Here is a 115,343-nt window from a genome sequence, read left to right as displayed (position 1 = left end):
ACACTTTTTTCACAAAATGAGCGTGTGCTGCCTCCTTTAGCCGTCCGGATGCGCCCTACCCGTTTCACTGATTTGGTGGGACAAACCCACCTCACAGGCGAGGGAAAAATCCTGAGCAGGCTTTTCAGGAACCGGGAGATTATTCCCTTGATTTTATGGGGGCCTCCGGGAACGGGAAAAACCACCCTGGCCCGGCTGATGGCAGGTCTTGCCGGGGCGGAGTTCCACGAGATCAGTGCTGTAACCGCCGGTGTCAAAGATGTCCGGAACCTGATCAGGACGGGGGAAAACAACATGAACATGGGAAAAAAAACGGTCCTGTTCATCGATGAAATCCACCGTTTCAATAAAGCCCAGCAGGACGCCCTGCTTCATGCCGTTGAAAACGGGAGTCTGGTACTTATCGGCGCCACGACGGAAAATCCCTCTTTTGAAGTCATTTCGCCCCTGCTTTCCCGCATGAAGGTTCTCAAGTTGCAGCCCCTCTCTCCTGAAGAACTGGAAACGCTTTTTAACCGGGCCGTGACTTCAGATATCATCCTTTCGAAATACACCCTTGACCTGAACCGTGAAGACCGGGATTTTCTTCTGCGCACTGCCGGTGGTGATGCCCGGAAAATGCTGAATACCCTGGAGCTCTGTTTTAAAATGACTCTTTCCCGGCAAAGCGGGGCAAAAAATCTTTCAATTTCCCGGGATGATATCGAGAACGCCCTTCAGGAAAAAAACCTGTTGTACGATAAAACCGGAGATTATCATTACGATACAATATCCGCCTTTATTAAAAGTGTCAGGGGCAGTGATCCCGATGCGGCGGTCTACTGGCTGGCTGTGATGCTTGAAGGCGGTGAAGATCCCCTTTATGTTGCCCGGCGCCTTATCATTCTGGCTTCGGAGGATATCGGCAATTCAGAACCTCTGGGACTCACCATGGCTGTCAGCGGTTTTCAGGCAGTTCATGCCATCGGTATGCCGGAAGCCTCCATCATCCTGGCCCAGGTGACTACTTTTCTGGCCTCTGCCCCCAAAAGCAATGCCGCCTACCTGAGCATCAAAAAATCACAGGATTTCATCCGGGAAACCGGCTTTCAGAATGTCCCCCTGCATTTGCGCAATGCCCCCACATCCCTCATGAAAGAGATGGATTATTCCAAAAATTATAAATATCCCCACGATACCGGCGGCTTTACCAGACAAAATTACCTTCCGGAACAGCATGCCGGACTGCCGGTATATAACCCAACGGAAAACGGATATGAGAAATATATCCGGCAACGACTGAAACATTTGTGGCCCGACCGTTTTGATTCTGAAAAGTAAAAAGTGTTTATATATAACCCTTAGCGGGCTCTTATTCAACCTGATTTTGGGATTTTATCACCCTTTGTCCGGAGCGGTGGAACCCCTGGTGCTGAAACATGCGGAAGAACTGCATCATGTAAAGCAGGATGGTGAGACATATCTCCATTTGGAACAGAATGTGCAGTTTCAAAAAGGGGCCATCCAAATCACCTGTGATAATGCCCTGCACTATCCCGAAAAAAACCTGCTGATTCTCAGCGGAAATGTTACAGTCTGGGATACCATTTCACGGGTGACAAGCCAGAGAATCGAATTTCACACCGACACAGACCGGTTGTTTTCCCCGGAACGCAGCTACATCCGCTATAAAGAACGCATTCTGGAAGGGGATACGGTAAAGGCCGATCTCCAGACAAATCGCTATACAGGCCACGGCAATATCTTTATCCGGGATACGCTGATTCAATCCGCCAGCGATTCGGTTTTCTATGACTACACAGCCCGGATCATTCACTACTACAAAAATGCCGTTGTAACCGATTCCACCGGAAATATGCTGCTGACCGGTGATTATATCCGGTATGATGTGGAAAAGAATAATATGTTCAGCAATGCCGATCCCGTCTTTATCCGAAACGATGACAAGGGAAACGGGCGGTTACTGGTATATGCCGATCTTCTGGCCGGTAACACGAAAAGCCGTATATTTGAAGGGCAGGGAAACATCCGGGTACTCAGGGATTCCCTGAAAATTTACAGCGATTCCCTGAACTTTTCCGATGCTGATGGACTGGCGGTTTTCAGGGGCAATCCCCGGGTTTTTTACGGGGAAAACCGCCTTGGCGGGGACCGGCTGAAATTTTCCTTTAAGGGAGATACCCTGCACTATCTGAATGTTTCAGGACACGCCGTGATGGAAACAGACCGGAGGGGAATTTTTAAAAAAGAGGATTCAGACAGCTCCGTTGTCTTTACAAGCACTCTCACAGGGCGGGACCTGTGGATCTGGTTCAACGCATTGAACAAAGTGGATTCCCTGGAAATGAAAGGGATGGCCGAATCAGATTATCATGTATTCAGGGATTCCCTGTTTCAGGGACTCAATCATGCCAGCGGTGATACGGTACGCATGTTGTTTCGTAATGATTCGCTGGAACTCATCCGGGTCATCCGGGATGTATCGGGGATTTTCTATCCCCATCCTACAGAAGCGGGCATGGATACAAATCTGGTATACAAAGCAGACAGGATTCATTACCACATGATGGCCGACATGACCGATTTGATTCACCATGCCACACTGGATTACGGAAACATGCATCTCAAGGCGGACACCATTCGGGTGGACTGGAATGCGGATATCCTTTATGCCCTGCCGCAGAAAACCGACACAGGGCTTGTCAGTATTCCCGAATTCATTCAAGGTTCGGCAGATCCCATGTACGGGGAGGCCTTATTCTATAATTTCCGGACCCGTCGGGGGAGAGCTAAGTACGGCTCTACAACCCTGGAAGATGGTTTCTATACGGGACGGCAAATCCAGAAACGGGAGGATAAACCATTTTATGTGGACTATGCCCGTTACACAACCTGCGACCTGAAGGAAGATCCCCATTACTGGATTGAATCCCGACGCATGAAACTGATTCCCGATAAAATGGTTATCGCCAAACCCCTGGTTCTCCGGATCATGAATATTCCTGTATTTTACCTTCCCTTTGGGATCTATCCCGATCAAAAGGGCCGGCGCCACAGCGGCTGGTTTATGCCTACCTTCGGGACATCCAACGTATCGGGATGGTATTTGAAAGGCGCCGGTTATTACTGGGCCCCCAATGATTACATGGATACAAAAATTCAGCTTGATTTCTTCGATTTGCAGGGAATCAAAATGAATAATACAACCCGCTATGCACTGAGATACAAACTGAACGGACAAATCCGAACCAGCTATAACAACAATTTTCTGGCAGACCGTCCCCAGATCCGGTACGATATCGCCCTGAATCACCGGCAGACCATCGGTCGGTCCTCCAGACTCAATATCTCCGGCTCCTATACCAATGACCGATCCTATTATCAGCAGACCGGAATTGAACTGGATGAGCGGTTGAAACAGAAACTCATTTCAAACGCCACCTATTCCACACGGATCGGAGATATGGGGCTTACAGTGAACGCTTCGCGGACGGAAGATCTTATCACAGGGAATGTCCACGCTTCCGTACCCCAGATTTCTCTCTCTAAAAGCACCGGTCAGGTTTTTAAAAAGTCGAAGGCAAGCGATCCGCAACGCTGGTATCACACTCTCACCTATAATTACTCGACAAATTTTCAAAACCGGTATACCCATACTCTGCAAAATGATTCCACCTTTCTGGATAACCAGCGAAGCAGAATGATCCACCAGGGAAACATTTCATTGAATCATAAATTCTTCAACTGGCTGACAACCTCTCCAGGGCTTAACATTCAGGAAGGATGGGTTTTTAAATATAAATCACCCCTGCTTTCAGACAACGGCCAGGCAGTTCTGGACAGCACAGGCCAAATGATCCTCTTGGATCAAAAGGCATTTAAGCGCCGAGCAGTCTATTCTGCAAATCTTCGTTTCTCCTCCAAATTCTACGGAATTTTCTATTTCCGGGCCGGTTGCTTCCAGGCCCTCAGACATGTAATCAGTCCTTCAGTGAGCTTTGTCTATACCCCGGATATTTCCAACAACCCGAATTACGTCTTCCGAGGTACCGATACCAATGGCAATCCGGTATCCTATGATTATTTTTCTTCAACCCTGCTGGGCAAAACACCCTCAAGAGACTCCCGAACCATGAGCTGGTCTGTAGGCAATCAGTTTTCAGCAAAATTTTCTGACAAAAAAGATCCGGAAAAATTTAAAAAATATGATTTTCTGACTTTGAATTTGAACGGCAATTATGATTTCAATGCCGACTCCCTAAAATGGAGTCCTGTAAGTATTTCATATCGTGCATCCCGCTTGCCGGGGAATCTGCAGTTCAGCGGAAACATCCGCCTGGATCCTTATCAGTATGACACCGTGAGTCATCGGCGAATCAATAATTATGAAACCATCCCCAGGCTGACCCATTTCAGCTTTGATACAGGCTTCCGGTTCAGGGAAAAGAGCAATCGGGACTCAACAGGTACCCGACATGACGAAAGCATCTCAGACTGGCAGGCCCGGGTGAGTATCCGGTATAACTACGCGGCAACAAACCCGGATAAAAGCAGTAAAAATCTCACCTTAAACACCATTTTTTCAGCCAATCTCAGCCCAAACTGGTCTTTAGATTATTCTCTGAACATCAACATCATCAATCAGAAAATCACCTATCAGTACATCTCGTTAAAGCGGGATCTTCACTGTTGGGAAATGAGCCTGAACTGGACTCCCACATCATCGGTAAAGAGTTTTTATCTTCGTATCAATGTAAAATCATCGGTTTTAAGTGATGCTTTGAAACTGGAAAAAAGGGAAGGCCGGCAGGCCAATGTCTGGAGATAAATCAATTGTAATCCGACCGTACCACCCTGACCGGGATTTTTTCCATATTCGGAGGATATGGAAAAAGGGCAGGCCGGATGGAATATGAAAACAAAGACGCCATGGAACTTTTCCCGGGAGAATCAAGAACCACCGTAAACGAAGTAAACAGACAAGCGGGACACCCGTCTGACTTACCGTTGAAGATGCTGAATACATTCACGAAAACCGGCGGCGTCACCTGCCGGCACCTCATTTTAACCGGGAGTTTTAAATGATTTCCAAACCGGTCTTAACCGTCCCCTTCAAACGTATAAACAACCCGGCCCATCTGCTGGATTCCCTGAACTGGAAAAATACATCACCGGTAACACTCCGGGAGATCCGCCCCGAAAGTGGTGAACATACCCCACATGTGGAAGTCCGCCTTTTCAGAGACAACCAGGCATTCTACGGAAAATTCTCCGTAGACGACCGATATGTCCGGTGTATTCAGGAAGGCTACCAGGCCAAAGTAAGCAAGGATAGTTGCGTAGAATTTTTTCTGAAACCGGCCGGTTCCACAGGGTATTTTAATTTTGAATTCAATTGCGGCGGGAATTTGCTCTGTTATTATATCCGAAACCCTCAAAAGAAAAACGGCAAACGCTTAGATTATGATATTCTCTCACCGGAAGAACTGGACATGGTACGCCGGCAGAGTACTCTCCCCTCCAGCGTTCCCGAAGAAATCACGTCACCTCTCTTTTGGGAACTGGCTTTTGCCATTCCCTATGATCTGATTAAACGGTTTACCCCTTTAACTAACGATACATTCAGTGAAATCTGGAAGGCAAATTTTTATAAATGCGGGGACGAAACATCCCATCCCCATTGGATCAGTTGGACTTCTTTACCGGAGAAAAACTTTCACAGACCTGATGCATTTGGGTTCCTGCGATTCAGAAACCCTTAGAAATCCACGCCCTGATTTGAGCGGGAGCTGTTTTTCCCATGGACTGTACACCGTGTTTTAGGCGCATACCGGACATTGAAAATTTCAGTTGTCGTAGGACAATATTCAGTCGGGAGTTTTTTTGTTTCGGAACAAATTTCAATGGATCGGACACCGGGTGGCATGTCAAAATCTTTCACAGGCAGTTCCAGTTCATCATAGACATGTTTCATAAAAGTTGCCCATATAGGCAGAGCGGCCACCGATCCTGCCTGACCTTCACCCAAAGAGACCCGGGGATCGTCCACTCCGACCCAGGTCCCGGCGCATAGATTTTTTGTAAACCCTACAAAAAGGGCATCGGTAAAATTCTGAGTCGTACCGGTTTTCCCGCCGGCCGGCACATTAAAATGATATTTCCATCGAATGCTTCCACCCGTGCCAGCATCCACAACTGTGCGCAGCATATCAGTCATGATATAAGCCGTCTCCCGGCTCAGGACTTCCCGGGTATCCCGGGGGCTACGGTAGACTTCATGCCCGTTTCTATCCAGAACCTGCGTAATGGCAAACGGTTTATTCCACACTCCCTGATTCGGAAAAATGGCATAGGCAGCCACCAGCTCGGATAAGCGCGTGGGTGATGTCCCCAGAGAAATGGACTCGACAGCATCTATGCGGGTCGTGAGTCCCATTTTCCGTGCATAATCCCGGACAACAGCCGGTGTCACCTTTTGAGCCCAGCGAATTGAAACAAGGTTTGTAGACCATTGGATTCCCTCCCTCATCGTCACGAGTCCGCCGGTTTTACCATTATAGTTGGTAGGGGTCCACCGGGTCCCGTTTGCTTCAATGATCACAACCGGCTGATTTAATACCTGATCGCAGGGTGAAAAACCATTGTCCACGGCAGCCGTATAGACAAAGGGTTTAAAAATGGAACCGGGCTGACGTTCGGCCTGGACGGCCCGGTTGAACTTGCTTTCTTCAAAATCCCGGCCGCCGATCATGGCCAATATGGCTCCGTTCTCAGGATTGATGGCAAAAAAACTCCCCTGAACAGCACGTTGGCGTTTAGGAAGCAGCTGAAACAGAGAATCATTGGACAGATGGGCCACACTGTCCGCCTGAACGCCCAGCAGGTTGATCATTTCCTCACGGTTTGCCAAAAGTCGGCGGTCCAGTTTCTTCTGCTGATAACGCAAATGGTTCTGAAGAGCTTCTTCGGCAATCATCTGCATCCGGCTGTCCAACGTTGTATAAATTTCCAGTCCGTCCCGGTAAATGTTGATGTTGTAGCGGTCTGCCAAATCCGAAATTTCCCGCCGGACATATTCGGTAAAATAGGGGGCAATGCCCGGGGATTCGCGCCGGGGCGCCACTGAAGTATTCTGATTCAGGGCATTGGCATAATCCCATTTGCTGATTTTACCGGTCACAACCATATTCCGGAGGACCAGATTCCGCCGTTGAATGGCCACATCGGGATAAAGGATAGGCGTAAAACGGGCCGGTGCCGGCAGCAGTCCAATCAACATGGCCCCTTCATCCAGATTTAAATTCTGTACATCCTTGTTAAAATAAAGCTTAGCTGCTGCCTGAATTCCGTAAGTTCCGTGACCAAAATGGACTGAATTCAGGTACATTTCCAAAATTTCATCCTTGGTATAGGTCTGTTCAATATTGATAGCAATGATCAATTCTTTCAACTTACGGATATATGTCCGCTCAAGGTTCAGATGAAGTGTTCTTGCAAGCTGCTGAGTGATGGTGGATGCACCACCGTATCCGACGAGAAAGGCTTTTACAGTCCGTTTGACATTCATCCCCCAGTGATCATAAAAGTCCCGGTCCTCCGTCGCCAACAGGGCATTCACGACATGGGTCGGGATTTCTTCAAGGGGAATGAGAACCCGCCGCTGTGTGTAAAATTCTTTTAGAATCGTCCCGTCTGAAGCATATACCCGGGAGATAAGCTCCGGTTCAAAGCGCTCAAGCTCTTCCAATCCCGGCAAATCCCGACTCAGATAAAAATAGCCGCCCAGAAGGAGAAAAAAGCCGAACAGCATGATCAGCAGCGAATAAATGAAGTATCGATATATTAATTTCTTCCTTGATATTTTCTTCATAAACAAATATACCTGAATTCCGATTTAATCCCAACGGTTTGAATAAACTTTTGTTCCTTGCACACCCTCCTTTTCAAGATAGAGTTCCTGACAATCCGGTGATATCCCGTGTTGGGTCAAAAGTTTTAAAAGATGTCTCTTTCGCGGGGGCAAATTTCCCGTATCCGCTTCCCATATACGCAACACGCGTTCAATAATTGATTCATGAAAAGGGAATAAAATGGTCCGTATTTCATCTCCGGATGAGATCTCCGAAAGAATTTTCCGGTAACGTTTCCTGCCAATACCCCGAAAAAACCACCGGGGAAGAATTTCTGACCATGCCTCAAGCCGTTGACCTCCCGTGCGTTGGATAACTTTTTTCGCCTTGATAACCAAGCCGGGAAAGTGTTTTAAAGTCAGGTCTTCCATGCGGTGTGGGAGTTCTTTTCGGCATTTATCAGTTGTTTTCCAAAGGCCCGGGACAATTTCCCGCACCAGGCCGTTTTGCTCGCCATGCTTCAGTATGCAGCGAATAAGAGAGCGGTGTTTGAAACGATGGCCGTTAAAATAAAACCGATGATTGCCAAACCGGGTGTACAGCTGAAGTGTCATATTCATTTCATCATTTAATTCATTTTTTACCGTCAGATAATCCGTTTTCAGATCTTCCGGCATCCATGACAGGCACACATCACAGCCTCCGCAATTTTTCAGGGAAGATGCTTCATCAAAATAATCCAGGATGGCTTTTCTTCGACAGCGGTTTTCTAATACATATCCCATCATCTTCTCAAATTTTCCCATCTGAAGAGATGCATAAGATTTCAGTTTCATCAGATCCCGGCGGATACGGTCTGGATCTTTTTCTTCATTGTACAGGGTTTCAGACAGATACCGCTTCACATATTCCGGAAGGTCTTCCGGGATTTGGCCATCCTTCACGGAATCCTCAAGCATTTGCGGATCCCAGGTGTGGCCAGACAGAAAGAATTCCTGAATATCCCTGTCTTCCGGTGCATATAAAAGGATACAGAAGGAATCCTGGCGGTCCCGCCCGGCCCGGCCGGCTTCCTGATAGTAATTTTCCAGATTCCCCGGTATTTGGTAGTGTATCACAAAACGGACATCCCCTTTGTCTATCCCCATGCCGAAAGCATTTGTGGCAACAATCAGGGGAATACGCCCTGAAATCCAGTCTGCCTGGGATCTTTTTCGAATTTCGGGAGAAAGACCTGCATGATACATACAGGATCTGGCTCCCCACATTCTGAGAATGCCGTATATCTGTTCCACATCTTTCCGGGTTGAACAGTAAACAGCACCGGCACCTTTCATTCCCTTTAAAATTTCTTTTAGCGCATAGAGTTTGGTTAGGGAATTTTTAAAAGAATACGCCATATATTTCAAATTGGGACGGTCAAAGGTCGCTTTCAAAACCAGGGCGGTATTCCATCCCAGAGACCTCTTCATATCCTCAAGAGTCTCCCGTGTGGCAGTCCCGGTGAATGCCGCTTTATAAGGGACGGCATAGCGTTGTATAAAAGGACCGATTTTCATGTAGGCCGGTCTGAAATCATGTCCCCACTGAGAAATGCAATGGGCTTCATCAATAGCAATAAAGAAAGGCGGACAGCTTTCAAGAGCCCGGTTCAGGGATTCGGACGTCAGGCGTTCCGGCGCAATAAAAAGGATTTGATAATCTCCCCGGGCAAGGCGGCACAAACGGGTCCTTTTCTCACGCTCATCCAGAACCGATGAAATATAAGTTCCGGCAATTCCCAGCTCCTGCACCCGTTTTACCTGATCCTCCATTAAGGCAACCAACGGCGTGATTACCAGGGTCAGCCCCCCCGTCAGCAAGGCAGGCAACTGGAAACAGAGGGATTTCCCCCCGCCTGTTGCCAGCACGGCAATCACATTTTTTCTTTCCAGAATACCTTCAATTATTTCCCGCTGAAGAGGTCTGAAGCCTGGAAGATGAAAACGCTCCTTCAGCGTTTTTTCCAGAATATCCATGCATGTAAATTAAAAATCCGGCCCAACAAATAAAAATTTATTCATTCTTTTCTATATTGCATGTTTTGAATATTCACATTGCAGGCCAGTAAGCAGTTAGATAAATTTATTTATGGGAACGCCTTTCATCTTATTTGTGACCTTTCTCCTGATGTTTCTCTTCCTCAGAGTGTTTTGTGTCCGTACAGAAGCAACCCGGGAAATCTTTCGGGAACTTGTCATTATATCCATTCCGTTTATGGCGGGTGTTTATGTGGGCGTTTCTGGACTGGATCTGATGACGGACGCATTGGCGGTTCAAACCCTGCCTCTTTTGGAATTCAGTCTGGGTTTTCAGGGATTATACTGGGGATTGTTTTTCGGATTCAGGGATATTCGATATTTCGATGTGAATGTGAAACGTTTTTCAGCACTTCACTCTTTTTTCATGTTCACCGTGATGCTGGCCGCTTCTTATGTGCTTCTTTACCTGGCTCATTTTCCGGCCTGGGAAATTCTCATCGGCGGTATATATCTTTCCCTTGCCCTGACCCAGATTTCTTCGGCATCCCTGTTGTTTTTAAAGAAATTCCGAAAACATTCATCTTCATTTGCGTTTATATTCAAAACCGTAGCGGGTTTAAGCGGTTTGTTTACCATAATCCTTTTTGGGATTCTTTCACCTATGGGGATCAGCACCTCCATGCCCCACTTTGTACTGAATCTTCTGATTCAGGTTCTGCTCGCCCTGTTTACCGGACGCCTGGTGTATATGGGAATCCGGCGGATCAGTCAGGGCGAAGGAATGCTGATCTGGCTCCTGAGCCTGTTGCTCATCAATTCAGGCATGTCATACTTTTTTGGTTTTAATCCCCTCCTGATGAATCTGGTTTCGGGAATGGTCATCTCATCCGGCGGATTCTGGAAACAGCAAATTCAGGACACTCTCAAACCGCTGGTCCGGCCGGTGATTTTATTCCTTCTCTTTTATACGGGATTATCTCTTAAACTTCACCCCTGGTTAACACCGGCCATTGTCCCCGGTCTGATTCTGCTCCGGTTTATCCTGAACCGCTGGTCTTTCCGGCACTTTTTTACAAAGCAGATCATGCAGGTGGAAGAGATCCGGCCCATCCTTACATCTCTTATCCCGCTGGGTGTTTTAACTCCGGCCATTGCCGTTCATCTTCATCTGATCTCCTCGTCTACTTGTGCCGGCATCATTTCAGGCGGGCTTGGACTTGCTTATATTGCCGGATATGCCCTTATGATCCTCCTGATACGGTGGGAGGTACACCGATGAGTTTTCTGATTATCCTGGTTCTCACCGGACTGACGGTCGGTTCCCAATACCTGTCCCACTATCTGAACCTGCCGACCGATCTCAATCCTTCCATCTTACTCGGTTTGATTCTCGTATCGGCCTGGGTTGTGGGGCATTCCGTAAAAAATAAAACACTACCTATGCTGACGGGTTTTGTCCTTTATGGCATGCTTGTAGGTCCGGAAGGACTGAATCTCATAACGGCTGTAGACCTTCAATCGCTTGAATTCATCCGCTTCATGGTCTTTATGATGATAGCTTTCCTTGTCGGGGGGCGTCTTGAGCTGAAGGCCCATAGCGGCTTTTCCAAAAGGATTCCCCTTCTCATGGCAACGCAGTTCGGGGCGGTTTTATCAGGAACAGTCCTTCTTTTTTTAATCCTCTCTGCCTTTTTTCATCATTTTGCCTTTTTAAAAGGCTTTCATACCTTCTTTTACATTCTGTTTACTACGCTCGTATTAGCCTCGGGATCACCGGCGGTTATTCTTTCGGTAAACCGGGAAAATGTGTCACCGGTGCGGAACAAGTCCCTCGTGCTGAATACCGTCACGTTGTCCGGCATGATCCTGATTATTCCGTTTTTGGGTCACGGGGTTTTGTTAAAAGCCATGACAGCCAAAGGCCCGGAATGGGCTTCAGCCTTCCAAACCTTTGCCATTCACCTTTTCAGTGTGATCCTTGTCTCCGGAAGCATGGGCTTACTGCTCCGCTTTTTTTTAAAACATTTCAGGGGAGAACTTGTTTTTTTTCTTGTCATTTTCATGATTGTCCTTTTCGGTGGCGGGGATCTTTACATGCCGGAACTGATCTTGTCTTTTATGGGAGCTGGAATTATCGTCCGCTATAACTCCGCTTCGGGTAAGCGTTTCATCAAAGATATCAGCCGGCATTCCCTGCCCTTTTTTGTTGTTTTTTTCACCCTGACAGCCGCAGGAATTCATTGGACATTCACTGCCTCCCTTTTATCCATGCTGGCCGTGTTGTTCATGATGCGATATGTTACCCTGCGTTTTTCCACGGAGTTATTCCTTCGGCAATGGCAGGAGGAATCTCCGTCAGCCCGGCCCCTTTCCAGGGGTTTTGTATCCCAGAGCGGTTTGACTCTCTGTTTCATTTCAATTGTTTCATCCTTTCCGGAAATATCTCATCTTCAGGAACTCTGTACTGTCCTTACACTGCTGGTTTTTCTAAATTTGCTGGTCGGCCCGCCCCTGTACCAGCGGGCTTTATATCGAATCAAACTATTCCGGGAAACATGAAAATAGATATTGACCACCTTTTGAAGGATCAGAAAGAACTCATTGACTGTTTACATCTCATCGGTGAAGAAGGCCGTCGGGCAAACCTTGAAACATACATTGTGGGGGGAATAGTCCGGGATGCCTTTTTAGATCGCCCCATCACAGATCTTGACATCGTGGTGACCGGGGACGGCCTGGATTTTGCCGACCGGGTTGCCCGGGCGCTCCACGCAGGACCAGTTGTAAAATTCCGTCAATTCGGAACCGCCATGATCCCCTTCAAGCATATTCAGATAGAAATTGCCACTGCCCGGAAAGAGACGTATTCTTCCGACTCCCGGAAACCGGATGTGGTATTTACAGATATAACGGAAGATCTCCGGCGACGGGACTTTACCATTAATGCCATGGCTGTGGATATCCGTCCCGATCATTACGGCGATTTTAAAGATCCCTTCAACGGTATTCGGGATCTGAAAGTGCAAATCATCCGGACTCCTCTTAATCCGGAAGAGACTTTTTTTGACGACCCGCTTCGAATGATGCGGGCTATCCGTTTTGCCACCCGCTTTCAATACCGGATTTCGGATGAGACCTTCGATGCCATCAAAAAAACGGTGAAGCGTATTCAGATCATCAGCATGGAGCGCATCCGGGACGAACTGATAAAAATCCTGATGGCATCCCAGCCATCCATCGGATTTATTCTCCTGGAAAATGCCGGTTTGCTTCCATTAATCCTGCCGGAAATAAGCAGGATGAAAGGGGTGGAAGAAAAAAACGGTTATGGTCATAAAGATGTTTTTTACCATACCCTCAAAGTGGTGGATAATGTATGCAAGATGACCGATAAAATGACGGTCCGCCTTGCCGCTCTTTTTCACGATGTGGGTAAACCGCCGACAAAACGATTTTTCCCCAATCAGGGGTGGACATTTCACGGCCATGAGGATGTAGGCGCGCGGATGTTTGAAACCATCGGAAGGCATTTGAAGCTGCCTATCCGACAAATCAAGGAAATCCGGAAGCTGATCCGGCTTCATCTGCGTCCTATTGCAATCGCCGGTGACGAAGTCACAGACAGTGCCGTCCGCCGCCTGCGGGTTGAAGCCGGGGATTCCATCCGGGATTTACTGACCCTGTGTCGGGCAGATATCACCTCGAAAAACCCGGAAAAGGTCCGTGAATATCAGAATAATTTTGACGAAGTGGAAAAACGGATTCAGATAGTGGAAGAGAAAGACCGGCTGAGGGCTTTTCAATCACCGGTGCGCGGTCAGGAACTGATGGATTTTTACCATATCCCCCCGGGGCCCCTTGTGGGAAAAATCAAATCTTTGATAGAAAATGCCATTCTGGACGGGGAAATCCCCAACGAATACGAAGCCGCAAAGGCCTGGCTTGTTGAAAATAAAGACACTTTGCTGGAAAAAGCCCGGAACGCCCTCTCCGAAAAAAAGGAATCTTAAGCTCCGGGAGAGTTTTTTTCCAGATGATCATACCAGACCAATTTAAGCAGACCGGTTGTTATTAAGGCCACAGCGAGCCATATCAGCATGGATCCCCAATATTTCATAACCAGATAAACGGGCACTGCCGCAAGGCTCAATTGCCATACAATACCGATACAGATGCTGATTATATCCCGCCGGAAAGAAGACGGCTCCAGGCCGGGCGCTTCGGTCAGGACTTTATTTTTTACAGGCTTCCAAAATCCCCAGGGACGCACTGTCCGGTAAAAGTCGCATAAAATCTCGTCGGGTTCTTTCGGCGTCAACAAACTCCCGGCAATAGTTCCTGCCAGTGAGAGTCCGAAAACAATGGGAAAAGTCACCAGGGGATGAAGGCCGGGAATCATCAGGGGCAGGAGAAGCGCGGCAGCCATTCCACTCACCATCCCCCAGAAAAAACCAAATCCGTTCATTCGCCACCAGTACCATTTCAACATATTCGGAGCGGCATAACCTCCCCACAGGCCGGAAACAATCCACATCATCGCTTCATTGATGGATTCGGCCATCAGGCCGAACAGAATGCCCAATAACACAAGAAAGAGTGACGCGCCGTAAGACACGAAAACCAGTTTTTTATCGGAGGCATTGGGATTGATATAGCGTTTATAGACATCATTCACCAGATAGGCGGCACCACTGTTCACCGTGCTGTCAAAGGTAGACATAAACCCGGCCAGCAGGCCGGCAAGGATCATGCCCATGAGTCCTGCCGGAAGAAAACGGCGGATGACAAAAGGTAAAACCTGTTCATAATCCACATCCGCACCCATGGCAAGCATTTCAGGAATAAAAAATTTGATGGCCATCAGGGTAATTCCTGCAATCATAATCCACCGTGGAATAAGCGAAACGGTCACCATTCCGCTCATGAGGGCGCTTTCCCTGGGATTTCGGGTCGCCAAAACGCGCTGCATATCATATCCGGGAGAAGGTCCCGCACTACTTACCAGAAAACCTTTAAACAGGAGTCCCATGATAATGATGCTGAAAAATTCCCAGCCGTCGGTCATAATTCGCTGCTGGGCCGAAGGCAGTGTTTCACTCCAGTCTATTCCCAAGCGGGTACCGAAGCGGAGAGTATCCCATCCAGGGGGAACCAGCCGGGCAATCTCTCCGGCATCAATTCGGTTCATGGCAATAACCCCCAGGGCAATGCCTGCAGCACCCAGGAGTACAAACTGAATTACATCGGTAAATACGACACTGTACATCCCGCCGGCGATCACATACACGGCCGTAATACCCATAAAAAGGATGGCATAGGTGTCCGGGCTGAAATCCCAGGGCAAAAAGGTTGCGGCAAATTTCCCGATACCCTGAAAGGCGTAGGTTAAAAATCCAATGACGGAAATGAAGGCAAAGAGAGTGACGGCCAGCCTGGCAAGCTCACCACCCCGATGACTGAAGCGGGTACCCATCCATTCCGCCCCTGTCAGAACATTACTCCGGCGAATCCAGACAGCCAGGTACACCATCATAAAAATCTGGTTAAAAATCGGCCACTGCCACTGGAGAAGGATGCCCTTCATGCCGTACACTACCATCACATAAACCACCCACATGGTTCCGGTTATATCAAACATGGAAGAGGCATTGGATACACTCAGCCAGTACCAGGGAACCCGGTTTCCGCTGAGAAAATAGTTTTTCAGGTCTTTACCCGCTTTTTTGGAAATGAAAATACCCAATAAAACAACACCTATCAGATAGATTACTATAATCCAGGCATCCAGTAAAGTCATGTCAAATCTCCTTAGGTCCGTTTCCCTGAAATCAGGGTATTTCGGGAATCCTTTTACTGCCGGATTTTAAAATCCGGGTGATTCCGGCGCTTTTCGATCCAGGTTCTCATGATTTTATATAAAATCTTCCGGGGCACAAGGCGGGAGCACGATTTCAAAAGCCGGTTGTTCCAACCGGGAACACATACCAATTTTTCCTTATTCAGGCAACGGATGGCTTTTTGGACCACCTTTTGAGCCGTCAGGGCCTTTTCCAAACCGGATTTCTTGTATACTTTGTCCGCATCCAATCCCATACGGGTATGAAAATCCGTGATAGTCATCCCCGGGCAGAGGGCCATTATTTTCAGGCCGTTCTGCCGGTACCGGATTCCAAGGGACTCGGAAAAATTAATCATAAAAGTTTTGGTCGCGGAATACATGGTATGATTGGGATAGGGGAAAAAACCGGCCAGAGACGCCACATTGATGATGATTCCATCCCCGGCGGCAAGCATGGGGGACAGGGCAGCATGGGTCAGGCGGACCGTCACATCACAATGGACCGTCAGCATGCGGCGGTGGATTGTCAGATCACTATCATGAAATCCACCATACGCGGCAAAACCTGCATTGTTTATTAATACCCGGGCATTTTTATCGTTTCGAAGGGCAGATTCAATACCGGAAACAACCGCCTCGTCCGATAGTTCTCCCAGAAAAAGACGGAATTGACTTCCGTATTTTACCTTTAACATATCGGCAAGCTCCCGTAATTGGAGTTCTCTGCGCCCCGTCAGCACCAGGTCGTATCCCTGCGAAGCAAAATGTTCCGCAAACGCGGCACCGATTCCGCTTGTGGCACCTGTAATCCAGGCAACCGGTTTCACCATCAAACCCTTCTTGTTATTTCTGCCGGAAAATACATAGATTATTCAAAAAATAAAGGGCAAATATGAGCGTCATTCAGAAGAAACTCACCGTTTTTTCAAGGGTAGAAATCAGTCTGCTGCCCACTCCTTTTCACCGGCTGGACCGGCTTTCGGATGAGACAGGCTGTGAATTGTGGATCAAGCGGGATGATCTGACCGGCTTTGGCTTCGGCGGAAATAAAACACGTAAATTCGATTTCCTGATTGCCGATGCTTTGCAAAAGGGATGTGACAGCCTTATCGGAATTGGGGCCAACCAGTCCAACTTCTGCCGCATACTCTCTGCCGCGGGAAGCCGGTACGGTTTGGATGTGTTTCTCATTCTGAGCGGGGAAAAGCCTGAGAAACCCACGGGGAATCTTCTGATTGACCATTTGCTGAATGCCACAATTTATCATGTCCCCCGGTCCCGGCGGGAAAACCGGGCGCGGGAACTTTATGACGAACTGACGGCCAGGGGAAGAAATGTTTATTTCATGCCACCGGGCGGTTCCACACCCATCGGCACTCTGGGATATGCTGCCGGCTTTGACGAAATCCTCCGGGATATAAAACAATCGGATGTCAATATCCGCCATATTATTCATGCCTCTTCGTCGGCTGGTACCCAGGCCGGATTGGTTTTGGGGCAAGCCATCAGCGGTTGGGACGGCCGGATTACGGGAATCAGTGTGGACGTCCCCGAAAAAGACCTGGCACAGAATGTTTACACCCTTGCATCACAGGCCGGCGCCCTGCTGAATGTATCCGTGGATCCCGATCTCGTCCATACTGACGGAGCATATATCGGTGAAGGATACGGAATCCCCACACCGGCATGCCGCGAAGCCATTCAACGTTTTGCTTCACGGGAAGGAATCTTTCTGGATACGGTCTATACAGGAAAAGGAGCTTCAGGACTCCTCGATTATTGCGCTAAAGGTTTGATTCCTCCCGATGAACCGGTTCTTTTCATCCATACCGGCGGCAATATCCAATTGTTTGAATAGTTCACTACAAAAAAAAGCATCCCCGGGGATGCTTTTTTGATGTTTTTATACGGGTCCTTCGTGACTACATAAGTCCGTTCATATTGTCCTCTTTGTAAAGGCTTTCAATCTCTTTTTTATACTGTTCTTCCACTACTTTTCGTTTAATCTTCAGGCTGGGTGTCAATCCACCACTCGAAATGGTAAATGCGTCAGGAATCAGCAGGAATTTTTTAATTTGCTCATACCGGGCCAGGGCGGCCTGGCGGGTGGCTATATCTTCCCCGATGAAACTTTTCAGTTCCTTTTTCTTCAGAATCTCTTCATACGGTTCGGCAAATCCCTTTTCCTGTGCCCATTTTTCAATCACATCTTTGGCAGGGACAATGACGGCTACCAGATAATTCCGCCGGTCCCCGACAACCACAATCTGATCAATATAGGGAGACTGACCCAGCAGATTTTCGATGTTGGCCGGTGCAATATTTTTACCACCGGAGGTGACAATCAAATTCTTTTTCCGGTCGGTGATTTTCAGGAATCCATCCTCATCCACCATCCCGATATCTCCGGTATGAAACCAACCCTCTTCATCAATGGCTTCCGCCGTGGCTTTCGGATTATTCCAATAGCCTTTCATCACATTACTTCCTTTAAAAAGGATTTCCCCGTCATCGGCAATGCGCATTTCACAGCATGAAATGGTGGGACCCACTTTACCGAAGCGGATATCATGGGGAAGGTTCACATTGGTAACCGGAGAGGTTTCGGTCAAGCCGAATCCTTCCAGAATGATAATACCGGCTGCGGCAAAAAATTCACCGATTTCTTTAGACAGCGGGGCTCCGCCTGAAACGCAGAAACGAAGTTCCCCTCCAAAGGCATCCTGAATTTTTTTAAAGACCAGTTTTTTGGCAATCCCGTATTGAATTCCCAGTACACCGGTGGGATTTTTCCCCTTCACCAGATATTTTGCCGCAACTTCCCGGCCGACATGACTGGCCCAATTGAAAATTTTCTGTTTCGTTGCAGACGAGTCATGAATCTGATTGGTAATTTTCGCAAAGATTTTTTCATACAGGCGCGGCACGCTGACCAGATAGTGAGGACGGGCAACTTTCAGATATTCCGGAACTTTCAGAATATCTTCGGCAATATAGATTTCCGATCCAAGCCAGAAGGTAAGATGAGACGCCGTACGCTCAAAGCTGTGGCTCAAAGGCAGAAAGGAGAGCCAGCGGCATCCCCGCTCAAATTTCACAATGTCAAATGTGGATATCACATCCGACACCAGGTTGTAATGAGTCAGCATGACCCCTTTTGGGTTTCCCGTGGTTCCCGATGTATAAATCAGGGTCCACAGGTCATCCTTCATAATTTTTTTCCCTTCCTCAACCAGGGTCGTGCCGGATTCCTTTTTCTGTTCCCGCCCCATGTCAAGCAGTTCACGAAAAGTAATGATCCACTTTTCATCAAAGGCTTCATCGTCCATTACAACCATGGTTTTCAGGGAAGGCAGGGATTTTTTTATCGAGAGAATTTTCTCTGCCTGTTCCCGGGTGGATACAATCACGGTGCTGGTTTCGGAATCCTGCAGAATAAACCGGATCTGGGGTGCCAGAAGTGTGGGATAAACAGCCACACTGACATACCCAAAATGGGCACAGGCATAATCGGTAAGAGTCCATTCAGAGCGGTTTTCCGATTGAATGGCCACACGGTTTCCCTTGGTGAGTCCCAGCCGTCTGAGGCCAAAGGCTATCAGCTCAATCCGGTCTGCTGCTTCCCGATAGGTCATAGAGACCCATTTCCCTCCCTTATTTTCATAGAATACATTCCTGTCCGGATTCCGGCCCAGGGATTCGTTAAAAAAATCAGGGATAACGTTCAGCTTGTTACGTTCGTTTGTCATCGTTCCCTCCTGTTCGGATATATGTGTGAAGGATATGGATCCCGGCCTGATTCTCAGGTTCCCGCAAGAGGCTCAGGCTGAATACAGGGCATCGATTTCCTTCTTGTATTTTTCTTCCACAACTTTACGTTTAATTTTCATACTGGGTGTCAGTTCTCCTCCTTCAATCGTGAATGATTCAGGTGGGATAAAGAACTTTTTTACCTTTTCATACCGGGCAAATTCTTCCTGCAGGTGTTGGATATCATGATCAATCAGTTGGTATACTTCCGCTTTGTTCCGGAGTTCATCCCAGGATGAATAATTAATCCCGCTGGCTTTTGCCCAAAGCTCCACGGCTTCCCGGGCCGGCACGACGGCAGCCGTCAGAAAATTACGCCGGTCCCCGATAACCACAATCTGATCGATGTACCGGGATTTGCTCAACACGTTTTCAATCTGGAAAGGTGCAATATTCTTGCCGCCTGAAGTAACAATGATATTCTTTTTACGGTCGGTAATCTGAAGGAAGCCTTCTTCATCGATGGTCCCGATATCACCGGAATGAAACCAGCCGTCCTTATCGATGACTTCTTTTGTAGCCTCTTCATTTTTCCAGTATCCCTGCATAATATTGGGTCCCCGGAAGAGTATTTCCCCGTCATCGGCAATTTTCATTTCCACATCCGGCAGGGTGGGTCCCACCTTTCCGAATTTGATGTTATCCCGGGGATTCACATTGGTTACCGGCGTGGTTTCCGTCAGACCGAAACCTTCCAGTATCACAATGCCTGCAGATGCAAAAAATTCACCCACGACACGCGGTAACGGTGCTCCGCCTGAAATACCGAAGATAAAATGGCCGCCAAAGGCATCCATTACTTTGGATAAAACCAGTTTTTTGGCAAGGCGGTATTTGAAACCGATAAAACCGGACGGTTCTTTTCCTTTCTGGATATAATCCCTTGCTGCAACACTCCCCACATTTTTTGCCCAGAAAAATATCTTTTGTTTCACCGGAGAAGTCTGGCCGATACCATCCAACACCTTGGCGTAAATCTTTTCATATAAACGGGGAACACTGACCAGGTAGTGGGGTTTAGCCTCTTTGAGATTTTCCGGGACTTTCAGAATATCTTCGGCAAAATAGGTGGTTGACCCCACCCAGAAAGACATGTGAATCCCCACCCGTTCAAGGCTGTGACTCAGGGGAAGAAATGAAAGCCAGCGGCAACCGTTTTTAAAATGCAAGGCTGCCTGGGATGCCTGGATATTGGTGGAAATATTAAAATGTGACAACATGACTCCCTTGGGCTTACCCGTGGTGCCGCTGGTGTAAATAATCGTCCACAAATCATCCTTTTTCCGCTCGGCACCCCGACTTTCAAGGGTAAAATTCACTCCGGTCTTATACGTTTTACCTTTGTCCGCCAGCTCCTGGAAAGACATGATCATGGGATCGTCGGTTTTAAAGGAATCAAAGACAATAATGTACTGCAAATCAGGCAGATTTTTCCGGACAGCCAGCACTTTCTTTACATCCTCTTCAGAAGAGGCAAAGACGGCCCTGGCACCTGAATCTTTCAGGATGTATTCCACCTGTTTTTCCATCAGGGTCGGATAGATCGTGGCGCTGACAATGCCAAAATGAGCACAGGCAAAATCAGTAATGACCCACTCCGGCCGGTTTTCGGACTGAATGGCGATCCGGTCCCCTTTTTTCAGCCCCAGGACATCCATCCCCATGGCAACATTCTCAGTGACATCCCGAAGTTCGGCATATGTAAGTCCCTGCCACTCCCCTTTTTTCTTGGTATAAAAGGCAACCATACCGGCATTACGTTTCTGAGAATCAGCAAACAACGCCGGAAGTGTTTCAATATATTCCAATTGATAGGTCATGAACTGTTCCCTCCTGTTCATTAGTTTTAAGATAATGAGTTTCCCCTTGAAATACAACACATGGTATAAAGCACCTTACACCCGGTCTTCCCGATTTTTTTCTTGCACTATATTCTATATCCTCTTATAATTGCGGGCTATTTGAGATACGTCCCGTTCGTCTAGTGGTCAGGACTCAGGACTTTCATTCCTGCAACAGGGGTTCGACTCCCCTACGGGATACTTAAACGACAAAGCCTTCCCCGGGGAAGGCTTTGCTTTTTAATTTAAATTTTTTGCTATGTAATTGATTTAATTGCCAGACCCCTCTATATTTAATGAGCCGGGATGATTTTCATCACAACAATCCGCAGGGAGAACACCTAACTTATCATAAACACTAAAAAATATGAGGAACATATCATGAAGCGTGGTCTTCTGTGTCTTCTGTTCTTTTTTATGGCCACTTCCGGACTGCCTGGAGCGGTTCCCATCGAAATTTCCGAAGAATTTTTTAATGAAGATATCGTCATATTCTACCTCTCTGATTTCAATCTGGAAAATCCCCAGGGGAATCCTTTGATTTTTGAATACTACATCGGAAACAGGAATTATCCCTGTATTTTCCCCGAACCGGTCCGGATCAGCCTGGAATTTTATTTTAAAGCCAGGATCAGAGCTTTGGGATGGATCAGTTTTCAACCCATTGCCACCATTGTTTTGAACCCATTTACCATCGCCGGTCCGTGTCGCATATCCAACCAGATTATTTCATCCAACATCTCCAATTTTTTCATTCCCTACGATTGCCCGGCCCAGGTGAATACCGGGAGTCCCTATGTGGATTTGAACGGCGGCCGGGCAGATGTGGACAAAACGGCCATGTCCCGTTTATCTAACTCCATTTTATCTACGGGACAGCTCCCTGCGGGGACCTACTCCTTTCTGGTCCGCATTATCAATGAAAGCAGCGGCCAGATATCGGAAGTTTCCAAAAATATACGGATTGTTTCCCCCACATCTCTGGAACTCGTCGGTCCGGGAACTCTTGTTCACGGTCTTGGGGACTTTGAAAATCAGTTCAACAGGTTTCCTATGTTCCAGTGGGACAGCGAAGCCTGTGCATCCTGCAACTATGCAATCCGCATCTGTGAGTATGTCCCGGGTATTCATGCGAGTCCTTACGATGCCATGATGGATGAGGCCGTCCTGCCTTTTCCCGATAACGGGGATTTTTATGACGTGGGAAACAATATCACCGTTTTAAATTACGATCCTGCACTGGCCGGAAGAGATCTGGAATTTGGAAAATATTACGTATGGCAGGTAGAAAAAACCTTTGAGACATCCGGTGGACTTCAAAGCATGAAAAGCGAAATCTTCGGATTCTATCTTGAAGATCCCTCCTCGACGGAAACCGCCCGGCGGATGATCAACCCGGTAGAGGAATTGCTGAAGGAACTGATAGGTGAAAACCAGTTTGAAACCTTGAAAGAAGGTCAGCTAAACGGTTATCAGGTATCAGGTATGATTACCGTGAACGGACGACCCATAACTGTTGAAGAGCTCCGGACGATCGTCAACGGCATCCGGAACGGATCTTACACCATTCAAAATGTTTTTGTTGAATAACGAGGTCACCATGAAACACATACAATCCTTTCTTGCCATTATCCTGATCCTTGTGATTATCATCCCCGTCTATGCCGATAATCAAAAACTTGCCATGGTTGCAAAAACAAGAGGAGTGGTAACATTCCGCCATGAAAACGAAAGAGCATTCAAAAACACGGCAAAGGCAGGGACTATCCTGGAAAACGGGGATGTGATCAAAACAGGTAAAGAATCCTTTGTGGCTCTGATTTTTCTTGACGATAAAAGCCAGGTGAAACTTCTTGCAAACTGCGATCTGGAAATCCGTGGAGAAAAGGTTCGGAATCAACTCAACAAAGATCTTTCCATGAATTTCGGAGAATTGAAAGCGGAAATCTCAGACCAGCGAGGGGGAGAATTTAAAATATCCACTCCCACATCCGTGGCCTCGGTGAAAGGAACCGATTTCTGGATTTTATCCGATCCCCGCCTTGGGGATAAAGTTATCGGCCTGAGCGGTCTTGTGGAATTGATGAATCAGATCACAGGTTACACGGTTTCTGTTGGCCCCAATCAAACGGGATTATCCCTTCTAAACGGCAGTGTGAATGTTCAGGTTACCGACCCGAATGATATCCCCCGGGATATTGTTGTGGACGAAAAAGAACTTCAGCAACTGAAAATTCAGTTTCAAACCCCACGCGGAGACACGAAAAACATAATCATAGAATATCGGTAATGAAGAAACGCCTCCTCCGGACCTTATTCCTGTTGTGGATCCCTTATATACTTTCAGCTCAAACCGGCACACTTGTCCATGTCCCGGCGAGAGAATACATACCTGGTGAAACCCTGGTTTTACATTGTCTGTTTTCAGGGAACATCTCTCTTGTTGAACGTATGGTTCTTTATATCCGACCGGCCGGAAACCGGGCATATCGTCAATACCCCATGAAATATAACGGAAGCGAATGGACAGGAATCGTACCCGGAACTGATCTCTCCGGTGGCGACATGGAATATTTTATTATGGCCGAACTGTCACACGGCGGAGTTATCAGTACACCGGATGACAGCCCTTTTGATTATCCCCTGACCATCCGGGACACTAAGAGCGATGAAGCATCCATCCGGAAAAGCACAACACGCCCGGAGGGAGAAGGCGTCCCGGCGGAATATATTATTCTTGCACCTGAACCGGGCGGAACGATTCAATGCAACGATTTTGTTGTAGCCGTTTCCCTTTTCAACCTGCCGGATATTGATTTATCAAGCATCCGACTGGAGCTAAACGGGACTGATTTTTCATCCTATCTGGAAAAATCACAGGATATTATCACACTCACGCTGCCGCCTGAAACTCTGAAGCCGGGGATGTACACAGCAACACTTCATGCCCGGAATCATTATGGCACACTTTTCAGACCTGAAACCTGGACATTTACACTGATCAGTACGGAAGAGTCCATACAGCGCATTGACCGTTCCCTGAGTGGTCAGGCCGGAACCGAATTCCGCTGGGAAGATGTGGATGGAGAACCCAACAATCTTTTCCGTATCACCGGCAGAATCAATGGAACCGTGCAGGGCATTACACTGGGTATTTCAGGATTGTGGGTCTCAAACGATTCCCGTCGGTATCAAGCCAGAAATTCTTTTAATGCTTATGCGCGGACTTCCTATACAGATCTTGAATTAGGAACCTTCTATCCGGAGCTCTCCCGGCTTACTCTTTACGGGAACCGGGTCAACGGAGCCATGATCCGGCTTAAACTGAATTTCCTGAACCTTACATACCTCCGGGGTGAATTGCTCCGCGAAGTCCTGAACCGGGCGGAACTGGACAGTAGTTCACGTACCTGGACCATCTCCTCCTTCACCTATTCCCGGAATATTCAGGTCATTCAGCCTGAAATCCGTATCGGATCCTTCCTGAACTGGAAAATGACCCTTATGCATGCCCGGGACGATACTGCCAGTCTTGATCCGGCTCTGAACATTAAAGATTATAATGCCGATACCGATTCTTATGTCTTCCAGGGAAATTCACCGGTGGACAATCTGGTTTTTGACAACAGCATCACTCTGAAACTGGACAATCAGCGTCTGGTATGGTCTCACAATCTGGCCCTGAGCATGACGAACCGGAACATCCGGGGAGGTGTGCATGATTCCATAACCATTGGTGATAAAATTATCAGCCTTTCGGACAAACTCCCGGATTTTATAAGCCCTGAAAAAATGTCCCGTTTCTTTATCATCAATGAAAATACAACCCTTCCCATACCGGCTGAAGTCAGTGAAGACCTGGCGGACTTCAGGCTTCAGCCCTACAAAATCATGGACTACCCGTCCCTGGCTTACTGGACAACCCTGCGGCTCAATTATTACAATAACCTGATCACTTGGACACTTAAGCATATCGCCCCTGAATTTTCGTCCCTTGCCTACCCGGGGTTGCAGACGGATATTCACCTGTCCGAAATCGGCGACCGGATCCGGCTTTTCAGAAACAGGCTGATTGTGACCCTGCGGTACAGCAGCCAGTATGATAACCTTTTGGGACAACAAAAAGAGTATGTCACCAACACAAATTCAGTATCATCAGCTATGTCTGTCATGCCGGGACAGGAACTTCCCACCGTGTCCATGTCTTTCAGATACTATCTGAGGGAAAACGACCTGAATACAGCCGTTGATACACTCAGTGAATTCTTCGCATCGGCTGCAACCGACCAGCGCATACGAAATGAAAATCTGTATCAGATGTTTACTCTGACTCAACCGCTGAAAACCGGCGGCATCCACTCTGATCTGACCATCAATTATATCCGCGCACTCCGGAAGGATAAAATTCCCAACAGGCCACCGGATTATATCAGTCCCGATTATTCCCTGAACCTCTGGTCCGTTTCCGCCCTTACACAGTGGTCATCCACCCTGACCCAAACCCTGTCCTGGAGTCTGATGGATAATAACATCAGCCGTACCTCCGATTTTACCTATCAGACATTCGCCGGAAAAATGGAAAAATCCCTGTGGAAAAACAAACTGTACGGAACCTTTGAAATCAAATGGACTCACGCTTCAGGTGATGTTGCCTTTGACCAGTACCAGCTTTCACCGGAACTGCGAATAAAAATCTTCGGAAATGATTTGTTTCTGAACCTGCACGTTAATAAACTGAATCAATCCGGGACTACTGGAATGACTACCCGGTTTTACACGAAATACACGTACCAATTTTGATGAAGATCAAGCAAAACACCTGGCAAAACATTCTGGCCGGTGTGATCATCGGCACGGTGGTCATGATGTTGAGCATTTTAATCCGTGAAGCCGGTATGATTGAGACCATCGAACTGAAATCCATTGATTACCGGTTCAAACGGCGGGGACCTGTGGAAGACATCCGGAAGCGGAGTCCCATCGTGGTGGTTGCTCTGGATCAGGAGTCCTGGGAATCCATCCCTTACCGTTTTCCCTATCCCCGAAAAATGTGGGGCAAGGTCGTCCGGAACCTCAAGGATGCCGGTGCAAAGCTCATCGTCTTTGATTTTCAGTTTGACACCCACGACATTAATGATTTTCACAGCGACACCCTTTTTGCTGAAGCCATTAAATATGCCGGCAATGTAATCCTCCCCAGTAAGCTGAATCAGGAAATTGTCCGGGGACATGTCATCCAGCACATCACTGAACCGGTGGATCTTTTTTACGATGCCTGCCTGACAACCGGGCTCATCGGTGAATTGAAGGATATAGATCAGTATACACGGAATTATTCCATTTTTTATCCCCTCAAGGATAAGTACTACCTTTTTCTGGGCATGAAAGCAATAAAGGAGTATCTGGGCATTCACGACTCCGTGAAAATGGCTTTTTCAAAAGACATGAATTTTATTGAATACGGTCCCTTGCGCATTCGACACAACAACGGAAACAGCTTTATGATCAATTACTACGGACCGCCCAAAACATTCAGCTCCTACTCCCTTTCTTCTGTTCTGGATGATGCGGAAACGGATCTCAGAGGGGACTATGACACGGATTACATGGAACTATGGAAAGGCGACAAATCGGCTTATCCCAAAGAACTCCTTTCCATTCTGAATCCCACAGGTGAAGATTCTCCCTTTAAAGGTAAAATTGTTCTCATCGGGGATGCCCTTGAAGAACATTTTGATACCAAATTCACCCCTTTTTACAATTATAAGGGGATGACCAATCTCATGGCCGGTGTGGAAACCCATGCTCATGCCATGCAGACGGTCCTGGACGGAAATTACCTGATTAAACCCGATAAATGGGTAAATAATGTCATTGTATTGGTTTTAAGTGTTTTGGCCCTTATCATCACCATCACCCTGGGGCCCGTATGGGGGATTATCATCATTTCCCTCTTAATCCTGGGATATGCTTATCTGTCCTTTTACCTTTTCAGTGAAAATCGGATCATTATTGAACTTTTCGTTCCACTTCTTGCTGTTTTTCTGTCCTATGCTTTTGACATTTTGTATGAATTCATCCTTGAACAACGTGAAAAGAAAAAAATCCGGGGGATGTTTTCAACCTATATTTCTCCTAAGATTCTGAAATATCTGGAAGATCATCCTGATGCTTTTACCCTGACAGGAGAAAAACGGGAAGCCACCATGTTTTTCTCTGATGTGCAAAATTTTACCACCATTTCCGAAAGTCTGAACCCGGAAGACCTGGCCAAGTTATTGAACAAATATCTTTCCCCTATGACCCAAATCCTTATGAGTTACGACGGTTACGTGGACAAGTACGAAGGTGACGCCATCATGTGTGACTTCGGTGTGCCCGTGGAAGATGACGAACATGCCCGGAAGGCCTGCTGGGCTGCCCTGGATCAACAGAAAAAGATTGCCGAACTGAGGCCCGAACTGAAAAAGGAATATGGTGTGGAAATCTATGTCCGCATGGGAATCAATTCCGGAATGGTCAGTGCCGGTAACATGGGGTCCGAACAGCGTTTCCAATACACCGTGATGGGAGATGCCGTAAACGCCGCTTCCCGATTTGAAGGAGCGAACAAACAATACGGCACTTATCTGATGATTGGAGAAAGCACATACAATCTGGCGAAACCTTTCATAGAAGCCCGGGTGCTTGACCGCCTGATTGTGAAAGGAAAAGCTAAACCTATTACGGTATACAACCTGATGGCAAAAAAGGGTGAAGCTACGGAAGCGGAACTGAAGCTCATAGAATGGTACGAAAAGGGATTAAATCACTACTGGGATCAGAAATGGGATAAAGCCATCAACGCCTTCCGGAAAGCCCTGGAGTTTGTCCCCGGCGATCCGCCTTCAGAACGCTTTATCCAACGATGCCGGGAGTTTAAACTTTCCCCACCGCCCGATGACTGGCAGGGTGAGTTTATCATGACGACAAAATAAAGTCGCTTTATCGCAAATTGAATTTCTATTCGTTTTCTTCCCGAAAGATATCCGTCGTCAGGGTATCCTGAAGGGATTTCAGTTTTTTCAGAAGGGTTTGTTTTTCTTTCAGCAGGGTACCGGGGAATTCCCCTTTTTTATCCGCTTCCCGGAGTTTTTCACCGATCAGGGTTAACTGATCCCTGATTTTTTGTTCACCCAGCCGGGCAAGACAATCCAGAAAAGTTTTTTTAGGTTCCCGGAAAGGGTTTCCTTCCATAATCAGGCGGAAAATGAAGCGCTGAATCGTTTCATCTTTCACGGCTTCAGCCAGGGAAGAGGAGCTGATTTGCATCTGTTTACGTAAAACCGGCAGGATGTGTTTATAGACCTTTCGGAGAAAATCATGTGTAAAAAGGTCTTCCTTCAACACCCTGAGAGCAGCGGCCCGGATGGAACGGTCCGGTGTATTTACCAGCAATTGTATCAACTGGTATTGAGCCGCTTCAGATTTATTGGCAAAATGTTTCTCTTTCTTTACAGGTCCAACATACATGGCATCCTCTTTGTCCCTGGCACCTGTGCGACTCAGCTGATGTTTCAGCACGGCCATATCCGTCCCGAAAATCCGTCCCAAGTCACTGAGAAACATCTCTTCCGTCACCGGATCGGTAAAGGATCCCAGCTGATCCAGAATTCGTTTTACAGCATCGGACCTTCTGGCTGCCGAAAGGCTAAACGGTTTGATCAGGGATTCAAGGTGGGACATAAAATCCGGAGCTTCGTTGATTTTCATCTGGAAGGCTTCGGCTCCCGCCTGACGGATGAAGCTATCGGGGTCCTCCCTGACAGGCAATTTTAAAACATGGCAGGATATTCCCTGAGGTGCAAGAATAAGCCCTGTTTTAACGGCGGCTTTCTGTCCCGCCTCGTCTCCGTCGTAGCATAAAACCGCTTTGGAGGCGAACCGTTTGATAATCCTGGCGTGATCAGGAGTAAAAGCTGTTCCTGATCCGGCAATGATATTTGTAAAACCGTTCTGCCACAACTGGAGCAAATCCATGTAGCCTTCCACAATCAAAACTTTGTCGGTTTTCCGGATGGCATCCCGGGATTTATGAAGGCCGTACAAAATTCGGCTTTTATGATAGACCGGCGTTTCAGGGGAATTGAGATATTTTGCCCCCTGGTCATCACCGGTCAGAACCCGTCCGCCGAATCCGACGGGATTCCCCCGGATATCGAAAACGGGAAACATAATCCGGTTTCGAAAGCGGTCATATTTCTTCTTACGCTCTGATTCGGTAACGAGTCCCGACGAAATAAGCAGCTTTTCATCAAATTTTTTCATTAATGCCGCTTTCAGCAATGTATCCCAGGCTTCGGGGGCATACCCAATTTCAAAAGTGTTCAGAGTCTCATCATCCAGTCCCCGTTTGATCAAATACTCCCGGGCGGTTTTTCCCTCCGGAGATTTCAATGCTTTCCTGTATAAATCGATGGCCAGGCGGTGGAGTTCATAAAGTTGTGAACTGATACTTTTTTCTTCTTCCGAGGGTTGATAGGTATATTCCTCAAGGCTGATGCCGGCCCGGTCTGCCAGAGAATGGAGGGCTTCAGGAAATGTGATCTTTTCATAAGTCATGACAAAATTAATCACATTCCCTCCGGCTCCGCAGCCAAAGCAGTGATAAATTTGTTTGGATGGGCTCACACTGAAGGACGCCGTTTTTTCCTGGTGAAAAGGACACCGGGCCCAGTAATTCTGTCCTTTCCGGGTAAGGGAGATATAGGAGGATACGACATCCACTATATCGTTGGATTCTTTAATCTGTTCAATCACATGTTCCGGTATACGTCCCATGATATCCTGCCGTCAAACATTCAATTTTACAAAAGTCACGCCGGCACCCCCCTGGTCCCAGGGAGCTTCTTCAAAAGAGAGAACCCGCCGGTCCTTGGTCAGAAATTCCTCAATAAATTTTTTCAGGATACCGTAACCTGTTCCATGAAGAATTTCCACACGGGAAAGCCGGCCGACCACCGCCCTGTCGATAAACCGGTCCAGACTGCTCAGTGCTTCTTCTGTCCGGAATCCCCGCAAATCAATGCGGTGTGATATAGTGTCGGAGCTTCTTTCCACATGGGTTTCCACCCGCTGGGGTTTTTTTCGGGCTTTATCAAGCCATGAAAGGTCCAGGCGCATCCGTGAACCATCCACATCCACCCAGACACGGTGTTTCTGGTTATTGATTTCCACAACCCGGCCATTTTGTCCCAGAGAGCGAATCCACACCTCATCCCCCACATTCAAATCTTTCATTTTCAGGACTGTTTTGCCGGGATCTGCAGTCTTTTCCTGCCGGATCTGAACCCGGGATTTAATCTGGGTAAATGTTTGTCTTGCCTTGTGAATGGATGCTGTTTCCGCTCCTGATTCGCGGATTTCCCGGATAGCCCCCTCCAGTTCTTTCTGTAAATCGGCAATAATCAACTCTGCCCGTTTCAAGGCTTCCCGCTCGGCTTTTTTATATTTGGTATCGATGGTTTTCAGTTTTTCCTGAATGTGTTCCGTATCCTTTTTCAGATGTTCTTCCCGCTTTCGGATATCCTTCAGCAGTGTATCATAGCGGAAGATTTTTCGTTGAAGATCCTGAATAAGACGTTCCAGCTTTTCCCGGCTTTTCCCCACCCGCATAACGGCAGTCTCAATGACCCGAGGATCCAGATGATAGCGCCGGGCAATTTCAATAGCATAACTGCTTCCGGGAATCCCCAGTCGGAATTCATAGGTGGGAGACAACGTCTTGTCATCAAACATCATACTACCATTTTCCAGTTCATCAATCTCAAAGGCCAGTGTTTTAAGGGCACCGTGGTGAGTTGTGGCAAAGGTCGTGGTGCCCCGGAGCATGAGTTCCCTCAGAATCCCCTCTGCCAGGGCCGCCCCTTCATCGGGATCCGTTCCCGTGCCCAGTTCATCAATCAGGACAAGGCTTTCATGTGTTGCGTGTTCAAGAATGGTTCGTATGCGGAGAATATGGGAACTGAAGGTGGAAAGATCCCCTTCTATGGACTGTTCGTCACCGATATCCACAAAGATCCGGTCAAAGACAGGCAGAGAACTGGATGCCTCGGCAGGGATCAGCAAACCGGCCTGATTCATGAGCACAAGGAGTCCGACAGTTTTCAGGGCAACAGTTTTTCCCCCGGCGTTGGGACCGGTAATTACGATGCCCCTTTTCCCTTTTTCCAGGGAGAACGTAAGAGGAACCACATCCCGCTGGACCGCCAGTTCCAGATTCCGTCCATTGACAATACGAAATACATCAGTCTCTTCCGAGGGCTTATCACACACATAGCGGACGGCAATTCTTCCGGCAGCATGGATGAAATCCAAATCTTCCAACATGGTTGTGAGTGCCTGAAAATCCTCAAGATTCTCCCGAACCTTGTCAGTCAGTGCCTGTAAAATCCTGTGTATCTCTTCCCTTTCGGCCAATTGGGCTTCCCTTAATTCATTGTTCATAACCACAATGGTCAAAGGTTCAATATAAAAGGTCTGCCCTGTCTGACTTTGATCATGAATAACTCCCTGGATCTGATTTTTCCGGCTGGCTCTGACAGGAATTACATGACGACCGTTCCGAAATAAAACCTGATCACTGACAGCTACCTGATCTTCAGCCAATTTTGCCGAAATCTTCTGCACTTCCTGGAAAATTCGCTGGTTCAGCCGGCGGATTTTTTTCCGAATAGCATGGAGTGCCGGTGAAGCATGGTCGGCAATTGTTCCGCCTTCATCAATAACGGACAATATACCCCGTTCAAGGGTCTGTAAATCAACCGTAGGATCCAGGACCCGCTTGCGTAATAAAGGATACTTATCAGGCCTGTGCTTGAAATACTCCCGGATTTGCCGGCCGGTTTGAAGAATGGATCCCAGCGTGAAGAGCTCTTCACCCGATAAGGCCGTTCCCTGTACAGCTGCACGTTTAAAAATATGGATCTGATCGCTGAAACCGGAGAGGGGAAGTGCCGTATCCAGGGCAATGAGATCCCGCATTTCGAGGATTAAATCCTGTGTTTTCCGGAAGGTTTCAGGAGGTTGGAAAGAATGCAAATTACCTGCCAGGTCACCGGCCTTTTCCGTAAAGGTCTCCGCCCGGAGAAGACGCCGGACCCGGTCAAACCCCAGGACCGCTTCGGGGTGTATCATAATCCTGTCATAATCCCTGGTTCAATCGTTCTATGGCTTCACGCATTTCCTGTCCCCCCTTTTTTAATTTCAGCATAATCTCTTTTCGCTCAGGCAGGGGCAGTTTCTTAAAATTTTCCACAAGATACTGCTGTTCCTGAAAATCAAAAGCATCCATCTGGCGAAGGTGCCTGGCAAATTCCTCTGTCGTACCCTGGATTGCCGGCAGAATATCCTCCCGGACTCTGTTATTCAACTGCTGACGAAGTTTGCCTTCATCAAAAAAGGGTTCAATGAGGGTTTTATGAACCACAGGAACAACGCGTTCAAGAAGTTCATAACTTTTAGCATTCTGTTTAATTTTAGGAACCCAGTTATTGTTGGGCATCAGATCAAAAATCCAGAAAATAACACTCAGGACAATCACGGCCTTTAAAACGCCCAGGGCAATACCACCCAGTTTATCCACCCAGCCTAAAAGGACAAGGTTCAGAGCTGCCCGGATCAGGTTGGCCAGAATCTGTGATATAATCACAACACCGAGGAAAATGACGACAAATCCCAGTGCCATGATCAGGGTGGGATTCCAGTCAAAACGGCCAAAAAGGGCGTTCCCCACACTCACACTGTAATTTGATCCGATGATAATACCCAGCACCAGCCCAATCAGCCGGAAACTGCTTAAAATCAATCCGTTGAAATAGTCTTTTACTACAAACCAGGCAACAATGATAATGGCCAGGATATCCATCCAGTGCATATTAACCTCCCAGTTCTTCCCGAACTATTATTTGGACCCGTTTCCCGTCTGCACGGCCGGTCAGTTCTTTCATGGCCGGTCCCATAACCTTTCCAAGATCCCGGATACTTTCGGCCCCGCTTTTTCGGATAATTTTTCGGACTATCTGACGGATGGCTTCATCGTCCATTTCCGCAGGAAGGTACGTTTCAATAATTTTCAACTCCTCTTCTTCCTTTTCCGCCAAATCAGTCCGGCCCGCCTCCTGATAAGTCCGGGCAGAATCCTGGCGTTCTTTGGCTGCTTTCCGGATTACCGTCAACTCTTCCTCTTCTTTCAGGTCGTGGAGCACCTCAATGCGTTTCTCTTTCAATTTGGATAGGAGCATTCGCAATGTTCGGGTACGCACGGCATCCCGTTTTTTCATGGCGTCCTTTAAATCAAGCTGAATTTTTTCAAGATATGTAGTCATTTTTTCAACACCTCACTGTGTTTCTTCCCTGAAACGATTCGTTATCATAACTGTTAAAAATAAGGGATTCCTGCCGTTTATTAAACAAATTTTACAGATTTAAAGGCAGGCCTCCTTTTTCACGTGAACTACATCAACAACAAAGCTTATGAAAACTGGTTATATCCCAAATAAATCAAAAAAGAGAATGAAAAAAACAATTAAATATTTATAATCCTGTCTATACAGATCCTGGGCGGGCAAACCATGCAGCGGAAACATTTGGGAACGATTCACCGATCTGAAAACGGCCCAATTCCTGACGGATGCTAACGTGATGTTGTTAGATACTGAGGAGAGGTATACCGGAATTCTGAATTGAGTAAAGAGCTGAGAATTGTTAATCCCGTTATGGGGTAGAGATTGTCAGATTGATATGATTGATTGAATTTTCTATTGTCTGCTATAACGATAATAAGAGAAATCGGATATATGGATTCTGCGATGTGATCGCCCACTACCCCGGGAGAAAAATACACAGGAATCGAGCTTAATGTAAAATAATATTATTATATATGGTGTCTGATTTTTTGTCTTACATTCATCCAATCTTCCATCTTTCCGGTCACCGGGCAGACCACAAAGCGGGTGCATCGAGGTGTTAACTTCCTGCTTTTTAAAAATAATTTGATGATTCCCGGCAACATATTCCATGGCCGTATCTTTCTGCCAGGGAGTGGAGATCCGTACTGCCGCATTGGGGACATTGACCGGGATGGGTTACCAATTCGCCACTGAAGGCATGGCCGCATTTCCGGCACCACCACTGATCCTTCAGAAAGTGAACGGCACCTCCGTCGATCGTGAGAAGAGGACCTTTTTCTAGAAATTCCGCCATTTTATACCTGGCGCTTTCGATCAGTCTTGTAAAGGTAGGACGCGAAATGCCCATCAGCTCCGCCGCCCGGGACTGGTTATATCTCTCGCCGTCTGCAAGCCGGAGTGCTTCATATTCATCCAGGGAAAGAATAAGTTCATCCAGTTGCCGCGAAGGAATTCCCAGGGGTTTGAACTGTCTGAAACGGGGTGGATTTTTAACATGCCTGTTTTTTTGCGGTCTGGCCATGGTTTATCCTATACGTTAAATCGAATATTTAATATATCACCATCCTGTACAACATAGTCTTTTCCCTCCAGGCGGACCTGACCATTCGCTTTCGCTTTTGTCATGGATTGGGTTTCCATAAACACATCATAAGAAATGACTTCCGCCCGGATAAACCCCTTTTCCAGATCGGAGTGTATAACACCGGCTGCTGCAGGTGCTGTGAGTCCCTGCCGGAGTGTCCAGGCTTTGACCTCATCTTCTCCAACTGTAAAAAAACTTAAAAGTCCAAGTCCTTCATAAGCCGCCCGGATGACATGATGAATGGCCGGTTCATCGATCCCCAGTTCTTCCATGAAAAGCGCCCGATCATCTTCTTCCAGCTCCTGAATCTCCTTTTCTGACAGGGCTGATACAGCGGTTACAGCCATATTCGGAAATTTTTCTTTCACCTCCCGGATATAAGCGTCCCGATTCTCGTACAACGTATCGCTGCAGTTCAGAATTGCCAGGAGGGGTTTGGCGGACAAAAACTGGAATCCCCGGATTCGCTTTTCTTCTTCCTCCGTAAAAGGGATTTCACGAATAGGCTGACCCTCGTCCAACGCTTCTTTGCACCGTATCAGAATTTCATGTTCATGTTTATCATACTGGGGAGCTCCCCGCTGTTTCAGATGTTCCACCTTCTCAAGGCGACTTTCAGCAACTACCAGGTCGGCAAATTGTATTTCCTCTTCCAGATGCCGGATTTCACCGGGAGGATTGATGGTAACAGGTTTCCCGTCATCCCCGTAGCCTTCAAAAACACGGACAACCGCCACCAGGCCATCCACCTGACGAACCGCTTCCAGATATTTTGAAGATGTATCGTGCCGGTTCCCTGACGGAATACCCATGATATCAATGCAATTGAATGTGGCATGCGTCGTTTTCTTCGGCTTGAAAATGTCAGAAAGGTTATCCACACGAGGATCAGGAACTACCACCCTTCCCCGCCGGGATTCCGCCAGACCGGACCGGAGGATTTCAAAATGATTCCCGGTGAGAAGTTCAAAAAGGGTGCTTTTTCCGGAAAATTTAACGCCGATGAATCCAAGTTCCATAATTCTCCCGATATGTTTTTGTTGGAAGAGTGTACGAAATCACCTGCCTATAGATTACTGAATTTTTTGAATGGAAGCATCAATATAGATTTCTACACGCCGGTTCCGGTTTCTCCCCGATTCAGTCTCGTTGGACGCCACAGGGTTGAACTCACCAAAGCCAGCCACGGCAAAACGTTCCTCAGGAATTTCTGTTTCCTGATGTAGAATCCGCATCACACTCTGGGCCCGGGCGGCGCTCAATTCCCAGTTGTCCCTAAACCGGACATTAGGACCTAAGGGGACATTATCCGTATGTCCCTCTATGCGGATTTCCACCTGCCAGGCCAGGCCGTTTTCCCGCAATTCCCGAAGCAACTGCCGATGTTCCGTTTGAGTCAAATCCAGAATATCCAGAGTGCGAATCGCATGTGCCAGATCTGTCAGTTGACGCCTGAACTCCGGAAGGGGTTCTGCCTCTCCCGGATTAAACAGCGATTCACCGCTGATGGTAATCTGTACGCCTTTTGAATGATAGTTCACAGTAAAGGCTGACAAATCCTGCTTTTCAATGGCTAAACGGATTTCCCGGCCGGTTTCTTGCAGCCGGTCATGGGTCCACCGGTGGATCCGGCTGATTTCACCTGACTGACGGGCAATCATCATGATGAAAAATGTCAGCAAAAGGGTCATGATATCACCAAAAGAGAGAATCCACCCGGAGCGGACAGCCCTTTCACGACTGGACAAGGTGTCCTGCCGTGTGGAAAAAAGTTTCATGATGTTCCGCCCCGCCTGTTTATCATATTCACCTTAATATAGATTTCGACCCGGCGGTTCTCGTCCCAGTTTCTGACATCGTGCAAAGGATGAAAGGAGCCGTATCCCGCAATCGAAAAATAATCCTCCGGCACAGGCAGGCGGTATTGCAGATATTGCATCACCTGATAAGCCCTGGCTGTGGACAGATCCCAATTATCCGAAAACCGTTGTGTTCGGATAGGTTGCTGATCCGAATGTCCTTCAATTCGGATATCCGTATCGATGTAGTATCCATAGGATTCAATCCGGGCAATCTGTTCCCGGTACATCGCCTCCAGCAGGGGAAGGTCGGTTTCATTGATCAGACTCACAAGCTGTGCCAGATAGGGATAAAAATTGGGGTTGATTTCATCCGATGCTGAATTAAAAAAGGGCTGGTTTTCCACCCGGGAGGGAATGAGAATTTTAATCCCTTTTGTTCCTGTGTTTTCAATATACAGCCAATCCATTCCTTCCCGTTCCCTGATCTGCTCCAGCTGACGGCCGATCCGGGCTGTCAGATTGTCTGAAAAACTGAATACGGATGTCGCTTCATTGGTCGCCCGACTGACAAAGAGGAGGAAAAAGGCCAGAATCCCCGTAAGCAGGGAGGCGTATATAATTTTCCAGCCGTCTCTGTCGAATGTTTTATAACGCATCCTGTCATCAGTCATGGTGTTTCAGAAAATCTTTTTCAGCTTTGGGAATAAAGGTCAGAAGTTTTTCTTCCATAATCAGGGGATGTTCCCGGGCGTGAAGACTTAATATGCCTGTCAGGATGATTTCGTTAATGAAGATTTCTTCATCGGACCGGGTTTTCAGTTTTCCACCAATAGGGATAAAAATAAGGTTTGCAAGGAGAACTCCGTAAAATGTGGTTACCAGGGCTCTTCCCATGCCACTTAGCAGGGATGTCATCATCACTTGGGTGTCCTGGGCAAAAGTCATCACTCCGGTGACCTGACTCTGCTGGGTCATCATCAGAATAAGACCCATCACGGTCCCCAAGAGCCCGAATGCCGGAGCATAGGATCCCATATTATAAAACATCTCCTGGCCGTTCTTGTGGCGAATAACCATATTGGTCAGTTCACTTCTTAAAAATCGCTCAAGTTTTTTGCTGTCTTTTTCGATAAGTGCCATTTCAATACCCGTTTGCATGAAACGGTTCTTCATCTCCGGCAGTTGGTCTTCCAGGGAAAGCAGGCCCTTTGCACGAATCAGCTTGCTGTAACCCACAAGCTGATGAATGGTTTTCAGACTTTCCTGGTGATGTCTGGCAAAAGCTTTTCCCGTCACTTTCAAAAGGCCGAGAAATTGTTTGAAGGGATAATTGATCATTGTGGCGGCCAGGGTCCCTCCCAGCACAACCGCCATGGCATTCCAGTTCAGAAAGGTGTGAGGAATGCTGAATGATTCATCCATCATGCCAAAGGCAATGAGTCCAAGTCCGATAAGTAAGCCGAAAAGTGTTGCAATATCCATGACTAATCCTGCTATTTTTCAAGTAAAATACCTTTTATTTCATTGATCATCAAGGACAATGAAAGTCCTGCGCTGCGGGTCTTCACAGCGGACATAAAAGGGGAGCTCCAGGTGTTTTTTGAATTGGGATTCCCAATGCTCCGGTTCTTCCAGCCAGACAGCATGGGGAACGGAATGCCCCAGCACCATCAATCGTCCTCTGTCTGGTGACCCGGATACGATGAAATCCAGTCCTTTGCAACAAGTCCCTTTTTTTTCGGATACAAAAACCCCATTGCCGGCAAAGACCGGAGCTGTCCAGAAACAGCGCCAGGGAAAAGAAAGGGTTTCCGGAATTTTCCCGATCCGTGGATCTCTGCAGAGGATCGCAGCATCCCGGAGAACTTCTCCGGTTGTCAGGTCCGGTGAGAATATACCGGTCCGGGAAATATCAGGAATCAGAACCTGTGTTTTTCTCTCTTTGAGGATATTTTCCGCCTTTTGTGCGTCCATATCCGTTTCAAAGCGCGTCGTCGATCCGTAATAAAAGGATGCAAGGGCAGCGAAAAGCCAATCTGCCAAATCTGCGGCGGATTTGGCAAAAAGAGTTTCCCCGTCCCGGAACAGGGAGAGTTCTTTCCCCACGGATTGAGCCGCAGAAAGGAGATTATACTGAGTGAACTCATACCACATCTCTTCATCAAAACAGAAGAGTGCGGAATGGTCCAGGGAGATATAGGGAACTTCAAAGGGATCCGGAGCTTCAGGACGGGTATGAAGCAAGGTGTCAACGACGGAATGAATCGAACCGGATATATCCCCGGGACCCTTCAGGATAAATTCTCCCGGCATGATCACATCACCCGGCAGGGGAAATGTGAAACCGGTATCCGGATCGGTTGTTAAAATTGCCGGAATGCCCCCGTCCAGCAGGGCATGAAAGAGGAAGAGGGTTCGGGGACCCAGGTCCAGGTTCAGGCGTACACGCGAGGAAAAATCCAGCCCAGCTTGTTTTAGAGCGCCAGACAGAAGTCTGACGCCGGAACTCCATTCTTTAAATGTAACAGGCGGGACATTTTCCCAGATGAATGCCGGTTTATCCGGCAGATAGCGCCGGTGTTGAATCAGAACCGTACCAAAATTGGGGAAGGGAACAATTTCTTCATCATAGGGGATGCCAAGATAGGTGTGATATGCATCCGGAATGAGAATACGTGTATAACTCATAATTCAAAGATTTCCGATAAGCGAGTGTAAAAGTTGCTGTTCAGGCGTCACGGGAAATCCGGCTTGTGCAGGCTTACCCTGTCGCCATTCATCACGGCATCATCCATCGGTCTACACCGGGAGAGATGTCTAATCCATATCAATTTGTTCGGGATTCATGAATTTTTCTGCATACCAGCGGTATACTTTAGCTTCCTTGAAAAAGGCAAACAGATCCGGATCGATATGATAATCCTTCACCATAAATTCCATGATTTTCATGGCTTCAGAAAGTGTTTTCCCTTTTTTGTAGGGTCTGTCCGGCGCTGTTAAGGCTTCAAAAATATCGGCCATGGCCATGATACGCGCCGGCAATTCCAAATCTTCCGCTTTAAGTCCCTTGGGATATCCCGAACCGTCCATGCGTTCATGGTGGTTGGCAGCATACTCGGGAACATTTTTCAATTTCTTGGGAAATGGAAGCTGTGAGAGCATTTTATCAGTGACAACCGCATGATTATTAATGATTTGCCGTTCTTCCTCGGTCAGTGTACCTTTGGAAATATGCAGATTAAGAATCTCATCATCCGTTAAGATAGGCGTACTTTTTCCATCTATCGTAACAGTATACCGTGCAATATCGCAAATCCGGTTCTTGTATTCGGGTTTGAGAAACTCACCCCCTGTATTCATCCGCTGAATAAAGGCATAATCCTCACTGATTTTCCGGATTTCTTCTTCCAGCTCTTTCATCAGATTTTCCCGTTCAGCTCTGGAAGAATCATCTTGCGGCGTTCCTGCTAAAGCCTTCCACATCTCTATTTCACGATCTTTTTTCAGCAATTCAAAACGGAGAAAAATCGTCCGGATCCTGTCATAAATGGTTTCCAGTTTTGTGGATTTATCCACCACGTATTCCGGTGTGGTAATCTTACCGATATCGTGAAGAAGGCCGGCAAAACGGATCTCCTCAATTTTCTCGTCACTGTAGCGGACATCTTTGTAAACACCGTCCCGGCTTTCAGAAATCTGTTGTGCCAGATACACTGCCAGTTTCGCCACCCGTTCAATGTGACCACTTGTATATTTGGATTTTTCATCAATCGCCGAAGCAATTACACGGATGATGGAATTCAATAATTCTTCAAGTCCATTGATAAGACGGTTTTCCGTAATGGCCACGGCGGCCTGACTGGCCAGAGCTTCCGTCAGCGCCTGGAATTCAGGACAGAAGGCAATGGTGTTCCCCGATTCGTCTTTTGCATTGATTAATTGGAGTACACCAATCACTTCATTTACATGGTTCAGCATTGGCAGAGCCAGCATGGACTGAGTCCGGTAACCGGTTTTTCGGTCAAACTGCCGTGTACCGGTAAAATTAAAATCTTTTACATCGTACACATCTTCAAAGTTCAGGGTTTCCTTCTTCAATGCAACATACGCCGCAACCATCTCCAGATAGGGCGATCCATCCTCATTATACAATTTCACCGGATACCAATCGATGGGATTTCCCGATGTCCCCCCCATCCGGATATTCATGGAATCTGTATGGACAATGCTAAACCTGAGTTTTTTTTCATCTTCCGACATCATATAAAGCGTTGCGGCATCGGCACCGGTTAATTTTTTCGCATAGGTTACAATATTTTCCAGGAGGACATCCTGGTTTTTTTCCGTACTGAGGGATGTCCCTACCGAGACAAAAACATTGACCCGGTCCTGAATGATTCTGATAATATCTATCAGTTCATCTTTGGATTTGGAAGCAAGAATCTCGGAAGAAAGCTGAAAGGATTTCATGTCAGAAGATATCAAAATACATCAATTTAATTTCACGGTTAAAGGATTCCACATTTTCGCCCCAGATAAGATTGTTCAGATCCACTTCCAGGTAGAGATTTTCCGTAATGCCAACGCGGACACCGGCATTCAGAAAACCGTACCCGCCGGAAATTTTGAATTTTTTTAAATCTGAAAATTTTTCATAATTCAGGGCGGCATCATATTCGATCATAATAGAGAATTGAGGATTTAGTTCAATGGCAGCCCCGGCAAAGAAAGAGGGGATATAGGTGCTGTCTGGCTGTTCCAGGGAATAATTAGCCCCTGCATGAAGGCTTGTATTGCCGATAAAATGCCAGTTTTTGCTGAGGACAGAATAAAAGCCGGAGGAAGGAATTTCATAATTCCCGTCGGTATAAGCCCCATAGCCCTGAGAGGAAAATCCCATAGAGACACCCGGTTTTTTCATTCCTTCATCAATAAGTCGATATTTGACACTCACACCGGGCTGGGGATTCCAGGTGATATTTTCATTGCCGATAATGTTGGATCCTCCATAGGATATACCCATGGAAAAACGATCTGTCAGACCTACTGTTGCCCCGATCAGCACCCCGCCATTGGTGGTAAAACGTAAATCAGTCAGGTAAGATCCCCGTGCCAGGGTTGCGACAGTCGGGGTATTAATTAACTGAACCGGTGCCGGGACGAACTGTGCCGCCAGTGAGCCGACCAAAAGCAAAAACAGGAGGGATATTTTTACGCAATACTTCATAGTTTTCCCTTTTAGTTATCAAACTGCATCGGATGTTACGAACAAGTTTTCAATTTTTTTATAATAATTCTTCCAAAGCTCCTTCTCTTCACAGGTTTTCTGCAAACTACGCAGCTCATCAACGGCTTCCTTCCGGTCCCGAACAAGCTGGGTGAGAAATTTAATCAATCCTTTATCATTCCGGGTTGCCAGCATGCGCAATACCTCATCCCATTTGTTCAGCATTTTATACTGGTCGAATATATTCCCTTTCAGCAGCTGAATGGTTTTTTCGCGCTCTTCCAGCAAAACTTTTTTCACGGTACTGAAATTTTCATCGAGGTAAAGAACCGTCCGGATTCCTTTGATGATTTTGTGAATAATTTCCACATCTTTTTTCCAGAAAACATCTCCCTGTCCCATCGCCAGCAAAAAGGCATGAAGTCCTTCAAAATCCGGGAGCAGTTCGCCGGGTAGTTTCATGGTCAGTTTGCCAAAATCCACCGTTTTGATCAACACAAGGGGGATCAGGTAGTCCAGGGTAACTTTGTGCAATTTATCCGGATTTGTGATGCTTTCCGGAAGCCGCTCGATCTTGTGTAAAAATTCTGCTTTCCGTTCGGGATGGAAACTTTTTTCCAGTTGGAAGGGGAGTTTTTTTCGCCGGCTTTCAAAATCCTTCCGTTGAAGTGTTTCCACATAAAGAGCACCCCGGAGGGCTCCCTTTCGGTTCTGATAGGCAGACGCTTCAAAATAGAGGATCCGGCCCTGATGGAGGATATATACCTGACAAATATTCAGAATCCTCTGCAAAATCCCAATTTCCCGGAAAAAATTCTCATGACCGGTGGCTACACCTAAAAGGTGGGCGGATACCATGCTCCTCCGGATGGATTCTGTCAGAGTTTCCGTCAGGTGCACACCCGTTTCCCCCCGACCGATGGCATCTACGCAGTCATAGGCCGTATTCAGCGATTTGGAAAAAAAAACTTTTAGCCAGTGAATCATTTTACCTTCCTGCTACATCGACCTGTCTATCAACCTGGGGGAAGCATAACTGAGCAAACGTCCTTCATTGATATCCGGTTTATCCTGAAAAGACACGAGGGCACAATCGCCTGGACTCATATGAAAACCCCGGAAAACATCCAGTCCTATCAGAACGCTCAGGAGCTGTCCCAAGGTAGGTTGGTGCCCGACAATCCATAAACAGGAGGGCAGATCCATCTCCACCAGCTGTGAAACAATTTCCCCTGCAGAACCATTCAGGATCAAAGGATCAACCTGAATTTCATCCCTGTTTACATGCAATATATCACACAGAATTTCTGCCGTCTGCTGTGTCCGGATGGCCGGGCTGGTTAAAAGTCTGTCCGGTTTGGGAAACCACGGATGGATCAGGGGGATAAACTGCATGAGTTTCAGGCGTCCTTCATTCGTTAAATTCCTGTCTGAATCGCTGTCATGGTGCCTCTCCCGGGGTTCGGCCAGACCATGGCGCATAAGCACGAGATTCATGGAGGGTCCTGTATTTTTGTTGTTAAAGAAATGTAATAACTTTTTATTCTTAAATCGACTGTTTACTCGTCCCGGATCCCCTGATAATCGGGGGCAATTTCCCATAGTGCTGCATCCATCCGGTTTTGGACGAGCCTGGCAAATTCCCGTCTTTCATCAATTGAAGAATCGTCATAATCGGGAATAATCGGTTCGCCAATTTTAAACTTCAGGTCAATCCGGCGGAAAGCAAGCAGGCGCATGGCATGAGGGACAAATGGAGCACCGCCATACCATGCAATCAAATCCCGCTGATCAGAAGGAACCGGTTTTCCATCGATGGCCGTAACAGTGCTTACAATGGGCAGCACAGGGACCTTAAGCCGGTTGGCGGGGACAAAGAGAGCGGATTTGAAACGTTTCAGGTAAGTGCCGTCGGTGGTCGTTCCCTCCGGAAAAAAGATAATATTGATGCCCTTTCGCAATGTATTCATGAGGACTTCAATATATGCCCCGGACAATCCCCCTTTTTCCCGATCCACAAAAACGGTTCCTCCAAGCCGGGCGGCATGACCGAAAATGGGCCAGTTGCGGATTTCCGATTTAGAAACGGGAACGGCCGAAACGACAGACATGGTACTGACTACTTCCACATAACTGTAATGGTTTCCGACAACCAGATACCCGTTTTTGGAGGGAATGTTTTCCCTTCCTTCCACGTGAATTCGGACTCCGCATATCAGGCGGAGCAGAGTACAAAAGGGCTTGATAACATAAAAAACCATCTGATCTCCTTTTGTCCTGCTGAAAAGCATGATCACCCCTTTTAGCACTCCTAAAAGGATTATCAAGATAAGAAACAAAAGGAGGATACTAATAATTCTGAAAAAGCGACGAATCGATTTCATAACAGGTTAAATTCCGGATTTTAATTGTGATTCAATGTCGTATTTATGCCGGGCCTCTTCTTCGGCAAGTTTCAGAAAAAGATCCCGGGTTGCCGATCCTACAGGTACCCGGTCTGCCAGTGTCAGATAAAGTTCACGGGCATCATTTTCAAAATCATCTGCCATAACCAAGATATCTTCCGGCGTCAAATCCTTTAATTTAGATTGAATATCCTTTTCATCACTCAGATGGAGATCCGGGATCGGTTTGTCTGTATAATTCAGAAACTCACTGATATCCAGATTTTCCAGTTTTTTCCGGTGTTCTTCTTCCATGGTTTTTATCCGGAGGAGCATTTCGCGGGCACGGGGATTCTCCACGAGGTCGGCAAGACGTTCATAACGGCGGGCAGCTTTTATTTCCTGATCAATGGCAAATTCGATAATTTCTTCAAAGCGGGACATTGTTATCTCCTCTTTACCTGAATGCGAAAAAATGCCGGACAGGAAACACCCCGTCCGGCATAAGATATCTTTTTATCAGATCTCCGGCTTTTATTCCACCATATCCGTATCGAGGAAATCCTCAATATCAAATTTACCCTCGGCAGCAAGTTGTTTCACGGCCTGGGTCAGTTTGCGCCGTGCACTTTCAACTTTCCGCCGGGGCTGGGGACCTTCCACATCCTTTATTTCATCTTCCAGCATTATCTGGGTTTTCTGTGGCAGATTTCCCAGAATATAGGTGACAAATTCTTCGCTCATTCCCTTCAGGGCCAGGGCCAGATCATTCAGTTCCACGCTTTTCAGCGCCTCCCTGACCACATCCACCGGAAGTTTGTCGAAACTGTCAAAAGGTATGTAATATTTCGCCAGATCACGGGCCAGTTCCGGGTCTTCATTTTGTACATGACTTACAAACTGTTCTTCAAAATCCGGCTCCAGCTTACTCAGGATATCAGCAATCTGTTTGGATCCTCCTTTGTTAAAATGGGCTTTATGGGGAACCAGCCGGGATTTTTCGCGAATATCGTTCTCAATATTGATAATCCCTTCATAAGGGATTTTATCGATATCATTCATCTGTATTAAAACCCGTGCCCGTTCATCTTCTTCCATGTTTTTTATGACATCCACCTGTACTTCAATGCTCAGCTGGCTCAGGACAAGGGCTTTTACCAGTTCGCTTTCCGGCTCCAGCAGGTATTTGATTTGATCAGAAGACATAGGTTTTAAGAAATCAAAAAGCACTTTCTGGTCCCCGTCGCTGACGGACCGGATTTTTTCAGACATAAGCTGAAAATAATACTCTTCCAGAACCTTTCTTTTCAGATCGAAAGGCACTTTAGTCAGCGTTTCGGCATGGCGCCGCAATTTAGTCAACTGCGCCTGGGAAAGGTGCCTGAAAAGGGAGACGGATAAATTGTCCCCCAATATTTTATAAATGATTGCGGCCCTGTCCAGATTGGAAAGTTTTTGAGGATCACTCATTTTTCCGTTCTCCTTTTTCTTCCGCCTGGTCTGCGGGCGTTTCATCTTCTTCCATCCAATCCCGGATAATCTTGCTGGCAGTATCGGGGTTGGCTACACTCATATTGACGATATTTTTCCGGATTCCTTCCAGCTCCGCCCGCTTTTCAGCCATATCGGATCCCTGATCCGGTTCCCGCTCAAGTTTGCTCTCTTTCTTGCTTTCCCGCAATTCCCTGAGAATCTTTTCACGGAGGGCATCCTCGCTGGCTGCCGGTTCCGGTTTCGGAGCTTCTTCCTCCTGACGGCGCACTCTGCCGCGGTTCAGAATCAGTACAACCAGCACAATGACAACAGCAAGCAAAGCAGCCAGAAGCCCCCAGAACCACCAGGGGATTTGAGCCTTTTGCATGTCCATAAGCTCTTTTTGCGTCTCCGAGAGGAGGGCGATTTTTTCCGCAATGGCCTCTTCCAGTTCTTCTTTTTCCCGAAGCATACTGTCTGATGCAGCCCGTGTACTTTCCCGGTCTTCAACAGCCATTTCCCGGGTTGCCAGCTGAAGTTTCAGGGCTGCTATTTCATCCCGGAGTTCCTGCAATCGGGTAGTATCGCGTCCCAGCATTTCAAGCCGGAGCTTCTGCTCCGTAATCATCTTCTGTGTTTCCAGATCATCGGCAAGGGACTGACGGGTATTGAGCTTATCAATGATTTTAAGCAGCATGTTTTCCGTTGGTGTGGGTTCATTGCTCCGGGGCGCCTGCCTCTGCTGCTGTTGTGAAAGCCGTTCAATCTGATCCTGGATTTGGCGAATCAGTTCCTGAGTTTCATCGGTCCGTTCCTGTTCTTCGCGGGATGGCTGATACTCAACATCTCCCGGTATTACTCCGGTTTCCGCACCGGCCATCAGCTTGTCATCCCTGAAAGTCGTTGTCATAATACTCAGCATATCTCCCCGGGAGCGGTCGAAATGGGAGGCAATCATTGCCACCTGACGAATGGATTCCACCAGATCCGGCTCGATGCCTTCCTTTAAAATGATGCTGATGTCCAGTTTCCTGACTTTCGGAATCAGGGGAACAGAACGGGCAACCGAACGGCTTTTGAGCCTCTCCGGTTCAATATTCTCAACTCCCGGCAGAACGGCTGTTTGCTCCTCGCGGATACGGGAAGTATCTGACGGAAGCTCTTCTGTCAGGATATCCAATCCGCGGTCGCCAATCCGCGCAGGTATGCCGGGGAGAATTTCATTGTATTCTTCTTCGTAGGCCCTGTCCCTTTCCCGGGAACTTTCGGCTTCAGGAGCCGGTTGTACAAGTGCACGTCCCGGTACCGCCGGTTCATACACTTCCTCAACGCGCTGATCGGGAACAAAATCCAAATCTGCTTTCACATCAACAATAAAATGATTATTCCCGAGAATGCGTTCTACAGCCTGTGAAATTTTATTCTGGAGTGCCTGTTCGAGTGCGAGTTTCTGGGACAGATAATTCGGGGATTCACCACTCAGCATAGCTGATGTTAACAGAATTATTGCCAGAGTTAAACACATGCGATTCCGACAATTCATTGTAGCTCTCCTTTATTAAGATATTGCCAGGAATGTTATTTCAACCCGGCGGTTCTGGCTCTTGTTTTCCGGACTTGTATTTGGTTTTTTAGGCCGGGTATGAGCAAAACCAATGGCCCTGAAACGTTCCGGATCAATGCCTTGTGAAATATAATAATTGACAACCTGCGAGGCTCTGGCAGCAGACAATTCCCAGTTTGACGGATATTTATCCGAATGGATGGGATCACTGTCTGTATGTCCCTCCACAGCAATCTGATAGATGGAATTTTGAATCTTCGGAATAAATTTGTTAAGAATCGAATAGACCCGGGGATTCAGCTCGGCACTTCCCCGGGTAAACAGGATATCAGCCACAATCGAGATAGTCACCCCTCTGTAGGAATGGGTGACTTCCACATATTCGTTTAAGTTTTCTTCGTTGACAATCTCCTTCACGTCCCGGTCAATCTGGGCAAGGGAGACCCGGCCGGTTCTTTCAGAGGTCTTGACTCCCAGTTCCTTTCCCATCGCCTCACCAAACTGTTCAATTTTCACAGGGTCGATGGTGGACATGGAAAAAAGCAATACGAAAAAAGTCATGAGCAGTGTCATGATATCCGAATAGGTAACAAGCCACTCTTCCGAATCCGTCTCTTCAGGGGGAAGGGGTATTTTTTTCTTTGTTTTTTCCATCAGCCTTTTCGTTCTTCTTCACGGATCCAGTCCCGGGGGGGGAGAAAGGAATTCAGCTTTTCCCGGACAATGAGGGGATGTTTCCGGTGATAGAGAAGACAAACACCTTCGATGAGCATCAGTTGAAGCATGGAAGCTTTCTGAATACGGGAATCGATTTTCGCGGCAGCTGGATTGAAAAAGAGATTCGCCAGAATAGCCCCGTAGAAGGTTGTCACAATGGCCGCACCCATCCCTCTTCCAAGCTGAGCCGCCATATCGCCCGACGCATCGCTTACACTCATGCCATATAGCATCACAACCAATCCGATAAGGGTTCCGATCATACCAAAAGCAGGGGATAGTTTTCCCATGGTTTTTACAACATTCACTTCCCCTTTTTCACGCTGTTCACGGTTTACAATCCGCAACGTGAGGATTTCCCGGATATCAGCATCACTATAGCCGTCAATCACAAGCTGAATACCATCCTTCAAAAAGGGATGTTTCACCTCTTCAATGTGCTTCTCAAGTTCTGTTGGACCCCGCCGGGCAAAAGCCGCCAGTTCCGTAACCTGGCGGACCAGCGTTTGCATATCCCGCCGTTCTTTTCTGAAGACAATGCCAATCACCTTAAAAACGCGGCCGACTTCGTGAAGGGGAAAGGCAATCAGTGTGGCGGCAAGGGATCCTCCCAAAACAATGGCAAGGGAGGGCAGGGACCAAAACATCTGATAATCCTGTGTAAGGAGTGTAATTCCAAAAAAGATCAGTCCCAGGCCCATAAAAATCCCTAAGATGGTTGCAAAATCCATTCAGACTCCTTAGTTATTGTTCATGAAGGACCCTGTACGAGAGCGGGTTTCCTGGAGGACCTTCAGAATATTGCGGACATCATCATATTCGGGGTCGATCTGCAGGGCCAGATTCCAGTTGATCGCCGCCCTTTGAATATCTCCCATTTTGTAATAAATCGACCCCCGGCGTGCGTAGGCAAGAGAAAGATTGGGATTGAGCTGGATGGCAATATCCACCTCATTCAGCGCCTGAATATAATCGCCGGCATAAAAATACCGGAGACTCCGGCTCAAATGCTTCAGGGCCAGATTGATATTTTGCTGCATCACATGCTGCTGAAGTTTCACCGATTGGAGAGAATCTTCCAGGACGGATTTCTGCTGACGGAGAAGGGCGATGGTATTGTTCAGGTCGTCCACCGTCTGGACAGATATCCTCAGGGAATCCCGGAGGCCCATAATGGTGGCATCTGCTTCTCTCAGGATGGAATCCAGTTTGGCACGGTATTCCGATTCTGTCGCCGATGTTCCTGTATTCTCACCCGTACCAACCGCTATACCGCTGCGCCGTGATGCCCGTCCCGGCAAACTTCGGGGGATGGCCAGGGTGAGGCCCATGGATATGGCCGGCAGATCGGTCTCATTTTCCTTCCCAAAATTCGGCAGCCACTGTAATTGGGAGATACCCAGATTCAACCTGTATTCTGTCGTCAGGGGGATTTCCATCCCCAGATTCAATCCCCCTCCGTCAAATTCACCAATCAGGTTAATCCCTCCCCGATCTGCCATCATACCGGTCCTGAACAGGAAACCGGCAAAAACCCCTATACTTGTGGTAGTATCATTACTTGAAAAACCCCGGGAAAGTCCACCGCTACCCACACCCATATATGTATTAAAACCCGTTTCTCCCATCATCTTTTCAGTAGAAATCACAGCAAAAAAGGAAAAGTTCTGATTATCCACCTGCATTTCGTCATCGATATTCCTCAGGACAAAATCCCAAAGTCCCACAGCCATGGAAATATCCCCATAGGCCATAACCCGTTTCGTCAGGTGAAAGCCGTATTCCACATCGGATGTATTCATGGCGGTAACATCATAGGGCTGGATCACGGAGAATCCCACATTCAGTGAATTGATAATGTCCATATCGAAAAAGACCCCTTTGGACATGCGAAAATCTTCGATTCCGTACAGATCGGAACCGAAACCGGTCCGGAAAAGATAGGGTGAGTCTTCCACAGAACTTGACGGCACCCGCATCATGGGCCCCGGTTTCATAAAGGAAACCTGAGAGGATGCGTGGGCCGTATGGCCGTACAGTACCACGCATAACAGAAGGAACAGCCATTTTAATTGTTTCATGTTTTTTATCACTTTTATCACTGATTTTTTTTCAATTCTCTCCGGGCGAGGGCCGAATATTTTGAATCGGGGTATGCTTCCAGATATGCCTGAAAATAGCGTTCGGATTCGGCCTGTTTTCCGAGATTTCTGAAACTGATGGCAACAAGGATCAGGGCATTTTCCCGGAATATTTTACTCTCTTCGGAAAGCAGTTCCTGGAGAAGCACCACGGCTTCATTGTAGTTGTTTTGCCGAAAGGCACATTCCCCCAGCCAGTAGAGGGCGCTGAGGTTCAGTTCTTTCTCTTGTGTGTTTTCTCTCACCTGCCGAAGCAATTCGGATGCCTTTCCATAATCCCCGGCTGTAAAATAGCGGAGAGCCCGGGCATACAGTTGCTGCTCAATGAGAGGAAATCCCGGATCATCAGGCTTTTTTTCTGTAACCTGTTGCCGTTCTTCCAGGGCTTTTTTAAGCAATCGGACTTCTTCTTCCAGGCGTTCTATACGTTTTTGCAATTCCGCCAGAGAGACGGCCCCTCCCATATCCGTTCCTGAAGATTGCAGGTTTATCAGGGCAGAATCCTGTCTGACGGACCGTTCAGGAAAAAGCATATCCATATCCAGCATAGGGTCCTGAGAAAAACCCAAAGTGGCAAAACATGTCAAAGAACAGACGAAACACAAAAATTTCATATCAGAACTGTCCTGAATTAATCATATCCCGGACCTTGCCGACCAATTCACTGTTCGGATATTCCTCCAGAAGTTTTTTAAAGGCTTCCAGACCTTCTACTTTCTGTCCCAGTTTCAGGTAAGACAGACCGATTTTAAATTGGGCATGATCAGCTTTATTGCCGTTCGGCAGCGTTTTGACTTTTTCAAATTCCTCAATGGCACGACTGTAGAGCCCCTGTGCATAATACCCTTCACCAATCCAGTATTGGCAATTGTCTGAATAATCGTTATCCGGGGCAATTCGGATCAATTCCCTGAATTCCTCGATGGCCTTATTGCGTTGTTTGTCGAACAGGAGGTCCAGAGCATCCTGATACCGCTGCAGGTATTCATCCTGGGTCAGATCCATGACAGGACTTATAGCTGCATTCAAAGCGCTTGTGTCGGCAACGATTTTTCCCACTGCCGTATCGGTTTTTACCGGTTCATTCCGGGAGATTGTTTTTAAAAGATTTTGTTCGGATTCTTTCACGGCAGCCGTTTCCAGCGCCTTCAGGATAGAATCCTGCGATGCATTCAGGTACGATTGAAGCAGCTCGTTTTGTCGTTTCAGTTCCAGGTTTTTTTCGTCCAGTTCCGATAACATCCCCTCCAGCTCTTCGGCAGACATTTTTTCATTCATCAGCCTGGAGCGAAGGGAATCACGATGGCTTTCCAGTTCGATAATATTGGATTTCAGTTCACTGATTTCACTTTGGAGTATAATGATCTGGTTTTTCAGATCAAGAATCTCGATGGTTTTTTGCTGGACTTCCTGTTCGCGCCTCCGCAGGTCATCTTCGGTCCGCTGTAGTTTCTCCGGAGGAACTTCCGGACGGGATCCTCCGCAGGCTGCAAGAAAAAGGACAGAGAAAAGCAGCGGAATCATCACATGCGGTAACGCCGAGAATCGCTTAATCATATTCCTCCCAGTTAATGCTATATGAATAACCGATAAATGTACCAAAAGATGCCGGAATATTCAATGTGAACCTTCCGGTGGCACCGGGCAGTAAGGCCGCATCAGAGCTAACACCACTGGCATAATTCATAAAGGATCCCTTGACAAAGGTCGTCAGGGTTTTCGTCTCACCGCTCCAGTTCATGCGAAAGACAAATGTGATCTTTACAAAATCAGCCCGACGGGCACCTATATTCTTCACCTCTCCAGAAAAAATGCGATTCCCCGAGGGATCCGTGCTTTCACGGATGTTCCCCACCAAAATACAATTTGCATCCACCGCCGATGGTGAGGGTCTTTCCGGTAATTCAACAGGAGAAATCGTTTCCGCTGTCGGTACCGATACCGGCTGTCCGGAAGCCTGATCCGCCGCAACTTCGCGGCTTTCAACAGCAGATGCGGGAATATTATCCACAATACGCACTACCTCATCACGGGAAAGGACAAAGTACCCGATGAGCGTTTGAACTTTTAAAATATCACTATCCTGGTACATGATCTTGCCAAACATGCTGGTCCCGTTCTGAAGAATGATTTCTTTATTATAAATCTTCAGGGGATTCTCCCAGAGGGTGGATTTTGCCTTCAGGTCTTTCAGCTCAGATTCCAGGTGTTTGATCCGGGCACCCTGTTTTTTCAATTCATAGGAGAGCTCATTCAAAACAAAGGAATAATCCCGCTCCTGAATAACACTATCCCGGGTACCGGAAGTCGTGATCTCATTCATTTCCTGTTGAATTAAATCATTCTGTAAAGCTATTTCCGTTGAATCAACGGCAAGTCCTTCGTCCCCTTCGGGACTCTCGCCCCCCCTGAACCAGGCACAACCTGACAACAACACCAAAACGGTTCCCAAACGAAGCCATCGATTGAGGGACATCCTGTTTTCCTTTTTTATTTTGAATTTACGGTTGTTGAATAACAACTTTCAACATATATACATACTTAAAAAAATATAAATTCAAAACACATGAAAGTCAAGATAAAAACTATATATCATAGTTTTAAACCCTTTTATTAAAAAATTTGTTGAGACTTTTCCTAAAAGTCCCTGCATTATCAACAGGTTACGGTTTATATCGAAGAAGTCCGCACAAGGGCGAAAATTCTCCCATATCCGAGGAGATAAATTCAATTTTCGCTCCGGTATCCAAAGCCTGGTGAATCAGCTCATCAGTAATATCCAGGGTTCGGACCATGGGATGACCGCAACCGGGGCATTCGTCTTCTTCCCCTGTTGTCATGTGCAAACACCATTTACACACCCGTCCTTTGGTCTGAAAACCATTCTGAATCATCAGCATGTCCACCTGTCCCTTTTGAAGAGCTTCTTCCGTCTGGTGTATTCCGGCAACACCTTTGTAGTTCTTGTGGAATTCATTGGCAAACATATTCAGGATGTCTTTCTCAAAATCCATACGGCATCCCGGGATCTCCTTATCCACAAGCTGAAAAACTTTATCCATGGGAAGATTGGGATCCACATGGATTTCACGGCTGATTTTATCCTTCAGATTGGTTTTAAGATAGTTGGCAAAATCGGAGATACTCTCACGGAGTCCGCCCAAAATTATCCAGTCAAAATGGTATTTCCGATCCAGTGTTTCCAGTTGAGCCGCCACATTTTTATAATGCTTGGCCACAACCTCTTCACGATGGCGTTCATTCTTCCGTTCATCCATACCGCCAAAACCGCCTTCATTGGCATCTTCAGGAAGCAGATTCACCACATTGAACATTTCTTCCTTGTTCCCGAGATGATTCATCAGAATTTTAGCCTTTCCCTGATCCACCATGACAATGGCATAATTCCGTTCATGGCTGATGCCTTCCAGAAAAGGGCGCAGATAGGGGCGGTCCTGAATCATCATCATATTTTCAACCGGAAATCCCAGATGAATCACCTGCCACACATAAGCCCGATTGGACGATACGATCATTAACGACTGTCGATCTTCTCCCAGCTGGTTATTAAGGAATTTGATAATACCCTCCACATCTTTCCGCACAGACACTTTTTCCTTTTCTGAAAGGTTTTTATAAAAAGTCTTCTCTTTTTTCTGTTTAAACATGTTGTTGACAACAACAACTGCATTTCGGAGCTTTTGGGATGTAGACACGTCAAGATAAACCGTTGTTACGGGATTCCCTTCGGTTTTCAGTGTTTGCAGAGACTGAATTACCGTCACTGAATTCATACCAGTCCTCCTTGTACTAATTGTTATGTTGAGATATTTATGTTATTCGAGGCATTTCTAATTCAATATACGGGATGTCTGTTCCACTTTTCAATAGTTTTACTCTGAATGGCGAAGAATGTTGCTTTCTATTTTCCTTCTTTTTTCCTTACCTTTTCAAGTTAAAGGGGGTCTTATGAAATCACTGACAAAACACCTTACATTTAACATTCCCGCGAGGATGGATTTTGTAAATATCACCGGCCATGTGGAAGATCTGGTTCGTGAATCGGGCATAAAGGAAGGATTGTGTCTTGTCAATGCCATGCACATTACCGCCTCTGTTTTCATTAATGACGACGAGCCGGGTCTTCACCAGGATTATAAACGCTGGTTGGAAAAACTGGCGCCCTTTGATCCGGGAACAGATCTGTATGCTCACAACAGGACCGGGGAAGATAACGGAGATGCTCACCACAAGCGGCAAATCATGGGACGTGAAGTCGTTGTGGCCGTCACAAAAGGCCGCCTTGATTTTGGTCCCTGGGAACAGATCTTCTATGGTGAATTTGACGGGCGCAGGCCCAAACGGGTTTTGGTTAAAATTATAGGAGAATAAATTCTTCCCATGGATGAAACAATCATACAATCTCTCCGGAGCCAAATTGACAGTATCGACAAATCTTTGGTCGAACTTTTAACCAAAAGGATGGAACTGGCCTACCAGATCGGGAGGGAGAAGGGGAAAACAGGACAACCTGTGACGGTTCCGGGACGTGAAGAGGAAATTTATCACTCCCTGGAGGGCGTTCAATCCCGCTTTTTAAAACCAGCGGACCTGAAAGCCTTGTTCACGCAGATCATTGCCCTTGGACGTAAGGCCGGACAAGAGGGTGCCAGAGATACGAATGAGAACAAGGAGCATTCATCATGATTATTGTAATGAATCAGGGCGCAAAGGACGCCCAAATCGAACAGATTTCCGAGCACCTGCACAAACTAGATCTGAAAATACATAAATCCCGGGGTGAAGATCACATGATCCTTGGGATTATCGGAGATATTTCCCGGGTTGACATCGAAAAAATCAAAGGGTTTGACGGTGTTAACAAAGTCATCCGGATATCAGAAAGTTATAAACAGTGTTCCCGGACATTTAAGCCGTCAAACACCATTGTCCATGTGGGGAAAGTCCCCTTCGGGGGCAAAGAAATCGCCGTCATCGCCGGTCCCTGCTCCGTGGAAAATGAAAAGATGGTTCACAAGCTCTCCCGGGAAATCAAACGTTACGGTGCTCATGTACTCCGGGGCGGTGCATACAAACCCCGGTCATCCCCCTATACCTTTCAGGGACTGGGAGAAGAGGGACTGAAATACCTGCAGGATGCGGCCTTTGCATCGGGGATCCCCTGTGTTTCCGAAGTGATGGCCATATCGGATATCGACCTGTTTTGCAAATATGTGGATGCCCTTCAGGTCGGTGCCCGGAATATGCAGAATTACAGCCTTCTCAAAGCCCTGGGGACTGTAGACAAGCCGGTGATCCTCAAACGGGGCATCTCCGCCACAGTGGAAGAGTGGCTGAATGCCGCCGAATATATTGTGAACGGCGGAAATTCAAAGGTGATTTTATGTGAACGCGGGATCCGGACATTTGAAAATTCCACCCGTTTTACCCTGGACCTCTCTTCAGTCCCCGTAGTGAAAAAATTGTCCCATTTACCCATCATTGTGGATCCAAGCCATGCCATGGGAAACCGGGAGCTTGTGGTTCCCATGGCCCGGGCTGCCGTAGCCGCCGGAGCGGACGGCATCATGGTGGAAGTTCATGACGATCCCATCAATGCTCTCTCTGACGGGCCTCAATCCCTCTACCCCAAACAATTCAACCATCTTATGAAAGAGCTCCATATCATCAGTCAGGTGATCGGGCGGGGATTGCTGAAAAAATGAAATCCCGTGAATTTGCTATCATCGGTTACGGCCGTTTCGGCCGGGTTTTTGCCTCTATCCTTGCCCGGTACGGGACAGTATCTGTCTACGACATAAATTCCGTAACCCCTGAAAAGAAAATCAGACAGGTGTCCCTGGATGAGGCACTTCAAAAAGAGGTGATTTTTCTCTGCATCCCCATATCGGCCATTCCGGCCTTTCTTCATGAAAACCGGGACAAAATCAATTCAACATCTATAGTCATTGATACAGGATCGGTGAAGGCTTATCCTGTACGGTGGATGGATGAGATCATTCCCCATATCCCCCATCTGGGGATTCACCCTCTTTTTGGTCCGGACAGCTATGCGGAAAACCGGGTCAACCTGATTATCCTCACACCTTCCGGTCAATACCCCCAACTGGCCGAAACATGGCGGGATACTTTTCAGGAATGGCATTTTTTTACCCGGATTTTAAGTCCTGATGAACATGACAAACACATTGCCGAGTCCCAGGGCCTCACCCATTTTATAGGAAATATTCTTCTGACCCTGAATTTGCCCGAGTCTAAAACACCTACCAAGGGATACGGCATGCTCCGGGCAGTAGAGACCTTTTGCAGCCATGACACGTCACAGCTTTTCAGAGATATGCTTATGTACAATGAACATTCCTCGGAAATGTTCAGAGCTTTCATGAAAGCGACCCATACAGTGGCGTCTCTGATACGAAAGGAGTCCTTCAACATCCGGAAAGAAAAGGTCCGTGTCGGTGCCATGGGTGATGAGGGAAGTTTTTCCCATGAGGCGGCTTTACAGTATATCCGGGATCGTCAGCTTGTGAACGGGGAAGTGCTTTGCCTGACATCGGCGGAAAATGTGCTGGAGCATCTTGAACTGGGACGCATTGACATCGGTTTGCTGCCTATACAGAATGCCGTAGGCGGTGTAGTTCAGGAAACCCTGACCCATCTCGCCGGGACCCGCTGCAAAATTTCAGGTCATTTCCCCTTTCTGGTCAAACAGTGCCTTTTATCCCGGCCGGATTTTGAGGGAAAGCCGGCATCAATACATTCACACCTTCAGGCCCTGCGTCAGTGCAAAAGCTATCTGAGTACCCACTATCCTGACATCCCTCAGGTGGAAGAACGGGACACCGCCGCAGCCGCCGCGATGCTGTCACGGGGAGATATTCCACAAAATGCCTTTGTGATTGCCCCCGAAACTTGTGTAAAATTGCATAATTTGAAACTAATCCGTTCCGGTATTCAGGATTTGGATTACAATATCACGGATTTTATTTCCGTTATCATGGATGATTAAAAACACCTGCAAAATAATACCCGCTGAACGGGTCCGGGGAAAAATCTCGCTTCCGGGGGACAAATCCATCAGTCACCGGGCCTTGATTTTTGCCGCCATTGCCAAAGGAAAATCCAAAATCCGCTATCTGAATAAAGGTGTGGATGTCCTTTCAACCATAGCATGCCTGCAAAAAGTAGGAGTTCATTTTCAATTGGGCCGCTATACCGTCAATGTAAAGAGCCCGGGGCTTCATGGCTGGTCCGGAGAGGATAAAACCGCCTTTAATTGCGGGAACTCCGGAACCACAACCCGCCTTCTTGCCGGACTTCTGGCAGGACAGTCCTTTGAATCGGTTCTCTACGGTGACGAATCTCTCTCCCGCCGGCCCATGGGACGGATAATTGAGCCCCTGTCAAAAATGAATGCCGTCTTTGACAGTACGGATGGTCATCTGCCTTTAAATATTTTTCCCTCGAAACTCAAAGGAATCCGCTACACCCTGCCTGTGGCCAGTGCACAGGTCAAATCCGCCATCCTGCTGGCCGGACTCCTGGCAGAGGGTAAAACCCATGTGACTGAACCGGTCCGGTGCAGGGATCATACCGAGCGGATGATGAAAATGCTGGGCATTCCCATATTCAAAAAGAAAAACACGTGGATGGTCCATACCCTGAAACGGCCGATTCCCGGATTTGAATATAATGTGCCCGCTGATCCTTCCTCAGCTGCATTTTGGGTGGCAGCGGCACTTTTACTTCCTAAAAGCCGCATTGTCCTGAACAATGTCAGCCTGAATCCCACGCGCATTGCATATATCAGGCTTCTGCAAAATGCCGGTGCCGATATTCACTGCAGTGAAGAAAAAAGAAGTCATGAACCCTATGGAGATATTGTTGTAAAAAGTTCAGAACTCCAGGGATTTTCCGTGACATCCAGAAATATTCCCGACCTCATTGATGAAATTCCCATACTGGCGCTCATCGCCACTCAGGCAAAGGGAATCACGCGCGTTCGCGGTGCCCGGGAACTCCGTGTGAAAGAGAGTGACCGCATCGCCACAACCGTTGCATGTCTGAAAACCCTGGGTGCCGAGATTGAAGAACACGAGGACGGTATGACAATCCACGGTTCCACGCCCCTTCACGGCGGCATCGTTAATGCCTATATGGACCACCGGATCGCCATGACCATGGCCATTGCCGGGTTGATTGCTTCAGACCCCGTGATTATCGAAGATTACTCGGTTGTGGATATCAGCTATCCGGATTTCTTCAGCACACTTGAAAAAATCCGGCAGTAAATTATGAAACTGGGGATTATCGGACATCATATTGCCTACTCCATCAGCCCATACCTTCACACCCTTATTGGGAAAAAAACCGGTTTACTTTCACTTCAATATGAACGGTTTGATATTCCACCGTCCGATCTGGAAAAAACCCTGTCCCGCCTGCAACAGGAGGGATATACAGGAGTCAACATAACTATCCCCTACAAAAAAGATGTCCTCCCCTTTGCCCGGCAGCAGGATATCAGTGCAAAACAATGCGGCTCGGCAAATACGCTGTATTTTTCCGATTCAGAAATCCAGGCATGGAACACGGACATGACGGGGATGGTCCGGATCCTGAAGGCTGAGGGTTACACCTCATTTAACCGCTATGTTCTCTTTGGATACGGTGGTGTGGCCCCGGCGGTAGTCAACGCCCTGAAATCACAGGGTATTCATGCTATTTATATTGCCGGAAGATCTCCTGAAACAATCCGGAAATTCTGCGCACGATTCAACCTTCTGCCCTATTCAGAAAAGGAGGTCTATTCCGGATCTACACTTTGGATCAATGCAACACCTGCAGGATCGGTCAACCATCCGGAAATTCCGGCGGTTTTTCAGGTAATCCCCAGGGCCGGGGACAGCTTTCTTGATTTGAATTACGCACCTTTGCCTACCCATTTCCAACGTTATTTCCGGCATTATGGCATTGAAACGGCAGATGGTCTGGGACTTCTCATTGAACAAGCGCTTGACAGCCAGGCCATTTGGCGAAAAGAGCCCGGCATCGTGAAAAAAATCAACCGGGAGTCTCTCCGCCTGGCGATCATAAAACAAACGGGGATGTCATCATGAAACGAATCCAATGTATCACGGCCGGTGAAAGTCACGGTCCGGCACTCAGCGTTATCATCCACGGTCTCCCATCGGGATTCCGCTTAGATGTGGATGAAATCAATCGACAGCTGAGTCGCCGTCAGAAGGGTTACGGACGGGGTGGCCGGATGAGAATTGAGACGGATCGGGTGGAAATTCTTTCCGGACTGCGAAACAGCATGACTCTTGGAAGTCCCCTCGCCTGTATCATCCGGAATCGGGATTTTGAAAACTGGAAGAAAACGATGGACCCGGTCCGGGCAGATTTGTCGGAAAAAATTTCAGTCCCCCGGCCCGGTCATGCCGATTACGCCGGCATGCTGAAGTATAAAACCGACGATCTTCGGAATATTCTGGAGCGAGCCAGTGCCCGCGAAACTGCAGTCCGAACTCTGGCCGGGGCCGTATGCCGCCAGTTTCTTGAAAATGCCGGCATCTCTCTTTACTCTATTGTCACACGGATCGGTCCGGCAGGAGTGGATCCAGAACACATGCCTCCTGTGGCAGACTGGATTCAGGCAGATAAATCTCCCGTACGTTGTCCGGATTCCAAGACGGAAAAATTGATGATAAAAGCTATTGACACTGCCCGGAAAGAGGGTGATTCCCTGGGAGGCCTGTTCCGTGTCGCCGTTCGGAATCTGCCTGTAGGTCTTGGGAGTTATACCCAATGGAACGAGCGCCTGACATCCATGATTGCCGCTCAAATCCTTGGGATTCCCGCCATCCGCGGGATTGAATTCGGCCTGGGATTTAAAGCAGCTGAACTCCCGGGAAGCCGTGTCCACGACCCCCTTGAAATAAAAGAGGGGAAAATTTACCGGAGCACCAATCATAGCGGCGGGATTGAAGGAGGGATGAGCAACGGCTGCGACCTGATTTTCTCCGCCGTCATGAAACCCATCCCCACCCTCTCCAAACCTCTGGCCAGCGTGGATTTGAAAACAGGAAAGCAGACATCTGCTCATAAAGAACGGACAGACAGTTGTGCCGTCCCGGCAGCCTCCGTCGTAGCCGAAAATGTCACGGCTATTCCCCTTCTTGAGGCTTTTCTCATGAAATTCGGCGGAGACAGCTGGGAAGAAACCCTGAAACACCGGGAAGCATTCCAATGATCATCTTCCTGACAGGTATGATGGGAACCGGCAAGACCGAAGTGGGCCAGGCTCTGGCAAAATCACTCAAATGCACCTTTTTGGATCTGGACCATTATCTGGAAAAAAAGACAGGGAAGAGCATTCCGGAAATATTCCGGACAGAAGGTGAAGAGGCTTTCCGGAAACTGGAAAGAGACATAAAACATGATCCTCTTCCCAATACCTCTGATATGGTCATTGCCACCGGCGGTGGATTTCCTCTGGACGAAAGAAACCGGGAATGGATGAAGTCCACGGGAGTGGTCATCTGGCTGCAGGCGGAACCCCAAACTATCCTGGAGCGTGTAAAAATGAGTGAAAACAGGCCTCTGTTACCTCAACCTCTCCAGCCGGCTCACATTCAGCAAATTCTGGACAAACGAACTTTTGTTTATAAACAAGCGAATTATTATATTCAAACCGACGGAAGAAGCATCCGTGACATCGTTCGGGAAATTCTTGAAAAGTTAGATAAAAAAAATGCATAAAATACGAGTAGACCTTCACGAACGCAGTTATCCCATCTACGTAAAAAACGAGAGCCTTCCCACTGTGGGAAGCATACTGAAAAAATTGAATATCAGCTCTCGTGTGGTACTTGTATCCAGTCAGCATGTATCAGCCCTTTATAAGAATGTGGTGGAAAAATCGCTGAAACAAGAGGGCTTTCAGGTTTGCTATATTCTCATGCCCAGCGGGGAAGCCAACAAAAACCTGAAAACGGTACAGTATCTGTATGATACCATGCTGGATTTAAAGATGGACCGGGGATCCACAGTCATCGCCCTGGGAGGTGGCGTCGTAGGGGATACGGCAGGTTTTCTGGCAGCCACCATATACCGGGGTATGAATCTGGTACAGATCCCTACAACCCTTCTGGCCCAGGTGGATTCTTCCATTGGCGGGAAGGTGGGCATCAATCATGCCCGGGGGAAAAACCTGATTGGAGCCATCTATCAGCCGAAAATTGTGATTGTCGATCCGACGGTTCTTAAAACCCTGGAATTCCGCCAGAGGGTTTCCGGTTTTGGAGAAGTAATTAAATATGGGTTTATCAGGGACCGTATTTTTACACAGTTCCTCCTGGAAAATTTTTCCGAGATTCTAACCCTGAAAAACCTGGATCATGTGAATGCGGCCATTATCCGGGCTATTGAGATCAAGTCCTTCATTGTATCAGCCGATGAACATGAAAGCAATTTGCGGATGGTACTGAATTTCGGCCACACCATTGGCCACGCCGTGGAACATACGGCAGGCTACGGAACGTACACCCACGGCGAGGCTGTCATTATCGGTATGTGTGCCGCCTTAAAACTCAGCACCGACATGGGCCTCCTTCCGGCGGATGTCTCTCAACAATATATTCAGCATCTCCTGCGGATACCTGTCCCCGGATCCCTGAAAAAATACGATACCGACCGGATGTACGAAGCCATGACGCACGATAAAAAAGTTCGGAACGGGAAAATCCAGTTTGTGCTTCTGCAAAAAATCGGCGATGCCGTGATCCGGGATGATGTCCCAAAATCCATTATTTACGAAACTCTTGAATGGGTAAAGGACCTTCAGTTTGTCAAAGCCATCTGAAAAAAAACTAAAAATTCTTGTACTTCATGGCCCCAATTTGAATCTGCTGGGACACCGGGATCCGAAACACTACGGCCGTCTGACCCTGGATAAACTGAACACGCTCATCCGTAAAAAGGCCCGGGAGCTGGATGTAGATGTCAAATTTTATCAGACTAACCATGAAGGAAATCTGGTAACGCTCTTACAACGGCAGCGAAAATATGTGGACGGCATCCTGATAAATCCTGCCGCGTATACCCATACCAGCATTGCCATCCGGGACGCCATTGAGTTGATAAAAATCCCTGTCGTGGAAATTCACCTTTCGGATATCAGTTCGCGTGATCCCTTTCGGCGGGTGTCCATGATTCGTGATGTATGCCTTGCCACATTTTCCGGAAAAAAAGAACAGAGTTACCTGGAAGGTCTGGAATTTCTGGTTGGCCGGTTGAAGTCCGGAAAGTTGTAACTTTTTTTCTTTTAACCGCCTAAAAACAAACGTGATGGTTAAAAAGGTTAAAAGAAAAACAGGAGACGTAAAATGAAAAAAAGCTTGTTTGTGATGTCTATACTGGTCATGACCATGATGCTGACCGGATGCAATAAGAATAAAGAAAACCTGAAAGATGCACCGGATTTCACACTCCGTAACGGATACGGGGAAACCTTTATTTTGTCCGATCATAAAGGAAAAATGATTATTTTGAACTTCTGGGCCACCTGGTGTCCACCCTGCCAGCGCGAAATTCCCGATTTTATCGATTTGTATGATCAGTATAAAGAGGATGGTCTTATGATCGTGGGAGTTTCAGTTGACCAGACCGGCTGGGAAGCAGTGGATAAATACATTCAGAACATGGGGATTCAATATCCCGTAGTTATGTTTACACCGGAAGTGGTCAGGAATTACGACAATTTTCAAAGCATTCCCACAACCTTCGTTATCGATAAAAAAGGCAGAATTGTCAACAAAGTAACCGGCTACCGTCCCCGCACCTTCTGGGAGGAAGAAATCAAAAAAACCCTGTAAACCTGTGATAAGGAAATATGGACAAGGACCCGAATGACCTTAAAATTTCTGCCTCATTGGTGTGGAGTCCCATTGGATTCTATCAGCAGATTTTTTTATGGCTCTTTACCGCTGCCATTCCGGCCATTGTCTGGCTTTTCTATTCCATAAATCCCCTTAAATACGATTCTTTATACCGGTGGTTATCCCGTGTTGGTGGATTATTTACCCTGGAGAATCTGATCCCTGATTTGGTCCTGGGTCTTTTGGCCGGAGCAGTTCTTTCCTTCCTTTTTCTTTTTCTGGAATGGCTTATCAGCCGTATTAAAGGTGAATCACCCATCGAGCGCCTGTCCCGGCAGGACGAACTCATCCCCCAAACCCCTGTCCAGCGCCGCTGGGCTTTTGCCATTAACCTGAGCGCCTCATTGGTGGAAGAGATTCTGTTCCGGGCTTACCTTTTTATGGCACTGATCTCCGTATGGACTCACTGGTTGTGGGCGGCAATACTCCTGTCCGCCATCTTTGCCTTCGTCCATACCAACATTCAGCAAATAAGTGCCACAGTATGGATATTTATTACAAGCCTGATTCTCTCATATTTTATCGTCACCCGCCAAAGTCTCGTCATGCCATGGGGTATACACCTGAGTGTGAACCTGATGAACCTCTTTGTTTTTCCCAAAGCTGCAAAAGTCTTTTTTCATGAGCATTAGCCCCATACAACGTGTTTCGGCAATTCTTATCCTGATTGCCGTTATTATCTGGTTTTTCAACACGACGCTGATTCGGAACCTGCCGGAAGAACCCCTTATCCTGTCCGGAGAATGGGTCGTTCCCTCACAGGATCCTGAAGCCGATGCTTTTTTTTTCGAGGAAGTTCTTCGCATAAAGAAGCTGGATCACGTAATAACAAAGGACAGGACATGTTATGTTTTTAACAAGGGCTTCATAATAACAGCCGGAATCCCGGGAACAGACACCATCGTCATGCGTGTGAGTGATATGGACCGTGTATGGAATGAAATCCTGGCGTCTCCGGTCCGAATCATTTCACCGCCGGAGATACGGGGTGAAAGCAAAAAAGCCCTTTTCATCCTCCCGGGAGGTCAAACCACAGCCCTGGTGGAACGATGAAATCCAGATTACACATCATCATACCCCTGCTGATTATCCTTATGATCTTTCCTGGCAGGCTTTTTCCCCAACGTGTCCATGCATTTGAACAGTTTCTTGAAAATGTCCGGATAAAACGAGACAAGGATCTCCAATCTCTGGGCTGTTACAATTTTACTTTTCTGCGGGAACAGATAATCCGTGAAGATACCTTAAACACCCACCTGACCTTCATGGGAAAAGAATACCACTACAAGGACCGGCCCATTGTACGGGTTTATGAGGCGCTCAGGATCAATCACTTGCCGGTTGACACACTTCTGAAACCGGATACACTCATGTCACAGGAAAACATTCCGGAATTTTATGATGAAAATTTTCACAGCTACTATATGATTCGGGATCTGGGAAGCACAGCATTAAACAACAAGGAAATGCGCCTTCTGGAATTTATTCCCCGGGGCGGGACCTCTGGACTCATGCAGGGCAGGGCCTGGATAGATCCGAAAACATACGGAATCATTAAAATGGTACTTGAACCCCATCCCCTGCCGGAAGGCATTTCAAAAATGGAAATTGAAATCTTTAACACTTACGATGAAAAGGGACGGGTTATTCGCTTTGGAATGCAATCCCTGAGTCATATCATTACCGTTGGTAAACAAATGGAAATTCGGATAAGAGAACGATACAGTCAATATCAAAGTCACCCCGATTCAATATGCGACTCATTAAATACATACTACTCATTACAGCCATAATCACACCTCTGACGGCATCAGACATCAACCGGACCGAACTGGTGGTTGAGAATCATCACCTTTATTTTTACTATAATATTTCCAATATTGGACTGGGATATCAGACCACGCCCCACTTTGCCGAGCTGCTGCAGATAGAGCTTAGAGGTTATCCCAAAACCTTGGCCGGCCCCCTGGTTTACCGTACCGATCCCGAATTATATAACATGGGTGTTTATAAATATTGGAATTTTTGGAATATATACGCTAATGCACAACGCCCTTATCACGTACGCCTTTTTTATGGAGAAATCCGACGGCAAAAGGACAAGGGATATAATGTCCGGGGCACCTTTTTTTCATTCAGCCATCTCCTGAGTATAGGGAAAGATATCGTTCCCTATCCCAGCATGGAAATCGGTTTTGAAAACAAACACATTGAATATTTTTCCGAACTGGCTCAGGAAATTTTCACCCAGCGCTTCTCGCTCCTTTTCATTGGCAGAGAGCTTGATGACCAAATAGTCAAATTCACCTTTAACCGGAAGGGCATCTCCTCGGGAAAAATGCCTGTATTTCAGCTCCCCAACACCCTGGTTCGTTTTTCTGCCAACTGGAGTCTTCAAACACCTTACGACCGTCAGGCTGCGTTACTTTTCGGACGGGCTTACCAAATTCATGTCCGCTCATATCATTTTTATCTGACGCCTTTTTTGGGAGCCAGACTGTATTTGCCAATCACCATCAACATAGACAATACATTCATTATCGACAGCTATTCATTAAGCCTTATTCCAATATTTCAGGTCGAGTGTTATTTCCCTGATAAAATTCTTGTCACCGATTAGTTTTTTAAGCCGATTTGATTGTAACTTTGCCGGCTTTTAAATATATTCGTAAACAAAATTAGTGAGCTTTGAAAACGCCCTTCATTTCTGATTGGAATGGCTCTATAAGCCTATTATAAGCAGGAGGAAAACCATTGAGTGACTTTTTTTCATCGGGCAACGCAGGTCCTTCGGCCCGGGGGGACTGTTTCGTTACCCTGACATTGAAAGAATCCGGTGGAATCACCCTGGATATCCGGAGCAAAGTCAGGGATTTGTTCGGAAAATCCATACGTGATCTTTGTCTGGAGATGATGGAATATTACGGAATTCCTGACGCCCATCTATCCATTGAAGATCAGGGTGCCTTGCCGTTCACATTGAGGGCGCGTCTTGAAGCAGTTGTCCGCAAAGCCTTTCCAGACAGCAAGCCTTTCAATATAACGGATCATTCCGGCGCATACAGTCCCTCGGAAAAGGATTGTTTCCGGCGGTCCCGCCTGTATCTGCCGGGCAATAGTCCCAAACTGATGATCAATGCAGGACTCTATGCCGCCGATGGAGTCATACTGGATCTGGAGGATTCCGTCGCCCCTGCCCGGAAAGACGAAGCCCGGATTCTGGTCCGTCATGCCCTTCATGAACTCGATTTCGGCAAGGCGGAACGGATGGTTCGGATTAATCCCTTTCCTGCCGGAATTCAGGATCTGGAAATGCTGATTCCCGAAAAAGTGAATTGTGTGTTGATTCCAAAATGTGAAAGACGGGAAGATGTTATCCGGACCGATTTGAAAATTAAGGAAATTTGTTCCGAATCGGGTTTTGAATATCCTGTCTATCTCATGCCGATTTTGGAATCAGCCCGGGGTATTTTGGCAGCAAAAGAGATCGCCGAAGCGTGCGATACGGTTGTTGCTCTTGCTATCGGCCTGGAAGATCTGACGGCAGATCTGGGCACTCGGCGGACGAATCAGGGAAATGAAAGTTATGTAGCCCGTTCCTTGCTTGTTCTGGCTGCCCGGGCTGCAGGTGTTCAGGCGATTGATTCCGTTTTTTCCGATATATCGGACATGGATGCCCTCATGAAGACAGCCCTCGAATCAAAAAAAATGGGGTTTGACGGTATGGGATGTATCCATCCGCGGCAAATTCCCGTAATCCATGATGCCTTTGCCCCTTCATCTTCCGAAACGGAAAAGGCTCAGGCCATCGTGATGGCGTATGAAGAAGCTGAGAAAAAAGGACTGGGTGTTATAAGCCTGGGATCCAAAATGATCGATGCTCCTGTCCTCAAACGGGCACAGAAAACCATTCAATTGGCAGAAACTCTGAACCGGATACCGAAGAACTGGAGAGAGACTTATGGCAAATAAAGCGGACTGGATTAAAAATGCCGCCGGGCGATGGATTCCCCCGGAAATTAACGGGGAAAAAATCATCCCGTTCAAAGGAATCGGCAAACACAGACCCTCGGGAAACCGCTACGGACCTCCCATCCGCACATCCCTCGATTACCCGCCGGATGGTAACAAGCAAGTGGAAAATCTAAAGGATGCTTTGGTTAAATCCGGAATCCGGGACGGAATGGTAATTTCCACTCATCATCATTTAAGGAATGGAGATTTGGTGGCAAATCAGGTATTTAAAGCCGCTTCCGAACTGGGCATCAAAGATTTAGTCTGGTTCCCTTCCGCCTCTTTTCCCTGCCACGAGCCCATTATTGAATATCTAAAAGATGGGACCATCCATCACATCGAAGGTAGCATGAACGGAGCCCTGGGGCGTTTCTGCTCCGAGGGAAAAATGAAAGGCGTCGGTGTACTTCGCTCCCACGGAGGCCGGTATCAGGCCATTCAGGACGGCGAAGTGAAAATTGATATCGCTGTAATCGCCGCACCCACAGCCGATCCCTTTGGCAATGCCAACGGACTCTACGGCCCTTCGGCCTGTGGCGGATTGGGATATTCCCTTGCGGACATGATTTACGGAGACAGGGTCATTGTTGTAACCGATAATCTGGTGCCTTTTCCGTGTGTCCCCATGCAAATCACCGGGAATTATGTGGATTTTGTGGTGGTTATAGATAAAATCGGCATCCCGGAACAAATTGTATCAGGAACCACCCGGATCACCCGGAGTCCTGACCGTCTGCTCATCGCCGAATATACCGCCAAATTTTGTGATGCCGCCGGACTGATTAAAGATGGCTTTTCCTTTCAGGCCGGTGCCGGAGGTACATCCCTGGCCATCGGTATCTATTTTCATAAAATACTGAAAGAGCGGGGAATAAAGGCCCGTTTTGCCGTGGGCGGATCAACGGAATATTCGGTAAAAATGCTGGAAGACGGGGTCCTGGAATATATGCTGGATGCCCAGACATTTGATCTGACAGCCGTGGAATCCATGCGGCAAAATCCCAAGCATCAGGACATTTCCATTTTTCATTGCTATGATTTTCACGGCAAAGGGACTTATACAACCATGATGGATGTCATGATCCTGGGGGCAACGGAAGTGGACGTCAATTTCAACGGAAACGTCGTGACCCATTCCGACGGCATTCTGCTACACGGCATCGGTGGCTGGCAAAACTGTCTGAATGCACGGTGTACCATCCTGCCGGTCCCTTTATTCAGAAACCGGATACCCATCATCCGGGATGAGGTCACAACACTTTGCGGTCCCGGTGAACTGATTGATGTCATTGTAACGGAGCGGGGCATCGCAATCAATCCTCTGCGGACAGATCTTCTGGAAATAGTAAAGAACAGCGGGTTGCCCCTGAAAAGCATTGAGGAACTGAAGGCAGAAGCGGAAGCCTTGTGCGGAGTACCTGAACCGGCTGAATTCGAAGATGAAGTGGTTGCTGCCGTTAAATGGGTGGACGGGACGGTGATTGATGTTATAAAAAAAATAAGGAGGAACCCTTAATGCTGGACGTCAAAGCTATGCTTCCCGAATTGAATGAAATCCGGGATGAAGCACTCAGGCAAAAAGTGGAAGCTGTATGGCAGGAAGCCGCGGATTATCGCGGATGGACCCGTGACCTTTTGATGAAAATTCCCTTTACCCTGCTGGCCGAAGGTGTCACCATACCCTTTATTGACCATGTAAGGGCTGTATGTCACCTGTGTATGGCGGCTGAAGATGTCCTGAAAACCATTCACCAGGAACGTCGGACGCCCGTAAACCGGGATTTTCTGATTGCCGGTGCTCTTCTGGCTGATGTGGGAAAATTGCTTGAATATGAAATCTTGAACGGTAAGGTGATTAAATCCGATTACGGCCGCTACCTTCGCCATCCCTTCAGCGGTGTTGGATTGGCCTTCAAACATGGAGTTCCCGAAGCAGTGATGCATGTCATCGCCACCCATTCAAAAGAAGGAGCCGGTGAAAAACGGTCTCCCGAATCCATTATTTTTCATCACGCCGATTTTATTGATTTCGAGTTGGTTAAAGGATAAAGACAATAAACTGAGGAGAGATTATGGCAAAATACCGTATTGGATGGCTTCCCGGTGACGGAGTGGGTAATGATGTAATGGATGCAGCACGCATTGTGCTGGATACGCTGAAACTGGATGCCGATTATATTCACGGGGATATTGGATGGGAATTCTGGAAAAAAGAGGGAGATCCGCTGCCGCAACGGACCCTTGACATGTTGAAAACCACAGATTGTGCCCTTTTTGGAGCCATTACTTCCAAACCCAAGGAAGAAGCAGATGACGAACTGGACCCTGCCCTGAAAGGCAAAGGCTATGTTTATTTCAGTCCCATTGTGCGCCTGCGTCAAACCTTTAACCTTCATACGAACATGCGACCCTGTAAGGCTTATCCCGGAAATCCCCTGAATTACCGGGATGGCATTGATATCACTATTTTCAGAGAAAATACAGAGGGAATGTACGGAGGGGTGGAGTTCCATCCGGTACCCCGGGAAGTATACGATGTGCTGGATAAACATCATCCTAAAATGAAAAAATTTAAAGATGCCGGTCTGGAAAACATGGCTATATCAACCCGTATCATGACCCGTCAGGCCTGCCGGAATATCGTGACTCAAGCCTTTGAATATGCCCGGGAATTCGGTAAAAAAGCAGTTACGGTGGTGGACAAACCCAATGTACTCAGGGAAACAGGCGGACTCATGATCAGGACAGCCCGGGAGGTGGCAAAAAATTATCCGGATATCGAACTCTGGGAAACCAATATCGACGCCCAATGCATGTGGCTTGTAAAAAACCCGGAAAATTACGAAATCCTTGTGGCTGAAAACATGTTCGGCGATATTCTCAGCGACCTTTCGGCCCAGCTTGTGGGCGGACTCGGATTTGCTTCCAGCGGAAATATTGGAGACAATTACGCTGTTTTCGAACCGACACACGGAAGCGCTCCGAAATATTACGGGCAGTATAAAGTCAACCCCATGGCCATGCTGTTGACAACAAAAATGATGTTGGATTGGCTTGGCGAAAAAGATATGGCTGAAGGCCTGGAAAAGGCCATCGCAGCTGTGATTGCTGAAGGAAAAGTGAAAACCTACGATATGGGAGGCAGTAATACATCACTGGAAGTGGCAAGAGAAGTCGCTTCGAAACTATAAAGGATTTGTGGGTTTGTGCAGGTCAGTGCCCTCTCTCAGTCTCCCCATCGTACCGTCATTCTTTCTCTCCCTCTTTTTTCGCCTTCTGCCACAAGGTTTCCAATTCATCCAGAGAAAGAGAGCGTAAGTCTGTATTATTTTCTTCAGCCATTGCTTCAACACGGTGAAAACGACGAATAAATTTATCGGTTGATTTCCTCAGGGCTTCATCGGCATTAATACCCAGAAAACGCCCGATATTGACAAGAGAAAAAAGAAGATCCCCGAATTCCATTTCCATGGATTCCGGGTTTTTGTCCAGAGAAGCCTCCTCCAGTTCTTGAACTTCCTCACGGATTTTTTCCCACACATCATGGACTTTATCCCAATCGAAGCCCACCATAGAGGCCTTAGACTGCACCCGATAGGCTTTATGTAATGAGGGCAGTTCGTTGGGTATCCCATCCAACAACCTTTTCCGTCCCTCTGTTTTTTTCTTTTTTTCCCAGTAACTGTGGATTTCTTCTTCCGAATCAAAAATCCGGTTCGAGAAGACATGTGGATGACGACTGATCATTTTATGGTTAATATGACGCAAAACATCCCGGACGGTAAAGCGATTATCTTCTTCTGCCAAAACCGCCTGGAAAACCACATGAAGCATAACATCACCCAGCTCTTTGACCAAATCCCGGTCATTTCGGTGGTCCAGGGCATCTATGACTTCGTAAACCTCTTCAATCATAAAGGGGATGAGGCTATCCGGAGTCTGTTCACGATCCCAGGGGCACCCCTCCGGTGAACGTAATTTCTTGATAATTTCCACCAGCTCACTAAATTCTTTCATCCAGGCCCTTATTCTTTCGGTAAAAATTCCAGACGGATCTCCTTGATCCGACGCCGTTGCATCAGGACAACCGTATAACGCACATTTTGAAAAACAAACTGATCCTGCTTTTTAGGAACCCTCCCCAGCTTATCCATTACAAATCCGCCCAGGGTATCATAATCCCTCTCTTCAGGAAAGGAAAGTCCCAATTCCTCTTCCAGTTCATCCAGGTTCAGGGCAGCATCGACAATATACTCCCTTTCGCCGTCTTGTCGGATCATCAGCTGGTTTTCTTCATCCATTTCGTCCTGAATTTCTCCTACAATCTCTTCCACGACATCTTCCAGGGTCACCAGGCCGCTTGTCCCCCCAAATTCGTCTACAACAATGGCAAGTTTGGTCTTTTTGGTTTGGAATTCCCTGAGCATTTTAGCAACACTTTTATTCTCATGGACAAAGAGCGGAGGTCTCAGCAAACTTTTTATATGTGCCTTCCCGGTTTCCTTATCTGTTAAGTGAAGAATATCCTTAAGAAAAATAAAACCGATAATATGATCCAGATCACCGCCATGAACAGGCAGCCTGGAAAATTTTGATTCACGCACCTCCCGGATAATATCGGGCAGGGACTGGTTGATATCGATGGAATGGATATCGGGCCTAGGGATCATAATTTCCCGGACCCGGGTGTCGGACAATTTCAGGAGGGACTGGATCATATCCCGTTCCTTTTCCCGGATTGCCCCGGATTCTCCGCTCAGGTTGACAAGAGCGGATAATTCATCAGAATCTTCAATGAACTCTTCCCCCTGAATATGAAACATCCGGGCAAAGAGTTCCGTGATCCAGTAAAAAACGGCTGTCAGGGGTTTTAGAAGCGCATAAATAACCGTTAAAAATGAAGACATGCGCAAACTGTGCCTGATGGCATTGCGGACAGCAATAATTTTGGGAAGAATTTCCCCTACGATGAGAATAAGCAGTGTTACGGCAAACACCTGAACCAGGACAGATAGAATGGGAGACAGTTGATAGTAATTGGCAATATCCCTGGCGACTGAAGCCGAAATAACAGTCATGGCAATATTGACAAAAGTATTACCGGTAAGAATGGCGATGAGGAGTTTTCTGGGGAATTTTAGAAGGGCAAGAAGCCGGAAGGCTTCAGGATGGCCGCCTCGCATTTTTTCTTCCAGTTTGGAACGCTTAACAGAAAATATGGCCGTTTCACTGCTGGAGAAAAGACCGGAAAAAAACAAAAGGATGATAAACAAAATACTCCGTAAGAGCAGGTCATCAGGCATAGCCGCATTCCTCCAGATGACGATTTTCCAGTATGGTCATCTGTTCCCTGGCTTCGGGATTGCCGTCTTCATATCCCATAAGGTGTAAATATCCGTGAATCAGAATCCGGGCACATTCCTGCCGGATACTCACATGGTACCGGGACGCATTTTCCCGGATCCGTGGCAGAGAAATATATAGCTCACCTTCCAGATAATCTTCGCAACATTCCATGGTAAAACTGATAATATCCGTAAAGACATCCTGATCAAAATACTCTTTTTTCATATCTCTGAGCGGTTCATCAGCCATAAATATGATGTTGATATCACAAGAAGACAACTGATAGGCTTTCAGCAGGGTGAGAATGATTCCGGAAATTTCTTCATGTCGAAGAGGAAGCCGTAAACCGGATTCATTGTAGATGTGAACACGTTTTTCTTTGCGTCGACCGGCGTGCATGGATTATCTTACCGTTTCACTTTTTTGCTGGCCCGGGTATTCGGGGCGGTGATGGTACATGCTGATAAACTGCCGGATCAGAGATTCACGGATAATGGTAATATCATGAAATGTGAGGGGACAATCAGATAGCTGCCCTTCATCCATCCGGGATTTGATTATCATGTTAACCCGGTTTTCGATATCGGCATCCGTTGGTTTATTCAGAGCTTTTATAGCCGCTTCGCAGGCTTCGGCTATCATCACAAGAGCCGTTTCCTTGGTATTGGGTTTAGGTCCCGGATATCTAAAATCACTGTCTTTCACATCCGCCGGATCTTCTGCCTGATCTATCGCCCTGTCATAAAAGAACTTCACGATCTGGGTTCCATGATGCATGGGAATAAAATCCATAACAATATTAGGCAGATTATACTGTTCTGCCAGTTCTATGCCGGTTCGGACGTGATTAATCACCACTTTTGCCGCCATGTGGGGTTTGAGTTTTTCCAGGCGATTTTCATCCCGCTGGTTTTCGGCAAAATAGTTGGATTTGGCAATTTTTCCAATGTCATGATAATAAGCCCCCACCCGTGCCAGCAGGTTATTGGCGCCAATCGCCTCGGCAGCCGTATCCACAATTGTTCCTACCATCACAGAATGATTGAAGGTCCCCGGAGCTTTCATAGCCAGCTCTTTCAACAAGGGCTTGTTCAAATCCGTCAATTCCAGAAGGGTCATATCTGTGGTAATATTCAGCATACGTTCAAAAACACTCACCAGTCCGTATGCAGCCAGTACCGATCCTACCGTATTGATAAAGGCAAAAAGTATACCCCGTGTCAGTTCGGCAAAAGAGCTGAAGCTGACCAGCTCAAGGGCAATAATTCCTACAATGTAAGAAAGGAATATCCAGACTAAGGGTTGGAAAATCTGATCCCTGCTTCTCAATTTTTTAATAGAAATAGTAGAAATTAGTGCAGGGAGCATGTGGACTACGGTGAAATGAAAGGGATTTCCAAAGATATAGGAAAGCATAAGGATAATGGGGATTGTTGAAAAAATCGCAGCTCTCTCGTCATAAAAAATTGCAACAATCATAGCCAAAAGGGTTACGGGAACGGCCATAAAGGCGGCATGATTCAGAGACGATATGAGAAAACCCAGACCAATCACAATAAGCTGATTGATCACAATAAGAAAGATATTTTTTCGCTCTGAATAAATTTCCTTCCGAAAATGATAAATAAAAAGGACAAAAATCGTGTAAAGCAGTCCCATAATCAGCAGATCACCAAAGAAACCCATGAAATAGGCACGTCCAAAGGCATTTTGATTTCTTCTGGATTCGGCAACATTCAGGGAATAGAGTTTTCGGTATATTTGGGGTGTTACCCGTGTATTGGCATCCACAATTTTTTCATTTTTCAACACCTTCCCATCAACAATGGGAATTCTGCTGATGGCCTCCTGCTGGCGGCGGACTGTCCGCTCCTTATCATAAATGAGATTCGGCCGGATAAAAATCCTGGAGAGTTGAAACAGCATCTGTTTCTTTTCAAAGCTCAGTTGGTTACCGTTTATTTTCAGGCTTTGGGAAAGAGTATTAATAGCCTTGTCTCTGTCATATATTTCATCAGTGGACCGGTAAATTTCTTCACCTGCCCGGGATATGGCAATTTGACTGGAAAGAATGTCATCCAGGAGAATATCAACGATTCCATTACTTATATATTGGGTTATTTCCTGAAGGAACTGTGTTTTCAGGTGATCCAGATCGGGAAGCGGATTTTTGTCAGGATCATACAATCCACGGTAAAAATCGCTTTCCATATCGATATTGTAATCTTGTTTGAATTGGCTGATCAACTGATAAAAAGCCGTACTGTCCGATCGAACCCGTTTATTTTGTTCTTCGAAGCGCTCCACATTATACCGGTACAGATTCCGGTCTTCCCGTGATTTTTTTAGGGACAGGTACCGTTGTTTGAGGGCGGAAGTCATCCGGAAAAACTGATCAATATCCTGTGTACTTCTGATTTCCGCATCCGGATCGTGGTTAAAGACAAAGGGAACCCGCTTCAGGGCTTCCTGTTTTTCAGCTTCAATGACGTCTTCAGGTTTCAGGATATCAAAATCATATGGGGCAATAATGGTAGACCGGGTGATTTCACCTATCTGATACTTGTAAATATGGGAGCGTTCCCGGGGAATCAGAACGGTTGCTATCACAACAACCAGAAACATCAACCCGATTTTCAGGATGAGTTCCCAGTTGGCCGGTTTTTTCTTTAATTTATTTGCTGTCATCATTGTTCTCCAATCGATGTCCCGATCAGAATTTAATCAGATTAGCCCCCCAGGTAAAACCTGAACCAAAGGAAACGGTAATTACATAGTCCCCGCGTTTGAATCGCTTTTCATTCAGAGCTTCACAGAATGCGATCGGAATAGATGCAGCAGTTGTATTTCCATACATTTCAATATTAGAATAGACTTTATCAAGCGTCAGTTCCAGCCGTTTGGCAACCATCCGGGTAATACGCAAATTTGCCTGATGGGGAATGATCTGGGCAATATCATCTTTGCAAACACCGTTTTTATTCAATAATTCCATCACCACTTCAGGCATACGGGTAGTGGCATGTTTAAACACAAAACGACCGTTCATTGACGGGTAGTGGCGTCTTTGGGCAATATCCTCCTGGCTTATTCTATCCTGAACATAAATGCTGGGATACTCTTTCCAGAGTGCCTGATAGTACTCTCCCTCACTGTGCAATACCGAATCCACCACATCGGATTCTTCCTCAGACGCTGTCAGCACAAAAGCTCCGGCCCCATCGCCGAAGAGAACGGCAAGATCACGCCCTGATGTCGTCAAATTCAATCCGACGCTCTGTGTCTCAGCGCCTACCAATAGAATTGTTTTATACTTACCTGATTTGATAAAGGTGGATGCCAGCTCAAGACCATACACAAAGCCACTGCACTGCTGACGGATATCATAGGCCGGAATGATCCGGCAACCATCCAGTTTCTTCTGAACCAGCACGCCGATACCGGGAATTTCATAATCAGGAGACAGAGTTGCCGCCACAATCATGTCCAGATCTGCAGGGGTCATACCGGCTTTCTTAAGGGCATTCTCCGCAGCTTTCACAGCCAGATCCGATGTCCCTTCCTCGCCAACGGTAACAAAATGCCTTTTTTTTATACCTGTCCGTTCAGTGATCCACTCATCGGAGGTATCCATTAATTTTTCCATGTCATGGTTGGTCACTACCTTTTCGGGAACGTAATACCCATAACCTGCAATTTTAACACCCACCTTTTCTCTCCTTATGCTTGTTCGTGTGATTTTATGGCTTTCACAATCAGTTGAATTGAACGGGTTCCATTCCAGTCGTTAATAGAAGGAACAAAGACAAGGTCCACAGCTTTATGGGATTCACTGACCAATGGCAGATCTTCCCCAAAATTCCATGCAATACAATCCAGGGAAACATGATTCTTCCGGGCCCTGAATTTAAGATGATTTCCTCCCACGATACTAGCCCGCTGGGGTTGCACATTCCTAAGGCAAAACTTTGGCCTCATATTACCGGGACCAAAGGGTCTCAGACGATCGAGGAATGTAAGAAGTTCCATGTTAATTTGTTCCATTTCCACCTCGGCGTCAATATAAATCCGGGGCTCAAGAATATCAGGCGAGATGGTATCTTCCGCAAATTTATGAAGATCTCGTATAAACCGGCCCAGATTTTCCTTTGAAATGGTTAATCCGGCCGCCATCACATGTCCTCCATAGCTTTGAAGCCATTTCTCATGGACATGCAAAGCTCCGTATAAATCAAATCCCGTAATGCTGCGTCCACTGCCTTTACCCAAATTATCCTGGAAAGCAATCATGATCACAGGCCGGTGATAGCGTTCTTTAATTTTAGACGCCACAATACCAATGACGCCCGGGTGCCATGTGGAATTATGCAGGATCAGAATTTTGGGGAGTTTTCGGGAATAGCGTTTTTCAATAATCCGGATTGCCTCTTCCATGACATCTTTTTCAATGACCCGACGCTGAGTATTTTCATCATCCAGGATTTCCGAATAGGTTTTTGCTTCATCAGGATCCCGGGTTGTGAGCAATTTCACCGCCCTGGAGGCTTCACCCAGCCGTCCTACCGCATTCAGCCTCGGAGCAATGCCAAAAACAATTTTTGATACATCCATTTCTTCAGGCCGGATGCGACTTACATCCATCAGCGCTTTCAAACCGATCCGGTTTTTCCCGCTATTGATTTTTCGGAGCCCTTCACTCATCAAAATGCGGTTTTCACCTGTCATGTTCACAATATCGGCTGCCGTTCCCAATGCAACCAGATCCAAATAATCATAGGCTGATTCTTCATCCAGATTTTCATATCGGCAATACCCCTGGATCAGTTTAAAGGTAACACCGGCCCCACACAGGTTTTTTTCCGGATAAGTGTCATCATTCTGTTTGGGATTGACAATAGCCAGGGCAGGGGGAAGTTCAAGCGACGGCTCGTGATGGTCTGTGATAATCACATCCAGCCCTTTTTGATTTGCATACCGGACTTTATCCACCGCATTAATACCACAATCACAGGTGATAATTAAGGAAACCCCCTGACTGGCTGCATGGTCAAGTCCTTCCCGTGACAAACCATACCCCTCCTTCTCCCGATCCGGAATATAATAACAGATATCACCGCCCATTTTTTTAAAAAAGAGGTAGAGGACTGAGGCCGATGTAATGCCGTCTACATCATAATCGCCATAAACCAGAATTTTTTCACCACCGGTCAGGGCCTGTTGAATACGGAGGATGGCCTTTTCTAAATCCTTCATGAGAAACGGGTCGTGGAGTTTGTCCGGAGTGGGATTAAAATATTCATCCAGTTGTTTTTGGGTGACGATATTCCGGGTAAGTAAAAGTTTACCATAAAGAGGATCCAGGCCAAGGGAGCGGCTGAAGATCAGCAACTGATCAGGATCGTACTCTTTGAAAATCCATTGCATTTTGTAAATAAGATCCGGAGTTGATAGTAAGCCGAATTCTGTTCTCCCGGCATATCCGAAGACATGACGGGTGACGGTCATTTATCTGGTTCCGGAATCGCTTCCGAAATCCTGCTGCTACCTTGAGAATGGAATCCGGGCCGGATTCACCGCCGGGGCGGTCTCTCAGTTTTGCATTGCTCCGACCGGGGTTTACCAAGCGGCCTGCCTCTCGGCAGACCCGGTGAGCTTTTACCTCGCCTTTTCACCTGTATCCGACTATTCCCGGGAGTCCCCTCCCGGAAACGGACGGATAGTTTGTTTTCTGTGGCACTTTCCAATCATTGCTGATTCCTCGCGTTACGAGGCGGCCTGCCCTGCGGAGTTCGGACTTTCCTCATTCAGGCATTGAGCCGGAACGCGACCGTCTTCTCAACTCCAGATCTATATACCTTCTATTTATCTACTGTCAAATTGCCTTCATCTGAATATATGAAGCGCCCACAGATATCACAAGTCACGATTTTATTCCGCTTGTAAATATCCACTCGCTTCTGGGGAATTACCTTATTGTTGCACCCACCACAGGCATCCCTGATAATGGGGACAACAGCAACACCGCGCCGGGCTTTCCGAACTCTTTCATATACATTCAGAATATTACGGGGTATCTTCTCTGTTATTCCCTGACGCTCTTGTTCCAAGTGTTCCTTTTTATCCTTGGTTTCCTGTATGGTCTTTTCCAGATTCTTTCTGGCTTTTTCCAAATCGGATTTCAAGGATGCGATGGTTTCATCAGCACCATCTATGCTCTCTTCAAGCTCTTTATTTTCTTTCCTTGCTTCATCAATCTTTGACTCTGCTTCGGCGATTTCCTTTTTGGCATAATCAATTTCAGCCGTTAAAGCATCATATTCCCTGTTTGTCGTTACAAGATAAAGCTGTTCCTGATATTTTTCCAGTTTAGCCCGGTATTCCTTGATCTTTCCCTGGTTTTGGGTCACACCTGCCTGATTCTGGCTCATACGGTTCGATTCCTGAACCTTTTTTTTCTCCTCTTCCTTGATGCGAGATTCCAATGCAATCACCGTCTCAGGTAAATTCCCCATCTTTTCCTTTATACTCTTTAATTGATAGTCCACCGACTGAAGCTTGATAAGCCTTTCCATCGTCTCGTGCATTAAAATCCTCCGGACTGATAAATTGTTCTTAAAAAAAAAGCACCTGTAAAAAGGTGCTCTATATTTTCAACTTTTTGATTACTCTCAGGAATGAAGTATCTTTTAATCGTCTTTACTCCATAGTTTTCGATGAGCGTTATTTTGTTGCATCGGTAAATTTCATCAAATTATGGTATAAAGTCAAGTCACGATTGAAGTAAATCCATCTTTTTTATGAACGTCTGAGAGCCGCTTTGGTAAAGCGCCAGTCGGGAATATCTGCATTCAGTTCCAGGGACTCAATAATAAATCGTGTCCCTTCGCTGTTCTGATTCAACACATCCTTGTACAGGATTTCTTTAGGATACCAACGACCCTCAATCTGAAAAACACTGAATACATCCGTTTCCTTTAAAAGAGTTCCTCCTTTGGCAAAACGTTCTTCCCGCAGGGCGATCATTCGTTCCTGGTCTACCCATAGTTTTCGTTTATAATAGGCAATATCTTCCGTTTTCGCCGTCAGTTCCAGAATCCAGCAGGGACGTTCCCTCAGGGTATCGACAGACAGGGTTATGGCTGTATACTGGTTGCTTAGAACGGGATCTTCCATCATATCTTCATAGGAGAGATCCGACCCCATAACCGATTGTCTCAGCATGTGACCTGCAATCTGGATAATCCTATCGGTGGAAGGAGAATAAATCCACATTCGGTCTTTCTCTTTAAACATTTTTGTCCCCTGTTCACGGGCCGGGGAAAGATATTCCGTAAAAGCCTGATCCATGCCACGGATCCAGGTCTTTGCAGTAATCTCCCGTTTGCTTCGCCGGCTCCGGACAATCATTCGGGATATCATGATCCGGTTTTCAGCCGTGATATTCTCATCCACCCGTTTCAGAATATCCATTCCGTCAGGCAAAGGCGCCGCCTGCAAAGCTGTCAGAAAAATAATACCGGTAGCAATGAATATGTGATGTTTTTTCATACTTCAAGCTCCTTGAAAAGTTGGGCTGTTTTCCGTTTATAAATCCCCCTGCCGCTGACAATTGCACCTAAGGCTGTAGCCAAAACACCGGGGATGAATCCGATATAAAAAGTGGAATCGGAAATTCTCGCACGGATAACATTGGACATATAGAGTGAGTTGCTGTCCATCATACTGGTGATATCCACGCCGTATTTCTGCAAATACCAGGCAAACCCCAGTCCGATAAGGATACCTATGAAGCTTCCGCATAAACCGATCAAAACCGATTCAGCAATGGATGTAATATAAATATGGTTCGCCGATTCCCCAATGGCCAGGCGGAGACCCATTTCACCATAGCGGCGGATTCCATTCATCAGTCCTGCGTTCCAGAGGACGATGAACATAAACAGCACAAAGATAAAAATGAAAATTCCCATGACGTTTTCATAGAGAAGGAGAATGTCATTCAGAAAGTTCTGGTCCCTCAGGGTGAGCATATAGGGTGAAAACTCATCTTCTGGATTGTAATACATCCGGTTGAATCGTTCCTTGATTGATGCTGTCAGATTTTTATCATACTGGTCAGGGTCCTTGAAATACCCCAAAACTTCGCCGGCAGCATCTTCCATATTCAGGGCATAGCGAATTCCCTCCAAAGGTGCAATCATCATGTTCCTGTCCAGTGCCACAATACCAAAGCGAATCTTTCCCGAGACGGTGAAATTATGGATCACAATACTGCCGTACATGGATGAACTGATGAGTGTGACTTCATCACCCACATCCACCTGCAGATTTTCCATTAATCCGGGAGAAAGAAGGATTTCATCGGGAGCCTGGGGTAAATGTCCCTGAACCAGAATTTTGTTCAGGTCAAGGCGTTCAATTTCTTTGGAGCCTTCGGACAAATCCACGGCCAGTCCCGCTCCCCGGACCTGCCGGACAGTAACGTCATTTTCACCGGCAACATCCAGTAATCCGCCGAAACGTATTCTTGGAGTCCATTCCATGTCGGTGAACTCCTTCTCCAGATCGTCAATGAGGGCCTTTGTATCTAACAAGGCCAAATCGTTTGGAGCTGAACTCATCTGCTCTTTGTAGGCACGGGTTACTACTTTCACATGACCGGTCTCAAGGCGTGCATTGTTATCTACAATGTCCACCAGTGCCCCGTTAACCCAGCTGTCTCCCAGAGTAACCAGCGCAACACCGATTGTCACCGTAATCAACGGAAACAAACTGCGTGAGCGGTCTCTCAGGAGTCCTTTTATGAGAAATCGTATCATTTTTCACCTCGCACCTTGTATATCCGGCGTCCTGCAATGGCATCTGTCGGCCGGAGTTTGGCAATCTTCCGGGCCGGAATCCAGCTAATCACCACGACCAGGAACAGGACAAGGATAAAAGTTGTGACAATCATTTTAGGCGTATAAATCGGATAAATAATGGGGGAAACCGCCAGACTAAAGCTATCCATGACCGGGCCGAAATTCAGGCCGTTCCGCCACGTGTACAGGCAGATTGGGACGCCCAGAATCACGGCAAGAGCTGCACCCAAAAGACCGAACATTGTCCCCTCCAGAGTAAACAGGCGGGATACCTCTTTTTGTGTCATGCCCAAAGCAACCAGTGTTCCGATTTCTTTCCGGCGGTTGAAAATGGCCAAAACCTGCGTGTCAAAAATGGAAAGCATCGCCATAAGAAGAAGAATAAGATACAGAAACATACTTCCGGAAGATTTCGCTTCCATCAAATTCACAATCGTGTGAATGAGTTCATCACGAGAATAAAAAACCCAATTCTGTGGATTCTCAAGTTTAAAACCAGGACGTGCAATCATGTATGTTGCTTCATCGGTCATACCTGTCATGTTTTGAAGGATTTTCAGAGGAACCCAGATCTGTCCTGCATCAATTGTAGGAACAATCGTGGTCATGATATGGACAATACGGACTGTTGTAGCATCAAAAGTCCCCAGTTTATCCCGCCATTGTACAATAAATTCATCCCCTGAACCAACCTGCATCATATCAGCCATCCGTTTGCCAATCAAGGCGGGGATCACGCCATCTGCCTGGACTTCGAGTTCACAGGCAGGGAAATCCAGCAAAGCCTGATCCGGACGAATCCCTTTCAACAGGGCAGATTGCATTCTGCCGTTTGGGTAGACCGATGCATTAATCATAAGGACCGGTTCAAGATCATGACGATCAACCGCATCCTGGTGGGACAGGTAGGATTGATGGGCTTCCATCAGATCCACCAGTTCATGGGGATCAAAATCAGGGTGGCGATAATGCCCGCCAGCCACATCTTCACGTATCATATCCGTAGTCGCCTGGACCGTAACCCCTTCATACATTCCCTGCAACCAGACAATCAGTACAAAGATAATACTCATAACCAGAATATTGAGAAAGGATCTGAGTCCTGCACCCCGGATATTTCGATATGCCAGTTTCAAAAGAAGCATGATATCCTCCTGTCAGGCCTTTGCCCGTTCATCCCCTGCGACCCGTCCGTCCTCAAGGGTTATGGTCCGTTTCAGATGCTTCATCACTTTTTCATCGTGTGTTGAAAAAATGAAAGTTGTCCCAAGCTCCTTATTCATATTCACCATAATTTCAAGAATCATATAGGAATTTTTTGCATCCAGATTTGCCGTCGGTTCATCAGCCAAAATCAGTTCCGGCTTTTTCACAATAGCCCTGGCGATGGCAACACGCTGACTCTCACCCCCGGATAATTGGGATGGTCTGGAATCTTTTTTATCTGTAAGGTTTACCCAGTTTAACGCATCCATCACCATTTTTTCCCGTTCATCGGAAGAATAGTTCAACAGCAGAAGAGGAAACTCCACATTTTCATACACGGTGTAAACCGGCAGCAGATTATATGTCTGAAAAATAAAACCAATGTGTTTATTCCTCAGGCGGGCCGCATCTTTGGACGACAAGGTATCCACGGATCGACCCAGGACGACTGCCTTCCCTTCAGTTGGGTTATCCAACGTTCCGATAATATTCAACAAGGTGGTTTTACCTGAGCCGCTGGGGCCCACAACACCCGAAAACTCACCTGAACTGAAGGTGAGGTTGATATCCTTCAGGGCTTTAAAACCCCCTGTGCCCGTGGGATATACCTTTGCTAGATGTTCAATGGTTATGAGTTCGGATTCTTTCATATCTATTCTCCCTTTTTAGGTTGAGACGTTCAGACGTTTAGACGTTGAGACGTTGAGACGTTCAGACGTTGAGACGTTTAGACGTTGAGACGTTCAGACGTTCAGACGTTTAGACGTTGAGACGTTGAGACGTTCAGACGTTGAGACGTTCAGATGTTGAGACGTTCAGATGTTGAGACGTTGAGAGGTTATTTGGAAATAGTCCAACTGAGCATTCCTTTTATTTGTGTGTCATAGGGGATATTCAAACCGGCTGAAGATACACTGCTATTCCGGGTAAACGTCTGTAAATATTGGACATAGTAAGTGAAATTCCCTGAGGTATACTGCCAGGATATCACACCGGAAACCAAGTCTTCATCGGGGAGCCATACACCCAGGGCAGAGATGGTGCTAAAGAAGGAGAAGGGATAATCCAGCATAAGTCCCCACATATTCGTTGTATGTATGGCATTAAAATCATCATCAAAGGTGTGTGTAAATCCGTATTCACCCAGGATATAAAGTCCGCTGCCGAGAGGGAAGGTATAATCGACACCGATCACATTTGAATAAACCCATGGAAGTGACGGATCAGCAGGGGAATGTGTTATAACGGATTCAAACCACACGCCGGTTACAACATCCCAATAACCGTCAAAACCCACGCGCCATTCCCGTGTATTATCATTCATCTCCTGCCTTGTGGAATCTACAATGTCCGGGCTTCCATCCGGAATACGGCTATGAACCGAAAAACCCCATTCTCCCGGTGTCATGGGAAACTGAAACCGGCCTCCGTATTCCACGGTATTTCCCAGCGTCGGATACCATTCCATACCTTTCAGTCCGCTGTTCCCATAAAGAACCCAACCCCACACATTCGTATTGGCAGGAAAAAAATACCGTCCCCGGAGCCCCCATACTCCATCCGTTAACCCTAAAAGATCTGCCGGATTCAATTCGTCAAACCACATGAGGGGCCTGAAGAGTCTGGCGGGGCCAAAAGAAATTTTTTGGAGTCCGCCCCGGAGATCCCAGGTGTTGCCGGCTACCCGGAGCCAGGTCCGGTAGAGGTCCCCGTCGGACTGATGTTTTTCATAACTATCCCAGGTTCCGGAAAAACGGCTGCTGAGAAAAAAATCCACATTGACACGGGCAGGCCATGAAAACTGCAGTTCAGGAATCCAGAGAACCCCGCCGTTTATTTCCAGATTATCCTTCCGGCTCCAAAGCGAACTCATTCCAACTGTTTCCGACCGAAAGCTGACATCTGCAGCCAGCGGTAATGCGCACACAAGAAAAATCAATATGAGTTTGTTGGCAAATTTCATGTTTTATGCTCCCGGTCTGCCAAACCATAAAAGAGAAAATCCAGGTACTCCCGAATATAATCTTCATAAGATGTAAAATACTGCTCCAGATTTTCTGAGAAAAAACAATTGGACAAAATTTGAAAAATATGAATGAGAAAGCCGATATTTAAATTTTTTCTGAACACACCCTCTTCCTGGCCATCCCGGATAAAATCTTTAAGAAGTGAAAGAGATTCGGAGGATTTTTGCTTTATAAAAATCTCAAGAGATGGGTCAAAATCTTTCATATCCAAAAGCATGGGAGGCGTAAACTGATCCAGCAACTTTATCTTCCACTCCAGCAGATCGGCAATCCGATCGCGGTGAGGTTTAGAACTATTGAGAACAGACTTACCCTCTTCTATTGCATCATTATACAGTTTTTTTATTATCTGTAGAACCAAATCCTCTTTGTTCAGGAAATGTTTGTAAAAAGTCATTTTGCTCACATCAGATGTACGGCAGATTTCTTCCACTGTAACGCCTTTAAAACCCTTTTTCTGAAAGAGTTTCAGTGCGGTTTCCATGAGTTTTCGTTGTTTTGGTGTCATATCCTTAGGAAGGGGGTTGCGTTTTTAACAATATCATGAAGTTTACGAATTAATACAAGAAATACTTTTTTCGTAAACCTCTTTTTTAAAAAAGGCAGGACAACTTTTTGTCAAACAGCACGTCTACTTGGACAGATGGTGAAAAAAACAATAACTAAAAAGGGCCATGAGATGAAAACATTAGCAGTATTGATAGCAGGAATTGTTCTGATCGGGTGTGCCGCTTCCACATCACAGGTCTTTGATCCATGCTGGCAAAAGGATGAAATTTCACAATACGTGAACGGTTGCATCCATACTCAGGACTACTACGGATTTGTCCAGGATTTTGGAGAACCCGATACCATTGAACGGTATAATGACGAATTCGTCGCTGTCTGGATTAAGAATAACGGAGATTCAAAATATATGCTCCGTTTTATCTTCGATGAAGCAACCCTTCGATCCAACACCTGGTCTTATGTAAAAATGTAATACCATATAAACCTCGCGTACCCTTTCAAAGGCGGAGAACTTTCCGCCTTCTTTTTTTGTCTTAAAATATACTTATTTTACTATAAGCTTGATTTGCTTATTTATTATTAATACATTACGCCATGACACCGGGCAACACACAAATTCTCATACATGTGATTTTGCCGTTTTTGTGCGGGAAGGACATTCTGGCCAGGGAAAGGAATCTGAAAAGGATTATAAAGGATCACCTGGAAACTCACGGCCATCAGCATGTTTACACCTCTGTTCAGAGTGATCACGTTCATCTTTTGTTTTTCATGAGCCCCCACGTATCCTTGTCACTTTTTTTCAAAGTCTTTTTCAGGGATACTGCAAGGGAGCTCAACCGGCAGGAAAAATCAGACCATATAATCTGGAACCCCGAATACTTTGCCGTCAGCTGTAATTTGGACGAACTGGAGAATCTGGTCAGAATGTTGGCATCCCAGACGGAATATCATGAATTTCAAAGTTATAGCGATGAACTGAAATACTTATTGGAACGTATGCTGGAAACGTCAGTGGTCGCAGAAAATCTGGATATAAAGTAAAAAGGGCGTGTACACGCCCTTTTTTTTTATGTTAACCACTCAGTGGATATCCGTCAGCTGATCTGAATTCTTTTGGGTTTTGCGATTTCACTCTTGGGAATCTTCACCACAAGAACACCGTTATCCCATTTGGCTTCGATCTTATCGTAATCGACCTGAGCCGGGAGCCTGAAACTCCGGGAGAAATGACCTGACATAATTTCGGAAATCAGGCAATTGGAATCTTTGGTTTGCACCCGTTCTTTCTTTTCACCTGAAATGGTTAAAACATCATTCTCCACCGAGATGTCAATGTCCTTTTTGTTCATTCCCGGAAGTTCAACATGGATTATATAATCATTCTTCGTCTCTTCAAGATCCACGCTGGGACTCCAGTTCACATTGGACATTGTGTTGAAACTGTCCAGAAATGTTTCAAAGAAATCATCCACCAGGTTACGGCGTTCTCTTAACATCGGATATCGTTTCATCAGTGTCATGGCTACCTCCTTTTATTTTTGTTTTTTTCCCTTTTTCTTTTTCACTTTATATGGGTGCACAGGTTGTGCCAAAAAACAAATTCTGCCAAATTGGCAACATGTTTGTCACAAATACAAATATTGCGACATATTGACATGTTTACGTCGTGTAAGATCAGTGATAATCTGTTTAAAAAGAGATGGAATGCTTGAAAAAGAATCAATATAACCCCATATTCACACGACGAACGAAAGGTGACAACGTTTTAAGCAATCAAGCTGTCAACAGATCAGAGAGTAAAATGAACGAAACAGAGATCATACGCAAAGCCCAGGATGGAGACATGGCAGCATTTGAGCAACTTGTTCGGACATACGAAAAGCGGGTCCTGATTGCCGCAGCACAAATCTGCCGCAATCAGCAGGATGCAGAAGACGTCACCCAGGACGTTTTTCTGTCCGTCTATCGTAATATCCGGACTTTTCGCTTTGAAGCGAGTTTCTATTCCTGGATTTATCGCATCACAATGAATACGGCATTCAATCACACCCGTCAGCGAAAATATCATGAATTTCTGACCAACGACGAGGATGAAGACCGGTATATTGATGTTTCAGAGGAAGATTCCACAAATTTCAGTGAGCAAAAAGATTTTCAAGCAGTTCTTGAGGGAGCTTTAAGTAAACTTCCGGAAAAGCAGCGGACCGTATTCATTATGCGATATTCTCAACACTTAAAAATCAAAGAAATTTCCACAATACTGGGAGTGGGAGAGGGAACGGTAAAAAAATATTTGTTCCGTACCCAGGAGAAACTGAGAAATCTGTTGAAACCTTTTAAAAATCAATTATTAGAGGATTAGCCATGAAGTGCAGGCAATGTGAAGATATTCTTCTGAATTATGATTACGAAGAAATCCCTGAAAAAATAAAGAAAGAAATTGAATCCCATTTAAGCCGGTGCATCCGGTGTGCGGAAATCTGGGAGAACCAGCAGATCTTGTCAAAAGCAGTAAAAGCTCTTCCGGAATTCCCTGTTGATGAAGATCGCATCCCAATATTACATGCCAACATCATGAACGGTATCCATTGTGATATGTTCAGAGAATCAACCCAACACAACCGTTTCCATATTCCGTCCGGGACATTTCGATATGTAGCCGTGGCTGCCGCAACTCTGGTTTTGGGGATTGTCCTTGGAAATTTCATCGGGGGTCCCGGCGGCACCGGATCTGTCGATACACCTCTGGCTTTAGCCAATTATGACGAATTGTTGAAGAATCAGTCCCTTGCAGACATCCGCATTGAACAAGTTGATCATATCACCGGAGAACTTGTCATCAGCGCGGCCAGGAAGGACCATCTGACATTGACCGGAAACATCAATGATCCTGAAATACAAAAAGTTTTGGCATATGCACTGGTGAGTGATCAGAATCCCGGGACCCGATTGCGTTCCGTGAAACTGATGGAGGGGGTCACATCCAGTGACGCTGTTCAGCAGGCACTGATTTCGTCTGTTCTCAACGATGAAAACCAGGGCGTCCGCCAGAGGGCATTAAGGGCCCTGGCGCAGTATCCCATCAACGATGATTTACGAAATACATACTTAAATGTCATTTCCAACGATCCGAGTCCGGCCCTTCGCATCGAAGCGATCCAAATTCTGATGCAGGATAAAAATCCCGAAACACGAACGGCTGTACTCAATGCTTCGGAAGAGGAAAAGAACGAAACTATTCAGGACATTGTAAAACGCTATTATCAGGAACCCGGGCAATCCCTGGAGAAATAATATCATGAAAAAATTACATCAATTCATCCTGTTGCTTTTCACGGCAACCGTTCTGTTGGCCCAGAATCCGGCAGTTGTTCGCAGCGGAGACAAATATGTGTTCACCTGGAGCGAAAAAGCCGAGGTGTCGGACCTTCCATCCCAGCTGACAATGAATCATCTAAACGGGGATGTTCTGATACGAGGATATCATGAAGAATCCATCCGTTACATTGAAAAAATGCTAATCGATACCGATTCGCGAAAAGATGCCGAGGCCTTGTGGAAAGAGTATCATCTGAAACTTGAAAAAGATAAAAACGGCTACATTGTCAATAAGGAAAACAAGAAAAAATGGTCATATGGGATGCGCAAAATTCAGGTTGAATATATCGTGGATGTCCCCACGATGACCAGTATTGCCGTAAACACCCTGGGTGGAGATATATACATTTCAGATATTCAGGGTGCCGTGGAATTGGTTTCGGCCGGGGGAGATGTGCGTGTGGAAAATACCCGGGGCCGGATTTTTGCAAAAACATACGGCGGTGACACCTATGTTTATGAACTGGAAGGGAAAATCGATATCAAATCAGCCGGCGGCGATATTGAAATGAGAGTTCTGACCGGTGATATTTCCGTTGAGACCGCGGGAGGCGACATCCTCATGCGTGATATGAACGGAAACCTGGATATCACGACCATGGGAGGTGATATTGAACTCTCCGGCATGACGGGACTTAAAACCCGTCTTACCACCATGGGGGGCGATATTGAAGTGGAAGATTGCGAATCGGAAATCTACCTGGAAACCAAAGGCGGTGAAATCAGCCTCCGGGATATTTCCGGACCCTCAAAAGGGAAAACTTACGGCGGTAATATCGAAGCCAAAAACTTGAACGGAAGTACTGATCTGAAAACCCTTGGTGGTGATATTGATATCTTCCGGGTCCTGGGAGCGGTTGATGCCGAAACAGATAACGGATCTATTCGAATTGTAAAATTGTATTCATCAAAATTTGATGACCACCACATTTACGCTATCTCTAAAAATGGATCCATATCCCTGGAACTGCCGGAATCTGCCGATGCCCTGTTCAATCTCACAACCCGGGGATACGATAATAAGATCAAATCAGAATTTGAATTGGAAACAACCCGTTCTGATCGCACCCGGAAAACGGCATCGGGAAAATCGGGAAAAGGGACATATCCCGTGGAAATCTTTGTGGAAAATGGAAGCATCACAATTAACAAACTCAATCAAGAAACGAGATGAGGAATCCAATGCATTCAATAAAAACATTATGTGTTCTGACTGTTCTGATCTCTGCTCTGACGGCCGGCACGGTAATCAATGAAGAGAATATGTTTACAGAACAGGTATATAAAGACTATGAACTGGCTTCCGGCGACACCATTCAACCGAATACCCATGTCAAAGTCTTTGTCGGCAATGCCAAAATTTCCGGCGTGGTACAGGGGATTCTCACCGTCTATGCCGGTGATATTTATGTGGACAGCCTTGCTGTCATCCAGGGAGCAGTCCGGAGTTTGGGTGGTGAAGTCCATTATCCCAAAAATTATTCCGGAAATGGTGAAATCGTCTCGTCCAATCTCAAAGACCGGTCTGTCCGGGATTTTATCTGGAAACCCCAGGGAAACATCCTTGAAAATATTGAACTGAAACAGAAAAAAAGGGCATATTCCATTTTCATGCCCGTCGATCCTCTTCCTGCATATGAACCCTTTGCGACAGTCAACACTCAACATGGATTCTATCTGATGTACGGAGACATCATCCGTTCCATGGGGAATTTGAAACGGACAACGCTGCTTTATAAACTCGGTTATGGTTTCAGCAGTAAAGAAGCAGAAGGTGCCGTTCAGTTGAGAATTAAATTTTTTGAGAAAAACCCTCTCTACCTGTACGGTTTGGCTTACCACGAAGCCCGGTCACAGGATTGGCGAACACTTCCGGAACTGGACAACGGTCTGTCCTATCTGATCGCAAAGCAGGATTATCACACCCGGTATCTGGCAGAAGGATATCGCTTTGGCAGTGTTCTGAGGTTTTTCAACCAACTTAGGATCAAAGGTGAATATGTATATCAGAATGAAGACACTATGACAGTGTATCATCATAATACAATCTCTGTCGATCCTGCCATAACCCGTGTGGATCCCGGAAGAAACACCGGATACCGTTTTTCGGCAACACTCGCCCTTGGAAATGACGGGATGTCTCTCCCCGGAGCATTGCAGCTGGATATCCTCTATGAAACCTATGCATCTTCCATGGGCGGATCCTGGGATTTCGATAAAATTTATCTTTCGAGTCAATACATCGGAACCCTCGGAAGGGCTATTCAGTACCGGAACCGGATTGCCGTAGCTACACTGAGGGACGAAAATGAAGGTGTTCAAACTCATCCCAATCACTATGAATATGCCCTTGGAGGCATGGGGACACTCCGGGGAATCTCTTACAAATCCTTGCAGGGGCAGCGCATGTTCCTGATGAACCAGGAACTGGGCGTGGGATGGGACAATGATTTATGGATTATGGGTTTTATCGATGTTGGCATGACGGATGACATCATTCCCGGCGGATCTCTCAAAGACCAACTGACGGATTTTAACAGAAACCAGTGGGTCAGTACCATCGGGCTGGGTATTGAAACCGGCTCTACTCAGGAATTTGGTGTCCGATTTGACATTGCCAAGGATATGAGCACGAGCAAGGCACCCTGGATAAGCTATTTCAGGCTTTCCAGAACGTTCTGAAACTCATACTCTTAATATAAATCCAAAGGGGAATCATTTAAATGATTCCCCTTTTTTATTATTCCTTCGAAAAATACAGGGAGTTTTTCAAATAATTGGGGTCCTCTCCATAAATGAAGACCACACTCCCCCGTTTAATTTTCCGAATGATCGGTTTTACTACATCCGGAGGAAATGCCGGGCATCCCCAGCTTCTGCCGAGTCGTCCTTCTTTCTCAATAAACTCAGGACTCACATAATCGGCTCCGTGGATCACAATATACCGGGCCCGGGCACTGTCATTGAACCCTTTTTCCAGTCCGTCCAGTCGTAAAGATCGCCCATTTTTTCCGTGGTATGTTTCCCCTGTCAGGTAAAATCCCAGAGAACTTTTCCGGCTTCCTTCCGCATTTGAAAAGTGTTCAGCCATATTTTCACCGGTGTTCACACCGTGCGAAACCCAGGTGTTGAACAAGATCTCACCTGCTTCCATGTCAATCACTGTAGCACGCTTTTCCGTTGACGGCCGGGAGAAATCAATAATCGTCAGCAATTCTTTATCCCGGGGAATGTGATCATAACCATGAACTGCTTTGACAAATACCTCAGGCGATACCGGCACAGGCTGGTCCAAAGAATGATATAAAGCCAAAATCTCCGCCTTCCGCTCCGCGCTCAACGGTGGAACAGGCGTTGTTCGAATAGCTTCATCCGGTACCTGGTAGCGAAATACAGCACAACCACTCAATAAAAAAACTGTCAATACAAATCCCAAAATGTTGATTCGCTTCATTATTTATCCTTTTTCTTTTTCCCAAACATCATCCCGCATCTCAGGAATTCGGTTTCAAAAATAAGAATGCCTCTTTCCCTTTCCAAAAATTTTCCCCTTTCATTCACATAAACCAAAAAACGAGAAGTAAATTACATTATAATCTTTCAACATTCCCCGATTATCATTTAGATTTCATATACTGATCAAATTAAAAATACGGAGAGAATATGAAACGGTTCATACTATTGATATCAATGATCCCTGTTTTTTTGTGGGCTCAATTTCCGCGATTAAATAATCCCGCCATGGGAGAATCCTTTCTTCAGTACCGCGGCTCCAATCCGGCTGTTTCTGGTCTTTCCAAAGGATCAGAGCTGCATCTGTTTTTTCAACAACCTCCGGGGAATGATCTTTACGGAGGTGCTGTTTTTTCCCTGGGGGGAGTCTCCATCGCCGGACAATACGACAGCTCACTAACCTGGAATTACGGACTCGGGGTTCCCCTGCTCAGGCATGTATGGCTTGGTGCTGGTTATTCCACGGCGGATGAACGTCTTTCAGCCGGCCTGTTGTTTCGCCCCTTCCCCTACCTCTCTCTGGGGGCCGTTCTCCACAACCTGTCGGGACCGGATGACCTCACTGCCGGCCTGGCGTTACGGCCTTTTAACAACCGATTGACCTTTGGGTATACCTACCTGACAAGCATGGATGAACATTTCCGGCTTCGGGATCATCACGCTGTATATACCGCCGATATGGAGGTCCGGGACGGCTTGCATGTGGGGCTTTCTTACGATGATCTCCTAAAAACGACCCAGGTTTCCCTGGGAATTACTTTCACACATCAATCTCTGGCTTTATGGAAAGATAAAGATCTGACTACGGTATCTGCCGGTTTTCATACACGGTATATGCGAAAAATTAGCAGTGCCCGGCCAGTGGTGTATTTACGCTTATCAGGTTCGTATATCCGTGAAACAGTCCCGGGAATGAGCAACACGACGGATATGAATGATCTTCTGGCTGCTCTTCGGGCGTTTAAAGAAGATACGTCTGTTGAATGTTTTTACCTGGACATCCGGTCATTCACCATGGGGCTTTCAGAGCTTATGGAGCTTCAGCATACCCTGACTGAATTGCGGGACTCGGGAAAACGTATCTATGTATACAGCACCAACGGCAGTCTGGCCACATGGTACCTGTCTGCACCGGCGGAAAAACGGATGGCATATCCCATGGGGGAATATCGGATTAAAGGATTGTCATCAAGCAACCTTTATTTGCGTGAAATACTGGATTCTCTGGGCATTGCCGTAGAAATTCAGCGTATCGGAAAATACAAATCCGGGCCGGAACCGTTTCTTAAAACCGAAATGTCTGAATCCGGCAAAGAGGCTTTGAAAGATTATCTTGACGACATTATGGATGAAATCATCACAGGTATTGCACAAGGGAGCGGCCTGAGTTTAAAAACTGTGGATTCTTTAATTCGGAGCGGCCCCTATCTGATTCAGGAAGCAAAGGACATGGAGCTTATTCATAAACTGATTTATCCCGATGAAATCAAAGAAGCCATTGCCGGTTATGAAGGTGTAAAACAGATCGAATACCGGAGTCTATGGACTTACAGTCCAACCCGTGGATGGCCCTATAGCTGGAAACCGAACCGGGCATTCTCACCGATAGCCGTCATTTATGCCAGTGGAACCATCATGGACGGCCGGAGCCGGTATTCTCCTTTTTCAGGAGAATTCACCATGGGGGATCAAACCATCTGTGACCGCTTAAAAGCCGCCCGGAAAGATCCAAAGGTAAAAGCCATTGTCTTCAGGGTCGATTCCCCCGGAGGCAGCATCCTGGCCAGTGACAAAATCCACCGGGAAATTTCACGGATAATCAATCCTCCAGACAAAGAGAAAGCCAAGCCTTTTATTGTTTCCATGGGGACCCTGGCCGCGTCGGGCGGGTATTATATTTCGGTTCCTGCCGATAAAATTTTTGCCGAAGCAAATACTCTAACCGGTTCCATTGGGATTTACGGCGGTTCTTTTACGTTTGAAAAATTCCTCCGGGAAAAGCTCCATGTCCATCCCGATTCACTTCAGCTTTATCCCAACAGCCACTTTGGGAATCCTCTTTTTTCAATGACCGAAGCCGAACGGGCCTGGCAGTATAAAACTCTGAAAAGCGGATACGATCGTTTCGTAAACCATGTTTCAAAGGGACGGAATATGAGCTATGCTCAGGTGGACAGTATAGGACGGGGAAGAATCTGGACGGGACAGGACGCTTTATCACTGGGATTGGTTGATACACTGGGAACACTGACGGAAGCCATTCGCTATGCTGCAGCTCTTGCTCATGTAAACCCGCAATATACCAACACGGATCCCTATCCCCGAAAAGGATACGGCATGCAAAGACTGTCCCTGGGAAATAAAATATTCGTGAAAACCCTGGAAAAACATCCGGCGCTCCAAAAAGCCGTATCAGATGTGGAAAGGGAACTGATCTGGAAAGAGAATGATACAATGATTATATTACCCTGGAAGGTCCCAAAAGTTGAGTTTAGATGAGGAGGTGATACGATGGCAACAGTTGGTGTTATTTTATCCGGTTGCGGAATATTTGACGGATCAGAAATCCATGAATCGGTCTTAACGCTACTGGCTTTGGACAAAGCCGGAGCTTCTGTACAAATTTTTGCCCCTTCAGGACCTCAAAAACATGTGGTAGATCATGTCAGAAACAAAGTGGTCAGGGGTGAAGAAAGGGATATCCTGGAAGAGTCGGCACGAATCGCCAGGGGGAAAATTCAGGATATCAGCCGGGCCGATTTGTATATGCTGGATGCCCTTATTTTTCCCGGGGGTTCAGGTATTGTCAAAAATCTCAGCAATTTCTCCGAAAAAGGTCCTCAATGTACCCTGTTACCGAAAGTGGAGCGCCTGATTATAGATGCTCTGGAAGAGAAAAAAGTTATGGGTTTCATGTGCCTGGCCCCCCTTTTAGCTGCAAAGGCCGGCGTCAGAGCCGGACACAAACCTCTGGTGACGCTGGGCAATGACCCGGACATGGCAAAAGCCGTGGAATCCATGGGCGCTGAACACAAAAACTGCACAGCCGGTGATATTGTTATCGATACCCGGAATCACATTGTCACCACACCGGCATACATGCTGGCTCGTTCCATCTCCGAAGCGGAAACGGGCATCTCAAAACTGGTCCGGACCGTCTTGTCTATGATCTGAATCAGGGACAATTGACAAGGACCGATTCAAAACCCTCTTTTTTCGTCCCGTCAGTATAACGGACTTTTGCCGCTATGATATAGAGTCCAAACGGAGCAGGAGACCCGTTTTTAAGCGTCCCATCCCAAAATACCTGAGCCAGTGGAGAAGAAAAGGCATTTATTTCGTAGGAAGACACGGGGTTACCCGTTAAGGTGAAAATATGAATTTCTGCATAGGAAAGTCCTTTCTCTCCCTTAACCGTAATCAACATGGGTTCACATACGCCCTGTTTCAACACCCGGGGATCTGCAGAGAGAAAAGGAGAATCCTCCTGTGGAAGCAAAGCAATACTGTTTGCCATACCAGCCGTATGCCCCTGCAGAGCCCGGCTCCGGTGCCAGGCTTTTCCGTTTAGATAAGGGTGCCCGATTTGAGGATTTTCAAGACTGACTCCTGTAACAAACTCCGAATGGTGTTCCAGATTCACCGAATCCATGAGATTAGAATCGGGATCAAAAAGCCGAAGAATAAATCCGTTGTTTGACAGTATCGGAAAATTTTCAGCAGGCAGGGAATGTAGTAAGTCCTGTTGCCATTTTTCATGGGTAATGACGGCATAAGATTCTGTAATCATCCCTTCCAGTTCCATGGCCCTTTCATTCACATGTATTTGCCATTTATCGAGAATGAAAGGTCTCTCATGAGAATATAGTTCAATCCACTCTACCGGTTCATTGGTAGGGGGACAATTCATTACTTCACTGAAAGTTACTGGAGAACGTGAATAGGGGATATACACAGATACTGTATCAGCAGTTAAATTTTTACCATTCAGGGTCCAGAACCCGGTCCCCTGAGAAAGATATCGGACAGTGACCGAATCTTCTATGATATCACCGGATTCACAAATAGTCGTCATCTCAAAACAATGAAGTATTTCTTCAAGGCCTGCCAGATCTGTGGCAATCAGAAAAACGGGAGGAGGAGTACCGGGCAGGTGCCCCTCATGGGTAACTTTCACGGCAAATGTCAGGCTATCTGCCCGGCGTTTTATGAAAAACAGCTCCCCTTTCCAGGCCCGGTCCGGCAACGAATCCACAGTCATCAGACCAGGTGAAAATCCGGGAACCCAGTTATCGGCCCGGCAGGATGAACGAAAAAGGAAACGCCGCTCCAGGCCGAAACCACTTTGCAGGTTCCAGGAAGAAGTATACATTAAGCTGTCAAGCACACGCCCTTCAGCATCCTTCCATACAATCGCATCACCCCCATTGTTCAGGGAACGCCACTCCGGAGGAACCCAGACAAAAAAAGGGGGTGACTGCATATCCTGCCGGAGATCAGGACTTTCCGCAGCCACCCTCAGCCCGAGTTTGGGAAGTACGTAATCTGTATTCGTCAAACAAGCCGTTCCCGTAAGATCGCTAATGCTTGTTCCGTTGATATTCACCGGCCGTTTTGAGCCATTGTAAAACTCGATATATTCACAGGAAATTCCATCTGCAGGTTGTGGGCAAAATTCGGTGATATAAAGGGAATCTGCCGGTATAGGAACCTGTATTTCCAAAGATCCCGTATTTTCAATGAGCCCATAGCGACAATACCATAGAATGTGTGAAATTCCATAAAGGGGAGATTCCCACAAGCATAACTCTTCTGTGGAATCCCCAGGCGCTATCCCGTTACCCCGGGAAAACCAGATATTTTGCCCCGTGATTGAATCTTTCAGGGAGAACTCCCAGCAATCGGACGATGAATTACCACGGTTCCGGATGGATATATGGGCCGTCACAACATATCCGTCACATAAAACCTCAACAAATGAAACGGATAAGAAGGGACCAGCAGGCCTGCAAACGCTGTTCCGGTATCCCGGTGTTCCGCCTTCCTGTTTACTGACCTGCCATATCCCCTCATCATCCCGTTCCATGGAATAACCTTCCGGCAATCCCGTAAAAGACAAACAGGAATCTACAATTATCCCTTCGGCATTTTGAAGCCGGTATACCTTTTCAGTGTTGTTGCTCAGGCCGTAACTTCCAAAACGACTGTCTTTAATATGAAACAGAATCGTTGAATCGGGTATCGCCTCATCATATTCCCCGGAATAATCAGGGTCCAGAATTAATCCGTAAGCACCGGCTTCCAAGAGAGAATCATCCAGTATGACCAGTTCATCCATATCCCCCTCATCTCCAAATCGCCATCCGCTCAGATTCACAGGCTGATCTCCGGTATTCAAAATTTCCACATATTCCCCGCTGTTTTCCGAAAAAACAGGATCAATCATCATTTCCTGAATCCTCACAGTCTGTGACAGACCGGCCACGACTACTCCAAGGCAGATTGTTACGGCTTTTATGAGCACTTTCACAATAAAGTATACAACGCCCAAAAAACAAAAGCAAGTTAATATTATAATACTTATTTATAAATATTGCTATAATCAGTGGGATATATATTTAAATCCAAGAATACCCTAAAGAAAAAAACAGGTTAATAAAGACAAAGCAGGCCCGGGGGTGTCCTCCTGTGCGACGGATCTTCCCACGGGTCTGCATTTTATTCAGTGAGTTCTATTAAGAATAGATGGATTTCAGCTCAACACCGGGATAGTAGTGTTTCAGTATTTCCTCGGCAGAATATCCTGCAAGGGCCATGCCCAGGGCTCCGATCTGGCACATGCCTGCGCCGTGACCCCAACCGGCTCCGTACAGGAGAAATTCTCCGGGGATATCCTTGCGGATTTTCTTTTTTTCCACCACGATGGCAGAGCTGTACAGAAACTTTTTATGGAGAATGCGACGGGCTTCATAATCCGATTTTATTTTCAACTCTTCCTCTTCTCCCCTTTCATTCAAAACCCGGATGCCCATCAGAATCATCCGCCCGGATCCGCCCCGCTGAATTGGATAAATATCTTTTACCGCTTTGATGTGTAATCCCAACTTATCATTGATATTAACCGTCAGTTCTTTATTGGTCATTGTGACATGCCACCGGAAATAACGACTTTCCTCATCCACGCTGCCCAGATATTTTTTTAAATCCTTTTGGGGGATATAAGCTTCGCTGCAGAAGGCTTCAGGATTTCCAAGAATCCACTCCCGGGCATTTTCCTCTACCGTAAGGTCCGGGGCATTCTCTGTCTCCGGCATATCCTTCAGATTTTTCATATAGGGCAGGGGATCACCGAACCAGAGGTTTTCAAATCGCTCCATCACACCGCCACAGGATTTGGAATAGCGGGCATCGACCATCTTCCCGTCGTAGAGAAGCACTTTCCCACGGGTTTGATTGGCTCCTTCCCGGGAATGATCCGTCAGGTTGTTCATTCCCTGATACCGCTGACAGCAATCATCATTGCACACATCAACACCCAGACTGATATGCTTTTGCTCCACATTGGCCAGCATCCAGCTTCGGGCGACAATGGTCTGAGCTTCTATCAGTGCCGTGGGACATTCAGAACCCATTTCCGATGTGGCCACACACATGAGGTATGTCTCCAAATCCAGCTCGTTCACGACAAGTAGTGAGTCTTTATAACGAGTGATTTCCACCTTATCAGGAAGGTGAACCATGATGTATTTTTTCCAGTGAAAACTCCGGCCGGTAATCACCGGATGAACACCCAGGCCATGATCTCCGCTGACATGTTTGAAAACAATTTTTTCCGCTTTTACAAAGGGGGAATCCTGAATCTGGATCCCTTTTTCGGCCACCCTGAGAACCAACTGTGCTCCCGGCCGGGGATCTGCCAGAGCGCCGTCCACTTCCATGATATAACTGCCATCCGAGGGAAATTCTATCTGAATTTCCTGTTGGTCATCTTCCGGCAACACAATTCCCACGCGTAGCCGGGGCTCTTTTTGAGGTATCACACCAGGTTCTAACATAGCGCACCTTCCATTTCGTGTAAAAAATTATCCTTCCCTTGAAAGCCATGCATCCACCGCCGCTCCCATGGCCGGGGCTTCACGGAGTTTGGAAAGGACAATGCGGTTTTCGTTAAATGTATTCCCTTTAAGGTAATGCTCTTTGAATTCCTTTGTCAAGTTTTCATTTTCTGAAATAAGTTCGCCAAGATGTCTGATTACGGGCTCCCACATCTGATTCTTTCCCCGTGATGCTTCAAGATAATCCCCCAACCGCTGGCCTATAATGATATGATCCAGAAGTGTCCCCCGGTACGGATGCCATGAAACGAGTTGAGCACGGGCAGGATTTACAAACTCAAATTGATTTTGGGATCCGGCATAGAGTGTGGAAATCCGCTCAAAAAGAAGTTCTGCCAGATAATGACTTACTTCTTTCATGGTTTTTGCAGCCGCTTTTTCACCTTGTATGGCTCTTTCCAAGATCTGTGGGGCATAGATCTCCTTTTGGTTCAATTCTGACACAGGTATACCGGAATACTCGCTGTAGATGCTTTGTATGCCGGCGGCAGAACAATAACGCTCCATGGATTTTCCGCTGTCTGCTTTCATTTCCCAGGCTTTGGCCATCCAGGGTTTAATGGCATCAAAGGGGACCAGCCGGCCTTTTAGTTTCAGAGCATCAGCCACACCGGTTCCACCACCCAGGTAATAACTGTTTTGAACTCCCCTGAATTGCCCTTGAGAGGAATACTCCTCTCCCAGTCCGCAATAATCCGCGTCCGATCCCAGATGATGGATAGTGGATGCAAGGGATATTTCATTCAACATGACCCGGTTCTCAACAATGGAGGCATATTCGGGCATACGGGGGCCGTTTGCCAACGCGCTGATACCCCGTTTATCCCTTGTTTTCAACCCGGGCATGCCAATACCAATCAGGACCTTCTTTCCGGGGTTTGCTTTAACCAACTCGATAATCACATCCGCCGTGGCATACATATAAGCTATTCCCTGGCGTTTTTCCCTATCTGTCAGATGAATACCATCCTCCATCTCTTTAAGCTGAATTTTGATATCCACCGGCTTGAATTCCGGATCATAATATTTGTATTCACTGTATTTTTTCTGAACATTCAGATCCCCCAACTCAAATGTGCCATCATCTTTCCGCTCAACGGTCCAGCCGCTGACCTTTGTGGCACCTCCGTCAATTCCTATAATCAGCAGATCCTGTGTCATAACATTCTCCCATTTTCATAAGTTGGAAAAAAAGCAGGCATGATTCCACACCTGCTGTTTATATTGCTCACCCCTTTTCCGGACAGGAAGAGAGGTCCGGTTCTCTATTTTTTCCGGTTCCGGTTGAAAACCTGACGCCGCAGTATGGCCTCCCGGCGCATGTCGTCTTTAGCATTATCATTCCGATCAACGGTATTCTGATCAATAGCATGGTCCGTACCACCACCGTGACGTACCACTTCATAAATGGGATCCCACACACGGCCAATCCGGTAATATTCGGCAATTTTATTGACCATTTCATAATCCTCACCATAGTTCCGGGCATGAGGATCGTCATTGATACTGAAATAACCCATCTCTTTGATTACGTGAATGGGAATACACCGGGGAGCTCCGGCTCCGTTAATCCGGAGTAAATTGTTCCGACCGTTATCATCCGTCCATTCATCATGGGTCACAACCGGGATCTCTTTCATCCGGACCAATTCGCCGCTGTCTTTCTTTTCCCAGACTTCATAAGAGCCAATCACCATGCCGATTTCCGGATCGGATTCAAAAACCTTCAGCACCTTTTCCACTGCATCGGGTTTCAAACGATCGTCTGAATCCAACTGGACATAGTATTTGGCCCGGGACAGTTTGGAACCGATATTCAGGCAGAGTCCGATATTATTGATATCCAGAACCACCAGGCGGACTTCGGGCTTTTCTCTGTCATATTTTTCTCCGCCTTTCATGTATTTCCGTACCACATCTGCTGTCGGGTCTTCATCTCCGCCGTTAACCATGACAATACATTCAATGTTCTGAATGGACTGCGCCTGAACACTTTCAATAGCAGTACCGATAAATTCCGGCCGGAATCCGACAGGAATAATAACAGACGCAATCAGTTCCGGTTCTTTTGCCGGCGGCGGTTCGTGATCCCGGAAAATCCCGGGTGCCAGATATGCATCAATCCGTTTAAGATGTTCGGTAACAACCCGCTCCGCTTCAAGCTGCACTTCTTTCCCTGCCAGAAGATAATCGAAAACATTTGCTTTTTTACCAGCAGACTGGACCCGGTACAGTGAACCGTTATAGCGGTTAGCTATACGAACAACACGCTGCTTCTCGGACAATTTCAAGCGCATATCATACAGCACATTGTATTTGACCGATTCGTCAAAACCACCCACAGCTTCAAGGGTATCTTTCCGTATAAAAAACGCTTTCCCGAAATCCATGTTATCACGAACACGGCCAATATGGTGATCGAGCAAATGCTTTTCTTCCACCTTTCCCTGGTCTTCCAGTTCATAACTGGCATAAAAAAGACCGGCATCGGGATTTCGCTCTGCTGCCATCATAAAAGCATCTACAGCTGCTTTCCGCAACAAAACCGGTGTTGTCACATTATCCAGCAGAAGAATAAATTCCCCTTCACTCACTTTCAGGGCTTTGTTCAACATGACAGACAATCCGTCCTTTTTACCGGCAGGAACTGTTTTCAAAGGCCTGGACACCTGTACCAGCTTTTTTAATTCCTCCGGTTCATTGGTTATACCAATTAATTCGATATCATTGTTTCTTTGCTGAATCATCGCCTGTACGGTGGCTTTCAACTGCTCCCGGGTTTGTCCAGACCCGGTGTCGAAATGGAAAAGAATGCTCGTTTTAGTCATATAACCCTTTCTCTTTTATCATGATCATTGTAAGAATACTTTATAAAATGGGAATTGCTACTCATTAAGTCCACATCTTTTTTGTAGTTATAGAGTGAACAACCATTGCTTATACAGCCTTGTCCGGTTTACTCCGGGGGAAGCGAAGCAGGCGAATCATTCAAGGATCACATCCTTGAAACCCGGTCCCTTGCGAATTAGTTCCTGATTCTTCTTCCATTTTTTCCAGAAGGGATTTCATTGTCCGGTTCATCTTTTCCTGAAAATCCGCATCTTTCAGATCTTTCAGATTGATTCGGACATTCAGGGCGGCGCCTTTCATGGCAGTCTGTGCCATCAAAACACCCACCGCTGCATCAGATTGTGAATTTACATTTCCCTTTTCTTCCACCTCACGGCATAAGCAAAGAGCCTGGTACGAGAGTTCCATGACTTTTAGGGGAATACGGCAAGCATGTTTCACGGCCTTTTCAACCGCTTTTTCCCGGGCTTTCTTTTGTTCATCGCTTTTTTTAGGCAGGCGATAGGCTTCCATCACCGCATTAAAGGCTTGGGTATCCTCATCAATAGCTAAAAGAAGTTTGTCTTTCAATTCCTGTGCTTCCGTCGGGAGGACAAGCATTCTTTCCCGGACATTCTCATATCCTTTTTTACCTGCCGTCAAATGTGCCACCATGGATGCGAGCCCTGCCGCCAGGGCACCGGCCAGAGCGCTCACGCTTCCTCCACCGGGTGCAGGCGTATCAATAGACAGCAAATCGGCAAAATCACGGATTTTCATACCGGAAAGGGGTTCTTCTTCATTATTTTGCACACAATATTCAATAATTTTTTTCTCCGGATTAAAAGGAGTGAGTTCCGAGAGCCCCAGGCTTTGTACGGCCATACGTACCCGTTCTTTTTCAGGATATCCCGGGGATTTCCCCTGGCGCTTCAAATAATAATCTCCCGCCTGAAGAATCGCCTCCAGGGGGATGAGTCCAACCAGTTCCGACCCGGTGGCCCGCAATCCCCGCTTCGCCGCTTCTTCCGCCACCGTTTCAAAGGCCTTATGAACAGGCGTTATGTGGTAATCGGTCAGATTAATCGATACCTGGGCACAATCAAAGGCTTCCATATACCAGCCAACTGCCTTGCATTCCCGAAGCAATCCGGGAACCCTGACAATCTTTCCCTCTGAATCACGAATGATTTTTCCCTTATCATCCCGTTTTGCCCGACCCTTTTCCCGGATATCCAGAGCAATGTCATGGGCCAGTTTCCGATCCCGGGTGTTCAGATTTACATTATAGGCAATAAGAAATTCCCGTACACCAATAACTGTGGCACCGGACCGTTCATTGAAAACGGCTTCTCCGAAATCGGGGACCCATTCGGGATCTTCAAGTTTTTCTGCCAGTCCTTCATACTCTCCGGCCCGGATATCCGCCAGATTTTGCCTTTCGGGACGGGTCGCGGCTTTTTCATAAAGGTAGACGGGAATTCCCAGTTCAGACGCCACCCGCCGGCCAAGACGCTTAGCCAAATCAATGCACTCATCCACAGTGACTCCGGTTACGGGTACAAAGGGACACACATCGGTTGCCCCCAGCCGGGCATGGGCACCGGTATGATGGCGCATGTCAATGCGTTCGGCTGCCGATTTAATCCCCTGGAAAGCACCCTCCAGGACTGCCTCCGGTTCTCCGACAAAAGTTACCACCGTCCGGTTTGTATCCACACCGGGATCGGTATCTAACACCCGGACCCCTTCGACCGATGCAATATCCCGGACAATTTCATCAATCAACTGCTTATCACGTCCCTCACTAAAATTCGGGACACATTCCACTAATTTCATAGTCACCTCATTTCAATAAACTCTGAAGAAAAAAATAAACCACCACCACAATAATCAGCATAATCAGCGTTCCCCGGAATGATCGGGAGGGTTTCCGCCGCCTTAGATACTTTGAAAAATCAAAACGCTTTTCTTCATCCTCGTCATGAATCACGTATTTTCCGGGTCTTGGAATATGCATGCTCTCTCCCTGATGGTGTGATTATATAATTTACACGTTTTAGAACGGAGATAAAAGAGAGAGGGATGATGGACAGGTGTAACGGAGAGACATAAGCACGGACTTCAGTCCGGGAAATTGGGGTGACAGTGAGAAGTCGACAGTCGTCAGGCGACAGCGTCAGGATCGGTCAACTTGTCACGTGTCACGCGTCACGCGTTACTTTTTAAGTTGGCAGGCGTCAGGCGTCAGTTCCCAAGTCCCAACGCCCTCTAATCCACGCAAACACACCAGGAGCGCAGCGACGCCAACTTCTAACTTCCAGCTTCCAAAAAAGGATTGATTCGATTGGGGGATTGAAAGCCCCGGATTTTAGTTCGGGGGAATTGAAGCGTCAACTCGTCACGCGTCACGCGTTACTTTCTTCCCCACTCCTGAATCCCCTCCCGCCCCCGTCCAATTGCTCATTTAAAATTCAGCATTTTCTCTTTATCTTTCCCCATGCAATGTCCCGATTACCCAAGAGAAGGAAACAACGATGCCTGCCTCGAAATTGCCCCCGGGGTGTGGGTCATGGATGATCATAAATGGGCGCTGTGGGTTTGGGCGACACACAGGGATATCCTCCCGGAGACTCTTTTTCATGTGGATTATCACTGGGATGGAGCTGATGATTTTTCCGGCGATAACAATTCTCTGTTCAGGCTCCTCGCCAATCCGGATGCATTGAAAAAAGTCATCTCAAAAGATCGCCTGATCCGAAAGGATTCCTTCATAAGCCCGGCGGTCCGGGGGAATTTTTTCAAAGGCATTCATTTTTACTGCTACCAGCGGAACACAGAGCAGGGACTGAATCCGGAGGTCCTGATCCAAAAGGATGTCAGGCAATATATCCACCCGGATATTCCTGCGGCTTTACGCCAAATCAATCCTGTAAAAACTGCCCTGGACCTGGATGTGGATGTGTTTAACCGAGCCACCTTTTTCGGACAGGGAAATTTGTGGACTGATGATGAAATCCTCCGCTTTTTGAACGAAATGAAAGATCTTATAAAAAATGCACCGCTTATTACAATAGCTCTCTCGTATTGTTATTCAGGCACAGAGGCAGATACACACCATCTGGCGGAATTTATCTTACCCCGGGTGCTGGCATGGCGGCAGTAATCAATCCTCCTGCTGATTAAAAAGACCGGCAAGATCTTTTAATTTTTCACCACTTACCCTGAGGGTGACCCACTCATTCATGGTTTCGGCTCCCAAAGAGGCGTAAAAATCCAGGGAAGACTTATTCCATTTCAGGCACGACCACTCAAAACGACCGCAGCCCCGCTCCATCGCAAGCTTTGCCAGATAAGTCATCATCATCTTGCCGATACCACGCCCCCGGTATTCCGGGTAAATATAGATATCCTCAAGATAGAGTCCCGGCCTGGAAACAAAGGTAGAATAGTTATGAAAAAAGAGGGCAAATCCCACAGCTTTTCCATCCAATTCAGCAAATATCACCTCAGCATAGACCTTTTTTCCGAATAATGTATTCTTTACCGATTCTTCCGTGGCAAGCACCTCACCGCTCATACGTTCATACACCGCCAGCTCCCTGATAAATTCTGAAATCTGTTTCGAATCTCCGGAATTTGCAAAACGGAGGCTGACTCCCGGTAATGCTGTCCTGATCATATTTTCCTCTTTTTTTTCATGAAATCTACTGACGGAATGGCTTTTCAGCAAGTCCGGATCGCTTTTCCAACGCAATGTTCATAATGTGGATAACCTGTGTACACACATTGAGACATACCAATTCTACTATAACGCAACCTGCTGGTAATCAGCAGAATGCCGGAATTTTAAAAAAATATTATTATCCACACTTATCCACATCCCTTGTGGATAACCTGAAGAGGCATTTGTTTATATCACTGATTTTGCGTTATATAAACGGTTTACATCAAACAGTCTTTTTGTAATGTGTCGAAGGATGGTATGAGTGCGGGGGAGGACATTGAAAGTTTTCCGGGTTATTTCCAAGCACCTTTCTTTTTTTCCAGGTCCGAATCTTTTAAATTCCCGAAAACATGGAAGGAGTTCACCATGATTCTGACATGGGTCCACAACTTAAAGCCTTATCTTTTTAAAATCGGCAGTTTTGAGATCCGTTATTACGGGCTCATGTACGTGTTGGGGTTTATCTGTTTTTACTATTGGATGAAGCATGTCATCCGCCGGGGAAATTTGAAAATGACGGTGGAACAACTGGACTCCCTCTTTACGGGCGCCATTATCAGTCTGCTGGTGGGTGCCCGTCTGGGATACGTTCTTTTTTACAATCTCTCCTGGTACCTGAAAAATCCCGCAGAAATCTTCATGACCTGGCACGGGGGGATGTCCTTTCACGGCGGAGCTATCGCCATTATCCTGTTTGTTATTTGGTTCGCCCGGAAACACCGGATTGAATTCTGGGATTTGATCGGAGAGTTTACAACCATTGCGCCGGTTGGACTCTTTTTCGGACGTCTGGGAAATTTTATCAATGGGGAGTTGTGGGGTCGGCCGGCTGATGTCCCCTGGGCTATCATTTTCCCCGGTTCGGGTGGTATTCCCCGCCACCCATCTCAGCTCTATGAAGCCCTGGCTGAAGGACTCCTTCTCTTTCTTTTTCTTTTCTGGCTTCACAAAAAAGAGGTGGCCGGACATGTAAAATTTGCTGCCGGACTCATTTTTTACGGTGTCGGGCGCTTTATCATCGAATTTTTCCGGGAACCGGATGAACAACTGGGTTTTCTCTTTTTCAATTGGGTCACCATGGGACAGCTCCTGTGCTTTATCATGATTGTGGGAGGCATTGTTGTGCTGATTGTGAAGAAAAAGAGGACGAAGTTCTGAGTTGATTCCTCCCGCAGAATGCGCGGAGATGCCGGGAAATGATACATAATACAAGTAAAAGAGTATAAGAAAGGCAGCGTATCCCAAAACATACAATAATCCGGCGTCCAGACTATCGACTGATGACTGCCAACTGACTTTTCCCTTGCATAATATAACGTCTAATCGTAAAATTCTTGGCTTTTCAAGGGGAGCTTAGCTCAGCTGGTCCAGAGCACCTGCCTTACAAGCAGGGGGTCACAAGTTCGAATCTTGTAGCTCCCACACACCCTTAAGCATATATGCCTCTTTTTTACAATATTATTTCGTCGCCATCTGAGACGCTTTTTCAATTAAAAATCACTTTCTGGCTACAGACTATCAAAATCAGTTCAGTGCCGTGTTGACGTAACTTTCTAATATCCTAATAATTTTAATTTACAATACAGGATTAAGACGATTACAAAAGTGTTTGAATGCTGCAAATCAGCGATTGTGTGCAGAACATTATACGAAACCAGGGTCATTCATTCTTTAGATGCTGGAAGTTAGCGCCGCTTCGCGGCTGGTGTTTTTGAGTGGATTAAACGGATGCCGGGACTTGGAAACTGCCGACTGTCAACTGCCAACTGTCAACTGCCGACTGTCAACTGCCAACTGCCGACTGCCAACTAACACTTTGTTTCCCTTTCTCTTCTCAATATTCTTTTTTATTTTGATTTTTGCGCTTGGAAATAAAACGAAAGGGCTTGCCATGAAACTGAAATATTCTGTCTGGATTCTTGTGATCTTCATCGGTTTGAATGCCTGCGGAACGGTTTCTGAGGCGGACCGAACCGAGTTGGGTAATCTGGTGATGGAAAATATCCCTCCGATCCCTGAAGCGCTGAAAGACCGGCTGAACCAGTACCAAAATGTCCGTTCGGCTTATTTTGAAGACTGGCTTCCCGGTGGAGGTATGCTGATTTCCACCCGTTTCGGTGAAACATCCCAGCTTCATAAGGTCAGCACACCCGGCGGTACCCGCTACCAGCTCACCTTTTTTGATGAACCGGTAGGAGATGTTGCCGTGTGTCCGGACGAAAATAATCCTGTTGTGGTTTTTATGAAGGATGTGGGCGGCAACGAAGCATACCAGCTTTTTGCCATGAATCTGAAGGATGGCCGGGTGACCATGATTACAGACGGAAATGCCCGCCACGGAACCCCTCTCTGGTCCAACGACGGTTCGCTCCTGGCCTATCCCGGAACCCGGCGGAATGGCACGGACTATGACATATATGTGGCGCCGGCGGATGATTTAAGCAACGCCAGGATGGCAGCTCGGCTGGAAGGATACTGGGAACCCCTCGACTGGTCTCCCGCAAACGATAAACTCATCCTCCTGAATTATATCTCCATTAATGAATCCTATCTGTATATCCTGGATGTGCAAAGCGGCGAGTTAACCCAAATACACCCGTCTCCGGAAAACATTGCCTACGGCAGCGCCAAATGGCCTCTCCCGGGTGATAAAATTTACTTTACATCCGATGAAAATTCAGAATTTCAAACCCTGCGCTGTTACGATGTGTCAAGCGGAAACATCAAACCGCTTCCGCTGAAAACTTCCTGGGATGTCAGCGGATTTACCGTCAGCCGGGATGGCATGCTTTTAGCCTTGGTGACCAATGAAGACGGTCTGAGCCGCTTATCCGTCCTGAATCTCCGGAGCGGCAGACGCCTGAATCTTCCCAAAATCCCGGATGGAATCATCGGAGGTCTGCGATTTAACAAGGACGGTACAGAGCTGGCTATCAGCCTGAATACACCCCAAAACCCCACGGATGTCTATTCCATCCGCCTGACCAATGCCACCCTCACACGGTGGACTGCCAGCGAAGTGGGCGGACTCAATACGGAAAGTTTTGTAGTGCCGAAACTCATCCACTATACAACCTTCGATTCCCTGCCTGACGGAACGCCCCGGAAAATCCCCGCTTTTTACTACAAGGGCAAAAGCAATGAGGCAAAAGCACCTGTCATCATCTATATTCACGGCGGACCTGAAAGTCAGTTCAGACCCTCCTTCTCATCCACCTTCCAATATATCCTGAATGATATGGGCGTGTCCATTCTGGCTCCGAATGTGCGGGGATCTGCCGGGTATGGAAAATCCTACCTTCTTCTGGATAACGGCTACAAGCGGGAACAATCGGTCTGTGACATCGGCGCCCTGCTGGACTGGATTGCAGAACAGCCGGAACTGGATGAAAACCGTGTGGCCGTATGGGGCGGATCTTATGGCGGATATATGGTCCTTGCAAGCCTGACACACTATAACGACCGCCTGAAAGCCGGTGTGGATATTGTTGGAATCAGCCATTTTGTCACTTTCCTGGAAAATACGAAATCTTACCGGCGGGATTTGCGCCGGGCGGAATACGGGGATGAAAGGGATCCTGACATGCGGGCTTTCCTGGAATCCATTGCGCCCGTGAATAATGCGTACAAAATTTCCACACCTCTTTTCATCGTTCAGGGACTCAATGACCCCCGGGTTCCGGCAAGCGAAGCCGAACAGATTCTGAGTGCAGTGAAAAAAAATGATACGGAAACCTGGTACCTTTTGGCCAAGGATGAGGGGCACGGTTTTCGCAAGAAAAATAATCGGGATTTTTACACTCAAAGCCTTATGCTCTTTTTCGAAAAATTTCTCCTGGAGCCTGCCGAATGAGCCGGCGGAAAAAAGTCGGACTGGCCCTGGGAAGCGGTTCTTCCCGGGGATGGTCCCATATCGGCGTGATTCAGGCCCTTCGGGAACATGACATTCCTGTGGATTATGTGGCAGGAACCAGTATCGGCGCTTATGTAGGCGCTATTTTTGCTTCGGGCCATATAGAGGAATTTCAACAAACCGTGCTGGACATGGACTGGAAACGGGTGGTGTCCCTGCTGGATTTCTCCATAAGCCTTACAGGATTCCTGGAAGGGCGAAAGGTGATGAATCTGGCCGAAAACATGATGACAGTCCAAAAGTTTGAGGATTTAAAAATCCCTCTCCGGGTGGTGGCAGCCGATCTGAAAACCGGAGAGGAAATCATTTTTTCAAAAGGATCTGTCAAAGAAGCCGTCCGTGCCAGCATCTCCATCCCGGGCATTTTCCGTCCCGTCGAAATAAAAAAACACCTTTGTGTGGATGGCGGACTCCTGAATCCCGTCCCTGTGAATGTGGTAAAAGAGATGGGCGCCGAGGTGATCATCGCCGTGGATCTGAATCACTGCCTGATACAACGTCGGGAAAAAAGAAAAAAATCCAAACAGGAAGAAAAACGGGATAAAGCTCTGAATAAAGCTATCTTTGAGAAATTTCCCGGCCGCTTCCCCTCGGTGGAATCCCTGCTCCAGGTCTGGTTTAAAATTGAACCCGGAACTTCAGATAAAAAGGAGGAAATTCCCGGCTTTCTTGATGTCTACCGCCAGTCTTTGGATATCATGGAAATGCAGATTTCCCGGCTGGGACTCAAACTGAATCCACCTGATATCCTCATCGCGCCGGATCTGGGCCACATTAGACTCATGGATTTCGATATGGGAAAAGAAATTATCGCGGAAGGATACAAAAAAACCATTGCACAAATAGATGATATCAAGCGTATTGCTAAAAGAGAATAACCCCTCTTTTGCAGAAGAGCTTTTTTTCACTGTCCGGTCCTCTGAATTTATCCGGAGACCACATATCCTGAAACCTTCTTACCGGTTTTTTCTCTAATCTATAAAATCTGGCACACAAGGAGTCTGTGATGGCGCAAATTACATTAAAAGGCAATCCCATACATACACATGGAAATCTTCCCCGTGAAAATGATAAAGCTCCGGATTTTCTTCTCACCACAACGGATCTGAAAGATGTTTCACTGAAAGATTTCAAAAAGAAAACCCTTTTGCTGAATATTTTCCCCGGCCTGGATACGGACGTATGCGCGATGTCCGTCCGGCGCTTTAACACGCTGGCGGTAAAACTGAAAAACACCCGCATTTTATGTATTTCAAAGGATCTTCCCTTTGCCCATAAACGATTTTGTACTGTAGAAGGGATCAACAATGTGATATCCCTCAGTGAACTGCGGAATGGAGATTTCGGGAAAGATTACGGCGTGCGGATTGAAGACGGACCTATGGCGGGACTCCTGGCCCGCTCTGTGCTAATTATCAATCCCGATGGGGTCATTGTATACCGGGAACTGGTTCCTGAAATTACACGGGAACCGGATTATCATGCTGCTCTGAAAGCACTGGAGACATATTAAAAATTATTACAAGATAGAAAACAAGTAAAATGATATAAAATTTTACTTGAAAAACAGAAATACAGCTGCTACCTTATCATACAAGGCGTAACTATGAATATTCGACCGGACACATATCTTGGCTTTTCAGACTTTAAGTAAAGAGGGAAAGACAAATATCGATGACATTTGATAATAACAAACTCAAAATGTCACAAAAAAAAAGGAGGTGCCAAATGTGGCAAGCATGGGTTAATGTGATTCTTGGATTATGGCTTGTGGTTTCCGGTTTTATACCTGGTGTACAGGTAAACTGGAATATGATCATTGCAGGAATACTGATAGCGTTGCTCGGATTTACCGCTTCAAAAAAATGGCCGGCGATTGTCGCTGGAATCTTGGGAATCTGGATTTTTATCAGCGGACTGTTCCCATCACTGATAGTACAAATCAACTTCATTATTGCCGGGCTTGCCGTCCTGATTCTATCCCTTATTCTTGCCCTTCAAAAAACACCTGGAGAAACCAAAACCACAGCATAAATCCTCTTATCACAAAGTATATACAAAACGGCAAAGTTTTCTTTGCCGTTTTGTTTTATGACGGATATTCTTTCGCAAGCGAAGGTTCTTGACAATTTTGCCGGAAGAACCACATACAGATTCCAGGGACTTCTTTCCCATATCTTGCATTCATGTCATATTTATCATAAAATCCCGCAAACAAAGGAGACTGAAGCATGAGACTTGTATTTCTTGGAGCACCCGGATCCGGAAAGGGCACCCAGGCAGATATTTTAAAAGAGCAGTTATCACTGATTAAACTTTCCACCGGTGATCTTTTAAGGGCCGAAACAGAAAAACAAAGCACTCTGGGAAAAAAAGCAGCCGCTTATATGAATCGGGGCATGCTGGTTCCGGACAACATTATGATAGATATCCTGGAAAAAAAGGTAAGTGAATTTGAAAAAGCGGGAAAGGGGTATATTTTGGACGGATTCCCCCGGACACTCCCCCAGGCCAAAGCACTGGATATCATGCTGACAAAAATTCAGGCACCTCTGGACGCAGCCATCCTGATTGATGTCCCCGAAGAGGAGCTGCTTCGCCGTTTGACCAGCCGTTGGACATGCAGGAACTGCGCCGCAACCCCCTCTTTCCCGGGCGGGAAGCCGGATAATGCTGTTTGCCCGAATTGCGGCAGCACGGACTTATTTCAGCGGGAAGATGATAAACGGGAAACCATTCTTAAGCGATTTGATGTTTATCGGAAAAACACCTATCCCCTGATAGATTATTATGAGAAAAACGGGCTTTTACGCCGGGTTTCCGGTGAGGGAGAGATTGAAGCAATTACAAAACGGCTGGAAAGTGTTTTGAATACATTATGAGGATCTCATGATTTTCCTTGGGCTTACGGGTGGACTTGGAGCGGGAAAATCGACTGTCGCCGCTTTCTTTAAAGAATGGGGGGCCGATGTGTATGATGCCGATTCCATTGCAAAAGAAATCATCCGCAGCGACGACACCGTGAAAGATAAAATCCGCATTCTTTTTGGCAAGGATATCTACCCTTCAAAGAATGATTTCAACAAAGCCCTTCTGGCGGAAAGGGCCTTTGCATCCCGGGAAAACCAGGAAATGCTCAATACTCTGATCCACCCCCTTGTGAAGGAAAGAATCGGTGAAATTTACCGGGCCGCCGCGAAAAAAAATCCGGCTCTTCTGGTCATCGAAGCAAGCATGCTCTTTGAAGCAGGTTCTGAAAACTTGTATGATGCCATCCTCGTGGTCACTGCACCCAAATCATATCGGGTTGAAAGGGCCATGCAACGTGGGATCCTCAGCAGAGAACAGATTCTTTTCAGAATGTCACTTCAAATGCCGGAAAAAGAAAAGATCCGCCGTGCAAACTATATAATCCACAATGACGGATCGATAAAAGAGCTCAAGGCAAAAGCCGGAGTCTTGTATTCCAAACTCGTTGAAACAGAGTAACAATGGGTCTTTATACAACTCGATTTTGTTTAGTGGTCAACACCTTTGTTTTCCCGGGAAAATTTTTCCATAATCTGAAGTTCAAAGGGTTTACTGGTTTCACCGAAATAGAGCGTTTGATGAGGATAAGGGATTTCAATATCACGAGCATCAAATTCCAGTTTGACACGGCGGAGAAATTCCCGGCCGACTGCCCATTGTTTCAGGGGAATGGTTTTGATCCGGCCTTTAATTGTAACCGCCGAATCTCCCAGTCCGTCCACACCGAAAATCTCCGTTTCCAGGATACTGGAGCCATAAAATTCATCTTTTTTCAGGCCGTCCAAAACTTCCCGAATCACCTCTGTTACTTTATCAGTATTTTCCTTGTAAGCAACGCCCACATTAAACACATAGGCTGACCATTCATTGGTCATATTGCTCAGGGTCGTTATACTTCCGTTCGGAAAAACATGAACCGTTCCGGAAAGGTCTCGTAAAACCGTCACCCGGAAATTCATCTTTTCCACAAGTCCGCCGGTCCCGTTCAGGATCGCCACATCTCCTACGCGGATTTGATCCTCAAGAATCATGAAAAAACCGGATATCACATCCTTTACCAGGTTCTGTGCACCAAAACCTACGGCTAAACCGAAAATTCCGGCGCCGGCAAGTAACGGACCAATCTCCACACCGATTTGGGTTAAAACCATAAGAACCACCACAGCCCATAATAAAATAGTCACACCCTGACTGGTCAAATTCATCAGAGTTTGGACTCGTTTGCTGGAATCTGTAGCAATTTCCCCTTCCATCATGCGGGTTTCAACCATACGCTTTTCCACGCTTCTCAGGGATCGTTTGATGATTTTAATGATAATCCAGGCAACAACCAGAATTAAGACAACTTTTACAGCTTCTAAACCCAAATCAATCCAATTGATATCTTTCAGGGGTTGGATCAATTTTTCCATGAAAATCTCCTTTCATTCATTATAACCGGAAAAACCGGACGGTATTCATTGTCATTCAAACTGCCGCCATCAACCGCCTTTTTCTCATAAACCCGTATTTGAAGGTAAATCAAATAAGAGGGTAAATCAACAAAAGAGCCTTGGACGAAAGACAACAAACAGATAAGGATCTTGTATGTGAAAAAAATTTTTTGAAATAAAAAGCTTGTAATGTAAAATATTTGCCGTACATTTCATTGTTTTCTTAGATGAGCCTGATATTGAGGTTAAGTCGAAAGAAATTGCCGGAGAAAATCCGGCTTGACGCTATCATCGTCCACAGGACGCGGATTCAACCGGTTGGCTGTTGTGGCCGGGGGAACTGATGAACACATCACAACAGACAATAAGGATTGATATGAATATCTATGTAGGAAACCTGGCCTGGGGCATCAATGAAGAAACTCTGAAGAACCTTTTTGGTGAATACGGAACGGTGGATACCGCCCGTGTCATCACTGATCGTAATTCAGGTCGCTCAAAAGGCTTTGGATTTGTTGAAATGAGTAACGAATCAAAGGCACAGGAAGCTATTGAAGCCCTCAACGGAAAAGAACTGGAAGGCCGGGCACTCCGGGTGAATGAAGCCCGTCCCGCTTCCGATAACGATTCCCGGCGCAGGCGCTACTGATCTGTCATAAAATATGCGATCAGACTTTAAACCCTCTCCTCACGGAGGGGGTTTTCTATTTTTAGCCATAAAAAAACGAATTCCAGCGTAAAATCCCTAAAATATTGTCCATTTTGATCACTTTTCAGCTGTTTTTCGGAAATAAATCTTCATATTTCTAAAAAAAAGAATGCATTTACATCAATTGTTATTATTTTTCAACGTTTCAGGGATGGTTAACCATGTTCTGAAGCAGATTTCATTTGATAACCGTCCTCAGGACGCAGATTTACAGGTTGGCTGTCATGGCCTGACGATCTGGTTTTAATTCATGACAGATAAGCAGAGGATTCGTATGAATATCTATGTAGGAAACCTGCCCTGGACGACGTCGGAAGAAGAACTGAAAACATTGTTCGAGGGTTATGGTAGCGTGGAATCGGCCCGCATCATTACTGATCGTGAATCCGGCCGTTCCAAGGGATTCGGTTTTGTCGAAATGAGCGATGATGCAGAAGCACGGAAAGCAATGGAAGAACTCAACGGAAAAGAGCTCTCCGGCCGCGCTTTGCGTGTCAATGAGGCACGTCCCCGTCGCGAAGAAAACCGTCGCTTCTGATCAATTCCCATATTGATCCGGACAATC

103 protein-coding genes, 2 tRNA genes and 1 other RNA gene (1 of these 106 cut by a window edge) are annotated in these 115,343 nt (G+C 46.7%); 51 read left to right on the top strand and 55 right to left on the bottom strand.

Features of this window, described 5'->3' with window-relative positions; genetic code table 11:
• From J7K63_06485 to J7K63_06470, 4 genes are all read left to right on the top strand, one after another.
• A protein-coding gene (locus J7K63_06485; GenBank protein ID MCD6234665.1) for a replication-associated recombination protein A crosses the window boundary here: on the top strand, positions 1-1,320 show its 3' portion. It extends 12 nt beyond the left edge of the window; 1,320 of the gene's 1,332 nt are visible here — the last part of the coding sequence; its start codon lies beyond the left edge, outside the window; the stop codon is at positions 1,318-1,320.
• An 88-nt stretch (positions 1,321-1,408) separates the two neighbouring features.
• Positions 1,409-4,828: an LPS export ABC transporter periplasmic protein LptC gene (lptC, locus tag J7K63_06480; protein MCD6234664.1), complete on the top strand. Its 3,420-nt coding sequence runs from the start codon at positions 1,409-1,411 to the stop codon at positions 4,826-4,828.
• 77 nt (positions 4,829-4,905) lie between these two features.
• Positions 4,906-5,085 carry a hypothetical protein gene (locus J7K63_06475; GenBank protein ID MCD6234663.1) on the top strand — a complete coding sequence of 60 codons (180 nt, stop codon included), beginning with the start codon at positions 4,906-4,908 and terminating at the stop codon, positions 5,083-5,085.
• Positions 5,082-5,762, top strand: coding sequence for a hypothetical protein (locus J7K63_06470; protein ID MCD6234662.1), 681 nt, complete (start codon positions 5,082-5,084; stop codon positions 5,760-5,762). The genes J7K63_06475 and J7K63_06470 overlap by 4 nt, the downstream gene beginning before the upstream one ends.
• Here the strand turns inward: J7K63_06470 and J7K63_06465 are convergent.
• Together J7K63_06465 and J7K63_06460 are read right to left on the bottom strand one after the other, a co-directional pair.
• The gene (locus tag J7K63_06465; GenBank protein MCD6234661.1) at positions 5,759-7,810 is read right to left on the bottom strand and encodes a PBP1A family penicillin-binding protein; all 2,052 of its coding nucleotides are present in this window, start codon (positions 7,808-7,810) and stop codon (positions 5,759-5,761) included. The genes J7K63_06470 and J7K63_06465 overlap by 4 nt on opposite strands.
• An 84-nt stretch (positions 7,811-7,894) precedes the next feature.
• Positions 7,895-9,868 (bottom strand): ATP-dependent DNA helicase RecQ, encoded by a 1,974-nt coding sequence (locus J7K63_06460; protein ID MCD6234660.1) that lies wholly within the window; start codon positions 9,866-9,868, stop codon positions 7,895-7,897.
• A gap of 169 nt (positions 9,869-10,037) precedes the next feature.
• On the opposite strand from J7K63_06460, the gene J7K63_06455 reads away from it, so the two are divergent.
• From J7K63_06455 to J7K63_06445, 3 genes are read left to right on the top strand one after another with little or no spacing between them, the layout of a single operon-like run.
• Entirely contained in the window at positions 10,038-11,150 is a 1,113-nt protein-coding gene (locus J7K63_06455; GenBank protein MCD6234659.1) for a hypothetical protein, read from the top strand.
• Positions 11,147-12,430 (top strand): hypothetical protein, encoded by a 1,284-nt coding sequence (locus J7K63_06450; GenBank protein ID MCD6234658.1) that lies wholly within the window; start codon positions 11,147-11,149, stop codon positions 12,428-12,430. The genes J7K63_06455 and J7K63_06450 overlap by 4 nt, the downstream gene beginning before the upstream one ends.
• Positions 12,427-13,881, top strand: a complete 1,455-nt coding sequence (locus tag J7K63_06445) for an HD domain-containing protein (protein MCD6234657.1) — start codon at positions 12,427-12,429, stop codon at positions 13,879-13,881. The genes J7K63_06450 and J7K63_06445 overlap by 4 nt, the downstream gene beginning before the upstream one ends.
• Here the strand turns inward: J7K63_06445 and J7K63_06440 are convergent.
• Together J7K63_06440 and J7K63_06435 are read right to left on the bottom strand one after the other, a co-directional pair.
• Positions 13,878-15,668 (bottom strand): Na+:solute symporter, encoded by a 1,791-nt coding sequence (locus J7K63_06440; GenBank protein ID MCD6234656.1) that lies wholly within the window; start codon positions 15,666-15,668, stop codon positions 13,878-13,880. The genes J7K63_06445 and J7K63_06440 overlap by 4 nt on opposite strands.
• A gap of 53 nt (positions 15,669-15,721) precedes the next feature.
• Positions 15,722-16,540, bottom strand: a complete 819-nt coding sequence (locus J7K63_06435; protein MCD6234655.1) for an SDR family NAD(P)-dependent oxidoreductase — start codon at positions 16,538-16,540, stop codon at positions 15,722-15,724.
• Between the two features lie 62 nt (positions 16,541-16,602).
• On the opposite strand from J7K63_06435, the gene J7K63_06430 reads away from it, so the two are divergent.
• Positions 16,603-17,568 (top strand): D-cysteine desulfhydrase family protein, encoded by a 966-nt coding sequence (locus tag J7K63_06430; protein MCD6234654.1) that lies wholly within the window; start codon positions 16,603-16,605, stop codon positions 17,566-17,568.
• A gap of 64 nt (positions 17,569-17,632) precedes the next feature.
• Here J7K63_06430 and J7K63_06425 read toward each other — a convergent pair whose 3' ends face one another.
• On the bottom strand, positions 17,633-19,459 hold the full coding sequence (locus J7K63_06425; GenBank protein ID MCD6234653.1) for a long-chain fatty acid--CoA ligase: 1,827 nt from the start codon (positions 19,457-19,459) through the stop codon (positions 17,633-17,635).
• 72 nt (positions 19,460-19,531) lie between these two features.
• Complete coding sequence (locus tag J7K63_06420; GenBank protein ID MCD6234652.1) at positions 19,532-21,340, bottom strand: long-chain fatty acid--CoA ligase; 1,809 nt, start codon at positions 21,338-21,340, stop codon at positions 19,532-19,534.
• A gap of 150 nt (positions 21,341-21,490) precedes the next feature.
• Between J7K63_06420 and J7K63_06415 the strand changes: the two genes are divergently transcribed.
• The 5 genes from J7K63_06415 to J7K63_06395 all read left to right on the top strand — a co-directional run bounded on the left by J7K63_06415 (position 21,491) and on the right by J7K63_06395 (position 28,338).
• Positions 21,491-21,562 (top strand) — tRNA-Glu (locus J7K63_06415).
• Between the two features lie 180 nt (positions 21,563-21,742).
• Positions 21,743-22,951 (top strand): hypothetical protein, encoded by a 1,209-nt coding sequence (locus tag J7K63_06410; GenBank protein MCD6234651.1) that lies wholly within the window; start codon positions 21,743-21,745, stop codon positions 22,949-22,951.
• Between the two features lie 10 nt (positions 22,952-22,961).
• Positions 22,962-23,651, top strand: a complete 690-nt coding sequence (locus J7K63_06405; GenBank protein MCD6234650.1) for a FecR domain-containing protein — start codon at positions 22,962-22,964, stop codon at positions 23,649-23,651.
• Positions 23,651-26,161 carry a hypothetical protein gene (locus J7K63_06400; protein MCD6234649.1) on the top strand — a complete coding sequence of 837 codons (2,511 nt, stop codon included), beginning with the start codon at positions 23,651-23,653 and terminating at the stop codon, positions 26,159-26,161. The genes J7K63_06405 and J7K63_06400 overlap by 1 nt, the downstream gene beginning before the upstream one ends.
• Positions 26,158-28,338 carry a CHASE2 domain-containing protein gene (locus tag J7K63_06395; GenBank protein ID MCD6234648.1) on the top strand — a complete coding sequence of 727 codons (2,181 nt, stop codon included), beginning with the start codon at positions 26,158-26,160 and terminating at the stop codon, positions 28,336-28,338. Before J7K63_06400 ends, J7K63_06395 begins: the two co-directional genes overlap by 4 nt.
• A gap of 25 nt (positions 28,339-28,363) precedes the next feature.
• Here J7K63_06395 and J7K63_06390 read toward each other — a convergent pair whose 3' ends face one another.
• The 25 genes from J7K63_06390 to J7K63_06270 all read right to left on the bottom strand — a co-directional run bounded on the left by J7K63_06390 (position 28,364) and on the right by J7K63_06270 (position 53,996).
• On the bottom strand, positions 28,364-30,181 hold the full coding sequence (locus J7K63_06390; protein MCD6234647.1) for a DNA primase: 1,818 nt from the start codon (positions 30,179-30,181) through the stop codon (positions 28,364-28,366).
• Positions 30,182-30,193: 12 nt separating this feature from the next.
• On the bottom strand, positions 30,194-32,536 hold the full coding sequence (locus J7K63_06385) for an endonuclease MutS2 (protein ID MCD6234646.1): 2,343 nt from the start codon (positions 32,534-32,536) through the stop codon (positions 30,194-30,196).
• Positions 32,537-32,543: 7 nt separating this feature from the next.
• Positions 32,544-33,275: a CvpA family protein gene (locus J7K63_06380; GenBank protein MCD6234645.1), complete on the bottom strand. Its 732-nt coding sequence runs from the start codon at positions 33,273-33,275 to the stop codon at positions 32,544-32,546.
• A gap of 1 nt (position 33,276) precedes the next feature.
• A complete protein-coding gene (locus tag J7K63_06375; GenBank protein ID MCD6234644.1) occupies positions 33,277-33,726 on the bottom strand; it encodes a GatB/YqeY domain-containing protein in 450 nt (149 codons plus the stop codon).
• Positions 33,727-34,381: 655 nt separating this feature from the next.
• Entirely contained in the window at positions 34,382-34,831 is a 450-nt protein-coding gene (locus tag J7K63_06370; protein ID MCD6234643.1) for a DUF134 domain-containing protein, read from the bottom strand.
• 8 nt (positions 34,832-34,839) lie between these two features.
• On the bottom strand, positions 34,840-35,913 hold the full coding sequence (gene ychF, locus J7K63_06365) for a redox-regulated ATPase YchF (GenBank protein ID MCD6234642.1): 1,074 nt from the start codon (positions 35,911-35,913) through the stop codon (positions 34,840-34,842).
• A gap of 54 nt (positions 35,914-35,967) precedes the next feature.
• Positions 35,968-36,672 (bottom strand): flagellar motor protein MotB, encoded by a 705-nt coding sequence (locus J7K63_06360; GenBank protein ID MCD6234641.1) that lies wholly within the window; start codon positions 36,670-36,672, stop codon positions 35,968-35,970.
• Positions 36,669-37,367 (bottom strand): OmpA family protein, encoded by a 699-nt coding sequence (locus J7K63_06355; GenBank protein ID MCD6234640.1) that lies wholly within the window; start codon positions 37,365-37,367, stop codon positions 36,669-36,671. The genes J7K63_06360 and J7K63_06355 overlap by 4 nt, the downstream gene beginning before the upstream one ends.
• Positions 37,360-38,178 carry a MotA/TolQ/ExbB proton channel family protein gene (locus J7K63_06350; GenBank protein MCD6234639.1) on the bottom strand — a complete coding sequence of 273 codons (819 nt, stop codon included), beginning with the start codon at positions 38,176-38,178 and terminating at the stop codon, positions 37,360-37,362. Before J7K63_06350 ends, J7K63_06355 begins: the two co-directional genes overlap by 8 nt.
• Before the next feature lie 39 nt (positions 38,179-38,217).
• Complete coding sequence (locus J7K63_06345) at positions 38,218-39,384, bottom strand: hypothetical protein (GenBank protein MCD6234638.1); 1,167 nt, start codon at positions 39,382-39,384, stop codon at positions 38,218-38,220.
• A 129-nt stretch (positions 39,385-39,513) separates the two neighbouring features.
• Positions 39,514-41,166, bottom strand: coding sequence for an HD domain-containing protein (locus tag J7K63_06340; protein ID MCD6234637.1), 1,653 nt, complete (start codon positions 41,164-41,166; stop codon positions 39,514-39,516).
• Position 41,167: 1 nt separating this feature from the next.
• On the bottom strand, positions 41,168-41,923 hold the full coding sequence (locus J7K63_06335) for a hypothetical protein (GenBank protein MCD6234636.1): 756 nt from the start codon (positions 41,921-41,923) through the stop codon (positions 41,168-41,170).
• An 18-nt stretch (positions 41,924-41,941) separates the two neighbouring features.
• Positions 41,942-42,910: a hypothetical protein gene (locus J7K63_06330; GenBank protein MCD6234635.1), complete on the bottom strand. Its 969-nt coding sequence runs from the start codon at positions 42,908-42,910 to the stop codon at positions 41,942-41,944.
• 12 nt (positions 42,911-42,922) lie between these two features.
• Positions 42,923-43,420: a histidine phosphatase family protein gene (locus J7K63_06325; protein ID MCD6234634.1), complete on the bottom strand. Its 498-nt coding sequence runs from the start codon at positions 43,418-43,420 to the stop codon at positions 42,923-42,925.
• 62 nt (positions 43,421-43,482) lie between these two features.
• Positions 43,483-44,184: a 1-acyl-sn-glycerol-3-phosphate acyltransferase gene (locus tag J7K63_06320; GenBank protein MCD6234633.1), complete on the bottom strand. Its 702-nt coding sequence runs from the start codon at positions 44,182-44,184 to the stop codon at positions 43,483-43,485.
• A gap of 129 nt (positions 44,185-44,313) precedes the next feature.
• Positions 44,314-44,751: a ferritin family protein gene (locus tag J7K63_06315; protein MCD6234632.1), complete on the bottom strand. Its 438-nt coding sequence runs from the start codon at positions 44,749-44,751 to the stop codon at positions 44,314-44,316.
• A gap of 90 nt (positions 44,752-44,841) precedes the next feature.
• Positions 44,842-45,777, bottom strand: a complete 936-nt coding sequence (locus tag J7K63_06310; GenBank protein MCD6234631.1) for a hypothetical protein — start codon at positions 45,775-45,777, stop codon at positions 44,842-44,844.
• Positions 45,770-47,323, bottom strand: a complete 1,554-nt coding sequence (locus J7K63_06305; protein MCD6234630.1) for a hypothetical protein — start codon at positions 47,321-47,323, stop codon at positions 45,770-45,772. The genes J7K63_06310 and J7K63_06305 overlap by 8 nt, the downstream gene beginning before the upstream one ends.
• A gap of 15 nt (positions 47,324-47,338) precedes the next feature.
• Positions 47,339-47,998 (bottom strand): flagellar motor protein MotB, encoded by a 660-nt coding sequence (locus tag J7K63_06300; GenBank protein ID MCD6234629.1) that lies wholly within the window; start codon positions 47,996-47,998, stop codon positions 47,339-47,341.
• Positions 47,998-48,792 carry a MotA/TolQ/ExbB proton channel family protein gene (locus J7K63_06295; GenBank protein MCD6234628.1) on the bottom strand — a complete coding sequence of 265 codons (795 nt, stop codon included), beginning with the start codon at positions 48,790-48,792 and terminating at the stop codon, positions 47,998-48,000. Before J7K63_06295 ends, J7K63_06300 begins: the two co-directional genes overlap by 1 nt.
• A gap of 9 nt (positions 48,793-48,801) precedes the next feature.
• The gene (locus J7K63_06290; protein ID MCD6234627.1) at positions 48,802-50,142 is read right to left on the bottom strand and encodes a hypothetical protein; all 1,341 of its coding nucleotides are present in this window, start codon (positions 50,140-50,142) and stop codon (positions 48,802-48,804) included.
• Between the two features lie 17 nt (positions 50,143-50,159).
• Positions 50,160-50,735, bottom strand: coding sequence for a tetratricopeptide repeat protein (locus J7K63_06285; GenBank protein ID MCD6234626.1), 576 nt, complete (start codon positions 50,733-50,735; stop codon positions 50,160-50,162).
• Between the two features lie 82 nt (positions 50,736-50,817).
• Positions 50,818-51,759, bottom strand: a complete 942-nt coding sequence (locus tag J7K63_06280) for a tetratricopeptide repeat protein (protein ID MCD6234625.1) — start codon at positions 51,757-51,759, stop codon at positions 50,818-50,820.
• Positions 51,752-52,678: a hypothetical protein gene (locus J7K63_06275; GenBank protein MCD6234624.1), complete on the bottom strand. Its 927-nt coding sequence runs from the start codon at positions 52,676-52,678 to the stop codon at positions 51,752-51,754. Before J7K63_06275 ends, J7K63_06280 begins: the two co-directional genes overlap by 8 nt.
• A gap of 187 nt (positions 52,679-52,865) precedes the next feature.
• Positions 52,866-53,996, bottom strand: a complete 1,131-nt coding sequence (locus J7K63_06270; GenBank protein MCD6234623.1) for a hypothetical protein — start codon at positions 53,994-53,996, stop codon at positions 52,866-52,868.
• 175 nt (positions 53,997-54,171) lie between these two features.
• Between J7K63_06270 and J7K63_06265 the strand changes: the two genes are divergently transcribed.
• The 19 genes from J7K63_06265 to J7K63_06175 all read left to right on the top strand — a co-directional run bounded on the left by J7K63_06265 (position 54,172) and on the right by J7K63_06175 (position 70,369).
• Entirely contained in the window at positions 54,172-54,594 is a 423-nt protein-coding gene (locus J7K63_06265) for a YjbQ family protein (protein ID MCD6234622.1), read from the top strand.
• A 9-nt stretch (positions 54,595-54,603) separates the two neighbouring features.
• Positions 54,604-54,909 carry a chorismate mutase gene (locus J7K63_06260; protein MCD6234621.1) on the top strand — a complete coding sequence of 102 codons (306 nt, stop codon included), beginning with the start codon at positions 54,604-54,606 and terminating at the stop codon, positions 54,907-54,909.
• Positions 54,906-55,928: a 3-deoxy-7-phosphoheptulonate synthase gene (gene aroF, locus J7K63_06255; protein ID MCD6234620.1), complete on the top strand. Its 1,023-nt coding sequence runs from the start codon at positions 54,906-54,908 to the stop codon at positions 55,926-55,928. The genes J7K63_06260 and aroF overlap by 4 nt, the downstream gene beginning before the upstream one ends.
• Positions 55,925-57,232 (top strand): prephenate dehydrogenase/arogenate dehydrogenase family protein, encoded by a 1,308-nt coding sequence (locus tag J7K63_06250; GenBank protein MCD6234619.1) that lies wholly within the window; start codon positions 55,925-55,927, stop codon positions 57,230-57,232. Before aroF ends, J7K63_06250 begins: the two co-directional genes overlap by 4 nt.
• Complete coding sequence (gene aroA / locus J7K63_06245) at positions 57,225-58,514, top strand: 3-phosphoshikimate 1-carboxyvinyltransferase (protein MCD6234618.1); 1,290 nt, start codon at positions 57,225-57,227, stop codon at positions 58,512-58,514. The genes J7K63_06250 and aroA overlap by 8 nt, the downstream gene beginning before the upstream one ends.
• Before the next feature lie 3 nt (positions 58,515-58,517).
• Positions 58,518-59,342: a hypothetical protein gene (locus tag J7K63_06240; protein MCD6234617.1), complete on the top strand. Its 825-nt coding sequence runs from the start codon at positions 58,518-58,520 to the stop codon at positions 59,340-59,342.
• 5 nt (positions 59,343-59,347) lie between these two features.
• On the top strand, positions 59,348-60,478 hold the full coding sequence (gene aroC / locus J7K63_06235) for a chorismate synthase (protein MCD6234616.1): 1,131 nt from the start codon (positions 59,348-59,350) through the stop codon (positions 60,476-60,478).
• Positions 60,475-60,987, top strand: coding sequence for a shikimate kinase (locus J7K63_06230; protein ID MCD6234615.1), 513 nt, complete (start codon positions 60,475-60,477; stop codon positions 60,985-60,987). The genes aroC and J7K63_06230 overlap by 4 nt, the downstream gene beginning before the upstream one ends.
• Positions 60,980-62,089, top strand: a complete 1,110-nt coding sequence (gene aroB, locus J7K63_06225; GenBank protein MCD6234614.1) for a 3-dehydroquinate synthase — start codon at positions 60,980-60,982, stop codon at positions 62,087-62,089. Before J7K63_06230 ends, aroB begins: the two co-directional genes overlap by 8 nt.
• Positions 62,073-62,540 carry a 3-dehydroquinate dehydratase gene (locus J7K63_06220; GenBank protein ID MCD6234613.1) on the top strand — a complete coding sequence of 156 codons (468 nt, stop codon included), beginning with the start codon at positions 62,073-62,075 and terminating at the stop codon, positions 62,538-62,540. The genes aroB and J7K63_06220 overlap by 17 nt, the downstream gene beginning before the upstream one ends.
• A gap of 72 nt (positions 62,541-62,612) precedes the next feature.
• Entirely contained in the window at positions 62,613-63,101 is a 489-nt protein-coding gene (locus J7K63_06215; protein ID MCD6234612.1) for a TlpA family protein disulfide reductase, read from the top strand.
• A gap of 17 nt (positions 63,102-63,118) precedes the next feature.
• Positions 63,119-63,796 carry a CPBP family intramembrane metalloprotease gene (locus tag J7K63_06210; GenBank protein MCD6234611.1) on the top strand — a complete coding sequence of 226 codons (678 nt, stop codon included), beginning with the start codon at positions 63,119-63,121 and terminating at the stop codon, positions 63,794-63,796.
• Positions 63,786-64,217 (top strand): hypothetical protein, encoded by a 432-nt coding sequence (locus J7K63_06205; protein ID MCD6234610.1) that lies wholly within the window; start codon positions 63,786-63,788, stop codon positions 64,215-64,217. The genes J7K63_06210 and J7K63_06205 overlap by 11 nt, the downstream gene beginning before the upstream one ends.
• The gene (locus tag J7K63_06200; GenBank protein ID MCD6234609.1) at positions 64,214-64,957 is read left to right on the top strand and encodes a hypothetical protein; all 744 of its coding nucleotides are present in this window, start codon (positions 64,214-64,216) and stop codon (positions 64,955-64,957) included. The genes J7K63_06205 and J7K63_06200 overlap by 4 nt, the downstream gene beginning before the upstream one ends.
• The gene (locus tag J7K63_06195; GenBank protein ID MCD6234608.1) at positions 64,918-65,784 is read left to right on the top strand and encodes a hypothetical protein; all 867 of its coding nucleotides are present in this window, start codon (positions 64,918-64,920) and stop codon (positions 65,782-65,784) included. Before J7K63_06200 ends, J7K63_06195 begins: the two co-directional genes overlap by 40 nt.
• A gap of 134 nt (positions 65,785-65,918) precedes the next feature.
• The gene (locus J7K63_06190) at positions 65,919-67,136 is read left to right on the top strand and encodes an HpcH/HpaI aldolase/citrate lyase family protein (protein ID MCD6234607.1); all 1,218 of its coding nucleotides are present in this window, start codon (positions 65,919-65,921) and stop codon (positions 67,134-67,136) included.
• Complete coding sequence (citF, locus tag J7K63_06185) at positions 67,126-68,694, top strand: citrate lyase subunit alpha (protein ID MCD6234606.1); 1,569 nt, start codon at positions 67,126-67,128, stop codon at positions 68,692-68,694. Before J7K63_06190 ends, citF begins: the two co-directional genes overlap by 11 nt.
• Positions 68,695-68,696: 2 nt before the next feature.
• Positions 68,697-69,227, top strand: coding sequence for an HD domain-containing protein (locus J7K63_06180; GenBank protein ID MCD6234605.1), 531 nt, complete (start codon positions 68,697-68,699; stop codon positions 69,225-69,227).
• A 23-nt stretch (positions 69,228-69,250) separates the two neighbouring features.
• Positions 69,251-70,369, top strand: a complete 1,119-nt coding sequence (locus J7K63_06175; protein ID MCD6234604.1) for an isocitrate/isopropylmalate dehydrogenase family protein — start codon at positions 69,251-69,253, stop codon at positions 70,367-70,369.
• 55 nt (positions 70,370-70,424) lie between these two features.
• Here the strand turns inward: J7K63_06175 and mazG are convergent, their stop codons facing one another.
• The 14 genes from mazG to J7K63_06105 form a co-directional block, all read right to left on the bottom strand.
• Positions 70,425-71,195 (bottom strand): nucleoside triphosphate pyrophosphohydrolase, encoded by a 771-nt coding sequence (gene mazG, locus J7K63_06170; GenBank protein MCD6234603.1) that lies wholly within the window; start codon positions 71,193-71,195, stop codon positions 70,425-70,427.
• Positions 71,196-71,203: 8 nt separating this feature from the next.
• Positions 71,204-72,481, bottom strand: coding sequence for an HlyC/CorC family transporter (locus J7K63_06165; GenBank protein ID MCD6234602.1), 1,278 nt, complete (start codon positions 72,479-72,481; stop codon positions 71,204-71,206).
• Complete coding sequence (gene ybeY, locus J7K63_06160; GenBank protein MCD6234601.1) at positions 72,474-72,923, bottom strand: rRNA maturation RNase YbeY; 450 nt, start codon at positions 72,921-72,923, stop codon at positions 72,474-72,476. Before ybeY ends, J7K63_06165 begins: the two co-directional genes overlap by 8 nt.
• Positions 72,924-72,926: 3 nt before the next feature.
• A complete protein-coding gene (locus tag J7K63_06155) occupies positions 72,927-75,212 on the bottom strand; it encodes an HDIG domain-containing protein (GenBank protein MCD6234600.1) in 2,286 nt (761 codons plus the stop codon).
• Between the two features lie 25 nt (positions 75,213-75,237).
• Positions 75,238-76,233 carry a ketoacyl-ACP synthase III gene (locus J7K63_06150; GenBank protein MCD6234599.1) on the bottom strand — a complete coding sequence of 332 codons (996 nt, stop codon included), beginning with the start codon at positions 76,231-76,233 and terminating at the stop codon, positions 75,238-75,240.
• Between the two features lie 11 nt (positions 76,234-76,244).
• Positions 76,245-77,948, bottom strand: coding sequence for a single-stranded-DNA-specific exonuclease RecJ (gene recJ, locus J7K63_06145; GenBank protein ID MCD6234598.1), 1,704 nt, complete (start codon positions 77,946-77,948; stop codon positions 76,245-76,247).
• Between the two features lie 12 nt (positions 77,949-77,960).
• Positions 77,961-78,367: RNase P RNA component class A (rnpB, locus tag J7K63_06140), an RNA gene on the bottom strand.
• A gap of 15 nt (positions 78,368-78,382) precedes the next feature.
• Positions 78,383-79,108, bottom strand: coding sequence for a hypothetical protein (locus tag J7K63_06135; protein ID MCD6234597.1), 726 nt, complete (start codon positions 79,106-79,108; stop codon positions 78,383-78,385).
• 211 nt (positions 79,109-79,319) lie between these two features.
• A complete protein-coding gene (locus J7K63_06130) occupies positions 79,320-80,072 on the bottom strand; it encodes an outer membrane lipoprotein-sorting protein (GenBank protein ID MCD6234596.1) in 753 nt (250 codons plus the stop codon).
• On the bottom strand, positions 80,069-81,343 hold the full coding sequence (locus J7K63_06125) for an ABC transporter permease (protein MCD6234595.1): 1,275 nt from the start codon (positions 81,341-81,343) through the stop codon (positions 80,069-80,071). Before J7K63_06125 ends, J7K63_06130 begins: the two co-directional genes overlap by 4 nt.
• Positions 81,340-82,530: an ABC transporter permease gene (locus J7K63_06120; GenBank protein MCD6234594.1), complete on the bottom strand. Its 1,191-nt coding sequence runs from the start codon at positions 82,528-82,530 to the stop codon at positions 81,340-81,342. Before J7K63_06120 ends, J7K63_06125 begins: the two co-directional genes overlap by 4 nt.
• A gap of 12 nt (positions 82,531-82,542) precedes the next feature.
• A complete protein-coding gene (locus J7K63_06115; GenBank protein ID MCD6234593.1) occupies positions 82,543-83,241 on the bottom strand; it encodes an ABC transporter ATP-binding protein in 699 nt (232 codons plus the stop codon).
• Positions 83,242-83,429: 188 nt separating this feature from the next.
• A complete protein-coding gene (locus tag J7K63_06110; GenBank protein ID MCD6234592.1) occupies positions 83,430-84,554 on the bottom strand; it encodes a hypothetical protein in 1,125 nt (374 codons plus the stop codon).
• Positions 84,551-85,126, bottom strand: a complete 576-nt coding sequence (locus J7K63_06105) for a TetR/AcrR family transcriptional regulator (protein ID MCD6234591.1) — start codon at positions 85,124-85,126, stop codon at positions 84,551-84,553. The genes J7K63_06110 and J7K63_06105 overlap by 4 nt, the downstream gene beginning before the upstream one ends.
• A 171-nt stretch (positions 85,127-85,297) precedes the next feature.
• On the opposite strand from J7K63_06105, the gene J7K63_06100 reads away from it, so the two are divergent.
• Together J7K63_06100 and J7K63_06095 are read left to right on the top strand one after the other, a co-directional pair.
• Positions 85,298-85,600, top strand: coding sequence for a hypothetical protein (locus tag J7K63_06100; GenBank protein MCD6234590.1), 303 nt, complete (start codon positions 85,298-85,300; stop codon positions 85,598-85,600).
• 122 nt (positions 85,601-85,722) lie between these two features.
• Entirely contained in the window at positions 85,723-86,172 is a 450-nt protein-coding gene (locus J7K63_06095; GenBank protein MCD6234589.1) for a transposase, read from the top strand.
• Positions 86,173-86,225: 53 nt separating this feature from the next.
• Here J7K63_06095 and J7K63_06090 read toward each other — a convergent pair whose 3' ends face one another.
• Positions 86,226-86,651: an Hsp20/alpha crystallin family protein gene (locus tag J7K63_06090; protein MCD6234588.1), complete on the bottom strand. Its 426-nt coding sequence runs from the start codon at positions 86,649-86,651 to the stop codon at positions 86,226-86,228.
• A gap of 281 nt (positions 86,652-86,932) precedes the next feature.
• Here J7K63_06090 and J7K63_06085 point away from each other — a divergent pair, with 281 nt between their 5' ends.
• From J7K63_06085 to J7K63_06070, 4 genes are read left to right on the top strand one after another with little or no spacing between them, the layout of a single operon-like run.
• Positions 86,933-87,493 (top strand): RNA polymerase sigma factor, encoded by a 561-nt coding sequence (locus J7K63_06085; protein ID MCD6234587.1) that lies wholly within the window; start codon positions 86,933-86,935, stop codon positions 87,491-87,493.
• A gap of 2 nt (positions 87,494-87,495) precedes the next feature.
• Entirely contained in the window at positions 87,496-88,425 is a 930-nt protein-coding gene (locus J7K63_06080) for a HEAT repeat domain-containing protein (protein MCD6234586.1), read from the top strand.
• Positions 88,426-88,429: 4 nt separating this feature from the next.
• On the top strand, positions 88,430-89,683 hold the full coding sequence (locus tag J7K63_06075) for a DUF4097 family beta strand repeat protein (protein ID MCD6234585.1): 1,254 nt from the start codon (positions 88,430-88,432) through the stop codon (positions 89,681-89,683).
• 8 nt (positions 89,684-89,691) lie between these two features.
• Positions 89,692-91,191, top strand: a complete 1,500-nt coding sequence (locus J7K63_06070; GenBank protein ID MCD6234584.1) for a hypothetical protein — start codon at positions 89,692-89,694, stop codon at positions 91,189-91,191.
• A 58-nt stretch (positions 91,192-91,249) separates the two neighbouring features.
• Here the strand turns inward: J7K63_06070 and J7K63_06065 are convergent, their stop codons facing one another.
• Positions 91,250-91,963: a murein L,D-transpeptidase catalytic domain family protein gene (locus tag J7K63_06065; GenBank protein ID MCD6234583.1), complete on the bottom strand. Its 714-nt coding sequence runs from the start codon at positions 91,961-91,963 to the stop codon at positions 91,250-91,252.
• Positions 91,964-92,172: 209 nt separating this feature from the next.
• On the opposite strand from J7K63_06065, the gene sppA reads away from it, so the two are divergent.
• Positions 92,173-94,521, top strand: a complete 2,349-nt coding sequence (gene sppA / locus J7K63_06060; GenBank protein MCD6234582.1) for a signal peptide peptidase SppA — start codon at positions 92,173-92,175, stop codon at positions 94,519-94,521.
• Positions 94,522-94,533: 12 nt separating this feature from the next.
• Positions 94,534-95,196 carry an isoprenoid biosynthesis glyoxalase ElbB gene (elbB, locus tag J7K63_06055; protein ID MCD6234581.1) on the top strand — a complete coding sequence of 221 codons (663 nt, stop codon included), beginning with the start codon at positions 94,534-94,536 and terminating at the stop codon, positions 95,194-95,196.
• A gap of 1 nt (position 95,197) precedes the next feature.
• Here elbB and J7K63_06050 read toward each other — a convergent pair whose 3' ends face one another.
• From J7K63_06050 to J7K63_06025, 6 genes are all read right to left on the bottom strand, one after another.
• Positions 95,198-97,507 (bottom strand): lamin tail domain-containing protein, encoded by a 2,310-nt coding sequence (locus J7K63_06050; GenBank protein ID MCD6234580.1) that lies wholly within the window; start codon positions 97,505-97,507, stop codon positions 95,198-95,200.
• Between the two features lie 250 nt (positions 97,508-97,757).
• On the bottom strand, positions 97,758-99,077 hold the full coding sequence (locus tag J7K63_06045; protein ID MCD6234579.1) for a SpoIID/LytB domain-containing protein: 1,320 nt from the start codon (positions 99,075-99,077) through the stop codon (positions 97,758-97,760).
• Positions 99,078-99,104: 27 nt separating this feature from the next.
• A complete protein-coding gene (locus J7K63_06040) occupies positions 99,105-100,298 on the bottom strand; it encodes an ROK family protein (GenBank protein MCD6234578.1) in 1,194 nt (397 codons plus the stop codon).
• Between the two features lie 104 nt (positions 100,299-100,402).
• Positions 100,403-101,965 (bottom strand): glycosyltransferase, encoded by a 1,563-nt coding sequence (locus J7K63_06035; protein MCD6234577.1) that lies wholly within the window; start codon positions 101,963-101,965, stop codon positions 100,403-100,405.
• Between the two features lie 160 nt (positions 101,966-102,125).
• The gene (gene ftcD / locus J7K63_06030) at positions 102,126-103,805 is read right to left on the bottom strand and encodes a glutamate formimidoyltransferase (GenBank protein MCD6234576.1); all 1,680 of its coding nucleotides are present in this window, start codon (positions 103,803-103,805) and stop codon (positions 102,126-102,128) included.
• 7 nt (positions 103,806-103,812) lie between these two features.
• A complete protein-coding gene (locus tag J7K63_06025) occupies positions 103,813-103,986 on the bottom strand; it encodes a hypothetical protein (protein ID MCD6234575.1) in 174 nt (57 codons plus the stop codon).
• Positions 103,987-104,538: 552 nt separating this feature from the next.
• On the opposite strand from J7K63_06025, the gene J7K63_06020 reads away from it, so the two are divergent.
• The gene (locus tag J7K63_06020; protein MCD6234574.1) at positions 104,539-105,132 is read left to right on the top strand and encodes a hypothetical protein; all 594 of its coding nucleotides are present in this window, start codon (positions 104,539-104,541) and stop codon (positions 105,130-105,132) included.
• On the opposite strand, the gene J7K63_06015 is transcribed toward J7K63_06020, so the two are convergent.
• Entirely contained in the window at positions 105,133-105,648 is a 516-nt protein-coding gene (locus tag J7K63_06015; protein ID MCD6234573.1) for a GNAT family N-acetyltransferase, read from the bottom strand.
• A 411-nt stretch (positions 105,649-106,059) separates the two neighbouring features.
• On the opposite strand from J7K63_06015, the gene J7K63_06010 reads away from it, so the two are divergent.
• The 8 genes from J7K63_06010 (at position 106,060) to J7K63_05975 (ending at position 113,095) form a co-directional block, all read left to right on the top strand.
• The gene (locus J7K63_06010) at positions 106,060-106,851 is read left to right on the top strand and encodes a prolipoprotein diacylglyceryl transferase (GenBank protein ID MCD6234572.1); all 792 of its coding nucleotides are present in this window, start codon (positions 106,060-106,062) and stop codon (positions 106,849-106,851) included.
• Positions 106,852-107,040: 189 nt separating this feature from the next.
• A tRNA-Val gene (locus tag J7K63_06005) sits at positions 107,041-107,115 on the top strand.
• Positions 107,116-107,686: 571 nt separating this feature from the next.
• A complete protein-coding gene (locus tag J7K63_06000) occupies positions 107,687-109,546 on the top strand; it encodes a S9 family peptidase (protein ID MCD6234571.1) in 1,860 nt (619 codons plus the stop codon).
• Positions 109,543-110,484, top strand: a complete 942-nt coding sequence (locus J7K63_05995; protein MCD6234570.1) for a patatin-like phospholipase family protein — start codon at positions 109,543-109,545, stop codon at positions 110,482-110,484. Before J7K63_06000 ends, J7K63_05995 begins: the two co-directional genes overlap by 4 nt.
• A gap of 128 nt (positions 110,485-110,612) precedes the next feature.
• Positions 110,613-111,119 carry a thiol peroxidase gene (gene tpx, locus J7K63_05990; protein ID MCD6234569.1) on the top strand — a complete coding sequence of 169 codons (507 nt, stop codon included), beginning with the start codon at positions 110,613-110,615 and terminating at the stop codon, positions 111,117-111,119.
• Positions 111,120-111,334: 215 nt separating this feature from the next.
• A complete protein-coding gene (locus J7K63_05985) occupies positions 111,335-111,640 on the top strand; it encodes an SPW repeat protein (protein MCD6234568.1) in 306 nt (101 codons plus the stop codon).
• Between the two features lie 197 nt (positions 111,641-111,837).
• Positions 111,838-112,488, top strand: coding sequence for an adenylate kinase (locus tag J7K63_05980; GenBank protein ID MCD6234567.1), 651 nt, complete (start codon positions 111,838-111,840; stop codon positions 112,486-112,488).
• A 7-nt stretch (positions 112,489-112,495) separates the two neighbouring features.
• Entirely contained in the window at positions 112,496-113,095 is a 600-nt protein-coding gene (locus J7K63_05975; GenBank protein ID MCD6234566.1) for a dephospho-CoA kinase, read from the top strand.
• Between the two features lie 29 nt (positions 113,096-113,124).
• Here the strand turns inward: J7K63_05975 and J7K63_05970 are convergent, their stop codons facing one another.
• Positions 113,125-114,048, bottom strand: coding sequence for a mechanosensitive ion channel family protein (locus tag J7K63_05970; GenBank protein ID MCD6234565.1), 924 nt, complete (start codon positions 114,046-114,048; stop codon positions 113,125-113,127).
• A gap of 397 nt (positions 114,049-114,445) precedes the next feature.
• Here J7K63_05970 and J7K63_05965 point away from each other — a divergent pair, with 397 nt between their 5' ends.
• Positions 114,446-114,718 carry an RNA-binding protein gene (locus J7K63_05965; protein MCD6234564.1) on the top strand — a complete coding sequence of 91 codons (273 nt, stop codon included), beginning with the start codon at positions 114,446-114,448 and terminating at the stop codon, positions 114,716-114,718.
• A 334-nt stretch (positions 114,719-115,052) separates the two neighbouring features.
• Complete coding sequence (locus tag J7K63_05960) at positions 115,053-115,316, top strand: RNA-binding protein (protein MCD6234563.1); 264 nt, start codon at positions 115,053-115,055, stop codon at positions 115,314-115,316.
• The last annotated feature ends 27 nt before the right edge of the window (positions 115,317-115,343 follow it).

The organism is Candidatus Neomarinimicrobiota bacterium (assembly GCA_021157965.1).
In the GTDB taxonomy this organism is placed as follows: Bacteria; Fidelibacterota; Fidelibacteria; order Fidelibacterales; family Fidelibacteraceae; genus Fidelibacter.
The sequence above is the reverse complement of the archived record's forward strand: the minus strand, read 5'-3'. Positions and strand labels throughout refer to the sequence as shown.

Excerpts from the sequence above, each read along its gene's own strand:
- J7K63_06400 (MCD6234649.1), top strand. The coding sequence starts at position 23,651 with ATGAAGAAACGCCTCCTCCGGACCTTATTCCTGTTGTGGATCCCTTAT.
- J7K63_06155 (MCD6234600.1), bottom strand. The coding sequence starts at position 75,212 with ATGACAGCAAATAAATTAAAGAAAAAACCGGCCAACTGGGAACTCATC.
- J7K63_06175 (MCD6234604.1), top strand. The coding sequence starts at position 69,251 with ATGGCAAAATACCGTATTGGATGGCTTCCCGGTGACGGAGTGGGTAAT.
- J7K63_06215 (MCD6234612.1), top strand. The coding sequence starts at position 62,613 with ATGAAAAAAAGCTTGTTTGTGATGTCTATACTGGTCATGACCATGATG.
- J7K63_06100 (MCD6234590.1), top strand. The coding sequence starts at position 85,298 with ATGAAAACATTAGCAGTATTGATAGCAGGAATTGTTCTGATCGGGTGT.
- J7K63_06135 (MCD6234597.1), bottom strand. The coding sequence starts at position 79,108 with ATGCACGAGACGATGGAAAGGCTTATCAAGCTTCAGTCGGTGGACTAT.
- J7K63_06450 (MCD6234658.1), top strand. The coding sequence starts at position 11,147 with ATGAGTTTTCTGATTATCCTGGTTCTCACCGGACTGACGGTCGGTTCC.
- J7K63_05980 (MCD6234567.1), top strand. The coding sequence starts at position 111,838 with ATGAGACTTGTATTTCTTGGAGCACCCGGATCCGGAAAGGGCACCCAG.
- J7K63_06275 (MCD6234624.1), bottom strand. The coding sequence starts at position 52,678 with ATGTCCCTCAATCGATGGCTTCGTTTGGGAACCGTTTTGGTGTTGTTG.
- J7K63_06040 (MCD6234578.1), bottom strand. The coding sequence starts at position 100,298 with ATGACACAGGATCTGCTGATTATAGGAATTGACGGAGGTGCCACAAAG.
- J7K63_06130 (MCD6234596.1), bottom strand. The coding sequence starts at position 80,072 with ATGAAAAAACATCACATATTCATTGCTACCGGTATTATTTTTCTGACA.
- J7K63_06125 (MCD6234595.1), bottom strand. The coding sequence starts at position 81,343 with ATGATACGATTTCTCATAAAAGGACTCCTGAGAGACCGCTCACGCAGT.
- J7K63_06390 (MCD6234647.1), bottom strand. The coding sequence starts at position 30,181 with ATGGGACGTATACCGGAACATGTGATTGAACAGATTAAAGAATCCAAC.
- J7K63_06350 (MCD6234639.1), bottom strand. The coding sequence starts at position 38,178 with ATGGATATTGCAACACTTTTCGGCTTACTTATCGGACTTGGACTCATT.
- J7K63_05960 (MCD6234563.1), top strand. The coding sequence starts at position 115,053 with ATGAATATCTATGTAGGAAACCTGCCCTGGACGACGTCGGAAGAAGAA.
- J7K63_06210 (MCD6234611.1), top strand. The coding sequence starts at position 63,119 with ATGGACAAGGACCCGAATGACCTTAAAATTTCTGCCTCATTGGTGTGG.
- J7K63_06475 (MCD6234663.1), top strand. The coding sequence starts at position 4,906 with ATGGAATATGAAAACAAAGACGCCATGGAACTTTTCCCGGGAGAATCA.
- J7K63_06010 (MCD6234572.1), top strand. The coding sequence starts at position 106,060 with ATGATTCTGACATGGGTCCACAACTTAAAGCCTTATCTTTTTAAAATC.
- J7K63_06280 (MCD6234625.1), bottom strand. The coding sequence starts at position 51,759 with ATGATTAAGCGATTCTCGGCGTTACCGCATGTGATGATTCCGCTGCTT.
- J7K63_06025 (MCD6234575.1), bottom strand. The coding sequence starts at position 103,986 with ATGCATATTCCAAGACCCGGAAAATACGTGATTCATGACGAGGATGAA.
- J7K63_06165 (MCD6234602.1), bottom strand. The coding sequence starts at position 72,481 with ATGCCTGATGACCTGCTCTTACGGAGTATTTTGTTTATCATCCTTTTG.
- J7K63_06065 (MCD6234583.1), bottom strand. The coding sequence starts at position 91,963 with ATGAAGCGAATCAACATTTTGGGATTTGTATTGACAGTTTTTTTATTG.
- J7K63_06420 (MCD6234652.1), bottom strand. The coding sequence starts at position 21,340 with ATGACCTATCAATTGGAATATATTGAAACACTTCCGGCGTTGTTTGCT.
- J7K63_06430 (MCD6234654.1), top strand. The coding sequence starts at position 16,603 with ATGAGCGTCATTCAGAAGAAACTCACCGTTTTTTCAAGGGTAGAAATC.
- J7K63_06335 (MCD6234636.1), bottom strand. The coding sequence starts at position 41,923 with ATGAAGTATTGCGTAAAAATATCCCTCCTGTTTTTGCTTTTGGTCGGC.
- J7K63_06200 (MCD6234609.1), top strand. The coding sequence starts at position 64,214 with ATGAAATCCAGATTACACATCATCATACCCCTGCTGATTATCCTTATG.
- J7K63_06290 (MCD6234627.1), bottom strand. The coding sequence starts at position 50,142 with ATGAAACAATTAAAATGGCTGTTCCTTCTGTTATGCGTGGTACTGTAC.
- J7K63_06080 (MCD6234586.1), top strand. The coding sequence starts at position 87,496 with ATGAAGTGCAGGCAATGTGAAGATATTCTTCTGAATTATGATTACGAA.
- J7K63_06120 (MCD6234594.1), bottom strand. The coding sequence starts at position 82,530 with ATGCTTCTTTTGAAACTGGCATATCGAAATATCCGGGGTGCAGGACTC.
- J7K63_06360 (MCD6234641.1), bottom strand. The coding sequence starts at position 36,672 with ATGAAACTTTTTTCCACACGGCAGGACACCTTGTCCAGTCGTGAAAGG.
- J7K63_06310 (MCD6234631.1), bottom strand. The coding sequence starts at position 45,777 with ATGAGTGATCCTCAAAAACTTTCCAATCTGGACAGGGCCGCAATCATT.
- ychF (MCD6234642.1), bottom strand. The coding sequence starts at position 35,913 with ATGGAACTTGGATTCATCGGCGTTAAATTTTCCGGAAAAAGCACCCTT.
- ftcD (MCD6234576.1), bottom strand. The coding sequence starts at position 103,805 with ATGAAATTAGTGGAATGTGTCCCGAATTTTAGTGAGGGACGTGATAAG.
- J7K63_06045 (MCD6234579.1), bottom strand. The coding sequence starts at position 99,077 with ATGTTAGAACCTGGTGTGATACCTCAAAAAGAGCCCCGGCTACGCGTG.
- J7K63_06315 (MCD6234632.1), bottom strand. The coding sequence starts at position 44,751 with ATGTCCCGCTTTGAAGAAATTATCGAATTTGCCATTGATCAGGAAATA.
- J7K63_06445 (MCD6234657.1), top strand. The coding sequence starts at position 12,427 with ATGAAAATAGATATTGACCACCTTTTGAAGGATCAGAAAGAACTCATT.
- J7K63_06320 (MCD6234633.1), bottom strand. The coding sequence starts at position 44,184 with ATGGTTTTTTATGTTATCAAGCCCTTTTGTACTCTGCTCCGCCTGATA.
- J7K63_06465 (MCD6234661.1), bottom strand. The coding sequence starts at position 7,810 with ATGCTGTTCGGCTTTTTTCTCCTTCTGGGCGGCTATTTTTATCTGAGT.
- J7K63_06405 (MCD6234650.1), top strand. The coding sequence starts at position 22,962 with ATGAAACACATACAATCCTTTCTTGCCATTATCCTGATCCTTGTGATT.
- J7K63_06340 (MCD6234637.1), bottom strand. The coding sequence starts at position 41,166 with ATGAAATCCTTTCAGCTTTCTTCCGAGATTCTTGCTTCCAAATCCAAA.
- J7K63_05965 (MCD6234564.1), top strand. The coding sequence starts at position 114,446 with ATGAATATCTATGTAGGAAACCTGGCCTGGGGCATCAATGAAGAAACT.
- J7K63_06015 (MCD6234573.1), bottom strand. The coding sequence starts at position 105,648 with ATGATCAGGACAGCATTACCGGGAGTCAGCCTCCGTTTTGCAAATTCC.
- mazG (MCD6234603.1), bottom strand. The coding sequence starts at position 71,195 with ATGAAAGAATTTAGTGAGCTGGTGGAAATTATCAAGAAATTACGTTCA.
- sppA (MCD6234582.1), top strand. The coding sequence starts at position 92,173 with ATGAAACGGTTCATACTATTGATATCAATGATCCCTGTTTTTTTGTGG.
- J7K63_06020 (MCD6234574.1), top strand. The coding sequence starts at position 104,539 with ATGGATGATCATAAATGGGCGCTGTGGGTTTGGGCGACACACAGGGAT.
- ybeY (MCD6234601.1), bottom strand. The coding sequence starts at position 72,923 with ATGCACGCCGGTCGACGCAAAGAAAAACGTGTTCACATCTACAATGAA.
- J7K63_06265 (MCD6234622.1), top strand. The coding sequence starts at position 54,172 with ATGAAATCACTGACAAAACACCTTACATTTAACATTCCCGCGAGGATG.
- J7K63_06110 (MCD6234592.1), bottom strand. The coding sequence starts at position 84,554 with ATGAAATTTGCCAACAAACTCATATTGATTTTTCTTGTGTGCGCATTA.
- recJ (MCD6234598.1), bottom strand. The coding sequence starts at position 77,948 with ATGCAATGGATTTTCAAAGAGTACGATCCTGATCAGTTGCTGATCTTC.
- J7K63_06195 (MCD6234608.1), top strand. The coding sequence starts at position 64,918 with ATGCGACTCATTAAATACATACTACTCATTACAGCCATAATCACACCT.
- J7K63_06115 (MCD6234593.1), bottom strand. The coding sequence starts at position 83,241 with ATGAAAGAATCCGAACTCATAACCATTGAACATCTAGCAAAGGTATAT.
- J7K63_06205 (MCD6234610.1), top strand. The coding sequence starts at position 63,786 with ATGAGCATTAGCCCCATACAACGTGTTTCGGCAATTCTTATCCTGATT.
- J7K63_06410 (MCD6234651.1), top strand. The coding sequence starts at position 21,743 with ATGAAGCGTGGTCTTCTGTGTCTTCTGTTCTTTTTTATGGCCACTTCC.
- J7K63_06300 (MCD6234629.1), bottom strand. The coding sequence starts at position 47,998 with ATGGAAAAAACAAAGAAAAAAATACCCCTTCCCCCTGAAGAGACGGAT.
- J7K63_06075 (MCD6234585.1), top strand. The coding sequence starts at position 88,430 with ATGAAAAAATTACATCAATTCATCCTGTTGCTTTTCACGGCAACCGTT.
- J7K63_06250 (MCD6234619.1), top strand. The coding sequence starts at position 55,925 with ATGAAATCCCGTGAATTTGCTATCATCGGTTACGGCCGTTTCGGCCGG.
- J7K63_06270 (MCD6234623.1), bottom strand. The coding sequence starts at position 53,996 with ATGAATTCAGTGACGGTAATTCAGTCTCTGCAAACACTGAAAACCGAA.
- J7K63_06090 (MCD6234588.1), bottom strand. The coding sequence starts at position 86,651 with ATGACACTGATGAAACGATATCCGATGTTAAGAGAACGCCGTAACCTG.
- J7K63_06095 (MCD6234589.1), top strand. The coding sequence starts at position 85,723 with ATGACACCGGGCAACACACAAATTCTCATACATGTGATTTTGCCGTTT.
- J7K63_06380 (MCD6234645.1), bottom strand. The coding sequence starts at position 33,275 with ATGCACTGGATGGATATCCTGGCCATTATCATTGTTGCCTGGTTTGTA.
- J7K63_06305 (MCD6234630.1), bottom strand. The coding sequence starts at position 47,323 with ATGAATTGTCGGAATCGCATGTGTTTAACTCTGGCAATAATTCTGTTA.
- J7K63_06295 (MCD6234628.1), bottom strand. The coding sequence starts at position 48,792 with ATGGATTTTGCAACCATCTTAGGGATTTTTATGGGCCTGGGACTGATC.
- J7K63_06285 (MCD6234626.1), bottom strand. The coding sequence starts at position 50,735 with ATGCTTTTTCCTGAACGGTCCGTCAGACAGGATTCTGCCCTGATAAAC.
- J7K63_06355 (MCD6234640.1), bottom strand. The coding sequence starts at position 37,367 with ATGACTGATGACAGGATGCGTTATAAAACATTCGACAGAGACGGCTGG.
- J7K63_06460 (MCD6234660.1), bottom strand. The coding sequence starts at position 9,868 with ATGGATATTCTGGAAAAAACGCTGAAGGAGCGTTTTCATCTTCCAGGC.
- J7K63_06105 (MCD6234591.1), bottom strand. The coding sequence starts at position 85,126 with ATGACACCAAAACAACGAAAACTCATGGAAACCGCACTGAAACTCTTT.
- aroA (MCD6234618.1), top strand. The coding sequence starts at position 57,225 with ATGATTAAAAACACCTGCAAAATAATACCCGCTGAACGGGTCCGGGGA.
- J7K63_06035 (MCD6234577.1), bottom strand. The coding sequence starts at position 101,965 with ATGACTAAAACGAGCATTCTTTTCCATTTCGACACCGGGTCTGGACAA.
- J7K63_06470 (MCD6234662.1), top strand. The coding sequence starts at position 5,082 with ATGATTTCCAAACCGGTCTTAACCGTCCCCTTCAAACGTATAAACAAC.
- J7K63_05970 (MCD6234565.1), bottom strand. The coding sequence starts at position 114,048 with ATGGAAAAATTGATCCAACCCCTGAAAGATATCAATTGGATTGATTTG.
- J7K63_06085 (MCD6234587.1), top strand. The coding sequence starts at position 86,933 with ATGAACGAAACAGAGATCATACGCAAAGCCCAGGATGGAGACATGGCA.
- J7K63_06240 (MCD6234617.1), top strand. The coding sequence starts at position 58,518 with ATGAAACTGGGGATTATCGGACATCATATTGCCTACTCCATCAGCCCA.
- J7K63_06370 (MCD6234643.1), bottom strand. The coding sequence starts at position 34,831 with ATGGCCAGACCGCAAAAAAACAGGCATGTTAAAAATCCACCCCGTTTC.
- aroF (MCD6234620.1), top strand. The coding sequence starts at position 54,906 with ATGATTATTGTAATGAATCAGGGCGCAAAGGACGCCCAAATCGAACAG.
- elbB (MCD6234581.1), top strand. The coding sequence starts at position 94,534 with ATGGCAACAGTTGGTGTTATTTTATCCGGTTGCGGAATATTTGACGGA.
- J7K63_05985 (MCD6234568.1), top strand. The coding sequence starts at position 111,335 with ATGTGGCAAGCATGGGTTAATGTGATTCTTGGATTATGGCTTGTGGTT.
- J7K63_06375 (MCD6234644.1), bottom strand. The coding sequence starts at position 33,726 with ATGACTACATATCTTGAAAAAATTCAGCTTGATTTAAAGGACGCCATG.
- tpx (MCD6234569.1), top strand. The coding sequence starts at position 110,613 with ATGGCGCAAATTACATTAAAAGGCAATCCCATACATACACATGGAAAT.
- J7K63_06070 (MCD6234584.1), top strand. The coding sequence starts at position 89,692 with ATGCATTCAATAAAAACATTATGTGTTCTGACTGTTCTGATCTCTGCT.
- J7K63_05995 (MCD6234570.1), top strand. The coding sequence starts at position 109,543 with ATGAGCCGGCGGAAAAAAGTCGGACTGGCCCTGGGAAGCGGTTCTTCC.
- J7K63_06230 (MCD6234615.1), top strand. The coding sequence starts at position 60,475 with ATGATCATCTTCCTGACAGGTATGATGGGAACCGGCAAGACCGAAGTG.
- J7K63_06260 (MCD6234621.1), top strand. The coding sequence starts at position 54,604 with ATGGATGAAACAATCATACAATCTCTCCGGAGCCAAATTGACAGTATC.
- J7K63_06440 (MCD6234656.1), bottom strand. The coding sequence starts at position 15,668 with ATGACTTTACTGGATGCCTGGATTATAGTAATCTATCTGATAGGTGTT.
- J7K63_06345 (MCD6234638.1), bottom strand. The coding sequence starts at position 39,384 with ATGAGTTATACACGTATTCTCATTCCGGATGCATATCACACCTATCTT.
- citF (MCD6234606.1), top strand. The coding sequence starts at position 67,126 with ATGGCAAATAAAGCGGACTGGATTAAAAATGCCGCCGGGCGATGGATT.
- J7K63_06425 (MCD6234653.1), bottom strand. The coding sequence starts at position 19,459 with ATGACAAACGAACGTAACAAGCTGAACGTTATCCCTGATTTTTTTAAC.
- J7K63_06000 (MCD6234571.1), top strand. The coding sequence starts at position 107,687 with ATGGAAAATATCCCTCCGATCCCTGAAGCGCTGAAAGACCGGCTGAAC.
- aroB (MCD6234614.1), top strand. The coding sequence starts at position 60,980 with ATGCATAAAATACGAGTAGACCTTCACGAACGCAGTTATCCCATCTAC.
- J7K63_05975 (MCD6234566.1), top strand. The coding sequence starts at position 112,496 with ATGATTTTCCTTGGGCTTACGGGTGGACTTGGAGCGGGAAAATCGACT.
- J7K63_06435 (MCD6234655.1), bottom strand. The coding sequence starts at position 16,540 with ATGGTGAAACCGGTTGCCTGGATTACAGGTGCCACAAGCGGAATCGGT.
- J7K63_06330 (MCD6234635.1), bottom strand. The coding sequence starts at position 42,910 with ATGATTCACTGGCTAAAAGTTTTTTTTTCCAAATCGCTGAATACGGCC.
- J7K63_06325 (MCD6234634.1), bottom strand. The coding sequence starts at position 43,420 with ATGAATCTCGTGCTTATGCGCCATGGTCTGGCCGAACCCCGGGAGAGG.
- J7K63_06385 (MCD6234646.1), bottom strand. The coding sequence starts at position 32,536 with ATGATACACCCCGAAGCGGTCCTGGGGTTTGACCGGGTCCGGCGTCTT.